This window comes from Auritidibacter sp. NML120636 (genome assembly GCF_003185945.1).
GTDB classification, from domain to species: Bacteria; Actinomycetota; Actinomycetes; order Actinomycetales; family Micrococcaceae; genus Auritidibacter; species Auritidibacter ignavus.
The window spans coordinates 115343-230685 of record NZ_QHLO01000004.1 but is presented as its reverse complement, the minus strand read 5'-3'; the positions used below and the strand labels follow the sequence as shown (position 1 = coordinate 230685).

General features: G+C 59.6%; 107 protein-coding genes, 2 tRNA genes and 4 pseudogenes (2 of these 113 running past the window's edge). 61 read left to right on the top strand and 52 right to left on the bottom strand.

The window, feature by feature from the left end:
- The 6 genes and pseudogenes from DCC25_RS11550 to DCC25_RS11530 all read left to right on the top strand — a co-directional run.
- Positions 1 to 200 carry the end of a relaxase domain-containing protein gene (locus DCC25_RS11550; protein WP_233487919.1) on the top strand. It extends 220 nt beyond the left edge of the window, so the window shows 200 of its 420 coding nt (coding positions 221-420); its start codon lies beyond the left edge, outside the window; the stop codon is at positions 198 to 200.
- 102 nt (positions 201 to 302) lie between these two features.
- Positions 303 to 739, top strand: a pseudogene (locus DCC25_RS11545) (relaxase domain-containing protein); the annotation flags it as partial.
- 186 nt (positions 740 to 925) lie between these two features.
- On the top strand, positions 926 to 1420 hold the full coding sequence (locus DCC25_RS11870) for an AAA family ATPase (protein WP_370443908.1): 495 nt from the start codon (positions 926 to 928) through the stop codon (positions 1418 to 1420).
- A gap of 483 nt (positions 1421 to 1903) precedes the next feature.
- Positions 1904 to 2119, top strand: a complete 216-nt coding sequence (locus tag DCC25_RS05655; protein ID WP_146206416.1) for a hypothetical protein — start codon at positions 1904 to 1906, stop codon at positions 2117 to 2119.
- 54 nt (positions 2120 to 2173) lie between these two features.
- A complete protein-coding gene (locus DCC25_RS11865) occupies positions 2174 to 2317 on the top strand; it encodes a BBE domain-containing protein (protein ID WP_158278444.1) in 144 nt (47 codons plus the stop codon).
- Between the two features lie 849 nt (positions 2318 to 3166).
- The gene (locus DCC25_RS11530; RefSeq protein WP_233487922.1) at positions 3167 to 3679 is read left to right on the top strand and encodes a hypothetical protein; all 513 of its coding nucleotides are present in this window, start codon (positions 3167 to 3169) and stop codon (positions 3677 to 3679) included.
- A 1486-nt stretch (positions 3680 to 5165) separates the two neighbouring features.
- On the opposite strand, the gene DCC25_RS05640 is transcribed toward DCC25_RS11530, so the two are convergent.
- The 5 genes from DCC25_RS05640 to DCC25_RS05615 form a co-directional block, all read right to left on the bottom strand.
- Positions 5166 to 5774, bottom strand: coding sequence for a hypothetical protein (locus DCC25_RS05640; RefSeq protein ID WP_199445877.1), 609 nt, complete (start codon positions 5772 to 5774; stop codon positions 5166 to 5168).
- Positions 5710 to 5988 carry a hypothetical protein gene (locus DCC25_RS11420; RefSeq protein WP_199445876.1) on the bottom strand — a complete coding sequence of 93 codons (279 nt, stop codon included), beginning with the start codon at positions 5986 to 5988 and terminating at the stop codon, positions 5710 to 5712. Before DCC25_RS11420 ends, DCC25_RS05640 begins: the two co-directional genes overlap by 65 nt.
- Before the next feature lie 461 nt (positions 5989 to 6449).
- Complete coding sequence (locus tag DCC25_RS05630) at positions 6450 to 6731, bottom strand: hypothetical protein (protein WP_110100935.1); 282 nt, start codon at positions 6729 to 6731, stop codon at positions 6450 to 6452.
- An 882-nt stretch (positions 6732 to 7613) separates the two neighbouring features.
- Positions 7614 to 7916 (bottom strand): DUF4282 domain-containing protein, encoded by a 303-nt coding sequence (locus tag DCC25_RS05620; protein ID WP_255410760.1) that lies wholly within the window; start codon positions 7914 to 7916, stop codon positions 7614 to 7616.
- Positions 7917 to 8023: 107 nt separating this feature from the next.
- On the bottom strand, positions 8024 to 8695 hold the full coding sequence (locus DCC25_RS05615; protein WP_110100932.1) for a pyridoxamine 5'-phosphate oxidase family protein: 672 nt from the start codon (positions 8693 to 8695) through the stop codon (positions 8024 to 8026).
- 260 nt (positions 8696 to 8955) lie between these two features.
- On the opposite strand from DCC25_RS05615, the gene nrdI reads away from it, so the two are divergent.
- Genes nrdI through DCC25_RS05595 form a run of 4 tightly spaced genes read left to right on the top strand, consistent with a single transcriptional unit; the run spans position 8956 to position 13268 of the window.
- On the top strand, positions 8956 to 9405 hold the full coding sequence (nrdI, locus tag DCC25_RS05610; RefSeq protein ID WP_199445880.1) for a class Ib ribonucleoside-diphosphate reductase assembly flavoprotein NrdI: 450 nt from the start codon (positions 8956 to 8958) through the stop codon (positions 9403 to 9405).
- A 16-nt stretch (positions 9406 to 9421) separates the two neighbouring features.
- Positions 9422 to 11578, top strand: coding sequence for a class 1b ribonucleoside-diphosphate reductase subunit alpha (gene nrdE / locus DCC25_RS05605; protein WP_110100930.1), 2157 nt, complete (start codon positions 9422 to 9424; stop codon positions 11576 to 11578).
- 33 nt (positions 11579 to 11611) lie between these two features.
- Positions 11612 to 12637, top strand: a complete 1026-nt coding sequence (gene nrdF, locus DCC25_RS05600) for a class 1b ribonucleoside-diphosphate reductase subunit beta (protein WP_110100929.1) — start codon at positions 11612 to 11614, stop codon at positions 12635 to 12637.
- A gap of 55 nt (positions 12638 to 12692) precedes the next feature.
- Positions 12693 to 13268: an NADPH-dependent FMN reductase gene (locus DCC25_RS05595; protein WP_110100928.1), complete on the top strand. Its 576-nt coding sequence runs from the start codon at positions 12693 to 12695 to the stop codon at positions 13266 to 13268.
- Between the two features lie 476 nt (positions 13269 to 13744).
- On the opposite strand, the gene DCC25_RS05585 is transcribed toward DCC25_RS05595, so the two are convergent.
- From DCC25_RS05585 to dnaA, 10 genes are all read right to left on the bottom strand, one after another.
- Positions 13745 to 13820 (bottom strand) — tRNA-Ala (locus tag DCC25_RS05585).
- Between the two features lie 6 nt (positions 13821 to 13826).
- Complete coding sequence (locus tag DCC25_RS11760) at positions 13827 to 13952, bottom strand: hypothetical protein (protein ID WP_255410756.1); 126 nt, start codon at positions 13950 to 13952, stop codon at positions 13827 to 13829.
- A gap of 26 nt (positions 13953 to 13978) precedes the next feature.
- Positions 13979 to 14055, bottom strand: a tRNA-Ile gene (locus tag DCC25_RS05580).
- A 72-nt stretch (positions 14056 to 14127) separates the two neighbouring features.
- The gene (locus tag DCC25_RS05575) at positions 14128 to 14724 is read right to left on the bottom strand and encodes a DUF3566 domain-containing protein (protein WP_110100927.1); all 597 of its coding nucleotides are present in this window, start codon (positions 14722 to 14724) and stop codon (positions 14128 to 14130) included.
- Positions 14721 to 17237, bottom strand: coding sequence for a DNA gyrase subunit A (gene gyrA, locus DCC25_RS05570; RefSeq protein ID WP_233242759.1), 2517 nt, complete (start codon positions 17235 to 17237; stop codon positions 14721 to 14723). The genes DCC25_RS05575 and gyrA overlap by 4 nt, the downstream gene beginning before the upstream one ends.
- A 136-nt stretch (positions 17238 to 17373) precedes the next feature.
- The gene (gene gyrB, locus DCC25_RS05565) at positions 17374 to 19458 is read right to left on the bottom strand and encodes a DNA topoisomerase (ATP-hydrolyzing) subunit B (RefSeq protein WP_199223051.1); all 2085 of its coding nucleotides are present in this window, start codon (positions 19456 to 19458) and stop codon (positions 17374 to 17376) included.
- 268 nt (positions 19459 to 19726) lie between these two features.
- Complete coding sequence (locus DCC25_RS05560) at positions 19727 to 20323, bottom strand: DUF721 domain-containing protein (RefSeq protein WP_233487918.1); 597 nt, start codon at positions 20321 to 20323, stop codon at positions 19727 to 19729.
- Complete coding sequence (gene recF / locus DCC25_RS05555; protein WP_110100924.1) at positions 20324 to 21505, bottom strand: DNA replication/repair protein RecF; 1182 nt, start codon at positions 21503 to 21505, stop codon at positions 20324 to 20326.
- On the bottom strand, positions 21505 to 22635 hold the full coding sequence (dnaN, locus tag DCC25_RS05550; RefSeq protein WP_110100969.1) for a DNA polymerase III subunit beta: 1131 nt from the start codon (positions 22633 to 22635) through the stop codon (positions 21505 to 21507). The genes recF and dnaN overlap by 1 nt, the downstream gene beginning before the upstream one ends.
- A gap of 697 nt (positions 22636 to 23332) precedes the next feature.
- Positions 23333 to 24871 carry a chromosomal replication initiator protein DnaA gene (gene dnaA, locus DCC25_RS05545; RefSeq protein WP_110100923.1) on the bottom strand — a complete coding sequence of 513 codons (1539 nt, stop codon included), beginning with the start codon at positions 24869 to 24871 and terminating at the stop codon, positions 23333 to 23335.
- Between the two features lie 431 nt (positions 24872 to 25302).
- Here dnaA and rpmH point away from each other — a divergent pair, with 431 nt between their 5' ends.
- The 8 genes from rpmH to DCC25_RS05505 all read left to right on the top strand — a co-directional run bounded on the left by rpmH (position 25303) and on the right by DCC25_RS05505 (position 30776).
- Positions 25303 to 25440 carry a 50S ribosomal protein L34 gene (gene rpmH / locus DCC25_RS05540; RefSeq protein WP_110100922.1) on the top strand — a complete coding sequence of 46 codons (138 nt, stop codon included), beginning with the start codon at positions 25303 to 25305 and terminating at the stop codon, positions 25438 to 25440.
- A gap of 54 nt (positions 25441 to 25494) precedes the next feature.
- The gene (gene rnpA, locus DCC25_RS05535; RefSeq protein WP_208392264.1) at positions 25495 to 25908 is read left to right on the top strand and encodes a ribonuclease P protein component; all 414 of its coding nucleotides are present in this window, start codon (positions 25495 to 25497) and stop codon (positions 25906 to 25908) included.
- Positions 25909 to 25911: 3 nt separating this feature from the next.
- Positions 25912 to 26289, top strand: coding sequence for a membrane protein insertion efficiency factor YidD (yidD, locus tag DCC25_RS05530; RefSeq protein WP_110100920.1), 378 nt, complete (start codon positions 25912 to 25914; stop codon positions 26287 to 26289).
- Positions 26290 to 26294: 5 nt separating this feature from the next.
- Entirely contained in the window at positions 26295 to 27257 is a 963-nt protein-coding gene (yidC, locus tag DCC25_RS05525; RefSeq protein ID WP_110100919.1) for a membrane protein insertase YidC, read from the top strand.
- Positions 27254 to 27817, top strand: coding sequence for a R3H domain-containing nucleic acid-binding protein (locus DCC25_RS05520; RefSeq protein WP_110100918.1), 564 nt, complete (start codon positions 27254 to 27256; stop codon positions 27815 to 27817). Before yidC ends, DCC25_RS05520 begins: the two co-directional genes overlap by 4 nt.
- Positions 27818 to 27833: 16 nt before the next feature.
- Positions 27834 to 28538, top strand: coding sequence for a 16S rRNA (guanine(527)-N(7))-methyltransferase RsmG (gene rsmG / locus DCC25_RS05515; protein ID WP_110100917.1), 705 nt, complete (start codon positions 27834 to 27836; stop codon positions 28536 to 28538).
- Positions 28539 to 28581: 43 nt separating this feature from the next.
- Positions 28582 to 29511 carry a ParA family protein gene (locus DCC25_RS05510; RefSeq protein WP_110100916.1) on the top strand — a complete coding sequence of 310 codons (930 nt, stop codon included), beginning with the start codon at positions 28582 to 28584 and terminating at the stop codon, positions 29509 to 29511.
- A 98-nt stretch (positions 29512 to 29609) separates the two neighbouring features.
- The gene (locus DCC25_RS05505) at positions 29610 to 30776 is read left to right on the top strand and encodes a ParB/RepB/Spo0J family partition protein (protein ID WP_233487917.1); all 1167 of its coding nucleotides are present in this window, start codon (positions 29610 to 29612) and stop codon (positions 30774 to 30776) included.
- A gap of 605 nt (positions 30777 to 31381) precedes the next feature.
- Here the strand turns inward: DCC25_RS05505 and trxA are convergent.
- The 5 genes and pseudogenes from trxA to DCC25_RS11525 all read right to left on the bottom strand — a co-directional run.
- Entirely contained in the window at positions 31382 to 31705 is a 324-nt protein-coding gene (gene trxA / locus DCC25_RS05500; RefSeq protein ID WP_110100914.1) for a thioredoxin, read from the bottom strand.
- A gap of 29 nt (positions 31706 to 31734) precedes the next feature.
- Positions 31735 to 32688 (bottom strand): thioredoxin-disulfide reductase, encoded by a 954-nt coding sequence (trxB, locus tag DCC25_RS05495; RefSeq protein WP_110100913.1) that lies wholly within the window; start codon positions 32686 to 32688, stop codon positions 31735 to 31737.
- Positions 32689 to 32807: 119 nt separating this feature from the next.
- The gene (locus DCC25_RS05490) at positions 32808 to 34517 is read right to left on the bottom strand and encodes a hypothetical protein (protein WP_110100912.1); all 1710 of its coding nucleotides are present in this window, start codon (positions 34515 to 34517) and stop codon (positions 32808 to 32810) included.
- 128 nt (positions 34518 to 34645) lie between these two features.
- Positions 34646 to 36358: a murein biosynthesis integral membrane protein MurJ gene (murJ, locus tag DCC25_RS05485; RefSeq protein WP_233487916.1), complete on the bottom strand. Its 1713-nt coding sequence runs from the start codon at positions 36356 to 36358 to the stop codon at positions 34646 to 34648.
- Positions 36359 to 36732: 374 nt separating this feature from the next.
- Positions 36733 to 37311, bottom strand: a pseudogene (locus tag DCC25_RS11525) (NUDIX domain-containing protein); the annotation flags it as partial.
- A gap of 159 nt (positions 37312 to 37470) precedes the next feature.
- On the opposite strand from DCC25_RS11525, the gene DCC25_RS05475 reads away from it, so the two are divergent.
- The 3 genes from DCC25_RS05475 to DCC25_RS05465 are packed head-to-tail and all read left to right on the top strand — an operon-like array spanning position 37471 to position 41146.
- The gene (locus DCC25_RS05475) at positions 37471 to 38910 is read left to right on the top strand and encodes a CCA tRNA nucleotidyltransferase (protein WP_110100966.1); all 1440 of its coding nucleotides are present in this window, start codon (positions 37471 to 37473) and stop codon (positions 38908 to 38910) included.
- On the top strand, positions 38903 to 39403 hold the full coding sequence (locus DCC25_RS05470) for a DedA family protein (RefSeq protein WP_233487915.1): 501 nt from the start codon (positions 38903 to 38905) through the stop codon (positions 39401 to 39403). The genes DCC25_RS05475 and DCC25_RS05470 overlap by 8 nt, the downstream gene beginning before the upstream one ends.
- Before the next feature lie 9 nt (positions 39404 to 39412).
- Positions 39413 to 41146: a formate--tetrahydrofolate ligase gene (locus DCC25_RS05465; RefSeq protein WP_110100911.1), complete on the top strand. Its 1734-nt coding sequence runs from the start codon at positions 39413 to 39415 to the stop codon at positions 41144 to 41146.
- 33 nt (positions 41147 to 41179) lie between these two features.
- Here DCC25_RS05465 and DCC25_RS05460 read toward each other — a convergent pair whose 3' ends face one another.
- A complete protein-coding gene (locus tag DCC25_RS05460) occupies positions 41180 to 42289 on the bottom strand; it encodes an inositol-3-phosphate synthase (protein WP_208392265.1) in 1110 nt (369 codons plus the stop codon).
- Positions 42290 to 42374: 85 nt separating this feature from the next.
- On the opposite strand from DCC25_RS05460, the gene DCC25_RS05455 reads away from it, so the two are divergent.
- The 10 genes from DCC25_RS05455 (at position 42375) to DCC25_RS05410 (ending at position 52139) form a co-directional block, all read left to right on the top strand.
- A complete protein-coding gene (locus DCC25_RS05455; protein WP_183145597.1) occupies positions 42375 to 43937 on the top strand; it encodes a glycosyltransferase family 87 protein in 1563 nt (520 codons plus the stop codon).
- Between the two features lie 10 nt (positions 43938 to 43947).
- Positions 43948 to 45225, top strand: a complete 1278-nt coding sequence (locus DCC25_RS05450; protein ID WP_110100963.1) for a M18 family aminopeptidase — start codon at positions 43948 to 43950, stop codon at positions 45223 to 45225.
- 163 nt (positions 45226 to 45388) lie between these two features.
- Positions 45389 to 45694 (top strand): 30S ribosomal protein S6, encoded by a 306-nt coding sequence (gene rpsF / locus DCC25_RS05445; RefSeq protein WP_110100910.1) that lies wholly within the window; start codon positions 45389 to 45391, stop codon positions 45692 to 45694.
- A 62-nt stretch (positions 45695 to 45756) separates the two neighbouring features.
- Complete coding sequence (locus DCC25_RS05440) at positions 45757 to 46281, top strand: single-stranded DNA-binding protein (protein WP_110098898.1); 525 nt, start codon at positions 45757 to 45759, stop codon at positions 46279 to 46281.
- Positions 46282 to 46336: 55 nt separating this feature from the next.
- Entirely contained in the window at positions 46337 to 46573 is a 237-nt protein-coding gene (gene rpsR, locus DCC25_RS05435; RefSeq protein WP_110100909.1) for a 30S ribosomal protein S18, read from the top strand.
- A gap of 28 nt (positions 46574 to 46601) precedes the next feature.
- On the top strand, positions 46602 to 47072 hold the full coding sequence (gene rplI, locus DCC25_RS05430) for a 50S ribosomal protein L9 (protein WP_110100908.1): 471 nt from the start codon (positions 46602 to 46604) through the stop codon (positions 47070 to 47072).
- 133 nt (positions 47073 to 47205) lie between these two features.
- Positions 47206 to 47934 (top strand): YggS family pyridoxal phosphate-dependent enzyme, encoded by a 729-nt coding sequence (locus tag DCC25_RS05425; protein WP_110100907.1) that lies wholly within the window; start codon positions 47206 to 47208, stop codon positions 47932 to 47934.
- A gap of 168 nt (positions 47935 to 48102) precedes the next feature.
- Positions 48103 to 48537 carry a PaaI family thioesterase gene (locus tag DCC25_RS05420; protein WP_110100906.1) on the top strand — a complete coding sequence of 145 codons (435 nt, stop codon included), beginning with the start codon at positions 48103 to 48105 and terminating at the stop codon, positions 48535 to 48537.
- 486 nt (positions 48538 to 49023) lie between these two features.
- A complete protein-coding gene (gene dnaB / locus DCC25_RS05415; RefSeq protein WP_110100905.1) occupies positions 49024 to 50397 on the top strand; it encodes a replicative DNA helicase in 1374 nt (457 codons plus the stop codon).
- A gap of 188 nt (positions 50398 to 50585) precedes the next feature.
- On the top strand, positions 50586 to 52139 hold the full coding sequence (locus tag DCC25_RS05410; RefSeq protein ID WP_110100904.1) for an AMP-binding protein: 1554 nt from the start codon (positions 50586 to 50588) through the stop codon (positions 52137 to 52139).
- A gap of 54 nt (positions 52140 to 52193) precedes the next feature.
- Here the strand turns inward: DCC25_RS05410 and DCC25_RS05405 are convergent, their stop codons facing one another.
- Together DCC25_RS05405 and DCC25_RS05400 are read right to left on the bottom strand one after the other, a co-directional pair.
- Positions 52194 to 52925, bottom strand: coding sequence for an NAD(P)-dependent oxidoreductase (locus DCC25_RS05405; RefSeq protein WP_110100903.1), 732 nt, complete (start codon positions 52923 to 52925; stop codon positions 52194 to 52196).
- A 96-nt stretch (positions 52926 to 53021) separates the two neighbouring features.
- Entirely contained in the window at positions 53022 to 53711 is a 690-nt protein-coding gene (locus DCC25_RS05400) for a GTP pyrophosphokinase family protein (RefSeq protein ID WP_110098957.1), read from the bottom strand.
- Between the two features lie 176 nt (positions 53712 to 53887).
- Between DCC25_RS05400 and DCC25_RS05395 the strand changes: the two genes are divergently transcribed.
- Entirely contained in the window at positions 53888 to 55096 is a 1209-nt protein-coding gene (locus DCC25_RS05395; protein WP_110100902.1) for an aminotransferase class I/II-fold pyridoxal phosphate-dependent enzyme, read from the top strand.
- Positions 55097 to 55111: 15 nt separating this feature from the next.
- Here DCC25_RS05395 and DCC25_RS05390 read toward each other — a convergent pair whose 3' ends face one another.
- Complete coding sequence (locus DCC25_RS05390) at positions 55112 to 55702, bottom strand: NADPH-dependent FMN reductase (protein ID WP_110100901.1); 591 nt, start codon at positions 55700 to 55702, stop codon at positions 55112 to 55114.
- A 155-nt stretch (positions 55703 to 55857) separates the two neighbouring features.
- Here DCC25_RS05390 and DCC25_RS05385 point away from each other — a divergent pair, with 155 nt between their 5' ends.
- Entirely contained in the window at positions 55858 to 56427 is a 570-nt protein-coding gene (locus DCC25_RS05385; protein WP_110098887.1) for a YbhB/YbcL family Raf kinase inhibitor-like protein, read from the top strand.
- Positions 56420 to 57148, top strand: coding sequence for a Pr6Pr family membrane protein (locus DCC25_RS05380; protein ID WP_110100900.1), 729 nt, complete (start codon positions 56420 to 56422; stop codon positions 57146 to 57148). Before DCC25_RS05385 ends, DCC25_RS05380 begins: the two co-directional genes overlap by 8 nt.
- On the opposite strand, the gene DCC25_RS05375 is transcribed toward DCC25_RS05380, so the two are convergent.
- A complete protein-coding gene (locus DCC25_RS05375; protein WP_110100899.1) occupies positions 57145 to 57819 on the bottom strand; it encodes an NAD(P)-binding oxidoreductase in 675 nt (224 codons plus the stop codon). The two genes, DCC25_RS05380 and DCC25_RS05375, sit on opposite strands and share 4 nt — an antisense overlap.
- 149 nt (positions 57820 to 57968) lie before the next feature.
- Here DCC25_RS05375 and DCC25_RS05370 point away from each other — a divergent pair, with 149 nt between their 5' ends.
- From DCC25_RS05370 to DCC25_RS05355, 4 genes and pseudogenes are all read left to right on the top strand, one after another.
- Positions 57969 to 58736, top strand: coding sequence for a ubiquinone/menaquinone biosynthesis methyltransferase (locus DCC25_RS05370; protein WP_110100898.1), 768 nt, complete (start codon positions 57969 to 57971; stop codon positions 58734 to 58736).
- A 63-nt stretch (positions 58737 to 58799) separates the two neighbouring features.
- Positions 58800 to 59198 (top strand): annotated as a pseudogene (locus tag DCC25_RS05365) (IS5 family transposase); the annotation flags it as partial.
- An 8-nt stretch (positions 59199 to 59206) separates the two neighbouring features.
- Positions 59207 to 59524 carry a hypothetical protein gene (locus tag DCC25_RS05360; RefSeq protein WP_110100896.1) on the top strand — a complete coding sequence of 106 codons (318 nt, stop codon included), beginning with the start codon at positions 59207 to 59209 and terminating at the stop codon, positions 59522 to 59524.
- 204 nt (positions 59525 to 59728) lie between these two features.
- Positions 59729 to 60163 carry a hypothetical protein gene (locus tag DCC25_RS05355; protein WP_199445875.1) on the top strand — a complete coding sequence of 145 codons (435 nt, stop codon included), beginning with the start codon at positions 59729 to 59731 and terminating at the stop codon, positions 60161 to 60163.
- Between the two features lie 42 nt (positions 60164 to 60205).
- Here the strand turns inward: DCC25_RS05355 and DCC25_RS05350 are convergent.
- Positions 60206 to 60793 (bottom strand): annotated as a pseudogene (locus DCC25_RS05350) (IS3 family transposase); the annotation flags it as partial.
- Positions 60794 to 60858: 65 nt separating this feature from the next.
- On the opposite strand from DCC25_RS05350, the gene DCC25_RS05345 reads away from it, so the two are divergent.
- Positions 60859 to 61738 (top strand): IS5 family transposase gene (locus DCC25_RS05345; RefSeq protein WP_110100894.1). Its coding sequence is split into 2 segments (ribosomal slippage): positions 60859 to 61215 and positions 61217 to 61738, totalling 879 coding nucleotides; the frame shifts between segments, so codons are not numbered across the junction.
- Here the strand turns inward: DCC25_RS05345 and DCC25_RS05340 are convergent.
- The gene (locus DCC25_RS05340) at positions 61735 to 62694 is read right to left on the bottom strand and encodes an alanine:cation symporter family protein (protein WP_233487914.1); all 960 of its coding nucleotides are present in this window, start codon (positions 62692 to 62694) and stop codon (positions 61735 to 61737) included. The two genes, DCC25_RS05345 and DCC25_RS05340, sit on opposite strands and share 4 nt — an antisense overlap.
- 89 nt (positions 62695 to 62783) lie before the next feature.
- Between DCC25_RS05340 and DCC25_RS11285 the strand changes: the two genes are divergently transcribed.
- Complete coding sequence (locus tag DCC25_RS11285; protein ID WP_158524731.1) at positions 62784 to 62924, top strand: hypothetical protein; 141 nt, start codon at positions 62784 to 62786, stop codon at positions 62922 to 62924.
- Between the two features lie 31 nt (positions 62925 to 62955).
- On the opposite strand, the gene DCC25_RS05335 is transcribed toward DCC25_RS11285, so the two are convergent.
- On the bottom strand, positions 62956 to 63561 hold the full coding sequence (locus DCC25_RS05335) for a TetR/AcrR family transcriptional regulator (RefSeq protein ID WP_110100892.1): 606 nt from the start codon (positions 63559 to 63561) through the stop codon (positions 62956 to 62958).
- A gap of 192 nt (positions 63562 to 63753) precedes the next feature.
- Between DCC25_RS05335 and DCC25_RS05330 the strand changes: the two genes are divergently transcribed.
- From DCC25_RS05330 to DCC25_RS05310, 5 genes are all read left to right on the top strand, one after another.
- Entirely contained in the window at positions 63754 to 64536 is a 783-nt protein-coding gene (locus DCC25_RS05330) for an electron transfer flavoprotein subunit beta/FixA family protein (protein ID WP_110100891.1), read from the top strand.
- Positions 64537 to 64549: 13 nt separating this feature from the next.
- Positions 64550 to 65533 (top strand): electron transfer flavoprotein subunit alpha/FixB family protein, encoded by a 984-nt coding sequence (locus DCC25_RS05325; RefSeq protein WP_110100890.1) that lies wholly within the window; start codon positions 64550 to 64552, stop codon positions 65531 to 65533.
- 32 nt (positions 65534 to 65565) lie between these two features.
- Positions 65566 to 67443, top strand: a complete 1878-nt coding sequence (locus DCC25_RS11520) for a cytochrome b/b6 domain-containing protein (RefSeq protein ID WP_233487913.1) — start codon at positions 65566 to 65568, stop codon at positions 67441 to 67443.
- Between the two features lie 84 nt (positions 67444 to 67527).
- The gene (locus tag DCC25_RS05315; RefSeq protein ID WP_110100889.1) at positions 67528 to 68265 is read left to right on the top strand and encodes a 3-hydroxyacyl-CoA dehydrogenase; all 738 of its coding nucleotides are present in this window, start codon (positions 67528 to 67530) and stop codon (positions 68263 to 68265) included.
- 62 nt (positions 68266 to 68327) lie between these two features.
- A complete protein-coding gene (locus DCC25_RS05310; RefSeq protein WP_110100888.1) occupies positions 68328 to 69488 on the top strand; it encodes an acyl-CoA dehydrogenase family protein in 1161 nt (386 codons plus the stop codon).
- A 15-nt stretch (positions 69489 to 69503) separates the two neighbouring features.
- On the opposite strand, the gene DCC25_RS05305 is transcribed toward DCC25_RS05310, so the two are convergent.
- A complete protein-coding gene (locus DCC25_RS05305) occupies positions 69504 to 70277 on the bottom strand; it encodes an enoyl-CoA hydratase/isomerase family protein (RefSeq protein WP_110100887.1) in 774 nt (257 codons plus the stop codon).
- Positions 70278 to 70437: 160 nt separating this feature from the next.
- Between DCC25_RS05305 and DCC25_RS05300 the strand changes: the two genes are divergently transcribed.
- Complete coding sequence (locus DCC25_RS05300; RefSeq protein WP_110100886.1) at positions 70438 to 72102, top strand: long-chain-fatty-acid--CoA ligase; 1665 nt, start codon at positions 70438 to 70440, stop codon at positions 72100 to 72102.
- A 31-nt stretch (positions 72103 to 72133) separates the two neighbouring features.
- On the opposite strand, the gene DCC25_RS05295 is transcribed toward DCC25_RS05300, so the two are convergent.
- Complete coding sequence (locus tag DCC25_RS05295) at positions 72134 to 73045, bottom strand: aspartate dehydrogenase domain-containing protein (RefSeq protein WP_110100885.1); 912 nt, start codon at positions 73043 to 73045, stop codon at positions 72134 to 72136.
- Between the two features lie 101 nt (positions 73046 to 73146).
- Between DCC25_RS05295 and DCC25_RS05290 the strand changes: the two genes are divergently transcribed.
- From DCC25_RS05290 to DCC25_RS05270, 5 genes are all read left to right on the top strand, one after another.
- A complete protein-coding gene (locus DCC25_RS05290; protein WP_110100884.1) occupies positions 73147 to 74154 on the top strand; it encodes a DUF368 domain-containing protein in 1008 nt (335 codons plus the stop codon).
- Between the two features lie 133 nt (positions 74155 to 74287).
- Positions 74288 to 75712 carry an HNH endonuclease gene (locus DCC25_RS05285; protein WP_110100883.1) on the top strand — a complete coding sequence of 475 codons (1425 nt, stop codon included), beginning with the start codon at positions 74288 to 74290 and terminating at the stop codon, positions 75710 to 75712.
- 108 nt (positions 75713 to 75820) lie between these two features.
- On the top strand, positions 75821 to 76543 hold the full coding sequence (locus DCC25_RS11215) for a DUF6318 family protein (RefSeq protein ID WP_146206414.1): 723 nt from the start codon (positions 75821 to 75823) through the stop codon (positions 76541 to 76543).
- A gap of 505 nt (positions 76544 to 77048) precedes the next feature.
- Positions 77049 to 77495, top strand: coding sequence for a hypothetical protein (locus DCC25_RS05275; protein WP_110100882.1), 447 nt, complete (start codon positions 77049 to 77051; stop codon positions 77493 to 77495).
- A 43-nt stretch (positions 77496 to 77538) separates the two neighbouring features.
- Positions 77539 to 78051, top strand: a complete 513-nt coding sequence (locus tag DCC25_RS05270) for an NUDIX domain-containing protein (RefSeq protein ID WP_233487912.1) — start codon at positions 77539 to 77541, stop codon at positions 78049 to 78051.
- On the opposite strand, the gene DCC25_RS05265 is transcribed toward DCC25_RS05270, so the two are convergent.
- The gene (locus DCC25_RS05265) at positions 78026 to 79249 is read right to left on the bottom strand and encodes an acyl-CoA dehydrogenase family protein (protein ID WP_110100880.1); all 1224 of its coding nucleotides are present in this window, start codon (positions 79247 to 79249) and stop codon (positions 78026 to 78028) included. The two genes, DCC25_RS05270 and DCC25_RS05265, sit on opposite strands and share 26 nt — an antisense overlap.
- A 374-nt stretch (positions 79250 to 79623) precedes the next feature.
- On the opposite strand from DCC25_RS05265, the gene DCC25_RS05260 reads away from it, so the two are divergent.
- A complete protein-coding gene (locus tag DCC25_RS05260) occupies positions 79624 to 80502 on the top strand; it encodes a 3-hydroxyacyl-CoA dehydrogenase family protein (RefSeq protein ID WP_110100879.1) in 879 nt (292 codons plus the stop codon).
- Positions 80503 to 80537: 35 nt separating this feature from the next.
- Positions 80538 to 81317 (top strand): crotonase/enoyl-CoA hydratase family protein, encoded by a 780-nt coding sequence (locus tag DCC25_RS05255; RefSeq protein ID WP_110100878.1) that lies wholly within the window; start codon positions 80538 to 80540, stop codon positions 81315 to 81317.
- A 117-nt stretch (positions 81318 to 81434) separates the two neighbouring features.
- Here DCC25_RS05255 and DCC25_RS05250 read toward each other — a convergent pair whose 3' ends face one another.
- The 8 genes from DCC25_RS05250 to DCC25_RS05215 all read right to left on the bottom strand — a co-directional run bounded on the left by DCC25_RS05250 (position 81435) and on the right by DCC25_RS05215 (position 90970).
- Positions 81435 to 82511, bottom strand: coding sequence for a phosphotransferase family protein (locus DCC25_RS05250; protein ID WP_110100877.1), 1077 nt, complete (start codon positions 82509 to 82511; stop codon positions 81435 to 81437).
- 61 nt (positions 82512 to 82572) lie between these two features.
- The gene (locus DCC25_RS05245; protein ID WP_110100876.1) at positions 82573 to 83403 is read right to left on the bottom strand and encodes an SDR family oxidoreductase; all 831 of its coding nucleotides are present in this window, start codon (positions 83401 to 83403) and stop codon (positions 82573 to 82575) included.
- A gap of 254 nt (positions 83404 to 83657) precedes the next feature.
- A complete protein-coding gene (locus DCC25_RS05240; RefSeq protein ID WP_110100875.1) occupies positions 83658 to 86348 on the bottom strand; it encodes an ABC transporter permease in 2691 nt (896 codons plus the stop codon).
- Positions 86349 to 86351: 3 nt separating this feature from the next.
- On the bottom strand, positions 86352 to 87107 hold the full coding sequence (locus tag DCC25_RS05235; RefSeq protein WP_110100874.1) for an ABC transporter ATP-binding protein: 756 nt from the start codon (positions 87105 to 87107) through the stop codon (positions 86352 to 86354).
- A gap of 124 nt (positions 87108 to 87231) precedes the next feature.
- Positions 87232 to 88272, bottom strand: coding sequence for an alcohol dehydrogenase AdhP (adhP, locus tag DCC25_RS05230; RefSeq protein ID WP_110100873.1), 1041 nt, complete (start codon positions 88270 to 88272; stop codon positions 87232 to 87234).
- A gap of 213 nt (positions 88273 to 88485) precedes the next feature.
- Positions 88486 to 88794: a hypothetical protein gene (locus DCC25_RS05225; protein WP_110100872.1), complete on the bottom strand. Its 309-nt coding sequence runs from the start codon at positions 88792 to 88794 to the stop codon at positions 88486 to 88488.
- 34 nt (positions 88795 to 88828) lie between these two features.
- Positions 88829 to 89524 (bottom strand): response regulator transcription factor, encoded by a 696-nt coding sequence (locus DCC25_RS05220; protein WP_199445874.1) that lies wholly within the window; start codon positions 89522 to 89524, stop codon positions 88829 to 88831.
- Positions 89525 to 89596: 72 nt separating this feature from the next.
- Positions 89597 to 90970, bottom strand: coding sequence for a sensor histidine kinase (locus DCC25_RS05215; RefSeq protein WP_110100871.1), 1374 nt, complete (start codon positions 90968 to 90970; stop codon positions 89597 to 89599).
- 92 nt (positions 90971 to 91062) lie between these two features.
- Between DCC25_RS05215 and DCC25_RS05210 the strand changes: the two genes are divergently transcribed.
- The 4 genes from DCC25_RS05210 (at position 91063) to DCC25_RS05195 (ending at position 94751) form a co-directional block, all read left to right on the top strand.
- Positions 91063 to 91932: an aldo/keto reductase gene (locus DCC25_RS05210; protein WP_110098849.1), complete on the top strand. Its 870-nt coding sequence runs from the start codon at positions 91063 to 91065 to the stop codon at positions 91930 to 91932.
- Between the two features lie 129 nt (positions 91933 to 92061).
- Complete coding sequence (locus DCC25_RS05205; protein ID WP_110100870.1) at positions 92062 to 92997, top strand: metal ABC transporter substrate-binding protein; 936 nt, start codon at positions 92062 to 92064, stop codon at positions 92995 to 92997.
- On the top strand, positions 92994 to 93824 hold the full coding sequence (locus DCC25_RS05200) for a metal ABC transporter ATP-binding protein (RefSeq protein ID WP_110100869.1): 831 nt from the start codon (positions 92994 to 92996) through the stop codon (positions 93822 to 93824). The genes DCC25_RS05205 and DCC25_RS05200 overlap by 4 nt, the downstream gene beginning before the upstream one ends.
- Before the next feature lie 69 nt (positions 93825 to 93893).
- Positions 93894 to 94751, top strand: coding sequence for a metal ABC transporter permease (locus DCC25_RS05195; protein ID WP_110100961.1), 858 nt, complete (start codon positions 93894 to 93896; stop codon positions 94749 to 94751).
- On the opposite strand, the gene DCC25_RS05190 is transcribed toward DCC25_RS05195, so the two are convergent.
- The 4 genes from DCC25_RS05190 to DCC25_RS05175 form a co-directional block, all read right to left on the bottom strand.
- Positions 94681 to 98052, bottom strand: coding sequence for a beta-phosphoglucomutase family hydrolase (locus DCC25_RS05190; protein WP_110100868.1), 3372 nt, complete (start codon positions 98050 to 98052; stop codon positions 94681 to 94683). The two genes, DCC25_RS05195 and DCC25_RS05190, sit on opposite strands and share 71 nt — an antisense overlap.
- A 105-nt stretch (positions 98053 to 98157) precedes the next feature.
- On the bottom strand, positions 98158 to 100230 hold the full coding sequence (locus DCC25_RS05185) for a TRAP transporter permease (RefSeq protein WP_233487911.1): 2073 nt from the start codon (positions 100228 to 100230) through the stop codon (positions 98158 to 98160).
- Positions 100231 to 100422: 192 nt separating this feature from the next.
- A complete protein-coding gene (locus tag DCC25_RS05180; RefSeq protein WP_110100867.1) occupies positions 100423 to 101466 on the bottom strand; it encodes a TAXI family TRAP transporter solute-binding subunit in 1044 nt (347 codons plus the stop codon).
- A gap of 63 nt (positions 101467 to 101529) precedes the next feature.
- Positions 101530 to 102879 (bottom strand): diaminopimelate decarboxylase, encoded by a 1350-nt coding sequence (locus DCC25_RS05175; protein WP_158524729.1) that lies wholly within the window; start codon positions 102877 to 102879, stop codon positions 101530 to 101532.
- Between the two features lie 131 nt (positions 102880 to 103010).
- On the opposite strand from DCC25_RS05175, the gene DCC25_RS05170 reads away from it, so the two are divergent.
- Complete coding sequence (locus DCC25_RS05170) at positions 103011 to 103679, top strand: response regulator transcription factor (protein ID WP_158524728.1); 669 nt, start codon at positions 103011 to 103013, stop codon at positions 103677 to 103679.
- Positions 103680 to 103750: 71 nt separating this feature from the next.
- On the top strand, positions 103751 to 104116 hold the full coding sequence (locus DCC25_RS05165) for a nuclear transport factor 2 family protein (protein ID WP_110100864.1): 366 nt from the start codon (positions 103751 to 103753) through the stop codon (positions 104114 to 104116).
- On the opposite strand, the gene DCC25_RS05160 is transcribed toward DCC25_RS05165, so the two are convergent.
- From DCC25_RS05160 to thpD, 8 genes are all read right to left on the bottom strand, one after another.
- Positions 104113 to 105030 (bottom strand): NADP-dependent oxidoreductase, encoded by a 918-nt coding sequence (locus DCC25_RS05160; protein ID WP_110100863.1) that lies wholly within the window; start codon positions 105028 to 105030, stop codon positions 104113 to 104115. The two genes, DCC25_RS05165 and DCC25_RS05160, sit on opposite strands and share 4 nt — an antisense overlap.
- A 103-nt stretch (positions 105031 to 105133) precedes the next feature.
- Positions 105134 to 105760, bottom strand: coding sequence for a pyroglutamyl-peptidase I (locus tag DCC25_RS05155; protein ID WP_110100862.1), 627 nt, complete (start codon positions 105758 to 105760; stop codon positions 105134 to 105136).
- Between the two features lie 4 nt (positions 105761 to 105764).
- Positions 105765 to 106361 carry a pyridoxal 5'-phosphate synthase gene (locus DCC25_RS05150; protein WP_110100861.1) on the bottom strand — a complete coding sequence of 199 codons (597 nt, stop codon included), beginning with the start codon at positions 106359 to 106361 and terminating at the stop codon, positions 105765 to 105767.
- Positions 106362 to 106607: 246 nt separating this feature from the next.
- A complete protein-coding gene (locus tag DCC25_RS05145) occupies positions 106608 to 107732 on the bottom strand; it encodes a cysteine desulfurase family protein (RefSeq protein ID WP_110100860.1) in 1125 nt (374 codons plus the stop codon).
- On the bottom strand, positions 107729 to 108571 hold the full coding sequence (gene nadC, locus DCC25_RS05140; protein WP_110100859.1) for a carboxylating nicotinate-nucleotide diphosphorylase: 843 nt from the start codon (positions 108569 to 108571) through the stop codon (positions 107729 to 107731). Before nadC ends, DCC25_RS05145 begins: the two co-directional genes overlap by 4 nt.
- 10 nt (positions 108572 to 108581) lie before the next feature.
- Entirely contained in the window at positions 108582 to 109874 is a 1293-nt protein-coding gene (nadA, locus tag DCC25_RS05135; RefSeq protein WP_110100858.1) for a quinolinate synthase NadA, read from the bottom strand.
- Positions 109871 to 110584, bottom strand: coding sequence for an NUDIX domain-containing protein (locus DCC25_RS05130; RefSeq protein WP_110100857.1), 714 nt, complete (start codon positions 110582 to 110584; stop codon positions 109871 to 109873). Before DCC25_RS05130 ends, nadA begins: the two co-directional genes overlap by 4 nt.
- 223 nt (positions 110585 to 110807) lie before the next feature.
- Positions 110808 to 111725 (bottom strand): ectoine hydroxylase, encoded by a 918-nt coding sequence (thpD, locus tag DCC25_RS05125; protein ID WP_110100856.1) that lies wholly within the window; start codon positions 111723 to 111725, stop codon positions 110808 to 110810.
- Between the two features lie 238 nt (positions 111726 to 111963).
- On the opposite strand from thpD, the gene DCC25_RS05120 reads away from it, so the two are divergent.
- Positions 111964 to 112263, top strand: coding sequence for an acylphosphatase (locus DCC25_RS05120; protein WP_110099067.1), 300 nt, complete (start codon positions 111964 to 111966; stop codon positions 112261 to 112263).
- Here the strand turns inward: DCC25_RS05120 and DCC25_RS05115 are convergent.
- Positions 112240 to 114342, bottom strand: a complete 2103-nt coding sequence (locus tag DCC25_RS05115) for an alpha/beta fold hydrolase (RefSeq protein ID WP_233487910.1) — start codon at positions 114340 to 114342, stop codon at positions 112240 to 112242. The genes DCC25_RS05120 and DCC25_RS05115 overlap by 24 nt on opposite strands.
- A 291-nt stretch (positions 114343 to 114633) precedes the next feature.
- On the opposite strand from DCC25_RS05115, the gene DCC25_RS05110 reads away from it, so the two are divergent.
- Positions 114634 to 115343, top strand: the 5' portion of a protein-coding gene (locus tag DCC25_RS05110; protein ID WP_110100854.1) for a cation diffusion facilitator family transporter. Its footprint extends 220 nt past the window's final position; the window shows 710 of its 930 coding nt (coding positions 1-710); its start codon is at positions 114634 to 114636; the stop codon falls past the right edge of the window.

The following is a 115343-nucleotide window of genomic DNA, read 5'->3' as shown; positions in this document are numbered from 1 at the left end:
CACGGCTTCTCGGTGACGGCCTGCATCGAATCACCGGCACACGGCTCGGCCACCCATTCCCGAAACTGCAACCCCGCGCGAGCCCATCGCCGTCCGCATTGCGCAGCTCGACCCGGACCGGTCGCCAGCGCAACGGGATGCAGCCATCGAGGAAAGCCGTAGCGAAGAGATTGCGAAGAAGCCGCGCAACGCCGTTGTAGGGTTCGACCTCACGTTCTCCCCCACCGAAGTCGCTGAGCGCTCTCTGAGGTGTCGCTGACGCGGGCACGCAAGCCCTCATCTCACAGGCGCATCACGCAGCCATGCGCGACACCATCGCGATGCTTGGAGAACGGGTCACCTCAACCCGCGTCGGCCGAGGCGAGATCGTGAGGATGCCGATCAGCGGAGTGATTGCCACTGCGTTCGATCATTACGACTCCCGCGCCGCCTGCACAAGGCCACCGTGTCGCTGTCGGCAAGCTACAACGCGTTCCTCACGGATCACACTGCCCGGCTGCTCGGTGTCTCCTGGTCCCCGGTCGACCGAGGCAAGGACCGCAACACGGGCTGGGAGATAGACGGTGTGCCCACTGAACTGATCGCTGGGTTCTCCCGACGCACGACTGGAACCGACGGGGTCGAGGGCATCGAAGCAACGAAAGATCGGCTCATTGCCGAGTACATCGTCACCTACGGACGCGAACCTAGCCCGGCGACGATCGCCCGATTGCGGCAGCAGGCAACGCTGGAGACGCGGCCGGTCAAGGAACTGCACTCTCTGGCCGAGCTCACTACTCAGTGGCGCTGGCGCGCGACCGGATTGCTGGGCGAGGACGCGACGACGTGGGCGCAACATCTCCTCGCACACACCCCGGCTGAGGCGAGGCTGCGTGCCGACGATGTGCCCCTGGAACAGGTGGCTGATATTGCGACGGTGGTGCTGATGGCGGTCGCCAACCGGCACCCGGTGTGGAACCGGTGGAACATCCACGCCGAGACGATACGGCAGCTCATGGGGGTGCGCTTCACCACGACCAACGACCGCATGGCCCTCCTTGATCAGATCATCGAACGGGCCGAAGCCGAATCACTCCGGCTGACCCTGGAGTTCGACCGTGCTCTCTCTGAGCATTTCATCGACGAGAACGGGCCCCGGTTCCAGTCCGTCGACCAGATCCCCACAGTCTCGAACCTTGCCCACTCAGATCGGGTACTCGATATGCTCGTGGGCCCAGCCGGGGCCGGCAAGACCACGGCGCTACCGGCACTGCACCGGGCCTGGACCGCCGGGCACGGACGCCACTCGGACATCGGCCTCGCCCCGTCAGCACCCGACGACTCCCGCTTGTGGATATCGACCCGGACGTACGGCTGGCTCGAGTCGGCGGTGGAACAACTTCGGAGGCGGTCGCGCGCGAGGCCACACGCCACGGCCTGACCCCACTCAACGGTAGCGCACCAACGGTGGATGTTGCCGGCTACAGCCTTGGAGGTGGCGTGGGACCACTCATCCGGCAGTATGAAATACGCAACCGACCGCGTCACCGGGTTCGGCATAGTCACCGCGTTGCAGCTCCAGCTCTTTCCCGTCGACCAAATACTTGCCGGCGCACTGAGCTTCGCCCCCTGAGCGATTCCCTGAGATCGTCAGCCGTAACCTGGAGTGGACCACCGGCGTGCCCAACCAACTCCCCTCCTCATTGTCGCTCAAGACCTTCCCCGACCTTCTGACTCTGCCGGAACGCGTCCGATGCAAGCGGACCCTGCGCCTCTTCGTCATCTGCACCGACCCCCCGGACATGTATCTCCGCGATTGACGCACTGCGGACCGGTCGAGGACAACATCTACCTGATATCCTACGCCGACTGCAGCAAGGTATTCGCCGAACCGGCAAACTCGCGCGGCTATGAAGGTGATGACGTGACTACCGTGGCACTGGACGCCACCGCGACCGTCATGGCACGCATCGATGCGGAGACCGAGAACTACATGCTCCTTCAGGTTCATTACCTCCGCTGTGTCGCCACGCGGAAGCCAGAGCGTGACAACGCGATCGGCCACCCTCATGCGACTTACGTCGTCCGGATAATCACGCCGATCGCCCGGCAGGTACGCTACGACCTCGCGAACGAATAGTCCGCCCTGGTCGAAGACCTCGCGCACGGGGCGACCAGTCGAGCACTGTATTTTTTGTTCGGAGACAATGCCACCGAGCTGAGCACAAGTGCCTGCTACGAACCCGAGACCTATCAGCGCCTTGTCGACATCAAGCACCACTACGACCCAGCTAACCTCATCCGACTCGGGCGCGCCATACCTGTCAATGCGCGCTGAAAGTACGCCCTTCTCTAAGATGCGTCGAATCGGAACGGGTGCCATATGAAACGGCATCGGTGGCGCCTGGTTGTCCATGGCGACGACTGGCAGTCGCCGTGTACAGGTCATGGAGTTATGTCTGACGCTCCGCGTTGCAGGAGCGAGGGCCAGAGCACGTGCCCCGACGAGAAGATGCCCCTCGTACAGACAACGCCAGTGCAACAGCCGGTAGGCGCCGTTATGACTGGGCGTATTTGGTCGTCGGCGTACTGCGCTAAGCCGGGCTGATCGCGCTGACCGCCCCGACCCTCAGAAGAGCTCGACACCGCCGTCGCCGCAGTGGAGCACGCCACGATCCAAACCTCCTACCAGACCCGCCTGCTGGTGGCTCTGAGGCGAGGCCGGAAAGAACGATGTAGCATGAGCCGGGCCGATTCAGGCGAAGTTGGAAGCAGGAGGCGATCCGAGCACCTGGCGGATGACCAGCCCGATCAAGGAGTCGCAGGATGACGCCCGGGGCCCACCGGTCTGCCGGAGTCCCCATGCGCGAGCCGAACGACGAGAACGTCAACCGTCCTTTGCGGGTCGGGTCGCTGTTCTCCGGCTACAGGGGTCTCGACCTCGCCGTCGAGCACGCCACCGGCGGGGAGACGATCTGGTTCTCCGAGATCGATGCCCCACCCATCCGCGTCTTCACGCGTCACTGGGCGGGCACCCCGCACCTCGGAGACATCTCCGTCATCGACTTGGGCGACGACGGTGCCGACGATCGATGTGCTGATCAGCGGGCTCCTGGGTCAGGAGGTCTAGGCCGTCGGCACCGGCGCCGGCCTCTCACCCGGCACCCGCTCCGGGCTCTGGTCGAACATGGCAGCCGCGATCGACGCGTTGCAACCCGTGCTCGCCATCATGGAGAACGTCCGCGACTTGCTCTCCGCACCCCTAATCCGCCCTACCCCGGCAGGAACAACCCCCGACGCACGCAACCAAACGATGCAACCGACGAGCCTGCACCCGCCGTTCCCAACCTGGAACCCGACCCGTGGCCGCTGGGAGACGAGCCAACACGACCTCCTCGCGCGCACGGAGCCACACTCGGGGATCTGGCCGACCTCCGGCGAAGTGCGCGTTGAGTCGGCCTACCGGCGTCACTGGCCGGCACACCCCACCAACGGTTCCATTTCTTCCTCACCACCCATCGACAAGACGCTGTTACGGACACTTTTGGCCTCGGACTTTTCGCCCAAAGGCGCAACCCCGGACCAGGTACGGACACGACGGGGTATCATTGCCCTGAGCCACCAGGTCATCAACCTCGCCGTGCACGGACCGGCAGGCTCACCGACCAGCTGGAACGATCGGAGACCCTGTTCGCTCTGATGGAGGACATCTTCACCGCTGGGGGCGATACGCCCAGGCCATCGCCCGATGGGAACACGTCACCGGACCAGCAACTCCTGCCCCTGCGATCCTGAAAGAGGAGAAGGGCCCGCGACCTGCGCCGGAGTTCGACGAATCGCTCATGCGCCTCCCCACCGGATGGGCCACCAGCCCCGACCACGGCCTGACTGACAACCCGAGAAACACGGCGCTCGGCAACTGGGTTCTACCAATCCAATCCGTTGCTGGGGTCGCACGGATGTTGTGACCTCGACGCAGCATTCTTCTCTCCCCGGATCTGGCACTCGGCCGCCGTGATCTGTGGCTGATGCTCGTCACGCCCTCGTTCAGGAGTCGTCCAGGAATCGTCCGGGCAATGACGGTTGTATAGATTTCCTAGCCCGCACACCTTGTGCGAGCGAATAGAGGGGAAGCAACATGAGTGCCCAAATGAGATCGCGGAGCAGGTCGTGGAGCATCTGGAGTGGCTACAGCAGCCTTGTCCACACTGGTGCCATTGCGACCACAGCGGCCAGGAACATCCGACAGACCGCAAGCGTCTGGCCGATCAGCCGTTCGCGACCCTCATCACCCAGCAGCCCGAGCACCGGTAGCAACGCGAATTCAAGGACTCGATTAAGGCTGAAGATATGGCGATTGCCGTGTATCGAAAGAGAGGAGAGACTACGAGGTCTGGTTACGCATCGTGAACGACAGAGAGCACGTCGAGATCAATCTGGAGAGCTCAGCCCGACTGAACGCTTCGCTCATCGCGTTCATCGTCGAGGTCATCGTGTCGTCGGGCTAGATTCGATCTCGTTTCCCTTGCGAGTGGCGTGCCCTAATAATCCCCAATGGGGCAGGATGCGCGCATACTCTAAAGCCGACACAACTAAGCGGGTGCGAGGTGAGGGTCTGCAACAGGAAACACCGACATAAAACAATGCAACGGCATATAGTTAGGCAACCAGAACCCCCGAAGATCGAGTGATCCATGTCAAAATCAGCATTCGTTACAGCCACTCAGCCACGCAATCACTAATCATCATTTGGGGAACCGGGTTCGGATACCACCTCACCGAAATCAATCAAAAGGCGCCTAAGCAGGGAGGCAAACTGCTCCGTACCAGGCGGGAAATCTGGCCACCTCTCCTTCAGATCATTCACAGACGCGAACGGTTTCGAAACATCGCCCTGTCTCCCCGTCATAACCACCCCTGCGACTCATCTACTCCCTGTACTACCTGACAGGATCATGATTTGTTTCCACGCTTAGCCCGTGACCATTATCCCTGTTTGCGCCCGGGGCTCTTGCTCTGATCAGGCAGGGACTCGACGTCACCGGTCTGAGCTCCCCTCGATCCTGCAGCTGGCTCGGACCGTTTAGTAGGCGTCTTCGCGATTTGGTCTTGTTTGCTCCGGTGGGTGGCCGCCGTCTCCGGCACAGTGACCATCACACCACTAGCAAGAGTTACACGCACTGCCATTAACCCTCACTACCAGCAGTTTCAACAGTCTTAACCAGAGCGAACCTGTCCGCGAAGACGTACCAGCCGTAGACGATTTCCAACCGTAGTGCGATCTGGTTGTGGCGGGACAAGGCACCCTGACCGTCCGGGTCGCCGTACATGATCTTCTCGACCGGGAACTCGCGTTGGACACCCCAGCGGATACCATTCGTGAAGTCACCGAGGATCCCTCGCACACCAGTATCAGTGGTCGCCTCTGGGCGCTCAGAAACGGTGTCTCCTTTGGCGGTGTTAAGTCCCAGGAAGGAGCTGATGCCTGCGCCCAGTCCCAGATTCGGGTACCGTTGAGTCCCCGAAGGGGAACCATCAGCATTCTTGGTCTGCAAGTTCGATAATTCCCAGGTCAGTCGCGGGACAATCGCAAACCCATGGACCGACACCGGCCGGTCTCGATTGATCAACAGCCCGGCGGTAGCGCGCACCCCCTGGTCTGGTTCAACAGATGCAGACAGCTCCGCGGAGTACTCGGTAGCACCCACGTAGTGATCCCAGGCCGTGATTTCAGTACCAGTCAACGGATTGATCCGGTGATACAGGCCCAGATCTAGGGCACGAGACAGTGCCACGGAGCCTGCTCAGCTGGTGGTCCTCATCGGCCCACTGGACTTCCTCATTGTCCTCATTGAACCGCATCGTGACCTGAGCTTTCTTCGGAGTCGCGGTCAGAGAGGTGAACCCACCAGTGGTAGCAGACTTCTCCGCACCCTCCGTCACAAACTCAGCCACCGTCGAGGTGTTGATGGTGTCCTTGATCAGCCCATCCGCCACCGTGCGAGGCATCAGCATCTTCGCTGTCTCAGTAGTAAAAAAAATAGCGATCACAAACACACGCTTTCAAAGCGTCAAAAACAAAGAGTATTACCCCCGAAGGACACTCACCGTCCCTGGTCATCACCGCCAGCACGCACACACCAGCGTCTAGCGTCATCATCATTCGTGTTAGTTAAGCCGAGACCACCCATTTAGCCGCCTCGTAGAAGATCCTGAGCAAACTTCTGTTGCTCAGAAATCCGCGCTTTACCAGCAGATCCACTGGTGGAGCCCCACGCGCCCCCACACCGGCATAACCACCAGCCTTGACCCCAGCATTTTGAGAGAACGCTTCGAGCAACGCCTTAGCATGCTCGGTGATCTCGCCCTCGCGATGACCGCGTACCACTAAAAACCCCGGAAACCACGCCAGCAACCGGGTACAACAAAACCCCGCACCACCAACAGGTACGGGGCTGTGAAAAGTAGATCTATGCCACTCGCTGATTCAACTCACGAAGACGCACGATATACTCGATGGCATCCTCATCGTCCGGGTCTTCCTCGTCAAACATCAGACTAGCTTGTTCTAGCAACTCCTCTGGTATTTTTAGTGACTCTTCTACGGCCAGGCCAAGACAATACAACACGGCGATACCGAGCTCTCGATGCAGAGAGAACCCCCTCGCTTCTTCTAGTGTTGGATTCGGCTCTCCAGCAACCTCGGCAACCAGGCTGTACAAAGACTTAAAAACTTCGTAGGAGCTCCACATGATCTTATTCTACTTCCTGGGGGTCAAGATCCGGGTAAGCACTGCGAATGTAGCGTAGCCGCCGCGTTTTCTCCGACCAGTCGCCACCTTGAACGGCACCCCATCCACCGTGTGCTCATAGGTAAGGCCATGCCTAGACGGTACTGGCTTACCCCGGGCGATCGTTTCATCAATCGCATGCACAATATCCTTGTGAGACCAATCGCGGGGGAACTCGGTCCTAGGAACACCTTCAGCTAACTCAAAAATCCACCCGTACCCGGCCCCATGGCCTCCACGACCTTTAGGTGCTTCTGGCGTCGAACTGAGACGCCGTTCTCCGTAGAGGATGTGGTTCCACTGCTTCGAATTGAGAGGCTCAAATCCTTCAGGCCTTAGTTCCGGCGGATTTTCCGGATTCCTAGGTGGGATCTTCTTACCATAAGTGAACCCGTCAGGATACTGTTCACGAAGTCTCTCTATCGCCTCGCCCCGGTGCTTATCCCATTTCGCATACGGTACTCTACCGTCATCTGTAGTTTTCTGATTATCCGCACATCTTTTTTTCAAGCTGTTTCGCAACATATTTATAATCGATGATACTTCAATTTCACTCAGTATCTATTGGGTCATTATTAATCAATAGATCGTGCTCAGCGGACCGGATTGTTTCAGCCGATGAAGGATTGTCATAGAAGATCCCCCAGAAAGCCATCGCCACCGTGCGGATCATGTCGTTATGCAGGGCCATCGCCAGCCGGAATCTCGCCTGGGTGGACGCATTCCCCCGCAACCAGTTGATCGGGATGAATGTTCTCAATCGCGATCTGCGGAGAGGAATAGCACACCGCATCCCCCACACGGGTGATCGTCGCTTTGAAACAGCCGGACCAGCTGTACAAATTAGCCTCGCTGCCCCACTTCGTCACGCAATTTCTGAATTTCTTGACGTGTACCAGCAGTATTCTGCGCGGTGCGAATCGTCGCGATGAATAGCTCCAGCACCACACGGAACAACACGAGCTGAATGACGGGAATGATCCATCCAATCAGCAACCACAGTACGCCAATCAGCGCGACACCTGTCGCCATGATGGTAAATGCCGGCACTAGCCAACCAATGATCAGGGAGATGCCGACCAGAACGAGGATCAAAATATAGATGATCTTCGTGAACTTGACCGTCACGAAACTATCGAACGACAGATCAAACAGGCAGGCGACGAAGCCTTTGTTTTCTTCTGCTGATCGTCATGCAAAGTCCAATAGCAGTTTTTCAGGTTATTGTCAGGAACGCTAGAGTTCATCGTTGCCTACGCGCTGACGTCCAACATCTCCACCTCGTGCAGGTGGATCAAGACCGCTGCAGCGGGTGGGCTTACGTCCTGCGCACGAGCGAAAGTCACGGCCGCCTCGAACACGTCTCCGTTGTGATGAACCTCGGGTAGTCCCACAAACCGATAACCCGTAAAGTTGTCCTGATCAATTACGGCAACCGTGGCGACCGATCCAGCGCGGAAATTTGCTAGGTGCCGACCGGTTGGCGGTTCGTAATAAAAGAGTGTGCGTTCATCCCAAATACGAAGCGAACTCGTTGGTCCAACCGCAGGAGCCCCTTCCGGTGTAGCCGTAGCCAGCACCGGAATGTCCGTCTCAAGCAGAGCTCGCATGTGCCCCGTCAAGCGAAAACCACCACGCAGTCGCCCCGCGAATCCTTCGGCAAATGCCGCGCTATCACGAACACATGGTGAACCCAACGGTGGCGCACCGGCGCGGAGGGACGCGTCAAGGAATCGCTCCATCTTGTCAGGATCCTCGTCTCGCAGAAACACCACCAACATACGCAACAGTCCATGCACCGTGGTGGCTGGGTCTGCTGAAGTCTCCAAAAGTCGCATCGCAGCCTGGTGATTGCCCGCCCGCGCTTGCTGAAACAAGCCAATTGATTCCAACCAAATGCCATCGCGCCACGTCTCTACTGTCACGTTTACTCCGATCTGGCTACTGACTGTTTGGTGTGAGTACCTCGCTACGCTCCATCATATGTTCGCCATGCCGTAGTTACAAACACAGCTAGCACGTAGACACGGAACCTATCGTGTGATACTACTAGATATGCGCCTAATTAGTTCATCAACACACAAGATATTGTGTTTTTATGATGTCCGCTTCAGTCAATGAGTGAGGAGAGATCGCTGTGCATACTCCAGCGAAGAAACCCCCGGATGCACTCCCGGTTCGAGAAATACCAGTCAAAGAGTCCCCGGATCTGGTGTATTTTTCCAGCGTTTCGGAGAACACCCATCGCTTCGTGGAGCAGCTGAACCGACCGGCCATACGAATTCCGCTGCGCCCGAGAAGTGAAGGGTATATCCGTGTCTCACGCCCTTTCGTGCTCGTTGTCCCCACCTACGGGGGTGGGGAGCGCTCTGGTGCGGTACCCAAGCAGGTGATCAAATTCCTCAACGACCCGATCAATCGGTCTTTGATCCGCGGTGTGATCACGGCGGGAAACACCAATTTCGGTCAGCACTACTGTCTGGCCGGACCGATCATCTCCGCCAAATGCAAGGTACCGGAGCTGTATCGCTTTGAACTCTTAGGAACGCAGCGCGACATCGAGCTGGTGGACACCGGACTGACTCGCTTCTGGGACCAAGCCGACTCCCAAACCTTTACCTCCACTCCAAGCTAAGTCGAAAGGAAACGGTATGACGATACCCACCACGGATGCTCCTGAGGTCACCGGAATCGGTGAGCGCAGGGACTACCACGCACTCAACGCCGAGCTGAACCTGTTTGCTGCTGACGGCTCGATCCAGTTTGATAAGGATCGCCAAGCAACCCAGGCGTACCTGGATCAGCACGTGGCCCCCAACACCAAACGCTTTGATTCAGTGTGGGAAAGACTGCACTGGTTGGTGGACAACGACTACTACGAGAAAGATTTCCTCGCCGCGTACTCAGAAGAGTTCGTCACCGCTGTATACGAGCGTGCCGAGAACGCCGGTCACCGTTTCCAGACCTTCTTGGGCGCCTTCAAGTTCTTTACAGCGTACGCTCTGAAAACCTTTGACGGATCCCAGTATTTGGAGGGGTACCCCCAGCGAGTCGCTACCACGGCTCTATACCTGGGTCACGGGGACGAAGTATTGGCTACCCAGCTGGTTGATGAGATGATGTCTGGCCGTTTTCAACCGGCTACGCCCACCTTCCTCAACGCCGGAAAAGCCCAACGCGGTGAACTAGTTTCGTGCTTTTTGCTGAGGATGGAAGACAATCTGGAATCCATTGGTCGTAGTGTCAACTCTGCGCTACAACTGTCCAAACGGGGTGGCGGAGTAGCGCTACTGCTGTCAAACCTTCGTGAGGCGGGGGCGCCGATCAAGAAGATCGAAAACCAGGCTTCCGGAGTTGTTCCCGTGATGAAGATCCTGGAAGACTCATTTTCCTACGCCAACCAGCTAGGGGCACGCCAAGGCGCAGGTGCGGTGTATCTACACGCCCACCATCCCGATATTCTGCGGTTTCTCGACACCAAGCGTGAGAACGCCGACGAGAAAATCCGTATCAAGACGCTTTCTCTTGGTGTCGTCATCCCGGATGTGACGTTCCATCTTGCCAAGGCTAATAAGGACATGAACTTGTTCAGTCCCTACGACGTTGAGCGTGAATACGGAACCCCACTATCAGACCTGTCAGTCAACGATCACTATGACGAGCTGGTCACCAATCCACGGATCCGCAAGTCCACCATCAAGGCCCGTGAGTTCTTCAAAACCCTGGCTGAGCTACAGTTCGAGTCCGGTTACCCCTACGTACTGTTTGAAGACACGGTCAACCGCGCTAATCCACTACAGGGCCGGATTAACATGTCCAACCTGTGCAGCGAAATTCTGCAGGTAAATACACCATCTCGCTACGATGGCGCCATCGGCTACCAGGAAGTCGGTCGTGATATTTCGTGCAATCTGGGTTCACTAAATATCGTCGCGGCGATGGCCTCTCCGGATTTCAGTGCCACGGTGGAGACGGCCGTTCGGGCACTCACCAGTGTCTCAGATCAAACCAACGTGGATGCTGTTCCGTCAGTAGCTGCCGGTAACGAAGCCTCACACGCCATCGGGCTAGGCCAGATGAACCTGCACGGCTACCTGGCCTCTCAACGCATCCATTATGGTTCCGAGGAGGGCATTGATTTCACCAACATCTACTTCCTGACTGTCACCTATCATGCCTTGCGTGCCTCCAATCGGCTGGCGATTGAACGTGGAAAGGCTTTCGAGGGTTTTGAAACCTCGTCCTATGCCGACGGTAGCTATTTCGACAAGTACACCGAGAAAGAGTGGCAACCAGCCACCCAACGAGTCCGGGATCTGTTCGCGAACGCTGGGGTCGCCATCCCGTCGCGCGACGACTGGGAGAAGCTGCGTGACTCGGTGACAGAACACGGGATCTATAACGCCTATCTGCAGGCCATCCCGCCCACGGGTTCCATCTCGTATGTCAACAACTCCACCGCCTCGATCCATCCGGTGGCGGCCAAGATCGAGATCCGTAAGGAGGGAAAGCTCGGCCGAGTCTATTACCCGGCACCGCATATGACCCACGACAATCTGGAGTTCTACCAAGATGCCTACGAGATTGGATACGAAAAGATCATCGACACCTACGCCGCCGCGACACAGCACGTGGATCAGGGGCTGTCGTTGACGCTGTTCTTCCGAGATACCGCCACTACCCGCGACATTAATAAGGCTCAGATTTATGCCTGGCGTTCCGGTATCAAGACTCTCTACTACATCCGATTGCGCCAGCCAGCCCTGGGAGGCACAGAAATCGAGAACTGTGTCTCCTGCGCCCTGTAACCACTGACCACCCTATCTGTCGAAAGAAGAACGATGACTGCGACCCATTCCAACCGTCCACTCACCGAAATCTCCGTGACCCCACCGTCCTACCGCCACGACCCCACTGCCCGGTTGCGCCCTATCAACTGGAACCGCGTCGACGATGAGAAAGATCTCGAGGTCTGGAATCGACTCACGGCAAATTTCTGGCTACCAGAAAAAGTGCCCCTCTCCCATGACATTCCCGCCTGGCAGAAGCTCACCGAAGAAGAACGCACCTTGACCATGCGCGTCTTCACGGGGCTCACGATGCTCGATACCGTCCAGGCCACCGTCGGGGAGATTTGTCAGATTCAGGATGCACGCACCGAGCATGAAGAGGCGATCTATACCAATATCGCGTTCATGCAGTCCGTACACGCGCGCTCCTATTCATCGGTATTCTCGACTCTGACCTCAACACCGGAGATCGACAATGCCTATCGGTGGGCGGTCAACAATGACCTGCTGCAACAACGGTGCAAGAAGGTGTTGGCTCACTATTATGGCGACGACCCGCTGAAACGCAAGGTGTCCTCGACCCTGTTGTCGTCACTGTTGCTTTATGCGGGTTTCTATCTGCCGTTGCATTTCTCGGTCCACGCCACGCTGACCAATACTGCCGATATGATTCGGCTGATCCTGCGTGATAAGGCAGTCCATGGGTACTACTCCGGCTATAAGTACCAACGGGGTTTGGAAGCCCGCACGGCTAGTCAACAGAAGGAAATGCGAGAGTTCACCCTCAACCTGCTGGACGATCTCTACGAGCTAGAGCTGCAATATTCCGGTGAACTCTATGAGCCTCTGGGACTGATGGATGACGTTGCCGTCTTCGTGCGGTATAACGCCAATAAAGCACTGATGAACCTGGGGTATCCGCCGCGCTTCTCGTCAGAAGAAACCGAGGTCAATCCCGAAATCCTCGCCGCTTTGGCTCCCGGGGCGGACGAAAACCACGATTTCTTCTCCGGGTCTGGTTCCTCCTACGTGATCGGCACAGCCGAGGATACCAGCGATGACGACTGGGACTTCTAAACTCGACCCCATACCTCTTCACCTCTTCGAGGATGAGCACAAGAAAGGAATTTCGATGACCAAGAACATCTCCGTGCTTGTCGGTAGTCTGCGTCGTGGCTCTTATGCCCGCAAGATCGCCCGCAATGTGCTTGACTACTTCCCCGGCGGCTATACCGCTCAAATCGTGGAGATCCGGGATCTGCCCCTCTACGATTTCGACTACGATGACCCAGAGGTCACCGATAAACCGACCCCTGAGCAGTACACGAACTTCCGAAACACCATTAAGAATTCCGACGGTGTCATGTTCGTCACCGCAGAAAATAACCGCACCATTCCGGCCTGCTTGAAGAATGCTGTTGATATCGGTTCCAAACCGAATAGTGATGTCGCGTGGAAGGGTCTGCCCGCCGGAATCATCAGCCACTCGGTGGGACGTATGGGTGGCTATAGCTCACAGAAGAATCTGCGGTTGGCCCTGTCCTACTTTGACATGCCCACCCCCGGCCAGCCGGAGGTCTTCTTGGGGCAGTCTCCGGCTCTGCTTGATGACAACGACCAATTTGTCCAAGACTCCACTGTTGAGTTTCTTCAGGACTACGTGAAGCGTTTTGTCGAAATCGTCGAAGAGGTGGCACATAAGAAATAAGCCACAGAGCAAACTCCTACGACGGCGGCAGTTCCAGGATCGGTGTGTTCGTCATATCGCCATGACGAGCGTGAGAACTGCACCAATGATGATACAGCATCTAGATCACGGGTGCGAATAAACGCTTGATTCAATCATCTCGTCATCATCAGAATGCTTTCGATCAGGATGCCGTTCGGAAGAGCTGGTCAATGCTCAATCCGTGCTCGTCGTGCAGGACATCAGCATTGCCGGTGACAGAGACGAGAGCTGAAGATTTGTTCGGGAGTCGACCTGGCACGGAGTCGGAGAGGGCTCCCGAGAGGGCCGCTTCTTGCGACTGGAGCTCAGCGACCGGATCCTGTGCGAGGTCGTTTCGGACTTGAGGCAAGGCTCGTGGGTTTTTGATGACCTCAGTGATCATAACGAGGTTCGCACGCCTGAAAACCTAGTCATGTCACCCACATAAAAAAGAACCGCACCATCGTGCGGTTCTTTGGTGGAGGTAAGGGGACTCGAACCCCTAACCCTCTGCTTGCAAAGCAGATGCGCTACCAGTTGCGCCATACCCCCAAGTGTTTAGTTGGGTGGGACCTCATCAGTCGCCTCTTCCCAGATAGTCCGGGTTTTCACGTCTCGGGCGATGACAAATCCTAACGCACCAGCTCCAAGCGCCACTGCGAGGGTCACGATGAGTTTCTTCATGTGATCTCCTGTGGTCTTGGTGTCGGTGGTGGGCGTACCAGGACTTGAACCTGGGACCTCTTCGTTATCAGCGAAGCGCTCTAACCGCCTGAGCTATACGCCCGAACCTATCTCGAGGTCGCCCTCAAGACGAGAACCTACCTTACCCGGAATTTAACAGAACTCCAAATCCGGTTCAGTCATCGGTGAGCGTGACGCCCACACCTCCAACGAGGGAGGCTGAAATGTTGTAGATCAAGGCTGCCAGGATGGACAGCAACGTAATTAAGACCACGTTCACCACGGCAATAATGGTCGACACGGAGGCCACCTGGCTGAGTGAAACGAGCTCTTGGATAGTCTGTCCACCGCCCTCAGTGCCCAGGATGGTTCCGATCAGGGCGTTGACCTCGTCGAAGATGCCGGTCAAATCCATCACGGTCCATAACACCACGCCGGCCACCACGGTAACCACACCGAAGGCAACGGAGAGCAGGAAGGAGATCTTCAACACCGACCATAAGTCAATCTTGGCGAGTACCAGCTTGGCTCGACGCACCTTGGCTTTCGGTGCAGGACGCACCAAACCTTTGGTGTTCTTCTTGCCTTTAGGCGCGTTCGACCCCGCAGTGGGCTTTGTGCCAGCTGGGGCAGCCGGTGCTACTTTCTTCGGACCTTGAGTCTGACCGGCAGGTTTTTTGCCCTGCGGGGCTGTTCTGACCTGCTGTTGAGGGACTTGAGGTGGCTGTCCAGAGGGCTTTTTCTGTGGCCCTGGAGTGCTCGATTGACTCACGACTGTCCTTCCTCCGTACGGTGATCAGTTTCCAAGGCTACTTCAGAATTCTGATCAGTGGGCTCAAGACCGACAGTGTCCGGCGTCTTGTCAACATTGTCCACATCGGGTTCTTGATCAATCGGGTGGTTTAGCGCCACGGCAACAATGGAATCCTTGGGACCTGGCTTGGCAAAGATGACGCCCATGGTGTTGCGACCTCGGATCGGCACCTGCGATACCGCTGAGCGGACCACGTTACCGGACTTCATGACCACCAGCACCTGCTGGTCTTCGGTGACCACGAGTCCACCGACCAGCCCACCACGGGCTTCTTGCAGGTTGGCGACCTTAATGCCGTACCCGCCGCGGTTCTGCAACCGATACTCATCAGCTGAGGTGCGCTTGGCGTATCCGCCATCGGTGACTGTGAAGATATAGGAGTCATCACAGATCACGCCCATGCTCAACAACTCGTCATCGTCCTTGAATTTCATGCCGGTGACACCCGAGGTGGCCCGGCCCATGGGACGCAACGCCTCATCGGTTGCGGTGAACCGCAGGGACTGACCGTTACGAGAGATCAACACCAGATCATCGTCGGCGCTGACCAGTTGGGCTGCGACCACTTCATCGTCTTCGCGCAATTTGATCGCGATGACACCGGCAGTGCGTGGCGAGTCGTAATCTTCCAAGCGGGTCTTTTTCACCAGTCCCTGCTTGGTGGCCAGCGCCAAGTAGGGCTGATCCTGGTAGGTCTTCAACGTCAGGACCTGGGCAATGTATTCATCGGGCTGGAAGGCCATCACATTAGCCACGTGCTGACCCTTGGCATCGCGACCGGCCTCTTGCAACTCGTAGGCCTTGACTCGGTAGACGCGACCAAAGTTGGTAAAGAATAAGATCCAGTGGTGGGTGGAGGTGGTGAAGAAATGCTCCACCACGTCTTCACCCTTTAGCTGTGCACCGCGGACACCCTTACCGCCACGGTTCTGAGCGCGGTAGTGGTCGATCCGGGTGCGTTTGACGTAACCGCCACGGGTAATGGTGATGACCATTTCCTCTTCGGGGATAAGGTCCTCCATCGACACGTCACCGTCATAACCATAGAGGATTTCGGTGCGACGCTCGTCGCCGTGGCGCTCGATGATCTCGCTCATTTCTTCGGAGATGACCTCGCGCTGACGGATCGGGGAGCCCAGGATCTCGTTGTACTCGGCGATCTTGGCCTGAAGCTCGTCGTATTCATCCTGAATATTCTGCGCTTCTAGCGCAGCCAGTTGTCGCAACTGCATCAGCAGGATCGCACGGGCCTGATCATCATCGATGTCCAGTAGCGTCTTGAGTTCTTCACGGGCGACATCGGCCGAGGCTGAGGCGCGAATGGTCGCAATAACCTCATCGAGCATGTCCAGAGCTTTAAGCAGACCACGCAGAATGTGGGCGCGTTCTTCGGCCTTGCGTTTACGGTAGGCGGTACGACGCACGATGACATCGACCTGGTGTTTCACCCAATAGTGGATGAACCCATCCAGCGACAGGGTCCGCGGGACTCCATCAACCAGTGCCAACATATTGGCCGAGAAGTTTTCCTGTAGAGCGGTGTGCTTATACAGGTTATTCAACACGACCTTGGGCACCGCATCGCGCTTGAGCACAATGACCAGCCGTTGTCCGGTGCGACCCGAGGTCTCATCGCGCAGATCTGCAATGCCGGACAGCTTGCCGTCCCGGACCATTTCGGCGATCCTGGAGGCCAGATTATCTGGGTTGGTCAGATACGGTAGCTCGGTGACCACCAGGCAGGTTCGGCCCTGGATCTCCTCGACGTTAACCACTGCGCGCATGGTGATCGAACCACGCCCGGTCCGGTAGGCCTGCTCAATACCCTGGTGGCCCAAGATCTGTGCCCCGGTCGGGAAGTCAGGACCTTTGATGCGTTTCAGCAGTTCTTCTAAGAGTTCTTCCCGACTGGCTTCGGGGTGGTCCAGATACCACTGGACACCATCGGCCAGTTCCCGCAGGTTATGTGGCGGGATATTGGTGGCCATTCCGACCGCAATACCCGAAGAGCCATTGGCCAACAGGTTCGGGAACCGGGCAGGTAGCACCGTGGGTTCTTGTTGCCGACCGTCGTAGTTGTCCTGGAAGTCCACGGTATCTTCGTCAATATCGCGGACCATCTCCATCGCCAGGGGGGCCATTTTGGTCTCGGTATACCGTTGGGCGGCGGCCCCGTCGTTGCCGGCTGAACCAAAGTTGCCCTGGCCCTGGGCCAGTGGGTAGCGCATCACCCAGTCTTGGATCAGACGCACCAGCGCATCGTAGATGGCCAAGTCACCGTGGGGGTGGTAATTACCCATCACGTCACCGACCACACGGGCCGACTTAGAAAAGGAGCGGTCCGGACGGTAACCGCCATCGTACATGCCGTAGAGCACACGGCGGTGGACCGGCTTGAGACCATCACGCACATCCGGCAGAGCACGTCCGACGATCACGGCCATGGCGTAATCGAGGTAGGAGCGTTTCATCTCCGACTCGAGATCGATGTGTTCGACCTTGTCTTGATTGATGATCTCTGGAGGTAGTTCGTCACTCACGCTGTTTTAATCCTTGGGTTTTCCAACACGGGCTTCTTCGGACTCGCAGGCACCACGCGATCTCTGATTAGATATCGAGGAACCGGACATCCTTGGCGTTTTGTTGAATGAAGTTTCTGCGAGATTCCACATCCTCGCCCATCAGCATCGAGAAGACCTGATCGGCTGCGGCAGCGTCATCCATGGTGACCTGTAGCAACGTGCGGTTCTGCGGATCCATAGTGGTTTCCCACAGTTCCTGGTAGTCCATCTCTCCCAGTCCCTTATACCGCTGGATGCCGTTCTCCTTAGGCAGCCGCCAGTTCTTCGCCAAACCGGCTTCCAACCGGTCATCACGTTCTGCATCGGAGAACACGTAGTCGTGGGGCTGATTCGACCACTTAATCCGGTACAGCGGGGGTTGGGCCAAGAACACATGACCGCGTTCGATCAGCGGGCGCATGTAACGGAAGAGCAGGGTCAACAGCAAGGTGGTGATGTGCTGACCGTCCACATCCGCATCCGCCATCAACACAATCTTGTGATAGCGCAACTTCTCGATATCGAATTCTTCACCGATACCGGTACCGAACGCGGTAATCATGGCCTGAACTTCCGCGTTCGATAATGCTCGATCTAGCCGGGCCCGTTCTACGTTCAGGATCTTGCCACGCAGAGGCAGAATGGCCTGGGTAATCGGATTGCGACCCTGCTTGGCCGAACCACCCGCAGAGTCACCCTCGACAATGTAAATCTCGCACTCTTCGGGACTCTTTGAGGAGCAGTCCGAGAGCTTACCGGGCATGCCGAAGGATTCCAGCGGAGACTTCCGCCGGGCTTGATCCCGAGCTTTGCGGGCTGCCAACCGGGCCTGGGAGGCCAGGATGGCTTTGCGAATAATCTCTTTAGCCGGCGCGGGGTTGCGGTCTAACCAGTCGGTCAGTTCGGAGGTGATCACACCCTGGACGAAACCGCGGGCCTCGGAGTTGCCGAGCTTGGTCTTGGTCTGGCCTTCAAACTGTGGCTCGGAAAGTTTCACTGAAATAACTGCGGTGAGTCCCTCACGGATATCGTCACCGGTGAGGTTATCGTCTTTATCCCGCAACAATCCGTTGTCTCGAGCGTAACGGTTGATCAAACCGGTCAAGGCCGCGCGGAAGCCTTCTTCGTGGGTACCACCCTCGTGGGTGTTAATGGTGTTGGCGTAGGTGTAGACCGATTCAGAAAAAGCAGTGGTCCACTGCATGGCCACTTCCACAGCCATCTGGCGATTTTCGTCCTCGGATTCGAAGGCGATAATGTCCTCGTGCACCGTTTCGGTGCGCTTGAGTGAGTTGAGGTGCTGCACATAGTCGAGCAGGCCATCTTCGTAGTAGTAGCTCACCGAACGCTGTGAGGGGGTGTCTTCGGTTTGACCTTGCTCGGCCAATCCGGCTTCATCGGGCTGATCTTGCGCAGCACTGGCGCCGACGATCTCATCAGACTGGACCTCATTGGAATCCAGATTGCGCTCATCGGTCAGGGTAATCCGTAGGCCCTTATTCAAAAACGCCATCTGCTGGAAGCGGGCGCGCAACGTCTCAAAATCGAACTCGACGGTTTCGAAGATCTCCGGGTCCGGATAAAAGGTCTGGGTGGTACCGGTCTGCTCCGTTTCTTCCCCGCGTTCCAGTTGCTGATCGGTGTGACCGCCGTTGTGGAAACTAATTCGCCACACATAACCCTGGCGACAGATCTCGGTATAGACCCTGGTGGACAACGCATTCACCACGGAGACACCCACACCATGCAGACCACCAGAGACCGCATATCCGCCGCCACCAAACTTGCCACCGGCGTGCAGGATGGTCATGACCACTTCAACCGTCGGCTTGCCCTCAGTGGGATGCAGATCGACCGGAATACCGCGGCCATTATCAGAGACCCGCAGGCCACCATCGGCCTGAATGGCCACGTCGATGGTGTCGCAGTATCCTGCCAGGGCTTCATCGACCGCATTGTCGACGACCTCGTAGACCAAATGATGCAGACCCCGGGAAGTGGTGGATCCGATATACATACCGGGCCGTTTACGAACGGCTTCCAAACCTTCCAGGACGGTAATGTCTCCGGCGTCATAACTGTGATCCACTTTGGATAGTCCAGCTGAGTCCGGTTGGTCTGGTTGAGACAGGGTCTCTGGCTGTTCATCGGCCACGGTCGACAGGGGCTCCTCGATCGGAAAAATAGGACTTTTGGCAACGATAACTCGCCGCGCACATCCCGTTATTCTACGCCATCAAGTCCGATCCACGGAAAAAATCGGGCCCTCAGTGGAGAAAACATGCCCAAATCGTGACATAACGGCCGCTTCGGCGTGATGGTAGAGCTTCTTCTGAACAGCATCTCGACCTCGCTGGTGCTAGCCCGGCAAATCCGCGTTGAGCGAGATCGTGGGTGGGTTATCCGTAGGTGTCGCGCGGACCTCGACCGCGCACCACCCGCGGGCCTTTACGCCAGCTGGGGGCAGCGGGTCCGTTAATGGTGATCTCTCGTACCACCTCACGACCCAGAGCCGTATTGATCCGTTGCAGGATCTGGGCAGACATCAATCGCAATTGAGTGGCCCAGCTGGTGGTCGAACACCGTACCACCAGCACCGCGTGCTCGAAACTTTCAATCTGACAGTGTTCAGCGACCTGTGGTCCGACCAGGTCCTCCCACCGTCCCAAGACCGATCCGACGGCGACCGGTTCTTTCCAACCCCGGTCAGCGACTAGACCCCCGAAAAGCTCATCAAGGGATTTCACTTTCGGTAAGGGTGAGGTGAATTGATTATCAACGTCAGCGGCAGCTCGCCGGCGCACCGATGGGGCCCGTCGTGTTCCCCGGCGCGAAGAACCTCGCCGCGACCGGTGCACGCTCGGGTCGGGGTCGCCGGGGGTATATCCGGCTTGGGAGACGGTGCGACGTACTCGTTGTAGGGCGGCAAATGCCGCGTCAATTCTGTCGTGGTCCACCCCGCAGATCGCATCGAGTTCATCTGCTGCCATCATCATCTAGTCCTCTGGCCCGTTGGTCTCAGTAGTGGGCACCTGGGAGATCCCGTGATCGCAGCGCACCGGGAACCGCGGACCGTGAAGTGTGTGCGGCACATCCTCGGCCACCGCAGCGGTGACGATCACTTGATCAGCCTTGGTGGCGATCTGGGCTAATTTGTCACGCCGTTGGGCATCGAGTTCGGCGAACACATCGTCGAGAATCAAGATGGGTCGGTCCTGGTCACCGGGCCGATCCTCGGCGAGCACCTGATAGCTGGCCAGTCGCAAACCAAGCGCAAAAGACCATGTTTCCCCGTGGGACGCATAGCCTTTGGCCGGGGCAGGTCCCAGCGTGAACTGCACGTCATCACGGTGAGGCCCCACCAAGGTCAGTCCGCGATCTTGTTCCTGATCATGAACGGCCTGCAACTCCTGAAGCATCGCTTCAGCCAGAGCAGTTTCGTCCGGGACCACCGGGTGTTGCCCGGTAGCTAATCCCACGGTGGATTCGTAACTGAAACCGGCATCTTTCATACCCGGTGCTAGGGCTTGATAGGCGGTCTGCAGAGGCTGAGCCAAGAGCTTCAAGACGTGTAACCGTCCCCAGAGAATTCTGGCGCCGGCCTGGGCAAGATATTCGTCAAAAACGTGACGGGTGCTTTCTTCATCGGCACCCCATCGGCGGGATTTTTTTGCGGACTTATACAGGGCATTGCGCTGTTTTAACACACGCTCGTAGTCCCGCCGGGCATCGGCCATGACTGGTCGAAGCTGCACCGTGAGGTCGTCAAGAAAATTCCGACGCACCGAAGGATCTCCGTTAATAAGGTGCAAATCTTCCGGAGCAAATAAGACGCACCGCACTAAACCCAAACCCTGCTTGGCCGGTTGCGGTGCTCCACGGTTGATGGACACCCGATTGGATTTGCCAGGATTGATCTCCAGGTCGATACCGACAGCACGTTGATCGTGGTGAATGCGGCCTCGGATATGGGCTTGGTCTGCGCCAAAGCGAATCAGCGGTCCATCGTGTGACACCCGATGCGAATGATGGGTAGCTAAATAATTTATCGCCTCGGCGATGTTGGTCTTGCCGACCCCGTTGTATCCCACCAGGACATTGGTACCTGGTTCGAAAGTCAGGTCCAGTTGCTGATAGGACCGAAAGTTTGTCAGTGAGAAAGCCGAAATGTAGACCATCAGTCAGCGATGCGAATCGGCATGACCAGATAGCGGAAGTCCTGGAGTTCCGCTCCTTCGGGTTCACTCTGACCGGTCAGCAATGCAGGTTTAGGAGCGGTGGTGAAGGCAAAGTGGGAGTAATCGGCATTGACGACGTTGAGTCCCTCAAGCAAGTAGGTGGGGTTGAAGGCCACCGTGATGTCGTCTCCCAACAGTCGGCACGGCACCGATTCATTCGCCGAGGCATCATCTCCTGCCCCGGCGTCAAGGTAAACCTCGTTACCGGTGAACGCCAAACGCAACGGAGTATTGCGTTCCGCGACCAAGGCCACGCGCTTGACCGCATCAATTAAGGGCGTTGATTCCACCACTGCGTGGATCGGACTGGACTCGGGAAACAGGGCCCGAATCTTCGGGTAATCACCATCAACCAACAGGCTGGTGGCACGACGGCCACCGGACGAGAACCCGAGGATCTCGGTTCCTGAGTCGCTCTGATTGAGTCGCAACGACAGTTCGCCACCACCACCCAAGGACTTGGCAACCTCGGACAGTGTGCGAGCTTTAACCAACACGGAGGTCGACATCGCCGGATCGGTTGGTGTCCAGGTGATTTCTTTCATGGCCAATCGGTACCGGTCGGTGGCCAGAAACGTCATCTGATCCCCGTCGATCTCAATCTTCACCGCAGCCAGGACCGGCAGAGTGTCATCTTTAGAGGCTGCCGCGGTGACCTGGTGAACTGCTTGAGCGAACGTGTCACCGTCGACCGTTCCCGAAATGTCAGGTAGCTCAGGCAAAGTCGGGTACTCACTGACCGGCATCGTCGCCAGGGCAAATCGCGAATTCCGACACGTCAGAACAACTTTGGAGCCATCGAGCTCGACGGTGACGGGTGCATGAGGAAGAGATTTGACGATGTCATTGAGCAATTTGCCGGAAACCAGAATTTGTCCCGGCTCTTCGATATCGGCTTCGACTTCCAGTTGTGCGGAGGTTTCATAATCGAAGCTCGCGATGGACACGAGTTGATCTTCGGCTGTGATCAACAATCCCGACAGTACAGGTACTGGTGGGCGAGGGGACAAAGAACGGGCAGCCCACGATACAGCGTCGGTGAGGACGTCACGCTCGATAGTGAACTTCAGGCTCGGGCTGCCACTACTGGCCGAGTCTGTAGAGAACTTCTCTAGACTGAACGTCACGCTGCTCTGCCTCTCATGATCGGGTCTATCGCACGCCTAAATGGCGTGACTACGAGCTCAATAATGACAGAAATGAGCTCATGAGTCATTGCAAGCTTAGCGGATTGTGAGTTTTCATGTGATCCGCTGTGAACAGCTTCTCGGTTCCTCTTCTGTCGTCGAAGCAAACGCGAAGTGTCTGGAAGGTTGTTGTTCTGTAGATGGGGATTTTTAAGGGTAAGTGGTGTTAATAAGTCCTGTGGATAATGTGGATAAGCGGTTGCTCAGCGCTCATTTTGCGGTTGAATTTGTGGATGGTCGCGTGGAATGTGCTCGTGTGGGCTGGGGATTGTCGTGGAGTTTCGCGACTTGGCTGTTCAGCAGATTCACAGGGAAGAGGGGGAGTATCCAAAGGGTTTTGGTATTTCTCCCCGTTCTATCCCCAGAGTTATCCACACCTGTTTATGGGGGTTGAATGTTGTGTGTGGATAATTTGTGGATATACCTGGACGATTGTGGATATATGGTCTCCAGCTTTGGACAAATCTCCTTATTTGGCGGGTTTAACGGTGTGGACCAACATTCAAGTTGAACTTGAGGTGAATAAAAGAAAATCTTCAAGCTGAGAGTGACTTGAATATCACAGGGGTATCTCTAGCGATTAGTTGTGCTTATTACGTGCTGCCTGTTTGATGAGGTTGGTTAGCTCCATGACTTGGTTATAGATCGTGCGACGTTCACCCATCAGGTCACGAATCTTTCGGTACGCGTGCATCACGGTGGTGTGGTCTCGTCCGCCAAGCTCTGCACCGATGCGTGGTAGGGACATCTCCGTTAGCTCACGGAGTAGGTACATCGAGATCTGCCGGGCATTGACCAATTTTTTGGTTCGAGATTTCGATTGCAACTCTTCGAGTGTGAAACCGAAGTACTTCATGGTCTCGTCAAGGATCAATCCAGACGTAATCTCCTGGGAATCGGCATCAGGGATCAAGTCCTTGAGAACATGCTCAGCCAGAGAATAGTCAATCGGCTGACGATTCAACGAAGCGTAGGCAGCAACGCGAATAAGTGCGCCTTCCAGCTCGCGAATATTCGTCGAGATCCGTGAAGCGATGTACTCCAGGGCATCTGTGGGGACATAGAGACCGTCAGATTCCGCCTTCTTATTCAGAATCGCGATACGAGTTTCTAGATCTGGCGGTTGAATATCTGTGGTGAGACCCCATTCGAAGCGGGACCGTAGTCGTTCTTCGAAACCCGAAAGTTGCTTCGGTGGTAGATCAGAGGTAATTACCACTTGCTTATTGTTGTTATACAGAGCATTGAAGGTGTGAAAGAACTCTTCAACCGTAGCTTCTTTATTGGCCATGAACTGAATGTCATCGATCAGCAAGATGTCGACGTTTCGATAGATCTGCTTAAAGCTGGCACCCTCATCATGACGAATGGAGTTAATAAAGTCGTTCGTAAATTCTTCGGAATTTACGTACCGGACTCGCAGACCGCGATAAAGCTCCTGGGCGTAGTGACCGATGGCGTGTAGCAGGTGAGTTTTACCCAGCCCAGACTCTCCGTAAACGAACAGCGGGTTATAGGCCTTCGCCGGGGCTTCAGCCACCGCATTGGCTGCCGCGTGCGCAAATCGATTGGACGAACCTGTGACAAATGACTCGAAGTGGTATCGAGGATTCAACCGGGTACGTTCTTCTGAGTCTGCCGGGGTTGCATCAATTGTTTCAGGTTCGGGACTAGGAGCCGGGTTCGTTCTGGCGCTCAGTACCGTGGTGGGGTTCGAGTAATCCTGGTCATGACGTGGTCGAATCGAGTCCTCTGTCGCAAACCGTCGCGCAGAGTTATCAACGTAGTTATCCACAGCGTGAGGCCGGTCATAGGAAGGTTCGGAGGAGCGAACTGGTTCCGCGGTGACAGGTTGCAGACTTGCATCAATCGAGAAGGCGCAACGGAGATCAGTTTGAAAGACCTTGTGCAGGGCCTGGCTCAGAGTAGCCTGTAATTGGCCCTCAAGAACTTGTCGAGTGAGTTCATTTGGCACGGTGAGAAGAAGTGTGTTCCCAATCAGCCCTTGAGGCACTGCCAGATCCAAAAACCCCATTTGACGTGCACTGACTTGTCCTGTGTCTTTGATCTCTTGGACAACGTGACGCCACGAACTTGTGATTGAGTCATCTGGAACCACGAGACTCTCCTCTTCACAACCGCTGTGGTCGTGATGTTAGTGACCTATCGTAACTGGTGTTGTGGACTGTCCAGTTCAGGCCGTGAGACCGCCCTGGTCCTATGACCACGAGGGGGTCTGAACATGAACAGGACAACTGGTCGTGCCAACGACCAGTGGTAATAGCCTAGCGTGATCACGCGGGAAATGAGAGTTATGCACAGTGTTATTCACAGCATGTGCGAAGGTTGTTGAGAAAGTGTATCCTCGTGGATTTGACGCATCGATCGGAAAGTAACTATTCTTGACAGGTCTGTGTTCGTGCTACCGCGTAGCGTAGTGCGCTATTCAAAGACCAATGACCTTGAACTGACACCGAGTTCATTAACGCCTGGTGGATGACTGACGTCCTGGGTGTACGGTGCAAGACCATATAGCTTGGAGAATTAACCATGAGTAAGCGGACTTTTCAGCCGAATAACCGCCGTCGCGCTCGCAAGCACGGTTTCCGTGCTCGGATGCGGACCCGGGCCGGTCGTGCAGTGCTTTCAGCACGTCGGGCCAAGGGCCGGGCGCGCGTTTCTGCCTAACTATTTTGATCCTTTAGCGCAGTACCTGCCGGTCGTGATCGCGTGTTGCCACGAATGAACCGGATCAGAAAGGGCAAGGACTTTTCACGGACAATTCGTTCCGGCACCCGCGCTGGGGGCCGGAACATTGTCGTATCTGTGGCTTTTCAGCAACAGAGTGAGAATCCTGAAGGTCTTAGCCCAACGCGGGTGGGATTCATCACCTCAAAGGCAGTGGGCAATGCGGTTACGCGCAAAACCGTACAACGACGCTTGCGTGCTGCTGTAGCCAGTCTTTTCCAAGAGGACCACTTCCCCGTGGGAGATCATTCTTCACCTGCGCAAGATGTTGTGATTCGTGCTCTGCCTCGGTCAGCTCAGGTTGACTATCATGAGTTAAGGTCCGATGTGGCTGGCCAATGGCTACACGCGATGAAGAAAATGGCCCAGCGTGACAGAACAAGCATGACAGAAATGGCAGAAGACTAAGGTATGCCCGTTGAATCGCCCTACATCACGTTAAGCCCGAGAAAGCAGTGGGGTCGGTTTCGTGCCCTGCCTTCTGATGCTGTTGCCTCGGTGCTTATAGCGTACCGGGCTGTGATCTCGCCACTGTATGGTCAAGTGTGCCGATTTTTTCCGAGTTGTTCGGCCTATACACTCGAAGCTGTCTATCGACACGGTGCCATTAAAGGAATGGGCTTAGGCATGTGGCGAATTCTTCGTTGCCACCCGTGGCAGTCTGGTGGAGTTGATCCGGTTCCGCCAAGTCATAGAGTTTGGCCAGAGGGTAAATTGCCCAAGATCATTAGACTGAATCACCCGCAAGTACCGGAAGAACCCGGCTCACACACAGCAGAGGAAAACTGAACGCCATGGGCTTTTTCGATGTCATACTGTTTCCCTTCAAATGGGTTGTCTCCTGGATTCTGAGTATTTTTCACAGTTTCTTGAGCTTTTTGGGCTTGGGCTATGATTCCGGTTGGACCTGGACGCTAGCGATTGTGCTCTTGGTGATCACCATCCGCACCTTGCTCTTGCCCCTTTTCGTGCGCCAGATCAAATCCCAGCGTGCCATGCAGGCGATGCAGCCTGAAATTAAGAAACTCCAGCAGAAGTACAAAGGGAAGAAAGACCAGCTGTCGCGTCAGGCGATGGCTATGGAGCAGCAGGCGCTGTTCAAGGAACATGGGACCAGTCCATTCTCAGCCTGTCTGCCCATGCTTGTTCAGATGCCATTCTTCTTCGCGCTATATCAGGTACTTAACGGGGCATCTCATGCAGCGGCAAACGGCGAGAACATCGCGGCCTTGAGCCATGAGGAAATCTCCTCATTTGCCAGATCGAGCATCTTCGGCGCACAAATGCAGGACACCTTCCTGGGATCGACCGGTGAGAACCTCGACTGGTCGGTCATCATCGTGGCTGCGGTGATGATTGTCTTGATGTCTTCGTCGATGTTCTATATGCAACGGATGCTGATGAGCAAGAACATGACTGAGGCAGCGATGACCGGCCCCTTTGCGCAGTCGCAGAAGCTGATGCTGTACGTTTTGCCTTTGGTGTTCGCCATCGGTGGCATCAACTTTCCTATTGGCGTTTTGGTCTACTGGACCGCAACAAACTTCTGGGCGGTTGGCCAGCAGTTCTACATTATTCGTCGGAACCCGGCCCCTGGCTCGCAGGCGGAACGGGAGCTAAATGAACGCCGTGTGGCAAAGGGTCTTGAACCCATTGGTAAAGCAGCTGAGGAAGCGCGGGCTAAGGCCGAAGCGAAAGCAAATAAGCCGAAAGGCCAGCGCCAGCAACCTGTGAGAAAGAGTAGAAAGAAACGATGACTACTACTGAAGAACTCAATAACGCCGTCGATCCTGACGATACTCTTGATGAGCAGAGGGTCGAAGCCCAACAGACTGAAGAATCGGTCTCGACGATCGAAGAAGAGGGCGATCGCGCTGCCGATTATATTGAAGAGCTTCTTGACATTGCCGATCTTGACGGAGACATCGATATTGAGGTGCGAAATGGTCGCACCTACGTTTCTGTTGTCACCGACGGTGAAGATGACGGGTTGCGGGGCTTGATTGGTTCCAAAGGCAAAGTCCTTGAAGCACTCCAGGAACTGACAAGACTGTCGGTCTTGTCGTCGACCGGCCAACGATCTCGACTCGTGTTGGATATTGCCGGGCATCGACAGCAACGCGAGGTTGAGCTTCGCTCACTGGCTGAAGACGCGATTGCTGAGATTAAGGACGGCGAAAAGGACGAAGTACACCTGAAGTCGATGTCGCCCTATGAGCGCAAGATCATTCACGACGTCGTGGCTGAAGCGGGCCTAGTCAGCGAATCCCAGGGGCAAGGCTCACGCCGCCACGTGGTCATTTCCGCCGACAACTGATGAAGGATGGATCCCTATGGCCGAGGATCAGCATCATGGGCAGGTCGGTTACGACACCGCCTTAGCCATCAGCCGATTGAGTGAACAATCGCAATGGATTCAAGGTGCTGTGCGGGAGATTTATGGCCAGGCGGGCGAGGTTGCCCAGCGTTATGTGAATCATCTGGTGACGACGGGTGTTGAACGGGGCCTTTTGGGCCCACGCGAAATCCCGATTATGTGGGAACGTCACGTGTTAAATTGCGCCGTTGCGCAGACATTGTTTCCTTCGGGCGCACTGGTGGCCGATGTTGGATCAGGAGCCGGTTTACCCGGTATTGCCTTAGCCATAGCCCGACCCGACGTTCAGTTTGTGCTTGTTGAACCATTAGAGCGACGGGTGCTGTGGTTAGAGGACGTGATCGGGGACCTAAGTTTGCATAATGTAGATGTGGTGCGTGCCCGGGCTGAACAGGTGGTAGATACCCTCGACGTTGATGTCGTGACTGCACGAGCCGTGTCTGCCTTGAAATCACTCATCCCATTAACTGCGCCGCTTTTGCACGGAGACGGTGAACTTCTAGCGCTCAAGGGACGTAGTGCTGCGGAGGAAATTTCGAAGGCACAGAAAGTACTTCGCACGCATCGGGCCAAGGACGTCACAGTCCTGACCTGCGGGGATGACCTGCTTGAGATTCCCACGACCGTTGTCAGGGTAACGTTTGGGGATAGACTGGGGTAGTCAATAGTGTCGCCGTCATGGCATCGGAGTGTGAAAAGCGCGTATGAGCAATAACGATTCCTCAACGGCTGCCGAGTCGCAATCCTCGGCTACGCCGCTGGCTGCTGAGATCGCATTCGAGGCGAAACGACGGCAACGTTTGGACTCCAAGAAGATTCCGAAGCCCGGGCGCACACGTATTCTGACTGTGTCCAATCAAAAGGGCGGCGTTGGAAAGACGACCACCACGGTGAATCTTGCCTCCGCATTGGCACGTGGCGGTATGAACGTCATGGTGATTGATGTGGACCCCCAGGGCAACGCGTCAACTGCTCTGAACGTGGAGCATTCACAGGGTACCGACTCCATCTACGATGTTCTTATTAATGACTTTGAGCTGCACGAAGTGGTTCAACAAAACCCAGAAACGGATTCCTTGATCGTAGCCCCGGCCAGCATCGATCTGGCTGGTGCGGAGATCGAACTAGTGTCATTGGTCGCCCGAGAGCATCGGCTGGCTAGAGCGCTAGCGCGGTATCTCGAATACCGGAAGAAAAAAGACCTGCCACGGCTTGACTACATCTTCATCGATTGTCCTCCTAGTTTGGGATTGTTGACTGTCAACGCTTTGGTGGCAGCGAAGGAAGTTTTGATCCCTATCCAAAGCGAGTATTACGCCCTTGAGGGTCTATCCCAACTGACCAAGAACATTCAAATGATTCAAAAGCATTTGAACGAAGAACTCGAAGTATCAACTATTATGTTGACTATGTACGATGGTCGCACCAATTTGGCGATTCAGGTCGCGGAAGAGGTTCGCGAGTTTTTCCCGGATCAGGTGCTTGATGCTGTGATTCCGCGTAATGTTCGGATATCCGAGGCACCCAGTTTTCAGCAGTCTGTGATGACTTATGATCCTGCTTCGTCAGGTGCTTTGAGTTATCGAGAAGCTGCTCTCGAGATTGCTGAACGTGGGCGTAAACAAGGTCGTTAGTATCGCGTTATCTTGTTGTTTGCCTCGTGCCGAGACTCCTTCTCTGTGGCGTGTGCGCCGTTTCACGTGGAACGGGTACCATATAAGGGGAGGTTATCGTGAGTGCAAAGAAGAATAAACGCGGTCTTGGTCGGGGTCTGGGCGCTCTTATCCAACCCGAGGTGGGGCCAGTTAATGCTGAAGACAGCACGGAGAATGTGTCTCAACCGGCAGAGAAACTGTCCGAGGAGGCTAGCCAAGGCGCTCCTGCTGGTGGTACCAATGCTCAAGCGGGGAACTCTGGTGTAGCAGCCGGTACCCGGTCTCGTCCCTCAGACCTCTTCTTCGAAATATCACCAGAGCAGGGACAGGATCAACGCAGAGATCGATATCGTCGTCCATCGATGCCAAATCCTCTCGCGGCACACCGGGAGACTTCAGGGAGTCAGAGAACGGGTTCGCTGGACGGCGAACAGAGCGTTCCTGTATCAGATAGTCGTCTAGTTTTGCTTGATCTAGAGCAAATCACACCGAATAGACAGCAGCCACGCCAGGAGTTTGACGAAGATGAGCTTCAAGAGCTGGTCGCATCGATTCGTGAAGTGGGCGTGCTACAACCAATTGTTGTGCGTGAAATTGGTGAGAGCACGTATGAGTTAATCATGGGCGAACGTCGCTTACGTGCTTCCCGCTTTGCGGGATTGTCGTCTATTCCTGCGGTTATCAGGGATGCAAGTGATGACCGTATGCTCGTGGAAGCGCTCGTAGAGAACATTCATCGTAGCGACCTGAATCCACTGGAAGAGGCTGCAGCCTATGAGCAACTGTTGAAAGACTTTGGTTGGTCTCAAGAGCAACTGTCGAAGAATATCGGAAAGTCGCGTCCAGCAATTTCCAACAGTCTGAGGCTGATGCAGTTACCGGCGTCAGTACAGTCTAAGGTGGCGGCCCGGGTGCTGTCGTCGGGTCATGCGCGCGCTCTATTGGGTGCTGAAGATCCAGCTGTGATGGAAACAATTGCTGACCGCGTGGTTTCTGAGGGGTTGTCTGTTCGGGCCACCGAGGAGCTCGTGAGTCTCTATCGTTCTCGTAAGCCTCATGCTCGTCGAAGCGTTTCACGTGGAACACAGACATTCGATGATCTCGCTGCTATGTTCTCTGACGAACTGGATACGACAGTAGACATTCGGTTAGGTGCTAAGAAGGGCCGGATCTCCATCGATTTCGCCTCGGTAGAAGACCTGAACAGGATCATGGCGCTGATCCAGCCTTCACAACGTCAATAGCCGAAGAGTTTTTGCGAGGCCTGACCCGTACGGTCGGGCCTCGTTTTGTTTCACGTGAAACACGGCTCCCCATGTGGTACATGACTTCTGAATGCGAACCCTCTCTTCGAGATCACAGGTGCATAGACGCCACGGTGCTGTCGCAGTTGATACCATCGGCGATGGCTGAGAGCGTGATACCGACTGGTCCGGATACATAAGTTCCACGTGAAACATTGCCTCCCGAGTAGACAGTCATGCTCGTGGGTACTCCTGGTTTGACAACAAATTTCACATTCAGCAAAAACCCGGCTAAGGGTAAAGCGAGCCGTGCGAAATCAATGAGCTACAGCGTAAGAGCATGCAGTAAGAAAGGTGGCATTTGCGAGGGGACAGTTGCGGGTATGCGGACATGCGACCTCGTGGTCAATGATTGTGTCTCCAATCCTACGAAAAGAGGATGATTTGGCATCGGACTAGGCGTATGAGTTAGTTCGTACTCCAGGTGATTTAGCAAGCATGGTTGGACTTCCACAGCTACGAACCGATAGGTGAGCACAGATCGTAAAAAAAGAGGACGGTGGTTTCACGTGAAACCACCGTCCCGGGTAGAGCGCTGTATATTCTTATTTCAGAAGGTCCGCAAATTCAGACTCGAGTGCAGGCTGTGGCTTCGCACCGATCGAGGTGGCGACCTTCTCCCCATTCTTAAAAGCCATCACCGCAGGGATGCTGGTAATGCCGTACTGCGAGGCAACCTGGGGATTGTCGTCAACATTGAGCTTTGCCACGGTAATTTTATCCGCGTGCTCTTCTGCCATCTTCTCCAGAACGGGAGTCAACATCCGGCACGGACCACACCATTCTGCCCAGAAGTCGACGAGTACAGGTTTATCGTTCTCGAGGACTTTCTCCTGAAAGTCTGCATCGGTAACATCGAAAGTTGCCATTTCAACTCCTAAAGGTTGATAACTACGTATTAGCCTAGATTTATAAGGTAGTGTTCTACATCTTGTGCTGCTACACAGCCGGTACCGGCGGCCGTGACGGCTTGGCGATAGGTAGGGTCGATGACGTCTCCGGCGGCAAACACGCCGTCAATGTTGGTCTGGGAAGACGGATGCGCAACCTTGATCGTGCCATCATCGTTGAGGTCCAAAACATCTTTGACGAGTTCGGTGCGAGGGTCCTGACCGATAGCGACAAAGAGGCCGGAGATATCCAGGGTTGAGCGCTGGCCAGTCTTCAGGTTTTCAATGCCGGCAGTGTGAAGTTTATCTTCTCCGGAGAGATGTGTGACCACGGAGTCCCAAATGAACTCGATCTTGTCATTTTCAAGAGCGCGCTGTGCCATGATGTGGGATGCTCGGAGTTCATCACGACGATGAATCACGTAGACCTTTGAGGCAAATTTAGTGAGGAAGAGTGCTTCCTCCATGGCGGAGTCACCGCCGCCGACCACAGCGACTTCTTGATTGCGGAAGAAGAAACCGTCGCAGGTCGCACACCAGGAGACACCAAAACCGCTCAGGCGTTGTTCGCCGTCAATCCCAAGGTGACGATAAGCGGATCCCGTGGCAATAATCACGGTACGCCCACGGTAGCTGTCCCCATTACCGAGTGTCACGACCTTAGGATGGGATGCCAGATCGACATCTACCACATCCTCATACTGAATATCAGCGCCGAAGCGGCGGGCCTGGGCCTCAAAATTGGCCATCAGTTCTGGGCCCAAAATCCCATCGGGGAAACCAGGGTAGTTTTCAACATCGGTGGTGTTCATCAGCTCGCCACCGGCGGTGACTGCTCCAGTGAAAACCACAGGGTTAAGATTGGCCCTGGCAGTATATATTGCTGCGGTGTACCCAGCGGGACCCGAACCGACGATGATCACATTGCGGACATCGTTGGCATCAACTTCCGTCACGGTGATGACCTCTACTTTCCGACATCAGCTACCGGGTTTGGTGGAAACCAACGGAGTGATGTGCGTGCACAGTCTGTTTACTCATCCAGCCTTAACGGTAAGGCAGTGACGGATATTCCATCACCTTAATCCACGGTAATTTCAGCGATATTCAGCCCATAGGGCAGATCGGCGGACGCATCGGCAGCCTGTGGCAAATCAGTGAAGTTAATAATGACATACTGCCCGGTAACCGGCTCACCATCCTCGCTCGACACCGAGGCGGTGTAGCTCGGCCCGGTAAAGGAGCCTTCTGCTACGGCAGTTCCATCAGCCGGGTTCTCAGTATCTGAGACGAGTACCTGGAAGCTTCCGCCGGATCCGCCGTTCTGGTCGATGTTGACCTCGGTGATCTCCGAGTCTTCCTCCAGTTCAACGACGAGAGCAAGATTTCGGGCGAAACCACCAAACTGCGATTGAGCAAAAGACAATGAACGCCACGAGGTCGCCGCATCACCATCGACTGCTAACGGAAGCTGGTCGTCGGTTTGGGAGCTAAGATTCGGTGAATCGGGGACCACGCGGGAGATGCCGGCAATAGACGGCGCTGGGGCCACCGGTGAGGCGTCGTCATCCGCGGACTCGCCATCTTGTGGCTCTTGCTCGCCCTGCTCGTTGGGCTGGGCCGAAGACGTCGGCTCGGCCACGGGTTCCGAACCGCCACGTCCCAGGAAGGTAAACATCAGCACGACGGCGACGACGAGGACCAAGAGCAACAGGACAGCGCCAATCCATCGACCGGTCCCGCCGCCCTGGCGTTCTTCGGCGTATTCCATCGGATAGCTGTCGCCGTATCCGCCACCGGATGTGGCCGGTTGGGGTGCGGAGGCGGAACCACCGACTGTGGCGGAATTGCCCATAGCTTGGGCGACGCGTTGTTGAACATTCTGCGGTGCTGGGTCCTTAGCTGTGGGAACCTCTGATGCCTCGACACTGGCAGCAGCTGCTTCAGCAGCCGGAGCCTGACCGGCCGGTTCCTGACCTGTCTTCTCCGGGGTGTCGTCAGAGTCGTCGATCACCGGAATTGGACCGGTTTGTACCGACTCGGAGTCCGAATGGCTCACGGGTTCGGTCGGTACGGTCGATTCATCGTCTGCGTGACGCGGGCCGTGGTCAGTGTCCTGATCCCCTTGGCCCGAGTGGTCATTGTGGCCATCGTGACGTGTCGGGCCGGCACCCACGCCGGCAGCAGCGGCACCCGCACCGGCATCGTGGGCTGGGCGGGACGTCGTGTTGGGGTGGGGAGTGTCTCCAGGACGGACGAGCTTGGAGGGATCGTCGGTGCGGTTCAGCGAGTCGTTGAGGCGATCGGAGATCCGGTTGAGGAATTTCGACCGATGTGGCTGTTGCTCCCGGCTGGCGGCCACATCGGAATCTAGGCTGGAGTAGTACTCGTCATCGTCGTCGTAGGTCTGTGGCTCGTAGGACCGAGATTCACCGAAGATTTCGGATCCCAGGTTCTCGGTGTAAAAGGGCTCGACGTAGACCTCGTGGCCGGTTACCAGGGAGAGTAAGGACTGTGGGTCAGTCTCCCCGGCGGAAATCAGGTAGGTGCGGTCGTCCGACAAGCCCAGGTCCAGGACCTGAACGTCGGAGGAACGTTCTCCGGTAGCCAGTTGCCGGGCTGAGGTTGCGACCTGGGAGGCGTGATCGGGGGAGGCCACCAGAATCATTACTTCACGATTGAGTACTTGATCGAGTCCGGTAAGGATCACATCTTGCTCAGCGGTGGCCAAGACCTGTCCGGTAATCAGGTACCGTCCGCCCAGCACGTTACCTTCGTCGAGTTGTGCCACGATCTTTCCTCCAGGGTCGGGTTAAGAGTTGGTCGTGGTCGGCAGAGACCATTTATTCGACCTAATCTTCTATGCTAGTCGCACCCTGGCGACGCTGTGCGTCAATCACACGGGATTATCCCAGAGTTTTACTCGGTCGAGCGTGTGAAACGTTTGATCAAGGGGCCGAGATAGTCGTCGAGTTCTTTGACGTTCAAAGCCCGACAAGCCAGCAGATACACCGCGAGCATCACGATTCCGACCACCGCGCAGGTGATCAGTGCGGTGAGAATCGAGGCGTAGGGAAACCCATTGTGATAGCCACCCAAGAGCAACAGCACCAACGCGCCAACCAGCCCGGAGGCCACGGCCGCATACCCGGTGCGCAGGTAGGCGGTGAAGACCTTGCTCGTGTGGTAGTTCCCGAACCGCTTCAGAGTCAAAAAGTGCACCATGAGGAACTGAACGATGTGCACCACCGTGAACAGTAGCGCAATCAGGTGTGCCAGGGAGGCGTTCGGGATGATCGGGGCAAGCAGATAGGCCGAGATCAGCGTGATCACCGAAGCGGTGCACTGCACGATCATGGGCACCGTGGCGTTCTCGGAGGCGTAGAACACGCGCAACAGATAGAAGTGTGCCGAGCGGAAGGGCATGCCAATGGCCAGTAGCACCAGGATTTGGCCGATTGCTGCCGCGGAGATGGGAGCGGTGTCAGAAGATCCGGAGAACAGTCGCCCGATCGGGGCAGCCAAGACGAGCACTACCATCATGGCAAACATCATCGGTACCGCGAAGCTACTCAGCCCGGCGCCGGTGGTCCACCGGGCTGCGACGGTATCGCGGTCCTGCAGGGAGCGGGTCAACCGGTTGAACAGCACCGTGGCGATCGACAGCACGAACACCGAGTGTGGGAGCACGGTAATCAGTTGCGAGACGTTCAGGGCGTAGAGGCCGGGGACCGCGGCAGCGGCTTCGGGGGTTTCGGCGACAGTGGACCGCGCCTCAGTGGCTCCGGTGACCAGGCGGTTGATGAGTAGGTTGGTGACGTTGCCGACCAGCATGGTGATGATGGTGAATCCGGCCAGCCGACCGGTGGTGCGCAATCCCATCCCGCGCCAGCCAAACTTCAGTTTCAGCCCCAGTCCCAAACGTTTCAGCGGCCACAACAGCACGAGTGCCTGGATAGCAATGCCGAGGGTGTGGCCTCCAGCTAAGACTGCCGTGTGGGTAGGGGACCAAGCGAGTAATTGGTCCTCATCCGACATCCCGGTGTAATGGCCGAAGGTGACGATGTAGGCCACAATCACCAGGATGGCCACCGCGTTATTGGCCACCGGCGCCCACATATAGGCGCCGAAGCGTCCGTGAGCGTTAAGGATCTGCCCGATGATGGCATACATCCCGTAGAAGAAGATCTGGGGCAACGTCCAGAACGCGAAAGCGGTGGCTAAGGCGAGCTTGGGTTCCGACCAGCCCAGGGTGAGCGCATTCATGATCGGATAGGCACACAGCGTGATCGCGATCGTAAAGGCCCCGATGATCAACAAGGCGAGGGTCAGGATGCGGGAGGTGTAGTCGGCGCCCCGGTCGGGTGCTTTGGCAGCCTTAATCAGCTGAGGTACCAGCACCACGTTAAAGACACCACCGGCCAGCAACATGTAGATCACGTTGGGGATGGTGTTGGCGGATTCGAAGACGTCAGCGACTAAGGCGGTGGACCCAATGGCCACGGCGAGCAATGACGTACGAACGAAGCCTAAAATTCGAGACACTAAAGTGCCGGAGGCCATGAGCGCTGAGGCTTTGGTAGCTCCGGCAGAGGATTTCGATTGGTCTTCAGGGACAGGACGCTCGCTCACCGCTGATCTTCCTGGGGTGGGTGCTGGGATGATTTCGATGGCCCAGACGGATGGCGGAAGCGTTGTACCCGCAACATCAACTCGAACGGGGTTGGTGGTGTGGTGGGTTGAGTCGCGGCATCCTGACCGGGCTGACCTGGGTGATCGGCAGGGGTCCGCTCCTCGGTCTGCTGGCAGGAGCCTACCGTTTCGGGCCCGGCGGAGTGGTGCTGCTGTCCGGGGGTGCCGACATTCTGTGACGTGTCGGTAGACTCGTTGTTCCGGTCCCGAGTCGCTGGTGTGGGGCGCAGATTCTCCGGAATGAGCCCGGATGGTAGTCGGCGGCGAAGCGGGATGACGCGTCGGGACCGGAATGTCACCGGTACGTGGGCAAAGTACTCGGGTAGCGCCTCGTGGGCGACTTCGACAATTCGGCGTTCATTGACGAAGCTGAGGCGAGCAGAGAGCCGTTCCAGGTCGACCCAGGCAACGTCGATGGCTTCGTGGTCGGGATCGTTCTCAATGGTCAAATTCCCGCCGGTGGCACGCAATAAGAAATGGTGCACGGTTTTGTGCACGCGGTGTCCGGGTACGGTAAACCAGTAGTCAATGGAGCCCAGCGCAGTCAGCACTGTTCCCGAGATCCCGGTTTCTTCGGCGACTTCTCGTTCGGCGGCGGCGTGGTGATCTTCTTCACCCTCCGGATGGCCCTTGGGCAGGACCCATTCCAGCCGGCCTCCGCGGTTATAGCGGGCAATGATGGCTACCTGGAGCCGGCCGAGACGTTCCCGCACGACCATGCCACCGGCCGAAATTTCTTCCACTGTGGGCAATTGGGCATCCTCGCGCGGACGGGGGGTACGCCGTGTAGGATCGAAACGATCGATTCGTGCCGGGCGTGTGGGTTCAGCGTTTTCGGGCGTACCGGAGCCCCAGCTATTCCAGGGGCGTCGTGGTGACCGAAAACGAGACATGTTGTCCACTCTATCCCGATTACCTCATCACAGAACTGAAGCTACGACTGCATGCCCACGATTCGTCAGTGACACCAACCAACCACCCAGAGACCACGCCGAGACGATACTGTGATTCAACACCCCGACGACACCCACGCACTCAACGCTGCACGACCGTTGCCCGCTGGTTTTCCTCACGGAGCCACGGTGCCGGGGCTCGTGGTAGAACTGGGTAACATATTTCAGCAGGCCGGTTTCGAGCTGGCTCTGGTCGGCGGACCGGTGCGCGATATCTTCCTCGGGGTGGCGGCTGTGGACCTGGATTTCACCACCGACGCCACTCCGGAGCAGATTACTGAGGTGTTGGGCACCTGGCCGGATGCGATCTGGGATATTGGGGCCGCGTTCGGAACCATTGGGGCCCGTAAGGCCGGCTGGCAGGTGGAGATCACCACCTACCGGGCCGAAAAATACGACCCCGAATCGCGCAAACCGCAGGTGGTCTTCGGCCACGACCTCACTGACGACTTGTTGCGTCGGGATTTCACCGTTAACGCGATGGCCCTGAAACTCCCCGACCTCGAGCTGGTTGATCCCTTCGGTGGCATTCGGGATCTGTTCGCCGGGAGGCTACGAACTCCGGGCCGAGCCGAAGCTTCGTTCTCCGATGACCCGTTGCGGATGATGCGGGCCGCCCGGTTCGTGTCGCAATTGCGCTTGTCGGTAGCCGATGACGTACGCACCGCGATGATCGAGATGGCCGAACGCATTAACATCATCTCTGCCGAACGGGTCCGTGATGAGCTGGTCAAGCTGATGATCGGGGCCGATCCGCGGGCCGGTTTGGAACTGTTGGTCCAGACCGGACTGGCTGAGCACGTGCTCCCCGAACTGCCGGCCCTGCGACTGACCATGGATGCCGCCCACCATCATAAGGACGTCTACCAGCACTCGCTGAAGGTGCTGGAGCAAGCCATGGAGTGGGAACCGGAGTATGTGTCGGCACCGAATTTCGTGCTCCGTTTCGCAGCGGTGATGCACGATATCGGCAAACCCGCCACCCGTCGGTTTGAGAAAAACGGGGCGGTGACCTTCCGCCACCACGATGTGGTCGGAGCAAAGATGGTCAGGTCCCGGATGAAGGCTTTGCGCTTTGATAAAGAAACCATCCGGGCGGTGGCCACTTTGGTCGAGTTGCACATGCGTTTTTACGGGTACGGAGATGCTGGCTGGGGTGATTCGGCGGTGCGCCGCTACGTGACCGATGCCGGGGACATGTTGCAGCATTTGCACGCGCTGACCCGCTCGGATGTCACCACCCAGAATAAACGTAAGGCCAACCGGTTAGCTCACGCCTATGATGACCTCGAACAACGCATTGAGCAGTTGGCGGCCGAAGAAGAATTGGCGAAGATCCGCCCCGATCTCAACGGCCAACAGATCATGCAGATCGTGGGGATTTCCCCGGGACCGTTGGTCGGACGTGCCTACCAGCATCTGCTGGACTGGCGGTTGGACCAGGGCCCGCACACCGCCGAGGAAGCCGAAGCCGAGTTATTGCGCTGGTGGGAGCAACAACCCGAATCCCACACGAAAGCGGAGCCGAGGGATGAGTGATGGAGTCTGGTACAACCCGATGTCATGGACCGCACCGTGGTTCGTGATTTGGTTGGGGCTCTATGTGGTGATCTGGGCCCGCGCCGGCGGCACCTATCTACTAGGTCGTGGCATTCGCACCGGGGTGGGTCGGACGCACACTCGGCTGGCGCGGGTATTACAGACCGACGGGTATCAGCGCGCCGAGCGAGCGATTGACCGGTGGGGCGCCCCAGTGGTGGCGCTGAGCTTTCTAACCATCGGATTCCAAACGTTGGTAAATTTCGCCGCCGGGGTGACCCGGATGCGGTGGTTCCGTTACGTCCCCGCGCTCGCAGCGGGCGGGGCAGCCTGGGCGGCAATTTACGCCACGGTCGGGGTGGTCTCCTTCCGGGCGCTGAGCTACTTCTTCACCCGGTGGCCGGTGGCCACCGGCGTGGTGGTGGCCTTGATCGTGATCGCGCTAGTCATCTGGTTCGTCGCGAAACTCCGAGGTCGGCACAACAACGTTTAGGCTGGAGGTATGAACGACGCTGAGATCTCTGCCACAGCCACTCTGCAACCGATTCACGCGATCGCCGAGCGGCTGGGAGTCTCAGCCGAACATCTCATCCCCTACGGCCACACCATGGCCAAAATTGATCTCACCGGTCTCGGGCTCACCGACAACGCGAATGCTCAGCGCAGTCCGGGCAAAGTGGTATTGGTCACCGCCTGCTCCCCGACCCCGGCTGGAGAAGGGAAGACCACCGTCGCGATCGGGCTGGCTGACGGGTTGAACCGCATCGGGGTCAACACGGCCCTAGCCTTGCGTGAGCCGTCCTTGGGTCCGGTTTTTGGACTCAAGGGTGGTGGCACCGGCGGCGGGTACGCCCAGGTGGTGCCGATGGATAAGATCAATTTGCACTTCACCGGTGACCTACACGCCATCTCGGCAGCGCACAACTTGTTGTGTGCCCTGGTGGATAACCACATCCACCAGGGCAATCAGCTAGGCATTGACCCGCGCACCATCACCATTAAACGGTGCGTGGATCTCAACGACCGGGCACTACGTCACACCGTGATTGGACTGGGGGGACGCACCCAAGGGGTGCCCCGAGAAGATGGTTTCGAGATTACGGTGGCGACCGAAACCATGGCGATCTTCTGTTTGGCCACCGACCGGAAGGATTTGAAGCAACGACTGTCGCAGATGATCATCGGCTACACCTATGACCAGAAGCCGGTAACCGTCGGTGAGTTGGGGCCCGAGGGTGCCCAAGGGGCAATGGCAGTATTGCTCAACGATGCACTGGACCCTAATTTGGTCCAAACGTTGTCCGGCACCCCCGCGTTGGTGCACGGCGGACCGTTCGCTAATATTGCCCACGGCGCCAATTCGGTGATTGCCACCAATACCGCCCGGGCGCTAGCCGATGTGGTGATTACCGAGGCCGGCTTCGGGGCCGATCTCGGCGCCGAAAAATTCATGCATATCACCGGCCCGGCAGGAGGGTTCAGCCCCGATGCCATTGTGGTGGTCGCCACGCTCCGGGCGCTGAAATATAACGGCGGGGTCAGCGTGGATGAAGCCAACCAGATCAATCCGGAGGCACTGCGGGACGGGGTGGTGAACCTTGACCGGCACCTGGACCACCTAGCGCACTATGACCGTCCCGTGGTGGTGGCGATCAACACCTTCCCGGACGACACCCAGGAGGAGATAACCTGGCTGATCGACCACTGCCAGGCCCGAGGGGTAACCGCCGAGATCTGTGCAGCGTGGGGACAGGGTGCCGACGGGGCCGAGGCCTTGGCTCGGATGATCCGAGACCAGCTGCAACAGACTCCCCACCAACAACACCGGCGCGAGCAGGCCGAGCAGCACGCCCCGGATCCCCTCAGTCCGCAGGCGTTGGCGGGCTTGCCCCTCCAGGAGAAGATCTCGGTGATTGCCCGCACGATCTACGGGGCTGACGGGGTGAAATATTCCCCGGCAGCACTGAAACAGTTGAACGAGCTGGCCGGTACCCCGGCGGAGTATCTGCCCGTGTGCGTGGCCAAAACCCCGTTCTCCTTCTCTGATGACCGGACAAAACTCGGGGCACCGACCGGGTTTCAGCTCACCATCCAGCGCGTGCGGCTACGAGCCGGTGCGGGATTCGTGGTGGTCTACACCGGACGGATTATGACCATGCCCGGGCTACCGAAACATCCCGCTGCCGAGGCGATGGACGTTGCAGACTCCACCGGTGAGATTCTGAATATCTTCTAGGACTCGAGACTGCTAGAACCCGAAAACAGACACCTAGCGCTCAATCTCGCCACGAATAAAGGCCTCCACCAGTTCGCGGGCGTGCTCATCGCGGTGCTGGACCGGTGGGGACTTCATGAAATAGGAGGAGGCCGACAGGATCGGTCCACCGATGCCACGATCCAAAGCGATCTTGGCAGCCCGGACCGCATCAATGATCACACCGGCGGAGTTTGGGGAGTCCCAGACTTCGAGTTTGTACTCTAACGACACCGGAGCATCACCGAAGTTGCGCCCCTCCAGCCGGACGAAGGCCCACTTGCGGTCATCGAGCCACTGCACGTAGTCAGACGGGCCAATATGGACGTTGCGGTCCTCCAGTTCGGTGTCCAGATTAGAGGTCACCGCCTGGGTCTTGGAAATCTTCTTGGACTCCAACCGCTCGCGTTCCAACATGTTTTTGAAGTCCATATTGCCACCGACATTCAGCTGGTAGGTCCGATCCACGGTTACCCCGCGGGCTTCGAACAGTGCTGCCATGGTGCGGTGGGTGATGGTGGCCCCGATCTGGGATTTAATATCGTCGCCGACAATCGGCACCCCGGCCTCGGTGAACTTCTGCGACCACTCTTCGGTCCCGGCAATGAAGACCGGTAGTGCATTCACAAAGGCCACCTTGGCGTCCACGGCAGCTTGCGCGTAGAACTTATCGGCCTCTTCAGAGCCCACCGGAAGATAGGAGACCAGCACGTCGACCTCACGATCGCGCAAGACCTGGGCCACATCGACTGGATCAGCGACAGATTCGGTGATGGTTTCGCGGTAGTACCTCCCGAGACCATCCAGGGTCGGGCCACGCTGGACCTGTACACCGGTAACAGGGACTTCGGCCAGGGTAATGGTGTTATTCTCCGAGGCGGTGATGGCCTCAGCAATGTCCAGCCCCACCTTGGCCTGATCGACATCAAAGGCCGCCACGAACTCCAGGTCGCTGACATGATAATCGCCGAAACGTACGTGCATCAATCCGGGTACCACATCAGAATCAGCGGCATCCCGGTAATAGTGCACACCCTGAATCAGGGAGGAAGCACAGTTCCCCAACCCTGCGATCGCAACTCGAATTGCAGACAACGAGATACTCCTTTTGTTTTTAAACCTCATCTACTCTACGTCAGCCCGGAGGTGACCGAAGAGAAACCGGCAGGTTTTTACACCCTGATCGCTCACACCACGTAAACTGTGCCTCATGGCCACCCGCGCACAACAGCAACAGCCACGCACGCCTGTTGCTCCTTCTCGAACTGACCCGCTTCTCGCCCGGCTGACCTCCGAGAAAATTGGCCCGATCGGACGACGTAGCGCACCTGGTCGGACCGGTGGCGGGTTTTTCACCCCCATGCGGGTGCTGATCCTGATGACCACCCTGGCGGCGTTGGTGGCGGTGCTACAAAAATCACCGTGCCGTCTTGAAGGCTGGTCCCAACCCTTCGTGAACTTCGCCGGATGCTACTCCGACTGGACCGCGTTATACGGTGGTCGCGGTTTCGACGAGAACCCCTTCGCACCCTTCATGGAGGCCTCCACGTTCGAATACCCGGTGCTGATCTCGGTTGTGGCCTCCCTGACGGCAGCACTGACCCACTTCTTTAACCCCGACCGGCCCTCGTTACTGTACTTCGACATCAACTTCGTGTTGGTCTTCGCCCTGTGGGTCATCACCGTGGTGGTCGTCGCCAAGTCCTCGGTGCGGCGCTTCTGGGATGCCGCGATGGTGGCCATCGCCCCGGGCATGATTCTGGCGTCCTCTATTAACTGGGACATGTGGGCGGTGGTCCCCCTGATCCTGGGTCTGTGGCTGTTTGGTGGCAAGAAGTACTTTTGGGCCGGCGTCCTGTTCGGCATCGGCATCTCGGCGAAAATCTTCCCGTTACTCGTCTTCGGGGCCATCCTCGTGCTGGCGGTCCGTACTCTGGTCTTCCGCCCATTGGTGCTCAGCGCGGCCGGAGCGGCCACCTCCTGGCTAGTCCTCAACGTGCCACTGATGCTGACCAACTATGAGGCGTGGTCGTTGTTCTACACCTTCTCCGCCGACCGTGGGCCCGGCTGGTCCTCGGTCTGGAGTATGTGGAACGTATTCAACGACAGCCACCCGGTCACCGCCGAATCCCTGTCCTATTTGTCCGTGGGTGCTGTGGCGATCTGCTGTGCTTTCATTTTCGTCATCGGAACCACCGCACCGGTTCGTCCCCGCATGGCGCAATTGGTGTTTCTCATCGTGGCCAGCTTCGTGCTGTTCAATAAGGTCTACTCACCACAGTTCGTGGTGTGGCTGATCCCGCTGGTGGCCCTGGCCTTGCCCAATTGGCGTGACTTTTTGATCTGGCAATTCGTGGAAGTGTTGCACTTTTGGGCGGTCTGGGCCCATCTGTCGCATTTTACCTCCGAACACAACACCCAGCACCTCTTCGATGAACGGCTCTACGGTCTGGCCGTGGCCGCACACATGTTGGCCACCTTCTATCTGATGGCCCGGGTGGTCTATCAGATCTACCGGCCTGAAACCGACCCGGTGCGCACCAGCCTGCCCGTCTTCGACTCCAGCCTGCGCGGTGAGGCTTCGAAGAATCTGGCCTGGGATGACCCGCTGGGTGGAGACTATGACGGCGCACGCGACCGTCTGCCATTCCTCATCCCTGTAGCCCAACCCGTCGGCAAACATGCCGATCACACCGAGCCCGAACCCGTTGAAGTCGGCGCGGCCGAGCACCAGGGGATCTGGACACCCATCACCCTTGAGCACAAACAGTAGGGTGGAGTTCATGAGTCACCTCGATGAACTGGTCCGTCTGATATCTGATGCCCCGACCTCATGGCACGCTGCCGACTATGTAGCCCGGGAAGCTATCGCCGCTGGCTTCACCCGGCTGGAGGAAACCGAGCCTTACCCGCTAGCCCCGGGTGGTTACGTGGTCGTCCGTGATGGTGCGGTGATCGCCTGGATCCAGCCGGAGGCCACCGGCGAGGACTCAGCGACGCTACCGGGCTTTCGCATTCTGGGCGCTCACACCGATTCCCCGGGGTTCAAGGTCAAGCCCAGCCCGGATACCACCACCGCCGGCTGGGCCCAGGTCGGTGTTGAGGTGTACGGGGGACCGCTGGTCAACTCCTGGTTAGACCGCGACCTGGCCTTCGCCGGACGCCTGGTATTACGCGATGGCAGCACCAAACTGGTCACCACCTCCGCGATGGCGCGCATCCCGCAGCTGGCTATCCACCTCGATCGCGAGACCGATCGGGGACTGACTCTGAATCGACAACAGCACCTGATGCCGATTGTGGCCACCGCCTCCGGCGACTCCGCAACCACCATTGTGCACGCCATCGCCGAAGAAGCCGGTCTCTCGGCAGACCACGTGGTTGCCGCCGATCTGATGCTGGCCGATACTCAACCCCCGGCCATACTGGGCTCGGCCCAAGAATTCTTAGCCGCCCCGCGGATGGACAATCTGGTCTCCGTCTCGGCTGGACTTTCCGCTCTGCTAGAGGTTGCCCACCAGCCAGCGCCCGACCTGATTCCGGTGCTGGCGGCCTTCGACCACGAAGAAGTCGGTTCCCAGACGCGTTCGGGGGCCGCCGGGCCATTCTTGGACGAAACTCTGGTGCGTATCCAACACAGCCTGGGCATTAGTCCCGAAGAGAGTCCCCGGGTGCGCGCCCAGTCCTGGCTGCTGTCGGCCGACTGTGGCCATGTGGTCCACCCCAATTACGTTACCAAACACGACCCGGACCACCACCCGTTGCCCAACCAAGGCCCGTTGGTGAAGATCAACGCCAATCAGCGCTACACCACCGATGCGATGGGACATGCGGCCATGGCCGGGTGGGCCGAGGACGCCGGGGTACCGATCCAAGAATTTGTCTCCCGCAATGATGTGCCCTGTGGCTCCACCATCGGTCCGATCGCCTCGACCCGGTTAGGGATTCCCACGGTGGACTGCGGGGTGGGGTTGCTGTCGATGCACTCGGTCCGTGAATTGGTCGGTGTCAAAGACCCAGGCTACTTGACCCGCCTCACCGCCGCCTTCTTTCGCCAGTAGTCAGCACCAGGAAAGCTGGATCTGTAGCACACTTCTCACGGTTCGCGTGGTAATTTCGGCGCAATCACGCTAAACTATTCGAGTTGTTCTTTGACAACAGCACTAAGGAGAACCTCCTGTTACGGAAAGACCGTGACCATAAGCCCGAAGGAGGTGGGTTCGCATGCGTGCATATGAATTGATGGCGCTGATTGACCCGGAGGTCGATGAGCGTACAGTTGAACCGACACTGCGTAAGTACTTTGACAACACCGTTGTCAAAGACGGTGGCTCCGTGGAAGAAATCGATGTGTGGGGTCGTCGCAAGCTGGCCTACGAGATCAAGAAGAACTCGGAAGCTGTTTACGCGGTCGTGAATTTCACCGCTGAGCCGGCCTCGGCTCAGGAATTGGAACGCCAGCTGGGTCTGAACGAGACCGTGTTGCGCACCAAGATCATTCGTCCGGAAGAGCAGAAGGTCACCCTCTAGGGTCACCTCGTCACTGCACAAACACTCAAGCATCGGTTTAACGAGACCACCAGGAGTACCTCATGGCTGGAGAGCCGGTAGTCACGATTATTGGAAACCTGACCGCCGATCCCGAACTGCGTTTCACCGCATCGGGACAGGCCGTCGCGAACTTCACCATTGCCCAAACTCCTCGGATCTACGACCGTCAAACCAATGAATGGTCCGATGCTGAGACCTTGTTTGTGCGTGCTTCCATATGGCGTGAAGCAGCAGAAAACGTGGCCGAATCCTTGACCAAAGGAATGCGCGTGGTGGCCCAAGGTCGCCTGAAAGCCCGTTCCTTCCAGACCCGTGAGGGTGAGAACCGCACCAACTGGGAACTGGACGTCGACGAGATCGGCCCGTCGTTGCGCTACGCCACCGCCCAGGTGACGCGTACCCCGCGTCACGGGGGCGGATCCGGTGGTGGTTTCAACCAGAACCCGCCGGCCCAGAACCAGGGCGGTTGGGGTCAAGCTGGCGGTGCCCCACAGCAGGATCCCTGGGGCGGAGCTCCCTCCGCTGGATCCTGGGACACCCCGGATCATCAGGAACCACCGTTCTAAACACCAACCATCCCGCTGACTGCGGGCTCCAGTTATTACTCGAAGGAGCACCACGATGGCTAAGGCTGAAGTACGTAAGCCCAAACCAAAGCCCAATCCCCTCAAGACAGCAGGCATCGACTACATCGACTACAAAGATGTGCCTCTGCTTCGCAAATTCATCTCCGATCGCGGCAAGATCCGTGCCCGCCGTGTGACCGGTGTGACCGTCCAGCAGCAGCGCAAGATCGCTTTGGCGATCAAGAACGCACGTGAAATGGCTCTGTTGCCCTACTCCGGTTCCGGCCGCTGATCTTGAAGTAGAGAAGGAGAGAGTAGACATGGCACAGCAGAAACTCATTTTGACCCAGGAGATCCCCGGCCTCGGTATTGCCGGCGATGTCGTCGAGGTCAAGAACGGTTACGCTCGCAACTACCTGATCCCGCGCGGTTTCGCTACTCGTTGGACCCGCGGCGCAGAAAACCAGGTCGAAGAGATCCGCAAGACCCGGGCAGCTCGGGCCATGGCGAACCTGGAAGAAGCTCAGGCGCTGGCCGAGAAGCTCCAGCAGCAACCGGTGCAGATTCAGGTGGCCTCCGGTGAGACCGGTCGTTTGTTCGGCTCGGTGACCTCCTCGGACATCGTCGAGGCCCTGGAAGCAGCCGGCCACGAGTCGATCGACCGTCGCAACGTCGTCTTGACCGACAGCATCCGTTCGCTGGGTAACTACTCGGTGCAGATCCGTCTGCACGACGACGTGATTGCTCAGGTGGAACTGGCTGTTGTTCCGGCTCAAAAGAAGAAGAAATAAGCTTCTTCGCTCTGGCTAGACCCGGATTACGTTGAGAGAACCCCGGGGCAGGTGTTGACCATCATCTGGTCACCCGCCCCGGGGTTTCGTTGTCTCCCCCAGTGGGCTGGCAGGGCTGTGTTAGCTTTGAGCTATGTCTGAATCTGCTGTGGCCACCACCCTGGAAGAGATCCAAGAGAACCTCTACGCGGTTCAAGGACGGATTAACGCCGCTGCCAACCGTGTCGGGCGTGATCCCCGGGATGTGCGTCTGATCCCGGTGACCAAAACCGTGGCGGAACAGCGCCTGCGCACCGCCTATCAGGCAGGCATTCACACCTTCGGTGAGAATAAAGTTCAAGAGGCCCACCAAAAATACCAGGCCATGAACGACTTGGAGATCACCTGGTGCATCATCGGGCCATTACAGTCCAATAAGACCCGAGACGTGGCCGAATTTGCCGATGAGTTCCACGCCCTAGACCGGGTCAAGATCGCTCGCAGGCTCCACGACCAGCTCACCGAAGCCGGACGGGACCTGTCGGTGTTGATCCAGGTCAATACCTCTGGGGAAACCACCAAATCCGGTCTCGACCCGGCAGAACTCGGCCCGTTTGTTGACCAGATTCAGGATTTCACGGCACTTCGGGTCAGCGGATTGATGACCATCGCCGAGAACTCCGATGACGAGGATGCGATCCGGAATAATTTCCGGCAACTGCGCGCGTTGCGCGATGAACACCGCGATCAACTCGGGGCCGGAGATCTGTCCATGGGCATGTCAGCCGACTTTGAGATCGCCATCGAAGAAGGAGCCACCATGGTCCGAATCGGTTCTGCGATCTTCGGCGCGAGACCTCCCCACGGCTCGGCACAGGACTAACGTGCACAGCACCTCTGCCGGGTAGTGTTGCTGGGGCTGTGGGGTACTTCTGGGCCACTGATGAAACTCAATCAGGCGCGCCACGGGCCATGCTGGGCCGTGACCGCTGGGTAAGGTGCTAGATTCTCTGCCAAGTAGCCCCTATGCGGAGAGTGAGTACAGCGCGCCATGGTCGATCGACTTCACGATATCTGGGACCACATCAACGAAGCCCAGGGAACATTCGGGTCCACCACCAACTTCGTCTTTGACGACATCACCGCCACACACGTGGCAGGGCACGCTGAACTGGGCCCAGACCACCACCAGCCCTGGGGAATCGTCCACGGAGGCGTCTACGCCACCATTGTGGAGTCAGTGGCCTCGGTAGGTGCCAGCTACGCCGTGAAGGACCAGAACATGTTCGCGGTGGGCTTGCACAACGGCACTGACTTCTTGCGTCAATTTAGTTCCGGCACCGTCCTGGTTGAAGCCAATGCCCTCTACCAGGGACGCACCCAGCAACTCTGGGATGTCGTCATTACCGCCGAAGCTACCGGCAAAGTCTTGGCCCGCGGACAACTTCGACTCCAGAACCTTCCGGCTCCGGAAAACCACGGCTGATCTGGCCCTTTAATGTGAAGCAATGCACGTAGCGTGGGAGAATCACACTGGTGTAATTTATCCACGGCTGTGGGTAACCCTGTGGATAACTGCGTGTGGTGTGGAAAACACTCCTTGTACTCGCCCGTCATGGTGCTGTCAAGTCAGCCAAATTGGGTGCAAATTGTTTTTTAAATCACAGGCTGTGATTCATAAAAGCCCTAGTCAGAGCCGAATCGGCGGATGATCACCTGGCTGAATCAACAGGTTCTTGAGAATTTTTACACAGGCTAATCCACTCTTTCCACAGGTTATCCACAGGAAAAGAATTTTGGGGGTTTGCTGAGGCTGTTTTCCCCGAGTAGTGTCGCTATATCGCCTCTCGGCCGGTGGGTATTGGCAGGTTATGCACAGGGTGCACATACTGCGCGCATCCACTGCGACCGGGGGGTCTTCGTGAGGCAGTCCGGGGTCCGGTAAAGGGGAAGGGAATCAAGAGACGATCTAATGAATACGCCTTATGATTCCACCGGTTCCCCGGAGCTGTCTCGCGACACGCTCGTCCCACCCCAGGATCTCAGCGCCGAACGATCTGTCCTCGGAGCGATGTTGCTCTCGCATGATGCGGTGGCCACCGTGGTGGAGGTTTTGCGTGGGCCAGATTTTTACTCACCAGCTCACGAGCTGATCTACGACTCCATCATTACACTCTACGGTCGTGGCGAACCCGCAGATGCGGTCACCGTCTCCGACATGCTTAACAAGCGTAAGGAGCTACCTCGTGTCGGGGGAGCCTCGTACATACACGAATTGGTCCAGTCCGTTCCGGCTGTCACCAGCGCCGAGTTCTACGCCGACATCGTCCAGGAGAAAGCGATTCTGCGTCGACTCGTGGACGTGGGCAACAGGATTAGCCGGATGGGCTACGCCCAAGACGGCGACGTGGACGACATTGTCAACGCTGCCCAGGGTGAGATGTACCGGGTGGCAGAGAACCAGCAATCCGAGGACTACGTCCGTCTTTCGGGCATCCTGGAGAACACCGTCGACGAGATCGAAGCCGCCGGTGATCACGCCGGTGGACTCTCGGGTGTTCCCACCGGTTTCTACGAGCTTGATGAGCTGACCCAGGGACTGCACCCCGGACAAATGATCGTGGTGGCGGCCCGTCCTGCGGTGGGTAAATCGACGTTGGCTCTCGACCTGGCTCGTGCGGCGGCGATCGGCAACAACATGCCCACGGTGTTCTTCTCGCTAGAAATGGGCCGCAATGAGATTGCGATGCGTCTGCTGTCGGCCGAAGCAACCATCGCGCTGTCTGATCTGCGTAAAGGTGCACTGGAATCCGAACACTGGACGAAAATCGCCGCCACCGTGGGACGGTTGAACGAAGCACCGTTCTTCATTGACGACTCACCCAATATGACGATGATGGAGATCCGGGCCAAATGCCGGCGCCTGAAGCAAAAGCACGACCTGAAACTAGTTGTGTTGGACTACTTGCAACTGATGAGCTCCGGCAAGCGGGTGGAATCACGTCAGCAAGAAGTCGCCGAGTTCTCTCGTGCCCTGAAGCTCTTAGCCAAGGAACTCGAGGTCCCGGTCATCGCGCTCTCGCAGCTCAATCGTGGCTCAGAACAGCGCACCGATAAGCGTCCGCAGATTTCTGATCTGCGTGAATCCGGTTCAATTGAACAGGATGCCGACATGGTCATTCTGCTGCACCGTGAAGACGTCTATGACAAGGAATCACCACGTGCTGGTGAGGCTGACCTGATCGTTGCCAAGCACCGTAATGGGCCGACCCGAACTATCGTCGTCGGCTTTCAGGGCCACTACTCCCGGTTCAACAACATGACCCCTGAGGACGGCGGATTCTAGAGCCACTGATCTGCGCCTCAGCGCGGTGTCGGGCAGCACTTGCTGGAGACACGCAAAAAGACGTGTCCGGTCGAGGTTTCTAATGACTCTGATGCGGCGAAGGAAATTTGCTCGTCATCTCGCTTTTCCGTTCACACCTCCACTATTGTAGTAGTGATATAGATCACACTCCTCTGGAAGGTCTGAACATGCTGATCCCCTCCCTTCCCGACCGTCAGCCGTTCTTCTCACGTCGCATGCACTGGATGAATATGCTCGATCTCCACGCCACTGATAGACCAGACGAGATTGGGTTGACCACCAAGACTGAGAACATTTCCTGGTGGGAGCTACAGCAGCGCGTGCAAGCCTTGGCCGCAGACCTTCAGCAACATCGGGGTGTACAACCCGGCGACCGTGTGCTGATCCTGTCGCTAAACAGCGCAGAATATATCATCGCCATGCTTGCCATTAATACCGTTGGTGCGATCAGCGTTCCGATCAATATTCGATCTGTGCCGCGCGAGCTCGACTATTTTGTGTCAGATTCTGGTGCGAAAGTGATCTACGTCGACGCCATGGGCGCTCAGGCACTGGCTGGGTCCCAGAGCAAAGACCATATCCAGACCATTTCTCTGGTGGAGGATGTGCCCGAGATTGTGGCAGCCGGGGGAACCGCCGAGCCTTTGGACATCGATGAGAACTCGATTGCCATGATTGTCTATACCTCGGGGACCACCTCGGATCCGAAAGGGGTCATGCTCAGCTATTTGAATCTTTTGAGTCAGACCATTCCGGTGTATCGCAACGCGCCGGCCCCGGGAGATCTTCCTGAAACCAACCTCGTTGTGGTTCCGTTGTTCCATATCGCCGGCATCGGTGTCCTGACTCCGGCATTTTTTGCCGGTACTCGTTTGGTGGTCGCTCCACCCCAGGTACTCACAGATCTCGCAGCGCTGGTTGATCTCATCGAGAAATTGCAGATCACCAATATGTTCTTGGTGCCGACCATCTGGCAAGCACTGTGTTCTCTACCCGGCATCACCGAGCGAGACCTCCCGTTACAGTCAATCTCGTGGGGAGGATCACCAGCCTCGAAGGAAACCCTGCAACTGATTGTGGACACTTTTCCAAAGGCAACGCTTTCCACGGCGTTCGGTCAGACCGAAATGTCACCCATTACCGCGCTGTTACAAGGCCCCGCATCACTGCGCAAGATGGGCTCCATCGGTGAACCAATCGGGCCGATCGCAGCTCGTATTGTCGACGCGGAAGGAAACGATGTCGCCCCCGGAGAAATGGGAGAAATTGTCTATCGTGGCCCGGGACTGATGGCCGGCTATTGGAATAAGCCCGAGGCGACCCAACAGGCTACCCGGGACGGCTGGTTTCACTCCGGGGATATGGTCCGACAAGATGAGGAAGGATTTATGTATGTCGTCGATCGGTCCAAGGACCTGATCATCTCCGGTGGTGAGAACATCTCCTCAATCGAAGTTGAGCATGCCGTCAGTACCCACCCGAAGGTGGCTGATGCTTCCGTGATTGGTGTCCCCGACGAGAAATGGGTGGAGACGCCGCTGGCGATTGTGGTCCCCGATGATCCCGCGGATCCACCCACCTTAGCGGAGATTCACGATTTCCTCTCTGACAAGCTTGCCTCCTTCAAGAAGCCCACGCGCCTTGAGATCGTCGAGGAGTTACCCCGTAATGCTTCGGGCAAACTGCTCAAACACAAACTCCGAGGACAATACGCCCTGTAAAAACCAGACCCGTGCATCATCAGACAGCCGGCCACTTTGGCTCGTGGCATCTGTTCAACGGCCACGATTCCAGGTATAGATCTCACCGGTCCATGGCTGGTCGGCCTGATGTTGCGGTGCATAAAAGAGGCGGAACTGATCGGTGGCTGCTAGCTCCCGGGTAATGGTGGCTTTCCACTCCTGGTGGGTCAGCCAGACCCGCTCCATGCGTTGGCGATATTCCTTGTTGGTTTGGCGGGCAAATCGCGGTCCATCGGTCACCGCATGGGGATCGTCCCGGTAGCGCATCGCGCCGATACGGATGATTGACACCGGCAGGCCGTGAATTTCGCTTGTGGAACGCAATAACGCTTCGGCGAAGGCCTTCGCTGCCCCGTAAAGACCATCCGGTCGTGGCAAGCTCGTCGGATGCGGCGTGTCGAGAACTCCTGTTTCGTAGAAGTCAACTTCGTTCATCCCCGTCACATGGTTGCTGGACGCATAGATGAGACGCTTCACCCCCTTTTCGACGCAGACTTCGGCCACATTCTTTACGCCGTGGATCTCGGCCTCGAGGAGTCCGTGCCACCCCATCTTGGCGCCCGTGGGGAGGTACAAAACATAATCAGCATCGCCTAGCCCGTGACGTACCACTGCTTTATCGGCCACCGTACCCGTGGACCAGGCGTGGTATCCCACGATGTTGTGATGATCCAACACATCGAGGCCTATCAGAACCAGATCCTCGTCTGTGAAACACTGACCGGTGACCCGCCCGATCTCACCGGCAGCACCAACCACGGCCATGCGTGGTCTGCTGTGCGCAGCAGAAGTCGGGCACCAAGCGTTCAGTGTGGCCGTGGTGCTGTGCGGTAGTTCCACTTCCGGCACGAATGATTCTCCCTAAACCCAGTGGCCACCGTGGTTCGTCGCTGAGGGGGAATCAGCGCCTGCGGAACGTATCGGCTTGCTGTGCAGAATATGACGCAGATTCAGCATCCGCTGTTCCAAAGTCGAGGAGATCTCGGCGACTTCCTTCAGCTCGTCGATAGCCCACTGTGGCACATCGCCGTCGTATTTATAGTGCAACTTGTGCTCCAGCGAGGCCCAAAAGTCCATCGCCGACGTACGGAACTGGATCTCGACGGTGACATCCTGACGGCCTGAGGACAGGAACACGGGCACCCGGATAATGGCGTGCAACGACTTATACCCGTTGGGCTTGGGGTTTTTGATGTAGTCCTTGACTTTCAGCACCGTGACATCATCTTGAGCTACCAGCATGTCAAAGATTTCATAGACGTCAGTGACGAAGCCACAGGTCACCCGCGCCCCGGCAATATCGGTGATGGTGCGTCGAATCTCGTCGGGGTCGAAAGCAATACCCTTACGTGAAGCCTTCGCCAACAGGGAGTCCATCGATTTCACGCGGGTGGAGATGTGCTCGATGGGGCTGTAGTCGTGGAGCTGGGTGAACTCATCGCGTAACACCGACAGCTTGGTTTCGACCTCCCGGAGCACGAAGGTGTATTCGGCCATCATCGAGTCCAAGTCTCTCCGCAACCGCTGAAGTTGTGCGGCCGAGAAAGACATGGTGCCCTCAGCGGTGTGGATATACACCTCATCGTGGGGTGTGACGCGTCGCAAGCTAGGAACCTGTCCCGCATAGCGCGTCACGGACCGCTGATCGGGAACAGACGGGGAAGTACTCATGAGACTCAGTCTAGAAATACAGCCTGCACGGAGTCTGAAAGGACCATACTAGAACCATGACTGACAAGGTGACACCGAGCCGATCTCAACAGCCCCATTTCACGCCTTCGCGTCGTTCTCAGGTGCCCCCGTTTCGGGTGATGACCATCTTGCAACGCGTCGCGGAGCTAACTGCCACCGGACAACCGGTGATTAGTCTGTGCGCCGGGGAGCCCTCTGGCGGAGCACCCACGGCGGTTACCGAAGCCGCCCGGAATATCCATGATGCGGCCGTGCCGCTGAACTACACTCCGTCGCTGGGTATCCAACCGCTGCGGGAAGCGATCGCAGAGCACTACCGTCGCTGGTACGACCTTGAGGTTCCCGTGTCACAGGTTGCTGTCACCACCGGGTCATCGGGTGGCTTCATGGTCGGTTTCTTGGCCGCCTTTGACGTGGGAGATCGCGTGGCCTTGGCCCGTCCCGGCTACGCCGCTTACCGCAATGTGCTCCAAGCCTTAGGTTGTGAGGTCGTTGAAATCCCGGCCGGTGCGGAACAAGGGTTTCTGCCCAGCATTCGGGACCTGGAGCAGGCCAATGTTACCGGACTGGTCTTGGCCTCACCCAACAACCCCACTGGCACCATGGTTGAACCCGCCAGCATGCAGCAACTGACCAGCTGGTGCGACGCCCACGGGGTGCGACTGTTCTCCGATGAGATCTACCACGGCATTACCTACTCCACCCGCGGGGTGAGTAGCTGGGAGTACTCCCGCACCGGCGTGGTGGTCAGCTCCTTCTCTAAATACTGGGGAATGCCCGGCTGGCGACTGGGCTGGTTACTGCTGCCCGAAGATCTGGTAGCACCGGTGTCGGCACTGTCGGGCTCGGTCTCTCTGTGCCCACCGGCCGCCGGACAGTACGCCGCGGTAGAAGCGTTCAGCGACACCGCCTACGCCGAATGCGATGCCCGTGTCAGCCAATTTGCGGCCACGCGCTCGCTGATTCTCTCTCGGACTTCCGAACTGGGCTTTGATGACGCCGCGCCGGCCGATGGGGCGTTTTATTACTATGCCCGGCCCCCGAAGGCGGTGATGCAACGCTTCGGAACGGCCACCGCGTACGCCCAAGCACTGCTGGAATCCCACTACGTGGCCCTGACGCCGGGACTGGACTTTGATCCGGTGGACGGCGATGAGTTTATCCGCATCTCGTTTGCCGCCGGCACGGCCGCGGTGAGTGAAGCCCTAGAACGGATCCAGCACTTCCACGCGCAGAACAGCTAGTCGGGCGCGTCCGATCTAGTTCTGCCGCAACGGCCGGGTCGCGACGGTCAACCGGTGTAGTTCCTCGAGCAGCTTGCCCAGCGACTTCTCATGGCGGTCGTTGACCTGCAGCGTATCGGAGTCAAAGTCGTAGCGGTTATATAGCAGGATCTGTTGCCCGATGGTGTACATCCCGTAGGGGGCCATGCTGACCCGCCATTGATCCACCGCACGGGCGCCACCCACGCCCCCGTAGGAGATGAAGCCGACCGGTTTGTGCTTCCACTGCACATCCAGCAGATCGTAGGCGTTTTTGAAATATCCCGGCGCCGCTCGGTTGTATTCCGGGGTGATGAACAAAAACCCCTCGCAGCCATCGACCGCATCGCGCCAGCGCACCAGATCGGCTGGTGCGTGCTGATCGGAGTGCTGATTGAAGTGTTCCAGCGGGGGTAGCTCGAAGTCCTTGAGGTCCAGCACCGTAAACTCGGCCGGATAGTCGTGGGCCTCGAGATGGTTCCGTACCCAGTCGGCGACAGAATCGGCCTTGCGTGGGGTGCGGATCGAGCCGATGACCACTCCCAGCCGAGGGAGCTGATCTGCTGTGGTGTCGTTGTGCTCAGTCATATATCGAGCCTAGGGTCCTTGCCGTATTCAGCCCAGTCACCGGCCGAACACGTGACGTTTTGTGTCACACGACATAGGCTGGAGCACAACAGCACGGGTACTGGTCACACCGACCGGGCCCGAGACCGTATCAGCGATTGGACGAAAGGACTCTGATGAGCTCCGAGACGATTAACGCATTGAACGAGACCGGTAATGATCCCTTCGCCCGCCTAGACGATGCCGTGGAATTCACCGTGACCTCCACCAGCGTCACCGACGGTGAGCAATTCCCGCTCAAGCACTACTCGGGTGCCATGGGAGTTGACGGGGGAGAAGACATCTCCCCCCAGTTGTCCTGGTCAAACGCACCCGAGGGCACCAAATCATACGCCGTAACCGTCTATGATCCGGACGCTCCCACCGGCTCCGGATTCTGGCATTGGTCGGTCGGCAACATCCCCGCCTCGGTCACCGAGTTGCCCGAAGGTGCCGGCGCCGGTGATGGTTCCGGACTGCCCGAGGGCGCCTTCCAGCTCAACCACGACGGCGGTGGCCCCGGCTTCATCGGTGCCGCCCCACCGGCAGGCCACGGCCCACACCGCTACTTCATCACCGTCCACGCCCTGGATGTGGAATCCCTGGACATTCCCGCGGATTCATCCAACGCCTTCTTCGGCTTCAACCGCTTCGGCCACGTGCTGGGTCGTGCCACGATCGTGGTCACTGCCGAAGTCGATGGCTAACCACACTGGCTCACCAGCGGGCCACGGTGCGGTAGCTCGTTGGGCATTGTGGCGTCGCATAGGGTACGGGGCCACCGGTCTGATCGGACTGGTGGCCCTGACCACGTCCATTGCCCTGGGCTTTCGTCGCGACGGCGACCCGCCCGCCGGCAGTACCCTGACCGGACGCCTGACAGCCGGCTGGGAGCATGCGCTCAACCAACCCGCCTATTTCACCTTCATCTCGGTGGTGATGACCACACTGGTTTCCTGGTGGCTGGTGATCCGACCCCACTCCCGCTCGCCTGTGCTACACGTGGTGCGCATTGCCGCGGTATGTTGCCTGAGCATCACCGGACTGGTCTTCAATATCCTGCTCCGCGACGACTCAGTGCTGAGCCCACTGCAACAGGTCAACGACTTCACCTCACACGTGGTGCTACCCATCCTGCTGGCCGTGGTCACCCTCCTGGTGGGCCCCTTCGGACAGGTGCGCTGGAGGAGAATTGCTATCTCGCTACTGATCCCCGCACTGTGGCTGGTGTTCACGCTGGTGCGTGGCCCGATCCTGGACTGGGTGCCCTATGACTTTTTGGACCACACCGCCCCCGGCGGATACACCACGGTGGCGACCTATTGTGCCGTGATTCTCACCGGCTACCTGGTGGTCGCCACCGTGTTATGGGGTTATGACCGACTCAGGTCCCGTCGGGACCCGGAGGCACTCACCGCGGTGCCTTAGTCGCGCTGAGCGGAGAACACCTCGTCGATCGGGGTATCGCCATCAAAGAAGTCGATCTTGTGTCCGATCGATTCGGGGTGGTCCAGTGCGGCCACAATGGCTGAAGCCACATGAGCCCGCGAGGTTTCTCGACGCTCGTTCTCATCACGGGGATGGTCTTCTGGAACCTCCATGATCTTGCCGGTGGGCTCCTCGAGGGTCAGCAGCCCCGGTCCCAGGATGGTGTAGTCCAGTCCAGAGTTGCGCAGGTACTCATCGGCCTGCGACTTGGCTTCAGCGTAGGGGTAGAAGGAGTCGGTTTCCGCCACGCCGTGATCCCGACGGCACCCGGCATAGGAGATCAAAATGAACCGGGAGACTCGAGCCTGCTTGGCGGCATCAATCGAGCGTTTGGCTGCTTGCAGATCTACTGCGTAGGTGCGATCCGGATTGCCCCCGCCGGCACCGGCGGCGAAGATCACCGCATCCTGATCCGAAAAGGCCTCGGCCAAGTCATCCTGGCTGGCCTGCTCGAGATCCAGCACCTGGGCTGTGGCGCCGGTGGCCTGAACATCGGGTATTTGCTCTTCCTGACGAATGACGGAGGTGACGGTGTTGGTCTTTTCGGTGAGCAACTGGGCCGCGCGTAGCGCAACCTTGCCGTGTCCACCCAAAATAATGTAATGCGCCATGATCCCACCTTTCCGCTGTGTGCTACACCGGACGAGTCAGGCCCGGTGTCGCGTTCTCATTCTGTGTCGTGTTCTTGTGGTGCTTTCACTACGCGTAACAGGTGCCCCGGTGATCTTATTCCGACCGATCCCAGGTAGCGTGTGAAGATATGAGCACCACCTCCGCAACGACCTCCTCACCCAACCGGTCAACCACGCCCACGGGCGTTGACTCCGTGGCCGTGGACGAACACGGCCACACCGTGGCCGGGATGTTTGACGCCATCGCCGACCGCTACGACTTGATGAACCTGGTGATGACCTGGGGCCAAGAACCACGACTGATCCGCCGCACCGTCGCCGCAGCCCGGCTCCCACAGGCCCCGGCGGTGCTCGATCTGGCCGCCGGCACCGGTGATCTGGCCTTCGCGGTGCTGTCTCGGTACTACGGCGCTGAGATCACCGCCTGCGATATTGCTCCGGAGATGATGGCCGTCGGTGCCGCCCGCCCCGGCGGAGACCAGATCAGGTGGGTGCAGGCCGATGCGATGGACCTGCCCTTTGCGGACCACAGTTTCGATGCGGTCACCCACGGCTATCTGTTGCGCAACGTGACCGATATTTCGGCCACCCTGGCCGAACAATTCCGCGTGCTCAAACCCGGGGGGTGGATGGCAGCTCTGGAGATGTCACCGGCACCACGGAACGTGATCAAACCGTTCTCCACCGCCTACATCACCTGGGCGGTCCCGCGGATTGCCTCCTGGATCACCGACAACCCCGAGGCCTATGAATACTTGTCCCGAACCTCCCGAGGCTTCCATCCGCCTCAGGTGATCCAGCGTATGGCGCACGAGGCCGGTTTCCGATCCACCGGCTACGAGCTACACATGTTCGGCACGATGGCGATCCACTGGGGGCAAAAACCCCTGGACTAACACTGCCTCAGGACTAGGGCGTGTCTGACAAAGTTTACGGTTGGTTTCTGAAACTCTTGAGTCATGTCTCGATTCCAGCTGCTCACTGATGACCAATGGGCTCTCATCGCTGACTACTTGCCAGCACCAACAGGCAAGCGCGGACGCCGCTTTTCCGATTCCAGGCAGATGATCGAAGGCATCATCTACCGCTACCGTACCGGCATCGCCTGGCGCGGCCTGCCCGAGACCTTCGGCAAATGGCAGACCGTGTGGACCTGGCACCGTCGCTTAGCTTCTGACGGCACCTGGGATGCCATTCACCAGGCGCTGACAGACTTTGCGGTGAAGAATGACAAGGTCGACTTCACCGTCTCAGTCGACTCCATGATCGCTCGTGCTCACCAGCACGCAACGAACATCAGCCGCGTAAAAAAGGGACTCGTCGATGGCCACGGACTGCCGTTAGTCAGGATCTGCACGAGCCGACGATGACGATCGTGCAGCGGATTCGTCCGGGGTCTACCGATCCGATGGATGTGATCAGGCTGTTGGAGGCGGCCGAGGCGGCGCTCCAGCGCGATCGGGCCGCCGCGATGTGCGTGATCTGGGAGGTGAACGCCTGGTTCGCGTTGGCTCTCGAGCTTGAGACGCCCCGATTCGTGCAGCAGTTCGATCAGGTTGCGCCGGTGTGGGACCGGGTGCTGCAGAGCGCGGCCGAGGTCTGCGACCGCAGTCGCGACTGGGAATACGCCGACGACATGCGCGCTTGGCGGGATCCGGCCGCGCGGGCTGCGGAGGCAGCCTGAGTGCTGCCCGCAGCAAGACCTGATCGAGCCGAGGTTGAGGATGCTGCTTCTCTGTGAGGCCTGCAGTTCCGTCCGGGCGTCAGGCCGAACTCAACCATGGCCTCAGTAGATTCTTGTGATAGGTTCATTGGTGTGGAGTAGCCGCATTCCGGCCAAAGCTGCCGGCCTATACCAAAGCCCAGGAGTCACGAACCGGGGAGAAGCATGGAACGATACCGCAAGGTAGTCAGGGCGCTCTTCGCCGTGATCTTCATCGCAGGGGGTATCGCCCACCTTGTTCTGGGTCGGGTGAATCCCGAGGGGTATGTCGTGTTCGCCGATACCGCCATGCTTCCAATAATGAGCGATCTGTGGATGGCGTTTGTCATGCCGAATATCGGCTGGCTCACGATCGTGCTCGGATTCTACGAGTTTGCCTGCGGCATCGGCATGGTGCGACGGCGCACTGTCGCAATCGCGGCGTGGGGCATGGCTTGCCTTTCTTATCTTCATTACGGCATTGGGATACGGGCTACCAGCGGAGTCCATCGGCGAAGATCTCCTGAAGAACCGCCTGATCACTACCGTGATGGCGGTCATGCTTATACCGCTTCTGACAGCGCCGAACTCGACGAGTTCCGGCCACGCCGAAAAGCGTAGTGTCAAGCCCCGGGTTTGGTAGAGGGTTCTTTTCTTGGTTTTCTAGGCTGCGGCCGGTTTGGTGCTGGCCTGGTTGGTCCATTCTGAATGGACCTCGTTCGGTGTCCGGTAGTCAAGTGCTGAGTGCAGTCGCTGCTGGTTGTACCAGGCCACCCATTTCGAGGTCTCTGCCATCACTTCGATCAGTCCGGACCACTTCTTGCGGTCGATGAGTTCTGCCTTGTAGACCGAGTTCAGCGCTTCGGCCATGGCATTGTCGTAGGAGTCTCCACGTGATCCGACTGAGGCGATGACGTCTGACTCCGCCAGAGTCTGGCCGTAGCGGACCGACCGGAACTGCACTCCTCGATCTGAGTGGTGCACCAGCCCAGAGATGTCCTCACCGGCTCTGTGCTTCGCTGCCAGAGCCATTGTGAGCGCATCCCTGGCCAGGGACTCTCGCATATGGTTCGTCACCTGCCAGCCGACGATCTCACGGCCGAACACATCAAGGATGAACGTCGTGTACACCCACCCAGCAGACGTCGGAACATAGGTGATGTCCGCGACCCATAAACAATTGGGTGCCGGTGCCGCGAACTCACGCTCGACAAGATCATCCGGACACTCCTCAGCCCTAGCCGAAGCCGTCTTCGGGCGCTTCCTCTAGGGCGTGTCTGACAAAGTTTACGGTTGGTTTCTGAAACTCTTGAGTCATGTCTCGATTCCAGCTGCTCACTGATGACCAATGGGCTCTCATCGCTGACTACTTGCCAGCACCAACAGGCAAGCGCGGACGCCGCTTTTCCGATTCCAGGCAGATGATCGAAGGCATCATCTACCGCTACCGTACCGGCATCGCCTGGCGCGGCCTGCCCGAGACCTTCGGCAAATGGCAGACCGTGTGGACCTGGCACCGTCGCTTAGCTTCTGACGGCACCTGGGATGCCATTCACCAGGCGCTGACAGACTTTGCGGTGAAGAATGACAAGGTCGACTTCACCGTCTCAGTCGACTCCACGATCGCTCGTGCTCACCAGCACGCAACGAACATCAGCCGCGTAAAAAAGGGACTCGTCGAATTACAAGGATCTGCTGACCGAGTCGCCTGACCACGCCTTCGGCCGCTCTCGTGGTGGCTTGTCGACAAAGACTCATCAGCTCGTCGATGGCCACGGACTGCCGTTGGTCACGATCTGCACTGCCGGCCAGGACGGCGACAGCCCTATGCTTGCTCCGCTACTGGAGAACCTGAAAGTCGGTCGACGCACCCGCCCAGATGCGCTCCTGGGTGACAAAGCCTACTTATCGAAAGCGAATCGCTCATTGCTGCGCTCACGAAAGATCGAGGCAGTCATCTCCGAGCCGACCGATCAGCAAGGCCATCGTCTCCGGCGAGGATCAAAGGGCGGCGGTCCACCGAAGTTCAACGCAATCAAGTACAAGCGCCGCAATGTCATCGAGCGTGGTTACGCCCGTATGAAACAGTGGCGAGGACTGGCCACACGATATGACAAACTCGCCATCATCTACCGGGCCGCTATCGTGCTCAACGGTGTCATCGCCTGGTTACAACATTTGTCAGACACGCCCTAGGCCTGTGCCTGCTGTTTCTGGCGGCGGTTGCGGATCGGCTGAACCACCGGGGTTTGGGCCACCAGGATGAGCATAAAGACCAGCCCGACCCAGCCACCAATGGTGTAAATGGAATTGACCAAGGTCCGGAAATCGAAGAACAATGCAAACGTCATCGCCAGGGCCGCAAACACCAGCGTGAGCACGACCGCCCGCGGGGTGCGGTCCTCGGCGAACTGGTTCACGGTGGACCACAACAGTGGCACCGCGGTGGTGTAAACACCGAAAATAATCAGGATCGCGACAATAATCTGCGCCCAGGGGGCAATCAGCCCGGCAATCTCGAGCATGGGAATATCTTTATCCCACACCTGCGGCAGATTCGCCAGCAGGCCGGCACCGGCCACAGCTGCCCCCAGGGCGAAGAGCACCCCGCCACTGGCTCCCGAGGCCACCGCGACCTTGCGTTGGGGTGACTCCGTTCCCACCGCGGTAACAAAGTTGACCAACACCAGCATGTTGTACGAGGCAAACAGCAACCCGGCAACCAGCCAATTACTCCCGGCGCGCACGGCCCCAGACTCATTGGCCTCGAAATCGACGTCGGCTAGAAAGCGGGCGCTATCGGCAATACCTGAGGGGTTATGGGCGATCCCATAAATCCCCAACAGGATCGCGATGACCGCAATCACCGGGCCAATATTGCCGACAATATCGACGGTGCGTCGCAACCCCATCAGCACCGTGGCCACCAGCAACACGGTCATGATCACACCCATCACGTGCGGAGGCCAGCCGAAGGATTCGACGAACAGCGAGTCGGCGCCGGCGATCATAATGATCGTCACCGCGAACATGAACAACAACGCAAACCATTCAAAGGCCAAACCTAACCAGCGACCGGCAAAGAATTCGTAGGCCTGTCCCGGGCGCGCAAAACGCTGGTGATAGCCGGCCCGGGCCAGCTGAGCGGCCACAAACCCCAAGATGACACACACCACGATGCCGGTGCCAATAATGCCCCATAACCCATGGGAAAGCGAAGAACTGCAGAATCTCCTGGCCGGTGGCGAACCCGGAACCGATGACCACCGCGGTGATCGCCCCGGTATTGCGAATCCACGCGCCCCAGGCGAAACCGCCACCAAAATCGGCGGAAGGTCCCGAGGTTGTCGCGGTGCCAGGGGTGCTGGTCTGGGGGGTCTGAGAGGATCGGCGCTGGGTCATGCCAGGCCAGTCTAGTACGTCGGGTCGGCGACCACGCGCATATGCAACCCCATCTCATCGGCGTTGACATTGAGTTTTTCGGCCACCCGATCGATAAAGGGTTGCATGAACACCTGGCCGAGTTGCCCGTAGAGGACACGCATGACCTGTTCACTGGTGTCACGAGTGGTGGAGGCGAACCCGCGCTCGCGTAACTCTTGGATCTGGGCGGTGGCAAGATCGGTGATGCGCTGGTACAGGTCTTCGGAGACCTCCCGATCGCCCAGCAACATCACGTGCCGGAGGTAATTCACCCCGTACGGGTTCTCCTGGCACCAATCGCGGAGCCGCTGATCCAAAGTGGGGGCCACCGCTTGCGGATCGTCCGGTTTGCGGTCTTCGGGAAGGTGCTCGTAGGCGATCGCATCCCGAATACCGAACACGATCTCATCTTCCACCGCTTCCTTCAGGAGCGCTTTGGTGCCGTAATGATGAGTAATCAACCCGACGGTCACCCCGGCCTGCGTCGAGATCGCGCGCATCGAGGTGGCAGCCGGGCCGTGTTGTGAAAACAATTCCAGAGCGGCCTGCAGGATGCGTTCTTTCGCCGTGGTTTCCGCTGAGTCGGTGAGATGCATCCGGGTGTCGCCTCTTTCGGTAACGATAGAAATAATGCGTGCTAGATCACAGTAGAGTACTATGTGTGTGGCTAAATCCTAACGTGCCATGACGCGCGCCGTGAGGGCACGACGGGACTTTGTGTCCCGGTCAGCGCCAGGATGACACCCACCCGAAACTACAACGTACAAAAGTGCAGACGGAGTGCAGCGATGAAGCTAATGATCTTCGCCAAGTTCGTGCCCGACACCTATGGCAAGCGCGGGCTCGATCTCGAGACCGGCATGGTTGATCGTGTCTCAGAAGCCGTGATCGATGAGATCGATGAACGTGTCGCCGAGGCAGCCACCCAATTTAAGGACGACATTGGTGCCGATGACACCGAAATCATCGCCGTGACCATGGGCCCCGACGATGCCTCGCAGGCTTTGCGGAAGGTGCTGGCCATCGGTGCGGACCGAGCGGTGCACATCGTCGATGATGGACTGGCCGGATCCGATTTGATCCAAACCGCCCGCGTTTTGGCCGCCGTGGTGGAGCGTGAAGGAGCAGACCTGGTGCTCACCGGGGCTGAGTCCACCGACGGGCAGGGCGGTATGCTCGCAGCCGCGATCGCCCAGCTGACCGGCCGGCCCGTGGCGCCTAGTTTGGATGAAGCCACCGCGACCGCCACCGGGATTTCCGGTGTCCAACGCGATGGCACCACCGAAACCACGTTGAGCGTTCAGTACCCCGCTGTGGTCTCGCTGACCGAAAAGATTGCTGAGCCACGGTTGCCGAACTTCAAGGCCATCCGTGCAGCGAAAAAGAAGCCACAGGAGCAACTGTCGCTGGCTGACCTGGACCTGCAGGCCGGTCCCGAGGCCGCCTATGTGCGCTCGACGATGGTTAGCGCCGCCCAGCGTCCTGCGCGCACCGCCGGACCGAAGGTCCCCGCTGAGGATAATGCCGTCAAGCAACTTGTTGACTTCCTGGCCGAACGCCACGTGATCTAATCGGAGGCACCCCATGACGAACCCCAACAACCCCGTTGTCCTGGCCCTGATTGAGCTCACTGAGCAGGGCCAACCCGCTGAATCTGCCGCCGAGGTGCTCGGCGCAGCTGCTGCAGTCGGCGCTCCCGTGGCTGTGGTAGCCACTGATAGCGAGCCTGCCGCCGAGGTGGTCTCGAGTCTTGGCGAGCTGGGTGCCACCCAAGTGCTGGCCTCCACCGGTGCCGGTTCCGGCTATGGTGAAGCCGAACTGACCGCCCTGGAGCGGGCCATCGACCAGTCGGGTGCCACCACCGTGGTGCTGTCTCACACCATCACGGGTCGCAACACTGCCGGGCGGCTGGCGATCTCGCGTCACGGTGCCCTGGCCTACGGCACGACCGGTCTGTACTGGGATGCCGAGGGTGAAGAAAACGTGGCAACCCACGCGGTGTTCGGCGGTGACTACAACGCCGAATCCACCGTGGAAGGTGGATTGATGATCGTGACGATTCGCCCTGGGTCGGTTTCCCACCGTGCTGACTCGGTGTCGAGTCCCGAACTGCTCACCCTATCTTCCGGTGAGACCACCTCGAAGTTCGCCAGCGTTGATGCCGTCCAGGTCGCCGAGCAGACCTCGACCCGCCCGGCGTTGACCAGTGCCGACATTGTGGTCTCCGGTGGTCGCGGCGTGGGATCGGCGGAAAACTTTGACCTGGTTAACCAGCTGGCGGATGCTCTCGGGGCTGGCGTGGGTGCCTCGCGTGCCGCGGTGGACTCTGGCTACGTGCCACACTCCTACCAGGTGGGTCAGACCGGTGTCTCGGTCTCGCCGACACTCTATGTGGCTCTGGGTATTTCCGGTGCGATCCAGCACCTGGCCGGTATGCAGACCGCCAAGACCATCGTGGCCATTAATAAGGATGAAGAGGCTCCCATTTTTGAAGTCGCCGATTTCGGCGTTGTGGGAGATCTCTTTGACGTGGTTCCCCAGCTGATCGAAGAACTGGGCAAACGCTAACCACTCATGCACCACCAGGAGGGGCACCAACGATGACGGAGCAGGACAACCTGCGTGGCGAGCCTTCGCGGCGTCGCATGGCCGGATGGACACCACTAACCGTGGAAAACCCCCACGCCGTGCCGGCCACACGTGCACCGATAAACGCACCGGCTGACCAGCAGACCCCACCGCAGCCTGCTACAGCACAACCGACGGCTGCACAGCCTGCACCCCAGCCACCAGCCGATACCCCCGCGCCGGCCGGCGGGACCGGAACGGTCGAAGAAGTGACCGAGCCGGCCCCCCTGCCAGCGGGGCGACGTCGCATGACGGGCTGGACCCCGTTGAACTACCGGTTCGTTCCGGAGCACACGGGCCAGGCGGTTACCGGTGCGGCACCCTCCACATCCACAGCACCCTCCGATTCCGTGGCCACTTCGGCATCCCCTGCGTCTGCACCCGAGGCCGACGCAACCACGGCAGGTGGTACCGCCACTGGGGTTACCACCACCGCCCAGGTAGTCGAGGTCGCTGCCGAAGAGCAGTCGATCCCTGCCGGTCGTCGTCGGATGGCTGGCTGGTCACCGCTGAAGTATCAGCGCGTGGCCAGTACCCCGCAGCCGGGTGAGACCACTGAGGGATCCGGTGCACCACAGCAACCTGCGGTAGCTCCTGCCACCGTAGCAACACACGACACCGCGACCGCGACCACCGCGGGCCCGACGACCAGCGCAACAGCAGGTCAGGGGCATGTGGAAGAAGTCTCTACCCCCGAAACCGCTCCGGAGGGTCGTCGCCGGATGGCCGGTTGGACCCCGCTGAAATACCGCTACGTTCCGGCGCAGCCGGCCGAAGCGACCGCTGCGGAACCCGAGCAGACCGAGCAGTCACCGGCCTCCTCGCCGACGGCGACGACCACACCCTCGGATACTCACCTCGCGGCCAATCAGGCGGCAGCCCAGCCCACCGCCGCTGCCGCCCAGCAACCGTCTGTCTCGCCGAGGCCGAAAGAGAAGAAACCGCTCTCGCCGTGGACCAAGCGCCTGCTCGGATTGGCCGGTGTCCTGGTTCTGGCCGTTGTGGTGGTCCTTTTCGCCCGCTGGCTTCGCAGCCTGGACCCGGTGGCCGAGTTCATCGCCACCTACGACGGACACTCCACTCAACCGGCGGATACCCCCGAAGGGTTCCCGTGGTGGATGAACTGGGCACACTTCTTCAACTTCTTCCTGATGGTGCTGATCGTGCGCACCGGTCTGTTGATCCGCACCGAACAGCGTCCCGAAGCCTACTGGCGAGCCAAGAAGAAGAGCCTGTTCTCACCGTTCAAGGACGAAGGACCCAAGGTCACCATCCACCAGTTCACTCACCAAGCCCTGGACCTGCTCTGGGTGCTCAACGGCGTGATTTTTGTGATCCTGCTCTTCGCCACCGGCCACTGGGCCCGCATTGTGCCCACCGACTGGGACATCTTCCCGAATATGGTCTCCGCCGGGATCCAATACGCCTCCCTGGACTGGCCGGCAGAAGATGCGTGGGCGCACTACAACGCACTGCAGGTCGTGGCCTACTTCATTGTGGTCTTCATTGCCTCCCCGATCGCGATCATCACCGGCCTGCGGATGTCGACCTGGTGGCCGAAGAATAACGCCACTCTGAACAAGATCTATCCCGCTCCCCTGGCCCGCAAGCTGCACTTCCCGACCATGATCTTCTTCGTGGCATTTGTGATCGTCCACGTCTTCTTGGTATTTATGACCGGGGCGCTGACCAACCTGAACTATATGTTCACCGGTCGCGACACCAACGACGTCTGGGGCCTGCTGGTCTTCCTCCTCGCCCTGGCGGTCACGGTCGGTGCCACCTGGCTGATCAAGCCGATGATCATCTCCCCGGTGGCCCAAACCACCGGTACCGTTTCGTCGCGCTAAGAAAACCCCACACGGTGCCTGTGACACGTCTCTCATTTGGTACTGTATGACTGTATAGTCACACCACAAGTTAAGGAGAAGACTATGGAGTTTTCACAGCGTAGTTTTATCGTCACCGGCGGTGGTTCTGGGCTCGGTGCTGCCACCGCAGAGGCCCTCGCCTCCCGGGGCGCCCAGGTCATCCTGGCCGATTTGAAGGGTGAAGATGCTGAAAACCGCACCTTCGTGAAAACCGATGTCACCGACGAAGATCAGGTTCGCAGAGCCATCGAGGTCGCCCAGTCCACAGCACGGCTCTCCGGCCTGGTCAACTGCGCCGGGATCGCCATTGCCCAAAAAGCGGTGTCCAAAGGTCAAGCCACCCCGCTGGCCGACTTCGCCAAAGTCGTCAACATCAACCTGATCGGTACCTACAACACCACCCGGCTGTTCGCCGAGGCCATCCACACCCAGGAACCGGATGAGCGCGGTGAGCGCGGGTTGGTTGTCAACACTGCCTCCGTGGCAGCCTTCGACGGCCAGATCGGACAGCCGGCCTACTCGGCCTCCAAGGGTGGTGTCGCCTCCATGACGCTGCCACTGGCCCGCGAACTCGCCCGCCACGCCATCCGCGTGGTGACCATCGCTCCCGGGATCTTCAAGACCCCGATGATGGCCTCGCTACCCCAGGAAGCCCAGGACTCCTTGGCCAAAGCGATCCCGTTCCCGCAGCGTCTCGGTGAGCCCTCCGAGTACGCCCAATTGGTGCTGCACCTCTGGGAGAACCAGATCCTCAATGGTGAGGTCATCCGGCTGGATGGCGCCATTCGGATGCAGCCCTAACGACCCCACTTTGTCAGATCACCAGATAGCCACCCGGCATCGACCAAGCTGAGGAGAAAAGCATGTTATTAGATGACTACCGCCCCCGCTGGGCCACTGAAGAACACGACGATCTGCGCGATATGGCCCGCGAATTCTGCGAAAAAGAACTCGCCCCCAACGCGGAACGTTTCGCCGAACAGCACGAAGTCGACCGCGACCTGTGGAATAAAGCCGGCGACGCCGGCCTGCTGTGCCTGTCCATCCCCGAAGAGTATGGTGGCGGTGGCGGAGACTTCTCCCACGAAGCCGTGCTGATCGAAGAACAGGCCCGCGTGGCCGATAATGCCTGGGGTAACGTGATCCATTCGGTGATCTGCGCCCACTACATTCTGGAATACGGCACCGAGGACCAGAAGCAGCGCTGGTTGCCGAAACTGGCCACCGGTGAATTGGTCGCCGCGATCGGCATGACCGAGCCCACCACCGGATCCGATCTGCAGGCCATCCGCACCAAGGGTGTTCGCGACGGTGACGACTACGTGATCGATGGCTCCAAGACCTTCATCACCAACGGTTCCCAGGCCAACCTGATTATCATCGTCACCCGCACCAACGACCAACCCGGTCACAAGGGTATCTCGCTGGTCGTGGCTGAAACTGACGGACTCGAAGGCTTCTCGCGCGGTCGCGTACTGCAGAAGATCGGGACCCACGGACAGGACACCCGTGAATTGTTCTTCTCCCAGATGCGGGTTCCCGCCGCCAACATCCTCGGCGGTGAAGCCGGCGAAGGTAAGGGTTTCTACCAGCTGATGCAGCAGCTACCCCAGGAGCGTCTGGCCGTGGCCGTCACCGGCGCTGCTGCGTGTGAGGCCGCCGTGCGCACCACCATCGACTACACCAAAAACCGCCAGGTCTTCGGCAAGACCGTGATGGACATGCAGAACACCAAATTCGTCCTGGCCGAATGCGCCGGCGACACGCTGGCCGCCAAGTCCATGGTCGACTGGGCCATTGAAGAACACGTCGCCGGAAAACTCACCACCGAAGGGGCATCTGCGGCCAAGTTCTGGGCCACCGACATGCAGTGCAAGGTGGTTGACCGGTGCTTGCAACTGCACGGCGGTTACGGCTTCATGATGGAATACCCCATCGCCCGCATGTACGTTGATGCCCGGGTGCAGCCGATCTACGCCGGCACCAACGAGATCATGAAGGATCTGATCTCTCGCGGCTTCTAGCCCACCCCAGCTGGATTAGCCGAAGTTCGGCTCCCGCTTTTCCATCATGGCCTGCGCTCCCTCGATGAAGTCGGGGGAGCGCATGGCTGTTGCCTGCACGGCAATTTCATCGTCCAGGTGGGCGTCCAACCCCACCCCGGTATCTACCGATGCCACCAACAACCGCTTGGTCTGCTCCAAGGAATACCGCGATTTCTTCACCAGGATTTGAGCCAGCTGTTGTGCCCGGAACTGGGGGTCATCCACCAGTTCGGTGACCAGACCCCATTGGGCAGCATCGGCACCGGTAAACCACTCGCCACTCAATAAGATCTGTGCTGCCCGGGTGGGTCCCACCAGTCGTGGCAAGAACCACGAGAGCCCCAGATCTCCCCCGGAGAGACCCAGGTCCCCAAATGGTGCCCGGAACCTGGTCTGTGCGGTGGTGATTCGGAAATCACAGGCTCCAATCAGCGAAATTGCCCCACCGATCACCAGTCCGTTCACCGCAGCAATCACCGGCTGACGGGCGGCCCGGATCTCCACCGGAGTTTGATAAATCGCCCGCACCTGATCATCGTTGATCTGTGGTTCACCGTCATCAGAAAACGGCAGGGCCTTCAGGTTCAACCCGGAAGAAAAGGCATCGCCGGCTCCCTGAATGATGATCACCCGTACCTGTTCGTTGGTGCGTAGCTCGCGCACCGCCGCGGCGAAATCTGCAAAATCCTGCGGGCTAAGTGCATTCAACCGTTCCGGAGCATTCAGCGTAACGGTGCCGATGTTGCTGTCAATACTGGTCTCAATCATGTGCTTTATCCTAGTGATCCTTCGAACAACCGACCATGGTGGTCATAGATACCTGACGTCATGAATGAGCGTCATCTGTAATTCGGCTCACATGACATACTAAGCTGAGTGAGTCAGATCACCCTTTAATATGAGACTTAACACAACATAAGGAGTATCAATGACTGAACCAGTGGTCACCGGTTACCCCGCCACCATGATGAACGACTACCAGCTCAGCCTCACCACACTGCTGCGCCACGCTTGTCGCAGCTATGGTGATACCCCGGTGGTCTACCGCACGGCCGATGGCGGCTGGGATCGCACCACCTACGCGGCGGAATACACCCGCATCGTGAAGATTTCCTACGCTCTGCGCAAGCTAGGTGTCCGCGTGGGAGACCGGGTCGGCGTGATCGACTGGAACAACCTGCGACACTTCGAAATGTACTGGGCCCTACCGGCCCTGGGTGCCGTCCACGTTCAGATCAACCTGCGTCTTCCCGCCGAAGACATGCTCTACGTGCTGGACAACGCCGGGATGAAAGTTGTGTGTGTCGACGAAACCCTACTCCCGGTCGCCGAGGCGATTGCCCCGCAGGCCACCGGTGTGCAGACCTGGGTGATCATGACCGACAAACCCGCCGACCAGGTCCAGACCAGCCTGGAGAACGCTGTGTTCTACGAGGATATTCTGGCTGAAGCCCCGGTGGAAGAACACTGGCCGAATATGGACGAGAACTCGGCCTGTACCGCCTGCTACACCACCGGTACCACCGGTCGCCCCAAAGGCATCTTCTACTCCCACCGTTCCCAGGTGTTGCACACCTACGGTGTGGCCCAGGTGCTAGGAATCACCTCCGATGACTGCGTGATGCCCATTACCCCGATGTTCCACGTCTCCAGCTGGGGCTTTGTCTATATGGCGGTGCTGTCTGGAGCGAAACTCGTACTCCCGGGCCGGTATGCCATGGAAGAAACCCCGGAACTGGTGCGGGTGATCGTCGAGGAAAACGTCTCGGTCACCAACGGCGCCCCGGCTATCTTCTCCCCGATGCTGGAGGAGATCAAGAAAATGGATCCCGCCCCGGATTTGTCCCGGTTGCGCATGATTTCTGGCTCTTCCGAGCCGCCGCTGTCCATGATGCACGGATTTATCGAGCTGACCGGTGCCGAAGTCATCCACGGCTACGGTGCCTCCGAAACCTCCCCGGTGGTCGCCGTCAACCGTCTGAAAGGTACCCTGAAGGAAAAGCTGAGCGACGACGACAAGTTGCAACTGATGCGCAAACAAGGCCTGTTGCTTTCCGGCATCGACTTTGCCCTCTTTGACGGGGTCGGCTTCGAGGTCCCCTGGGACGGTACCTCGGCCGGCGAGATCTGCATGAAGGGCCCCTGGATCACCGGGACCTACCACAAGATGGCCGAAGAAGATTTGGCCGCCCGTTTCGTCAACGGCTACTGGCGCTCCGGCGACGTGGGCACCATCGACGAGAACGGCTACCTGAAAATCACCGACCGCATTAAAGACGTGATCAAATCCGGTGGCGAGTGGATCTCCTCGATCGATATGGAAAATGCGCTCACCGCTCACCCGAAGATCGCCCAAGCTGCCGTGGTCGGGTTGGAACACCCCAAATGGGAAGAGCGCCCCTTCGTGCTGGTGGTGGCTCGCGACGGTGAAGAGATCACCTTGGACGAAATTCACGAGCACCTGCTCCAGGACTTCGCCAAGTGGCAGTTGCCGGACTCCTTCCAGGTTGTTGATCACATCCCCGCCACCTCGGTCGGCAAGATCGACAAGAAGAAGATCCGCGCCGAGTACTCCGATACCTACCTGGCGTGACCTGGTCTCACCAGGGTTGATCTGCGCAAACCTAACCTCGCGGCTTGCCCGCTGTCGGTGGTGTGTGATCCCCCAGCTGCTGAAGCACCTGCCGGAGCGTATGCGCTACCGACAGCGCGGTCGTGATGGAGGTCTGCGGATTTTCCGGGCTCGGAGCCGACTCGAACGTGAACTGAAACCGCCCGGCGGCACCGGTGGCGATGATTTCATGCCGGGCATCGGTCAAACGTGGATCGGCCACCAGATTCAGCTCCACCCGATCCAGCGATTGTTGCATCAACCGCACGTTATCCTCCGGCGACGTGCCCAACCCGCGGGTGGCCCATGCCAACGCCACGCCCACATTCGTATTCCCCGGAAACGACTCTATTGCGCCTCGGGGGGAACCCGAAAACACCGTCAACGGTTCGTCATCGTCCCCCAAATGTGCCAGCCGATCCTGTTGCTGGTCATCCATCCAGGGCTGAATCAAGCTTGCCGGCGGTTTCGATGTGGTAATTCCCACCCGGTCCAGCCCATCGGCCTCGGCCAGTGACGACAACATATCCAGCCCGCCGATCGCACCGTGGGTCACCCACAACCGTCCCGGACCCGATAACAGCTGGGTGGCAATCTCTTCATCGACCAACGCACCCACACTGGTCAGCACCGCATCTTTACCGGCCGCAATCACCCCCGGTCCGTAGGTAGTGGCCGGTTCAACTCCGGCGGCCTCCACAATGATCTCGGCACTGTCCACCGCTGTTTCTAGACCCGGAGTATCAATCTGGACCAATTGCACGCCATCGGGTGCCGGACTGTCTTCATAGCGCGACAGATCCCGCACCGCCGCGGTGAGTCGGATTCGGTCCTTATCCAGTTCCGGGCGCAACAACCGTGCTAAATGGCGACCCACCGCACCAAAACCCAGAAAGACCACGTGGGTTGACGTTTCTGCAGGCATTTTTTCAGTCTAATCTCGTAGACTGACTCAGGCCATGCCCGGCTGGCAGACAACTCCCGCAGAAACAGTCCAGCGACCGTAGAGAACAGGACACCGTCCCGATGTCATCAGCCCCCGATGAGGCCACCGACCAGCAGACCGCGCCCTCCGGGCCCAGTTACCGCAAGACCTCCGTGCTCGGTAACGCCGTGCGCGGTGCGATGATGGGCACCGTCGAAACTGTCCCCGGCGTCTCCGCCGGTACCGTGGCCCTGGTGGTCGGCATCTACGACCAGATCATCGATTCCGCCTCGCATCTGATCACCGCCGTCCGCAAACTCATCACCGGCCCCGACCGAGCTGCTGCCTTCCGCTCCGAGATGGCAGCCGTGCATTGGAAAGTCGTCATTCCCGCCGTCATCGGCATGCTCGTGGCGGTATTGTTGATCGCCGGCCCCATGGTGAATCTGCTGGAAAACTACCCCGAACAAATGCGCGGACTGTTCTTCGGCATGGTGCTGGCCTCGATCGCCGTGCCCTTCCTGATGTTGCTCGATGGCTTCCGCTACCGTCGCCAACTGCTACGCTGGGCTGGCAAAGACCCCTCCCGCCAGCGCCTGCGCTACTACCACATCCTCGCCGCGATCCTCGGCCTGATCGCCGCCTTCTGGCTGGTGTCCCTGCCCCAAGCCGACCTGGAGCCCACCCCCTGGATCATCATTCTCGCCGCCGCCGTCGCGATTTCGGCCCTCGTCTTACCCGGACTGTCGGGCTCATTCATCCTGCTGACCTTCGGACTCTACGAGCCCACCCTGCGCGCCGTCGACGAACGCGACCTGGGCTATCTGGGAATCTTCCTGACCGGCCTGATCCTCGGCGGTATCGTGATCGTCAAAGCCCTGAAATGGTTGCTCGACCACTACCACGCACTCACCCTGGCGGTGTTGACCGGCGTGATGGCTGGCGCCCTGCGGAGCCTGTGGCCCTGGCAAGACGAAGCCGGATCACTACTCGGCCCCGATCCCAACACGCTGATGCCCGTCATCCTCTTGATGCTGGCCGGTGTTGCCATCGTGGTGATCTTGATCATCGTCGACCGCCGAATGGCTCGTCGCGCCCAAGACAGCTAACGTCCGACCCATGCGCTCCGACCCCTGAGCTGACGATCGCTGCCTCCACAGCACGCCCCCACAGCCCTCTGGTTGTCCACAGTTGGATCGGGCCGACTGCCCCCGAATTCAGTGGCCCACTACGTTGGAGGGCATGACCATCCTGACTGATGCCGCCACCACCGCCACCCAACTGGCTCAGGCCCGCGAGCAATTCATGGCCGAATTCGTCGCGATGTGCGCCGATACCCCACTCGCTGCACAACCCGCCCCCGTGGCTACAGAAGCTGGCATGGTCGAGCTGCTCACCGAACTCGAACGTACCAAAAATGCGCTTACCGCTGCTGAAGTCCGGCTTACCTCCCGGCTTCATGACCAACGCCTCGCCCGCGAGAAAGCTGAAGGCGTCCCCGCCGACCGCCGTGGCGCCGGCCTCGCGGCCGAAATCGGCCTGGCCCGCCACCAGTCACCGACTCGAGGTCACCGTTTCCTGGATCTGGCGCGCACCCTGACGACCACCATGCCCCGGGCATTGGACACCCTGACCGAGGGCCACCTATCCGAACACTCCTTGCAACTGATCAGTCGCGAACTCTCCGGCCTCACCCCCGAGCACCAGCGGACCATCGATGCCGAACTGGCCGAGCACTACCCAACTCTCTCGGCGCAACGCCTGGCCCGCCAAGCTCGCGGCCACGCGCAACGACTCGATACTGATCGACAGGCTACTCAAGCCCGCGACGCCCGGCCGAAACGCTCCGTCACTCTCAAAGATGCCGGGCCCGGCATGTCCTATGTGCTCGGTTACCTCCCCACCGAAGAAGCCACTGCGATCAAGGCTAGTCTCACCAAGGCCGCCCGTCGGATGATCGCCGACGCCGACAACCCCGATCCGCGCACGTTGAAACAGCTCGAAGCCGACTTGCTCGTCGAATACGCCACCGGCCAACGCACTGCGCCGGCAGTCTCAGCCCACGTCGGCGTGTTAATCACCGCCGATGCACTGTTTGGTCACGGTGATTCCCCGGCCTGGATCTCCGGACAAGGCCCCCTGCCGGCCGACACCGCGCGAAAGTGGCTGAAAAACCCCGAGGCGAAGGCCTTCATCCGTCGTTTCTTTATCGACCCCGGCCACGGCGGCCTGATCGGCATGGAATCTTCCGGCCGATCCTTCACACCCGGGCTCAAAACCCTGATCTCCTCGCGCGATGATGTTTGCCGCACCCCGTTCTGCGACAACCCGATCCAAGAATTTGATCACGCCACCCGGTATGCGGACGGCGGAGCGACCTCCTGGGAGAACGGGCAGGGGCTCTGTGCCAGCTGCAACCAGAACAAAGAAAAAATCGGCTGGAACTACACCGCCGACGCCGACGGGGTACAGGTTGAAACCCCCACTGGCCAGAGATACCACACTCCCACCACTCCCGTGATCCCTGGACTGGTGGTCGGCAACGGTCCTCCGGCACCCAATGCCCCGAATCTCAACGCGTCGGATCCCGACGAGGACACGCTGCCCTGGGACGCCGATGATGACCCACCGGGTTTCTCCGACTTCGAAGGCCCACCCCCGTTCTAGGGGTCTGCACGTTTTCATGTGTGCGTGTGCAAATTAATTGTGGATAGCTCTAGTAGCGATTTCTCATGACCAGTACCGTGGAGTGATGTAGCTTACACAATCGTTTCGATGAAACTGGAGATGCGAACCGTGCCTAAATCATCACTTACACCGTCCACTGAACGTCGGCGACACCGTTTTGCCTCCGTGTTTTCGTGCAGTGGCTTGGTTTTGTTGGGGCTCGTCCTAGCTGGCTGTTCTTCCGACGATACTAACCACAATGCCTCAGCTCTGGATGCCACCGTACCGGACGAGGAGCATCAGACTGCAACTAGTCAAGATCCCTCTCCTACGGAATATATTCCCGCATCCGAGGACGGGCCGGCCCAAAATGTTCCGGTCCCGGAAAAACCGGAGGGTCTCAGTGACCCGACTGAGGAGGGTATGAAGGCCGCCGCCCTGTATTGGTGGGACGCCTACAACTACATGTCGGAGTCGGGTGACACTGCACTCCTGGAGGAAATCTCCACTGAGTCTTGTGAGTACTGTCAAGGTCAGATGGATTCGTTGATACGCCATTATGAGGAAGGAGCTTGGTCGGACAACTCTGGTACGGAACCAGAGATCTACAACGTTCTGCATTTTGATCCGGATTCTGGTCAAGGCGAAGTTGACGTTTCTGTTACTCAGCAGGAGAACCATACTTACGATTCAAACGGCGAAATTATTCCAGGCCGTGGCGTTGAGGATTATCAACGAACTGGTCACAAAATGGATCTGGCTTTTGATGAGTCCGAGGAGATATGGCAGATAGTCCAGATTTGGTACTACTCAGGTGGTGTAGCGGAATAATCTCATGAAGCGTTGTTTTCTTATAGTCCCGATTGTGACGTGTGCGGTCCTTTTGTTCACGAAGACCATGGCGTTCGCAGATGAGTCCTCGAGCATCGAATGGGGGACGAGTGCTTTGGCCGGAGAAGGAACTATTGAGGTGTCCGCCGAGCTGAACCAGCAGGGCAGCTCTTCTTCGACGCGTGCTCTCCCCTTAACAACAGCTCCGTCACACGACGCACCCTCGAGAGAAGTCTCTTCCGGTTCTAGCGCTGGTGGGGGCTCGAGCAGTGGGCCGTCTTCGAACAGTGGGGGATCTTCTGCGCATTCGTCTGAATACGCCCTTCGCCTTATCTGTTTCACGCACAAGCGGCTCGAGATACGGATTCCAGAATTTACTACGCCGAAGTGGTGTGACTCGTTGCTAAATCCCAGTACGCCTGTCTCGCAGCCTGCTCCAGTTGGTGGAGCGGGAGGAAATCAGCAGGTGGTCGTTCCTGACGTGACGATGTCAGAGGTAGCAACGATGGAGGTCGAACCGGGTCAGATTTCTACTGATCGTGGTGGGTTCGGGTTGATCCGGGCGCATACCAATTTCTTTGTCGATTCCACCGAGACTCAAGTGTTTGAGGAACAGATGTTTGGTCGTTCGGTTCGCGTTGAAATGGAACCGTTCCGGTATGAATGGGATTACGGTGACGGGACCAGCCGGACAACTTCTGTGGGTGGTTACGCCACGGAGGTGTTTAATGACGAAACCCCGACCTCTCACGTTTACGATGACACCGGCCAGTTCCAGGTCAATCTCACGACTCACTATCGGGGAACCTACCAGGTGGAGGGGATGGCCAGTCGCCCTATCCCCGGGACTTTGGCCCTGGACGCTGATCCGGTCACTGCCGACATCTGGCGTGCCGAGACCCGCAACGTGTCCGGCCCGTGCGATGAAGCTCGAACGAACTGGGGTTGTTGAGTCTGCTCAAGAAGCCTCATGGGCGCGGTTCTATACTGGGCGGGTGGACACGACTCAAGAACAACCCGTCATCACTGTCAGTGCTGTGGTCTTGCGCGATGATCAGGATCGCGTTTGCCATGTGCGCAAAGTGGGGACTCAGGCATTTATGTACCCGGGCGGTAAGCCCGAACACGGAGAAAGCGCTACCGAGACCGCCGTGCGGGAAGCCCGCGAAGAGTTGGGTCTTCAATTACGGGTCGAGGACCTGCACGATTGGGGTACATTCACCAGTGTTGCAGCCAACGAACCGAATACGGTGTTACGTTCGCGAGTCTTTACCGTCGACTACCAGATCTGGCAGGACCAGGACCTGCAACCCCACGCGGAAATCGAAGAGCTACGCTGGATCCCTATCGACGGTGACGATCCAGGGCTTCCTCAAGGAACCTTTCTCGCGGACCTCGCCACAGAGATTCGAACCCGAATGCAACAGTCCGCTATCGGCTACCTCACTGAGACTTCTCGAGCCCAGTTGGGGAGGGCCGAGCCTATTTATAGGCCGGAATCCCGGTGAGCTGGTGGCCAATAATCAGCGTGTGTACTTCGTCGGTTCCCTCGTAGGTGCGAACCGATTCGAGATTATTGGCATGACGAAGCGGTGAGTAGTCGCCGGTAATGCCGTTGCCACCCAGAATGGTGCGACACTCACGGGCGATGTTGATCGCGCTACGGCAATTATCCATCTTCGCCACCGAGATCTGATGGTTCTCTAGGGTGCCGGCGTCTTTGGCTCGACCCAGTTGCAGGGCCAGCAACTGCCCTTTGACCAGATCGACGGTGAGATCGGCCAGTTTCTTCTGGGTGAGCTGGAACGAGGTCAGCGGGCGGCCAAACTGCAATCGTTCGGAGGCATAGTTTAATGCCACCTCCAGGCAGTCGCGCGCGGCCCCCATCGCGCCCCATGCAATGCCGTAGCGGGCTTCATTCAGGCAACTAAAGGGACCGCGCAAGCCGGGATTCTTGGGCAATATCGCATCGGCGGGCAGGGTGGCATTGTTCAGGTGGATCTCGCACTGCAACGAGGCGCGCATCGACAACTTTTGCTCGATCGGGATGGCCGTGAAGCCTTCGGTATCGGTGGGTACGATAAACCCGCGCACGACCTGGGCATCATCGGGCTTGTCGTAGTCCTCAGGAACCGCGCCGACCGTGCGTGCATCGGCCACCGAGGTTTTAGCCCAGACGATGCCCACCTGGGCGATGGAGGCCAAACCGATCCAGCGCTTGGCGCCGTTAAGCACCCACTGTCCGTCAACGAGTGTGGCCTGGGTGGTCATACTGGCTGGATCGGATCCGGCAGTGGGTTCGGTGAGACCGAAGAAACCCAGCGCTGCACCGCTTGCCATCTTGGGCAACCAATATTCTTTTTGTTGTTCGGAACCATTCTTAGAGATCGCCGACATCGCCAGGGATCCCTGAACCGAGACCACGGTGCGCAACCCCGAGTCGCCAGCTTCCATTTCCTGCATCGCCAGACCGTACTCCACCGCGGAACGCCCCGCGCAACCGTAGCCCTTCAAATGCATGCCGAATAGGCCCAGCTCCGCCATTTCGGGGATCAGTTCGATCGGCAAATGGGCTTGATCAAACCACATGGCGATCTGCGGACGCACCCGGCGATCCACAAACTCCGCGACTCGGTCACGGACCTCGAGTTCTTCAGTGCTCAGTAACAACTCGATGTTCATCAGGTCAGTGGGATGCTTGGGCATGAGCGCTCTTCCTCTTTTCACGACGGCCTCAGCTGGCAAGACAATGTATTCCACATCATAGTGACCCACACCCCACGGTGGGGGTTATAGCGAGGGGTTAATGCTTCTATACGCAGATGCGGGCCGATTATTGCGTGCCGGGAATTGCTCAACTGAGACTATGGGATGGCGCTGTTGGACAGCCGGGGTGATCAGTAGCGTAAGAGCCCAACGCATCTTCCACTGTGATCGTCGCCACCGGTAGGCTAAGCGGGAGATGTATCATCACCCATCGGCTCTTGCCGGCCAGCACCAGTTGGCACTGGTCAGCACCGATCAGAACTGATCAGAGTCGAGGAGAAACGACCGAAGCAGAACGAGGAGATAGTGCTCTGATGGTTGACGACCTGCTACAAAACATCCGTCGCATTGCCGTGATCGGGTCCGGGACCATGGGGTCGCAGATCTCGATGGCGTGCGCCCTGGCCGGATTCGAGACCACTGTGGTGGATATTGTGGATGAGGCCCTGGAGAAAGCTGAAGCGTCTTTGCGCTCGCGGATGGAACGCGACGTGTCCAAGGGCCGTCGCCAGCAGGCTGATGTTGATGCGGCGTTTGACCGGTTGAGCTTCTCGACGGATTCCGATCAGGTGGTCTCGGGCGCCGATGTGGTAATTGAAGCAGCCACCGAGAACCTGGAGATCAAGCGCAAACTGTTCGCCGGTTTTGATCAAGCGGCGCCGGAGCACACGATTCTGGCGACCAACTCCTCCACGATCGTCTCGTCTCAGGTTGCTGATGCCACCAACCGGGCCGATAAGGTGTGCAATTTCCACTTCTTCAACCCGGCGCTGGTGATGAAGGCCGTGGAAATTGTGCCCAACGACCAGACCTCCACCTACACCATCGACGTGATGTGCGCTGTGGCGCAGCGACTGGGCAAGCACGTGGTGCAACTGCACCGTGAGATCCCCGGGTTCGTGGCCAACCGGCTCATGAATGCCCTGCGCGATGAGGCGCTGAATCTTTACCAGGCCGGTATTGCCAGCTATGAAGACATCGATGTGGCCGCCCGGGATGCTCTGGGCCACCCGATGGGGCCATTCGAGCTGATGGATCTGGTGGGGATCGATGTTTCCTACTTCATCGATATGGCCGAATACGACCAAACCGGGCAGGACGCAGCGCTACCGCACCCGGTGCTGAAAGAAAAATACGAAACCGGTGACTACGGCCGGAAAACCGGTCGTGGTTGGTACAACTACGAGAACTAACAGCCCCGGCACGGGCATCCAGAAGGAGTTTAGCCATGATGGAATCACCGACCGATCAGCTGATCACTGAGCGCCGCGATCAGGTGCTGATCATTACCCTGAACCGGCCCAAGGCGAAAAATGCCGCGACCAATGAAATGTCGGAAGCCATGGTGGCGATCCTGGACGATTTTGATCGGGACGACTCTTTGGCGGTAGCGATCCTGACTGGCGCCGAACAGACCTTTTGTGCCGGAATGGATCTGAAGGCCTTCGCGGAAAAGGGCGAGCGCCCGTTTGTGGAAGGTAAAGGGTTTTTGGGGATCGCCGAGAACTTCGTGTCCAAACCGGTGATTGCCGCGGTGGAAGGATACGCGCTGGCTGGTGGCTTTGAGACCATGCTGGCCTGTGACCTGGTGGTGGCCTCCGAAACCGCGACGTTCGGACTCCCCGAGGTCAAGCGCGGGTTAATCGCTGCCGGGGGTGGTGTGGTGCGACTGCCGCGGCGCACACACCGGGCCGTGGCGTTGCACATGGTGCTGACCGGTGATCTTTTCCCCGCTGAGTTTGTGTACCGGCACGGACTAGTCAACGAGCTGGTGCCGGAAGGCACGGCGTTGGACGCCGCCCTAGAGATGGCCCAGAAGATCGCGGCCAATGGCCCGCTGGCAGTGCGGGTGTCCAAACAGGTGGTGGTGGAATCTGCCTCCTGGACGGAGGATGAGATGATGCAGCGTCAGCGGGTGCTCACTGAACCGGTCGGGGAGTCCGAGGACGCACTGGAGGGATCCCGTGCTTTTGCGGAGAAACGTGCTCCGCAGTGGAAAGGACGGTAACGCCCAAAACGAGCCGGTACACCTGGCAGCAGGTGCACCGGCTCGCTGGTTTTGATCAGTGGTGGCTGTTGTGGCTGACTGAGCTGTGGTCTGATTTGATCTGAGCGAGTGCGGGGATTAGAGGTGCTCCAGACCGTAGGCCAGCACGGCAGGGCCGAGCTCACCGACCTTGTCGAATCCTTCACCCACGGTCTTGCCCTGCAGGTAGCGGTAGTGGATGCCCTCCATGATCACCGCTAACTTGAAGGCACCCAGGCCCAGGTAGAAATCAATCTGGTCCAGGTCCCGCTGGGAGCGCTCCGCGTAGCGTTGCAGAAGCTCGTCCTGGCTGATGAAGCCCGGGGCCAGGGCAACATCGGACACCGATTCGGCGGCGTGGCCACCCCGGGTGGCCAAGGCGTTGTACACCACGGTCAGAGCCAGATCTGCTAGCGGGTCGCCCAGGGTCGCCATCTCCCAGTCGAGCACCGCCAGGACTTCGTCCTGCTGGTCGGTGCCGGTGGCGCCAATTAGCGTGTTGTCGAGCCGGAAGTCGCCGTGGACAATGCTGACCTCGGAGTGCTCCGGGATCTGGGACTCTAGCCGGCGGTGTAGCTGCTCAAACTCGGGGATATCCCGCGACAGGGAGGCATCCAGCTGTTTCTTCCACCGGGACACCTGGCGCTGCAGGTAGTTGGCAGGTTTACCGAAGTCCTGTAGCCCCACCTCGGCCGGATCGATGGCATGCAGATCGACCAGCGTGTCCAGGATCCGCTCCGAAATTTTGCGGGTCCGCTCTGCTCCGATCGGTTCCAGCTGGCGGGCATACCGGTAGGTGGTGCCCTCGATGAAATCCATCAGGTAGAACGGGGCGCCCAGCACCTCGGTGTCCTCACACAGCGTGACCGCATTGGGGACCGGGAAACTGGTCGGGGTCAGTGCGGAGATCACCCGATACTCACGCGACATATCGTGAGCGGTGGCCAGCACGTGACCAATGGGAGGTCGGCGTAGCGCCCAGGTGCTGCGCCCATCAGTGACCCGGTAGGTGATATTGGACTTACCACCGGTAATCAGATCGGCAGACAGTTGCCCTTCGGGGTCAACGAGTCCCGGGTGGTGATCATCCAGGTAGGTACGAACCGCGGCTAAGCTCAGCCCGGGCAGGTCCTCACCCGGCGCCGCGTGGCCTGTGGAGTTGTCAGGCTCGCTCATGATCTATCGTCTCCTCTTGCTGTTCTTCCCTGTTCCGCACCGTGCGCTGTGGCAGGCTTGCTTAGGCAGAACCGCCGGCCACGGTGATGCCACCATCGACCACCAAGATTTCACCGGTGATCCACGAGGCGGCATCGGAGGCCAGGAAGGCCACCGCAGTGGCAATGTCTTCGGGAGTGCCCAGCCGCTTGGCCGGGTACTCAGCTGCCACGGTCTCTTCCCGGCCCTCGTACAGGGCCTTGGCGAAATTGGTCTTGACCACCGCGGGTGCGACGGCGTTGACCCGGATGTTCGGGCCGAGCTCGACAGCTAAGGTGCGGGTCAGGTGGGAAACGGCTGATTTGGACACGCCGTACAGGCCAATACCGGCCGAGGGGATAATCGAGGAGACAGAGGTCAGGTTCACGATCGAACCGTGGTCTTTGAAGCCCAGCTCGTCATCGGCGACGACTTCCTGAACCCAGGCCAAGGTGGAGATCACGTTGACCTCCAAAATCTTCTGGACGGCTTCCAGCTCGATCTCGGCCAGCGGGCCGTAGACCGGGTTGATCCCGGCGTTGTTGACCAGCACATCCAGGCGACCGAAATTGTCCTTGACCTGAGCGAGAACCTCGGGACGGTGCTCGGGATCGTGCGACTTCCCGGCGATCCCGATCGCGCGACCGGAGGAACCGGCCTTGCCGGCCAGTTCGTTGAGGTGCTCGGCGGCTTCCTGCAGGGGGCCTTCCTTCCGGGCGGTAATCACAACATTCGCCCCGCGAGCGATCAGCTCTTCAGCAATGCCCAGGCCGATCCCGCGAGAAGCGCCGGTGACCACGGCGGTCTTGCCGGCGAAGTCTTGTGGTTTGGCCTCAGCGTGCTGTTGCGATGATGCGGTGGTTTCGGTAGTCACGGTCCGGGACCCTCCAGTCGATAGTGGTATGCAGTGGGCGGTGGGAGAATGCTTCTCCCCTTATCACCCCTTTAGAGTAACCCGGGTCACAGAGGATTGGAAAGTAGCTCACCTAAAACGACACTGTTGGCCGATAAGTTACATGCGCCGGTTAAACCGGTGGCTGGGCCCGGGCAGGTGGTGCCATCTCGTCACCCGATGTGGCGATGAGAGCTGGACACCACCGGCCACGGACCCAGTGCTAGCGCTTGCGGTTACTCCATGGCCAGCCCCTGGACCGGCGGGGTCTTCACCGCCCGGCGGGCCGGGGCGATGGAGGCCAGCAGGCCGGCCAGGGCCGCTACTGCCAGGATGATCAGCATCTCCACCCACGGGACGGTGAGTCCCACCACCTCGGAAGAGGACTGGCTCAGCGTGTCATCGGCTAGTAGCGGCTGGAAGAGCGCTTGGGCCCCGGCCCAGCCGTAGAACACTCCGAGCACACAGCCGAGCACGGTGCCTACCGCTGCGATCAACATCGCCTCCCAGGCCAGCATCGAGCGGAGCCCCCCACGGGTCAGCCCCAACGCGCGCATCAGCGAGTTCTCTCGGGTGCGTTCCATGGTGGACAGCGAGAGCGTATTGGCGACGCCGACCAGCGCGATGATCACCGAGATGGCCAGCAAGGCGACCACGATCAGCAAGAGCATGTCGATCACCATCTGGTAGAGGGCCTTCTCGGCCGCGGGCGCAGTGACGTTGGCGGTCTCGTCCAGCTGGGTATTGATCGAGGTGAACAGTTCGGTGAGTTCGTTCATGCTCAGACCGTCGTCGACACTGAACCAGACCTGACCGCCAGGCGAGACCGGGGCGGCAGAGTCCGGGGAGTCTGGCAGGCTCTCGGCCGGCATGGGGCCACCCAACGCCTCGGCGGTGGCGGGCGAGACCAGCGGGTTCTGCAATGACGTCTCGGTTCGCTGCACCGTCAGCGTCAGCGTGGTGCCGTCGGCGCCGGTGACCTCCAGGGTCTGCGGGGTCGGATCGTGCCCCATGTCTTGCCCCTGTTGCTCGATCCATGACGGCAACAACACCGTGTGCTTTTCCTCGAGCATCTCGACGTCTTGATCCGGAATGCCGACCGCGGTCAGCGCGTCGGGCTGGGCGGACTGGACCTGTTGTAGCGTTCCACTGGAGTCCTCGTAGGTGCCGACAGTCTCGATCACGGCAGTGTTCTGCACGTGCTCGAATTGCTCGATATCTTCGGCGGTGGTGGCGGGATCGGCCAGCTCCGTGATGACGGCATCGACCGGGAAATTCGAGGTCAGTAGCTTGTCGGCTTGCGCCTGAGCGATGCGTCCACCGGTGAGCATCAGCGTGACCAGCGTGGTGCCCACCAGCAGTGCGGTGGCGGTCGAGGCGGTGCGGGACCGGTTGCGCACCGCATTCAGCTGGGCCATTCGGCCCGGGACCCCGCCCAGACCACGCAGGAGCGCGCCCACACCGTAGACCGCGCCCGGAACGAACAGCACCGCCAGCAACAATATGCCGATGAAGGAGATGACCCCACCCAGGATCGCCAGCAGTAACTGGCCGACCAGGGCGGTGCCGACCATCAGCGCCGAGCCGCCCACGAACAGTACCGCACCAATGATCAACCGGATGATGCCGGTCTTCTGCTGCACCCCGGTCGGCTCCATCGGACGCAGCGCGGCCAGCGGGGAGACCCGGGTGGCGCGCAGGGCCGGGGAGAAGGCGGCGACCACAGTGATCACCACACCGGCCACCAGCACCCAGAGCAGGTTCAGCTCTGCTCCGAAGGTCAGTTGCGGCATGTTGAGTAGCTGAGATCCCAACAAGACCAGCAAGGCCATCAAGCCTACCGCGAGCCCGAGGCCGATCACCGAGCCGATCAGGCCGATCGCGAAGGATTCCAGCAATACCGAGGAGCGGACTTGGCCGCGGGTGGCGCCCAAGACCCGTTGCAGGGCCAGTTGTTGGGAGCGCTGGGCGACCAGCACCTGGAAGGTATTGGCGATCACCAGCATCGTGACAAACAGGGCGACCACCGCAAAGGCCAAGAGCACGCCGACTAATTCGGCGGCCACGGGGGTTTCCTCGAGTTCAGCAGCGATGGTGTGCTCTGGGGTGTCGACCTGGATCGTGGTGGTGATGCGGTCGTCAGCGGTTTGACGCTCGGCCCACGACGTCAGCTCGGCCAGGGCCTGGTCCGTGGAGGCACCGTCGGCGAGCCGGATCAGCGTGTAGTCGGTGAAGACGGTGTCGGCCTGCTCGGCGGATTCGTCAGTAGCTGGTTGACCGGATCCGTCGCCGGTCTCGGGGTCCTGGCTGGGTACGGCGTTGAAGGCTTCGACCAGGTCCGTGGAGCCGATCGCCTGGTAGCCGTAGACCATCATCGGGTTGGTGGTGCTCGGCAAGGTACCGGTCAGGGTGGCGGTGACCGGGCCGTTGGGGCCCTCGAGCTCGAAGGTGTCGCCAATATCGAGACCGAGCTTTTCGGCCGCCTCAGCGTTCAGGGCAATCTCGCCGCTGCCGTCGTGGGCCGGCAGCTCGCCCCGAGTCGGTTCGGTAGCCACTAACGAGTGATCCCGCGGGGCCGGTTGTAACAGCAAGGGCGCCGCGTTGGGCTCAGTGTCGGTTCCGAGGGGAACATAGGTGGTGCTCGGCGAGTAGGCCTCGGCGACGGTATCGAGCTCTTCCAGCTCTCGCTGGGTGTCTGGATCGGCCAGCAATAAGGCCGCATCGGAATACGGGTCCGGGGACAACACCACATCGGAGGTCGAATAGGTCTCTCCGAGGGTGGCTTTCAGGGTCGCGGTTGAGGTGGATCCGACCAGGAGCGCTCCGGCGAGAAACATGGTGCCGATCACGATCGCGATCAGCACCGATACGTACCGGCGAGGGCTGTGGCGGATCTGGGAGAGGGCAATTTTCAGGGTCGGTGCCATCGTTTAGACCTCCCCCATCTCGGACATGGCCTGCAGCACTGATTCGGTGGTGGGCCGGTGGATCTCACCGGTGACCTCCCCGTCGGTGAGCAGAATAACCCGGTCGGCGTAGCTGGCCGCGGTGGGGTCGTGGGTGACCATGATGATGGTCTGGCCTAACTGTCGGGCCGAGTTCTGCAGGAAGGTCAACACCTCGGTTCCGGTGGCGGTATCCAATGCGCCGGTGGGCTCATCGGCGAAGACCACATCCGGGCGGGTCAGTAGCGCGCGGGCGACAGCGACGCGTTGTTGCTGGCCACCGGAGAGCTGGTGGGGTTTATGATTCAGCCGCTCGGTCAGGCCCAGTACCTCGACGATCTGGCGGAACCAGGCGCGATCTGGTGTGGTGCCGGCCAGATCGAGCGGGAGCAGAATATTTTGTTCGGCGCTCAGGGTCGGGACCAGGTTGAAGGCCTGGAAAATGAACCCGACCTTGGACCGGCGCAGGATAGTGAGTTGTTTATCGTTCAGACCGGTGATGATTTCGCCGCCTAAGGCAATTTGGCCGGAGTCGACGGTATCAAGTCCGGCCAGAGCGTGCATCAGGGTCGATTTTCCCGATCCGGAAGGCCCCATGATCGCGGTGAACTCTCCGGGGGCGAAGGAGACGGAAACGTTGTGGAGAGCGGTGACCTGCGTGTTCTCGGAGCCATAGACCTTGGAGAGGTTCTTGGCCGCCACGGCAGGATATTGATGAGTGGGTGCATGATGTTGTGTCATGCTTCTATCCTGCTCGGCCGGGCGGGCAGGCACATCGGCGCCTAGAACGATTCTGCCGACCCCGATCGCACCGGGCCTCCTCCTGCAGGAGGAGGCCACCACGAGCCGGGGTGGGGTGGTGGGGTTAGTACTCGATCACCACGCGACCGTCGATCTTACCGTGGCGCATCTCGTCAAAGATCTCATTGATCTCAGCTAACGGCCGGCGGTGGAAGGTGGGATGGATCTTGCCGGCGGCATAGAACTCCAGGGCCTCCACCATGTCCTGACGGGTGCCGACCACCGAGCCACGGATGGTCAACCCTTTCAGGACAATATCGAAGATCGGGGCCGGGAACTCACCCGGGGGAAGCCCGTGGAAGACGATCGTGCCCCCGCGACGGGCCATATTGATCGCTTGGCCGAACGCGTCGGGGTGAACCGCGGTGACCAGCACGCCGTGAGCGCCACCGATGGTCTGCTGAATCTCGATCGATGGGTCGGCCACGTTGGCGTTGACGGTCAATTCGGCGCCGTGTTGACGAGCCAGGGCGAGTTTGTCATCGGCAATATCCACCGCGGCCACGCGCATGCCCATGGCCACCGCGTACTGCACGGCAATATGGCCCAGCCCGCCGATCCCGGAGATCACGACCCATTGACCGGGTTGGACCTCGCTCCGTTTCAGCCCCTTATACACGGTGACTCCGGCACACAGCACCGGGGCGACTTCATAGGGGTCAGCACCGGCGGGGATCATCGCCGCATAGCGCGTATCGACCAGCATGTATTCGCCAAACGAGCCATCGACGGTGTAGCCACCGTTGTCTTGCTCTTCACACAGGGTCTCCCAGCCGGTGCGGCAGTGCTCGCAGTGCCCGCACGCGCTGAACAGCCAGGCGTTGCCGACCAGATCGCCGATCGAGACATTGGTGACCTGGTCTCCGAGAGCTTCGACCACGCCCACCCCTTCGTGACCGGGGATAAACGGTGGGGAGGGTTTGACCGGCCAGTCGCCTTCGGCGGCGTGTAAGTCGGTGTGGCAGACCCCGGAGGAGATCAGCTTGACCAGTGCTTGGTGGCCGGTGGGGGTGGGTACGCCGGCGTCTTTGACCGTCAGGTCATCGCCGAACTGCGTGACGACGGCGGCCTTCATGGTGGATGCAAGAGGTGTTGGGGGTGTCATGATTTCTCACAGCTCCTGTTCTGATTCGCGGTGACGTCGAACGAGCGACGTCTCGTGGCTGTGATTCTAATCACACGAGAATGCTGAAACGTTGCCCCCAGGTTGCACGGCTAGATAGGCGCTGCAGCACGGCACTGCAACACACGGTAGCAGGGCGCGTGCGGACGGTGCCGTCTGGGCCGGATCCTGTCGGACCAGCCGGATCGTGTCGCGTTAGCGGGAGTTTTGGCGTGTGGCGATTGCTCGCCAGAGGCCATACCCGGCCGGAACAACGATCAGTAGCACCCCCAGAGTGAGGATCAACGGAGAGAGGTGACCGCTGACCAGCCATAACACGCCGGTGGTGATAAGCATGATGACCCCGATCAGAGCCATCAGCACTAAGCCCAGGGTTTTGGGAGAAATTCGGTGGGTTCTCGGGAGCTCTTCGGTGGCCACGTCCTCGGCGCGGGAGGGGTAAGACGGCGGGCTGGGGTGCTCAGCCGGTTGTTGAGCACGGCGAGCAGAACGGCGTGAGGACATACCATTATTCTGCCACGGCTATCTGGTGGCTGTCTTAGTGCTGTGGCACGATACCGGCCCGATAGGCCGCGACCACGGCCTGCACGCGGTCGCGGGCGTGCAGTTTTTGCAAGATCTTGGACACATGGGTTTTCACGGTGGTTTCAGACACGAACAGCACCTCGGCGATCTCCTGATTGGACAGCCCTTCGGCCATTTGGATCAGCACGTCGCGCTCGCGGTTGGTCAAAGTCGCCATCGCCTGATCGAGTTCCTCGTGACAGTGCGGGGTGGCCGGGGAGGGCGTGCGCAGTTCGGTGGCCAGATGGTCGAGCAACCGGCGGGTGGTGGAGGGTGCGATTACCGCGTCGCCGTGGTGCACCGAGCGGATGCCGGACAGGAGTTGGTCGGGTGGGGCATCTTTGAGTAGGAATCCAGAGGCCCCGGCGTCGATGGCCTCCAGCGCGTATTCATCCAGGTCGAAGGTGGTCAGCACCACCACGCGGATCGTCGGGTGTTCGGCTAACAGCCGGCGGGTGGCTTCGATCCCGTTGAGTCCGGGCATGCGGATGTCCATCAACAGCACATCGCAGCCGGCGATGGCCTCGGAGGTCAGGGCCTCAGCGCCGGTGGCGGCTTCGGCGGTGACGGTCAGATCGGGTTGGGAGTTGATCAGCATGCTCAGCCCGGAGCGGATCAGGTGTTGGTCGTCGATAACGCCGATGCTGATGGGTGCTGGGGGAGTGGTCATGCGGTGGCTTTCTGGCGTGGTGGGTGTGTGCGGTGGCGGTGAGGTTGGCGGGTTGCTCTCCCGAGGGCGAGGCTAGTTTTGCTCATAGGGTATCTCTGCGTGCACGCGGAACCCACTACCGTCGTGGCGAGGCCCGGCAGAGAGGATCCCCGAGTACAAATTGAGCCGTTCGCGCATCCCGATCAGCCCGTGGCCGGTGGTGGGGGTCTGGCAGGTCTCGCCCGTTCCGCCGGTGTCATCGATGGTGACCGCGACCCCGGTCGGCCGCCAGCGCACCACGACCGAAGCGCGAGCATCCTCGCCGGCGTGTTTGCCGGTATTGGTCAGCGCCTCTTGCACGGTGCGGTAGATGACTAGTTCGGCACCGGCCGGCAGCGAGCGGGCCGGGGTGCCAGAACTGGTCAGCGTGACGTGTAGCCCGTTCAGCTGCACCGTGGCGATCAGATCGTCAAGGTCGGCCAGGCCGGGCTGGGGAGCGTAGTCGGTGGTCTCGGTATCGCGCAGGACTCCCAGTAGCCCGCGCATCTGATGCAGTGCATCTCGACCAGTATCGGCCACGGTGTCGAGCGTGTCGAGGGCCAGTTGGGGATTGGTGGTGCCGACATACCGGCCGCCATTGGCTTGGGAGATGATCACCTGCAGGGAGTGGGCGATAATGTCGTGCATCTCGCGGGCGATCCGGTTGCGTTCATCGGCGGCAGCCAGCGCACGTTCCTGGGTGGCTTCGACCTCCAGCTGTCGAGCACGATCCTGTAGGCGAGAAACAGCAAGTTTGCGGGTGCGGGCCAGGTCACCGAAAGCCCAGGCAGCCAGGACCAGCAAGGCACAGATCACGGTCAGCATGATCCCGGCGACCACTCGGCTCTCGAAGGTCTCGGTCCCGGCGGCCGGGTAGAGGTAGTAGTCGCCAGTGGTGGAGGTAAAGTCGAGCTGGATGGCTCGTTCCTCCGCGGTCAGCGGGGTCTGTAGTGCGGGATGATCGGCGGTGAGCACGTAGTGTTCGGGGGAGTAGATCACCCGCAACCCGTAGGCGATCGCGGCGAGCACGCCGGTGATCAGGCCGGCCAACGAGGCCCAGCGTGGGGCGTTTTTGGCCAGATTATAGACCATCATTGGGATGATCACCATCGAGGGGATCAGCATCGGGCCCAGAGCCAGTTGAATCAGTCCCAGCACGACCACGACCCCGGCGGCGAAGACCGGAGCGCGTCGACGGATCACCCAGGTGGCCATGTGCAGGGTGGCCAAAATCAACGTGTAGACCCCGATGCCCTCCAGCGGGAGGGCGGGCGGCCAGTACCACAGCTGCCAGAAGGACGGGTCCGAAACCGGCCGGACGTTGCTGGGAAACACCAGCACCAGCCAGATGAGGCCGGCTTGGATGGCATCGTAGGCCATCGGGTGGTTCGTGGAGAACCGATCGAGGATGCGCAACGGGTTCATCATCTCTACCCTAAGGCGTTCCGGCGGGGTGGGGGTACTGTGGTGAGAACGTCGGGACACCGCGTGGCGGTTGACCGCCCCGGTAGGCTCAAGACATGGTTGACAATGATCCCACACCACCCGATCACGCACCACAGCACACGACCATTCCCTGGCACCGACTCAGCGATGGCGGATCGATCCCCGGGATCGGATTTGGCACGCTGGTGCAGTCTCGGCAGTATCAGGCTGCCACCGAACAGGCGATTGCACACGGCTATCGGCTGATCGATACCGCGCTACGCTACGACAATGAGCGCGATGTTGGAGCCGCTGTGCGCGCCAGCGGGGTGGCCCGGCAGAATCTGGTGATCACCACCAAAATCCCGGGGCGATGTCACGGTTATGACACCGCCCGGCAGTCGATCGAAACGTCCCTGGAACGGCTCGGGCTCGACCATATCGATATTGCCTTGATCCATTGGCCACTACCGCGACTGGACCGGTATGTGGAGACCTGGCACTCGATGATCGAAATGCGCTCCCAAGGGCTGATCACCACGATTGGTGTGTCGAATTTTCTGCCCGAGCACCTATTGCGGCTGCATGCCGAGTCGGGGGTGATGCCAGAGATCAACCAGATCGAGATGCACCCGTACTTTCCGCAGGCCGACCAGCGGGCCTTCCACGCTGAGCATCATATCGTCACTGAGTCCTGGTCGCCGTTGGGGCGGGGGACCGCGATCATGCAGGAACCGGTGATCGCCCAGATCGCCGGGGCACACGAGGTTAAGCCGGCCCAGGTGATTTTGCGCTGGCATATCCAACACGATGCGATTCCGTTGCCGGCTTCGTCCTCACCGGAGCATCAGCGGGACAATCTGGCCCTGGACTTCACGCTGACCCCGGAAGAGATGGACCAGATCGATGGCCTGGCCCGGGGCCGGATATCGGGACAGGACCCACGCACCCACGAGGAGTTCTAGACGTTTCACGAGGTGGCGTTGTTGCAACTACGGCATACCGAACTATATGATGGGGTGCGCCGCAACAACAGAGTGTGGTGTTGTGTTGAGATGACAGCACGACAGATCCCCACAGGTTAAGGGAGAAGCATGCAGAAATCACGGGTGGTCACCGCGCTGGCTGCGGGAGTCGTAGCGAGTACCGCGTTGACCGGCTGCAATCTGGACGCGCCGGGAGGCCAAGCTGAGGGAGACCAGCCGGTGGTCCTGACCACGTTCACGGTGCTGGCCGATATGGCCGACAATGTGGCCGGCGACCACCTACAGGTCGAATCGATCACTAAGCCTGGTGCCGAGATTCATGGTTATGAGCCGACTCCCGGCGACATCACGAAAGCCAGTGAGGCAGATCTGATTCTGCACAATGGACTGAATCTCGAGGTGTGGTTCGAGCAGTTCGTCGCCGATGCTGATGCCGACCACGTGGTGGTCACCGAGGGGATCGAGCCGTTGAATATTACCGAAGACGCCGGGGAAGGACTGCCGAATCCGCACGCCTGGATGAGCCCGGAGCTGGCTCAGGTGTACGTGGACAATATGGCCGAGGCGTTTGGAGAACTGGATCCCGATCACGCCGAGGACTATCAGGCCAATGCGGAAGCGTATAAGGAAGAGTTACAGGATATTCAAGACGAGCTGATCGCCGAACTAGACCAGGTGCCCGAACAGCAGCGGGCTCTGGTGACCTGTGAGGGCGCGTTCTCCTATTTGGCCGCCGATGCCGGATTGACCGAGGACTACATTTGGCCGGTGAACGCCGAAGAAGAGGCGACCCCGCAGCAGATTGCTGACACCATCGAGTTTGTCTCCGACAACGATGTGCCGGCGGTGTTCTGCGAGTCCACGGTCAACGATCAGGCAATGCAACAAGTGGTGTCGGCCACCGACGCCGAGTTCGGCGGTACGCTGTATGTTGACTCACTGTCGGAACAGGACGGCCCAGTGCCGACCTACCTGGATCTGCTCCGCCATGATGCGCAGACCATCACTGCCGCGCTGACTGAGGAAGGCGAAGACGCTGCATGACCCCACCCGATGCCACACCGGAGACCTCCTCTGGTTCAGGTAACTCGCCCGGCTGGACAGCACAGCCTGCATTCGAGGTGCACAACGTGAGCGTGCACTATGGGGAGGTGACCGCGTTGAGCGGGGTGAACCTGGTCTTGGGGGCCCGGGGGGTGACCGGTCTGGTGGGTATGAATGGCTCGGGTAAGTCCACGCTGTTCAAAACGATCATGGGGCTGATCCGGCCGACCACGGGGCGGGTGCTGATCGGCGGCGATTCCCCGCAGGTTGCGCGTAAACACGGCACGGTGGCCTATGTCCCCCAGAGCGAAGCGGTGGATTGGGCGTTTCCGATCAGCGTGCGCGAGGTGGTGATGATGGGCCGATACGGGCACATGGGTTTGACCCGACGCCCCGGACCCGATGATCACGCCGCGGTGGATGCGGCCCTGGAACAGGTGCACCTGAGTGATCTGGCTGACCGGCAAATTGGGCAACTCTCCGGCGGGCAGAAGAAGCGCGCTTTCGTGGCCCGTGGCATCGCCCAGGGAGCCGAGATCATGTTGTTGGATGAACCCTTCGCCGGAGTGGATCAGCGCAGCGAAGCCACCATGGTGGCCCTGTTGCGACAGGTAGCAGCCGAAGGGCGCACCGTGCTGGTCTCCAGCCACGATCTGCACGCGCTACCGGAGTTGGCCGATGACGCGGTGCTGTTAATGCGTCGGGTGTTATTCCACGGCCCGGTGGCTGAAGCACTCACGCCCGAAAAACTAGCCCTAGCCTTTGGGCTCCAGGATTCGGGTTCCAGGACAGCAACTCACGGGGATGAACGCGAGGGGATCAACTAGAGGGATGGATCGGTGAACCTTTTCGAATACCTCTCGGAGCTGTTGCTCGGACCACTGCAGTACGAGTTCATGGTCAGGGCACTGATCACCACGGTGACCGCCGCGGTGGTGTGTGCGTTGTTGTCCTGCTGGCTGGTACTGATCGGCTGGTCGCTGATGGGGGACGCAGTCTCCCACGCGGTGCTACCGGGTGTGGTGATCGCCTACATTCTGGGCGCACCTTTCGCCGTAGGGGCCCTGGTCTTCGGGGTGCTGGCGGTGGTACTGATCGGGGTGGTCAACGGCACCTCGCGAGTCAAGGAAGACGCCGCGATCGGGATCGTGTTCACCACACTGTTTGCCCTGGGACTCGTGCTCATCTCGGTGACCCCGTCCCACACGGACCTGGGCCACATCATTTTCGGCAATATTCTCGGGGTCTCCCCGGCTGATCTGACGCAGATCATCATTCTGGCTGCGATCGCGCTGGCGGTGCTGTTGCTCAAACGGCGGGATCTGACGCTATACGCCTTCGATGCGGTACACGCGCATGCCATCGGACTCAACCCGCGGTTGTTGGGCGCCATCTTGCTGGGGCTATTAGCTCTGACCGCGGTGGTCGCCCTGCAGGTGGTCGGGGTGATCCTGGTGGTGGCGATGTTGATCATCCCCGGGGCGACGGCCTATCTGCTCACCAACCGGTTTTCCCGGATGCTGATCATCGCCCCGACGATATCAGCGCTCGCCTCGGTGGCGGGACTGTATGCCAGCTACTGGATCGATGTCTCCCCAGGTGGGCTGGTGGTGCTGTTACAGGGGCTGGTGTTTGCGGTGGTGTACTTCTTCGCCCCGCGCCAGGGGTTAATCACCCGCTGGGTCAGGCATCGACGAGTTCAACGCTCCACGTCTGACCCGGCGCAAGTTGCTGCTGCTGGTCCTGAACGATGACATCCAGCGGGTGCGAGGCCGCATCGAGGAGTGTCAGCTCGGCGCGTTCGTGGGTGAGCTCGACGACCAGCGGCTGGCGCTGGACCAGGAGCGAGAATTTCACACCGGGTAGCTCCTCGGGCAGCTGCGGATTCAGCCGGAGCATGTTGCCACGGGTCTCGACCCCGGCGTAGCCACGGATCACCATATCCACACTGCCGGCCATCAGGCCCAGGTGCACGCCCTCACGGGTGGTGCCGCCCTGCGTGTCGGAGAGATCAACTTCCATCCCCTCGGTGAACAGCTTCCAGGAGTTCGACCGATCGATCCGGGCCGCCACCCAGCCGTGCACCAGCCGGGAGAGTGAGGAGCCGTGGGAGGTGCGGTGCAGATAGTAGTCCACGGTGGCCTCGTGGTCCTCGACGGTGTACTCGTAGCCCAGGCGGGAGAGCATGTCGTAGAGCTCTTCGGCCGAGAACAGGTAGGTCAGCATCAGTGTATCGGCCTGTTTGGAGAGCTTATACCGGTTGGTGGTATCACCTTCGGCCTGCAAAATCAGATCCAGCCGTCCGATATTGCCGTACTTGGCCCGGTAGCCCTCCCAATCGAATTCCAAGAGGTCCTGGTAACCCTCAAACTGGGCGATAATGTGTCGGCCGGAGACCTCCATGAAGGGCACGGTGAGTTTCGAGGCGACATCTTCCCAGGAGGCAACTTCTTCCACAAACAGGTCGAGCCAGTTGCCGACCGGGTCGTTGCGCTTTTCCAGATAGCGCAACCACTCGATGGTGGATTGCAACACCCACGCCAGCAACATATTGGTGTAGGCGTTATTGCTCAGTCCGGATCCGGGGGTATCGGGGTAGCCGTCGTGGTACTCATCCGGTCCCATCACCCCGTGGATCGAGTACCGGTCGGTGGCGGGATCATAGCTGGTTAGCGAGACGAAGAACCGGCAGATCTCGACCAGCATTTCGGCCCCGTAGTCGGAGAGGAAGGACTCATCGTGGGTGGCCTCCAGGTAGCGCAATACCGAGTAGGCGATCGCTAGTGAGACGTGGCGTTGCCGGTGGGAATTATCCGGCATCCACATCTGCGAACGGGGGTTCCACAATTCGGTGGGGGTCTCTTCTCGGCCGTCGGAGCCGGATTGCCAGGGGTACATCGCCCCGTCGTAGCCTTCGGCGGCGGCCATGGCGCGGGCTTCACCCAGCCGGCGGTAGCGGTAGAGCAACAGCCCACGGGTGTATTCCGGCCGGCGCAGGATCAGCATCGGGTGGATGTAGAGCTCATCCCAGAACAGGTGCCCACGATAGCCCTCACCGTGTAGCCCACGGGCCGGCACCGAGGCATCGAGTTCTTCACGGTTACCGAACACGGTCTGCAGCACATGGAAGGTGTGGACGTTCAACGCCAGCTGGTGGCGCAACAGCGGCCGGTCGGAGGCCATGGTGTCCACCGGGGCGGTGCGGGTAATGTCGATGGGCCGACCGAAGTCGATCTCGACGGCAAATTTCGACCACAGCACGCCCCACATCTTCTCGTGGTAGCTGAGCAGATCGCGGAAACTCTTCACCCGGTTGATCCGTTTGCTGGAGTTGATCGCCGGGGTGGAGATCGCGTGATCACGCGAGGTGGTCATCGCTGCGATCTTTTCTAGGGAGAGTTTTTCGCCCGCGGTGACCTGCAGGTCGATCTCGTGGCCGATGGTCAGCTCATCGGCGCCGGTGATCAGATTGCGGGAGAGCTCCGGGGAGTACTCGGCGTTGTGCGCGCTGGATCCCGGTGAGCCCGGGGTGAGCCGGGTGCGGGTGGCGATGGCAACATGCACCTGAGATTGGGAGGTGACGGTTTCCAGTAGTACCGTCTCGGGGTCCAGGGTCTCGGCGGTGACCGGTTCCCAGTGACGGTTGGCCAGCTGTAGATCGTCGGTGACGTTCTGATTGGCCACCCGGCCGTTGATCCCGGAGCGGACCTGGACCCGACCGGACCAGTTCTCGGCGGTGATCTTGATCTGCATAGCGGCCAGGTTCTCCCCGGCCATGGACTGGAACTGGCGGGTGGTGACCTCGGTGATCCGGCCCGAGGCGGTGCGGTAACGGATGGTGCGACTCAGCAGCCCGCGACGCAGATCCAGATGTTGGTGGTAGTCTTCCAGGCTCAGCGACGGGTTCGTCGGGGAGAGCAGAGTGCCCTGGTCGTCGGTAATGGTCACATAGGTCCAGTCGGGCAGGTTGACCATGTGCTCGGTTTCGACCACGTGACCCTGCAGGTCGGTGGTGAGCCGGTTGAACACTCCGGCGGCGTAGGAGCCGGGGTAGTGTACCTCGGAGGCCAGGGTGCCCGGCACCGAGCCACGAGTGCCCCAATACCCATTCGCCAGGGTGCACAGGGCCTCACGGGTGCCCTCATTCTCGGGTTCGTAGCCGGTGAAGTTCAGCACCCAGCGGGAGTCCATATCGTGGGTGACGCGACGGTCGAGTTTCAGCGAGGTCAGATCGTCGGTGACGATGTGGGCGCCAGCTTCAGCCAGTCGGCCGGGATCCTGTAGCCGATCGACCCCGATCACCAGGCCGAATTCTCCGGCCGTAGCAGCGGTGACCCCGGAAACGGCGTCTTCGAGCACCACCATATCTTCGGGTTCCAGCCCCATCTCATCAGCGGCGCGCAAGAACATCGCCGGGGCGGGTTTGCCCTCGAGATCTTCAGCTAAGGCGGTGTTGCCGTCAACGATGACATCGAAGTAGTCGATCACGCCACCGGCGGTGAGCACATTGGGCGCGTTGCGCGAAGAGGAGACGATCGCGGTGGGAATGCGCTCGTGGCGAAGTTTGTCGAGCACCTCGGTGGCGTCGGCGAAGACCTCCACACCGTCTAAGGCCAGCACCTTGTCGAAAAAGGACTGCTTGAGCTCGGCCAGTCCTTGCACGGTGAGCTCGCCTTCGAAATCGGCAGCGGCTTCGGGCGTGATAGTTTCGGCGTCCTCACCGATGTGGGCGCGTTCGGGCACGGACAGATCGCGGGAGGCAAAAAAGTTACGCACGCCATCCTCGCGGGGCATGCCGTCGACGAACTGCAGGTAGTCGGAGTCAACATCGAATTCTCGCAACCGGTTGGGGTCGGCGATGACGACCTCGCGGTTCATCTCCAGCTGGCCGACCGCCGGCAGGGCCTGGTCAAACAGTTTCTTCCACGCTTCGGCATGAACCTGGACAGTTTTGGTAACCACCCCATCCATATCGAAGATCACGCCACGATAGTGACGCAGTCCGTGACGTCCAACAGAGGAGGTGACCTGATTCGAGGTGCTCAGTGGATGCATGATTCCATCGTAGGGTCAATCAACCCACCTGGCGGAAGAACTGCCGTGCGCCAGGTGGGTTGTGGTACGCCGTGATGATGTTCACAGCCGGATCAGCCGGTGCGCTTAGGCGGTGAGGGCGTTTTTGGTGTTCTTCCGGCGCCAGATCTGTAGCCCAGCCACGATCGCGATCACGGCGAGCCCACCCAGCGAGCTGAGGATCTCGGGGAAGATCAGCAGAATACCGCCGGCGATCAGGGTGACCGATTCCCACCAGTGAGACCGGTCGAGGAAGTAGCCGGCCGTGGCTGCTGCCAGGGCGGTCATCCCGATGATCACGAACACCAGCGTGCGTAGGAAGGTCAGGATCCCGTCGTCGCCCTGGAAGAGCAGGGCGGGTTCGAAGGCGAAGACGAACGGCACCATAAATCCAGCGATGGCCACGCGCAGGGCGGTAACGCCCGAGACCAGCGGGTTGGAGCCGGCAATCCCCGAGGCCGCGTAGGCGGCCAAACACACCGGTGGAGTGATATCGGCCAGCAAGCCGAAGTAGAACACGAACAGGTGGGCGGCCAGTACGGGCACATCGAAGGTTTCGATCAGGATCGGGGCGGCCACCGAGGCGGTGACCACGTAGTTGGCGGTGGTAGGCAACCCCATGCCCAGCACTAGGCAGGCGATGGCGGTATAGACCAACACCAACAGGAAGCTCCCGCCGGCCAGGGTGAGGATCCCATTGGAGATCTGACCCCCTAGCCCGGTGGCGTTAACGGTGCCGGCAACCATTCCTGCCGAAGCGCAGGCGGCGATCACCGGCAGGGCTGCCTTCGCACCGTCTTCCAAACACAGCACGAGTTCTTTCAGGTTCATCCGGGTCGAGGCGCGCAACAGCGAAATGATCAAGGTGGCTGCCAGGCCCCACAGGGCCGCATTGGCCGGGGTGCGACCGGCCAGCATCAGCCCGATGATTACCGCCAGCGGTAGCAACATGTCGACCTTGCGGGCCAGCAGTTTCCATGCCGGGAGATAATCGGAGTCCAGACCGCGGATTTTGTACCGCTTGGCTTCGTAGTGCACCGAGAGCATTGCGCCCAAGAAATACAGTACCGCCGGGACAATGGCGATCACGATGATGGTCTGATACGGGATCCCGGTGTATTCGGCCATGATGAACACCGCGGCACCCATGATCGGGGGCATGATCTGACCACCGGTGGAGGCGGTGGCCTCGGTCGCGGCAGCGAAGGTGGGTTTGAAGCCAATGCGTTTCATCAGCGGGATCGTGAAGGAACCGGAGGCCACGGTGTTGGCCACCGAGGAACCGGTGACAGTACCCTGCATGGCCGAGGCCACCACCGCGGCCTTGGCCGGACCGCCGGTAAACCGGCCGGTGAGTTTGGTGGCTAGCGAGTTGAAATAGGCTCCGATATCGGTCTTCAGCAGTAGCACACCAAAGAGCAGGAACAGGAACACGAAGGTCGAAGACACCTGGATCGGGGTGCCAAAGATCGACCGGGTGGTGAAGAAGGTCTGTTCGACCACATTGTCCAGCGAGGAGCCGGCGTGGTCGAACACTGGAACGAGATCGCCGCGCCAGAAGTACAGCAGGGCACAGATCGCGATGATGACAATCGGTAGACCCACGCAACGACGGGTGGCTTCCAGGATCAGGATGATACCGGCTGCGGCGACGAAGGTATCGAGGTTGGAGTAACCGAATAGTTGCACGTCGACGCTGGTGATGTAGTCGTAGCGGTAGACCAGGTACCCGAAGACGGCCAGACAGCCCAGAGCCAGGACCGTATCCACCCCCAGGGAGGTGAAGTACGCCCAGGACCGGGTGTTGGCCTTGATGCCAAGCTTTTTGTGGATCGGATACAGCAGGTAAATCATCGCCATGGCCGATCCGACGTGGATGGCACCTTGGATCAGGATGGGGCGGGAGCCAGCGAGTGCGGTATAGAGCTGGAAGATGGTCAGACAAGCGCCGACGATAAAGACCAGAATGCGCCACAGGCCCATCTCGCTGTTGAGTCGGTAGCGGGCGGCGACGTCGTGTTCGCGCAGGACCTGTTCGGCGGCCTCGGCGTTGGCCGCGGAGTCGCTCTGGCCTTGTTGCAGAGCTTCGACTTCTGCGGCGGTGAGAACAGCGGAGGGTTGCTGCTCCTGGGTGGAGGAGGGGTCAGGTTGTTGCGCCACGGCGTATCCCTTCAGACTGAAACCTGATCGTCAGTGGTGTCGACGATGTACCAAGTGCTCGAGAGCACTGCATGAGCATGAGTGATGAGGTGGGGACCGGTATCGGCCACGCCGGACCATCAACGCCAATCGCCCGGTTGCGAGAAACACGCTGGTCGTTGATGGCCCGGTGGTGAATGGTCGATGGGTGGTTTACTCTTCGTCTGCTCCGTCCTCGTCAGCGTCATCGCCACCGTCGCCGCCGTTAGCGGAGGCGCCGACCTCGTCGAAGTACTTCTGAGCACCGGGGTGAACCGGAATATCCCCCACGCCCAGCAGTCCGTCTTCAGCGTTGATCAGATCAGCCTGGGGTAAGGAAATATCATCGGCGTTTTCGTAGACAGTCTTGGTGAGCTCGTAGGCATCGTCCTCGCTGATCTGGCTGGTGGAGCCCAGCAACGCAGCGTAGACGGTCACGGTGAGCACATCGTCTTCGACGAAGTCGTAGGTGCCGGCTTCGATGGTGTAGGTCTCGAACAGTGTGTCGCCGGCGATGGCGTCAGCTTCTTCTTGATCCAGGGAGACCAGCTTCACATCATTGGTGGAAGCCAGTTCTTGCAGACTGGCCGCCGGAACACCCAGAATTTCGATGGAGGCGTCAATGTGGCCATCCTGTAGCAGGGAACGACCCTCGGTGAAACCTTCTTCATAGGCCTCATAGTCGCCCTCTTCCAGGCCGTAGGCTTCCAGGATCTCTAGGGCCACAGCGCGGGTACCGGAGCCGGGGGCACCGATGCCGACTCGCTTACCCTCCAGGTCCGAGATGGTGTCGATGCCGTTGCCTTCCAGGGTGATCACCTGAGCGGCTTCGGGGTAGAGCTGACCGATCCAGGCCACGTTCTCGATCCCGCCTTCAGCGCCCTCGAACTGGCCGGTGCCGGAAATGGCTTCCTGGGCGGTGTTGTTCTGGGAGAAGCCCAGCTGAGCAGAACCGTTGTTAATACGACCAATGTTGTCGGCGGACCCATCGGTTTCGATGGCGTCCAAGCTCAGATCGGTGTTCTGACCGATGACGTTGGCGTACTCGTTGCCCAGCGGGAAATACACGCCAGACGACGAGCCGGTGGCGAAGGTGATGTCCTGGGTATATTCGGCGTCGCCGCCACCACCGTTACCGCCTTCGTCGCCACAGGCAGTCAGCGCCAAGGCGGCCACTGCCGTGGCTGCCACCACTTTCAGCGAGGTGAATGCTTTCATGAGTTCTCTCCTATGGTGTGAGGTGAGTGGACAATTCGGAATAGTGTGAGGGGTCTTCAGTTCTCAGAGCAGTGCCGCCGGCCAGCTGTGGGCCATCGGTTGGTTCGTCCCGCCCTGATCCAAACGCAAGGGCCAGTCTGGGGAAAACAGGCTGGGGTCTTCGCGCGGTGCCCGCAGGACCGTGAACGTCTCGTGGCCGGTGACTCCGTAGACGCCGGGTTGGGCCAGGGAGTTATAGCTGAACGGGTTGGAGGGGTAGTAGGCTCCCGTATCGGGAAAGACCAGGATGTCGCCCTGTTCGACGCGGGGGAGTTGGATGCGGTGGGCAACCACATCGCCGGAGAAACAGCAGGGGCCGGCTACATCGTGTTGCTGGGTGCGCTCTGGATCACGCGGTGCCGCGGTGGGGTCGAGGACTTCGACGCGTAAGGGCCAGGCGGCGGGCATGAAAATGGTGCGGGTAGCGACCTGAGCTCCGGCGTGGGAAATCGCGATCCGGCGATCGCCGGCGTCCTTGGTGTACTCCACGAAGGAGGCGATGAAGCCGTGCTTGGCCAGAATCGAGCGACCAAATTCCGTCTTGACGGTGAACTCACCGCTGAACAGCAACGGTGCGTGTTCGGCCAGAAGATGTGCGTAATCGGTGAAGGTGGGGGTGCGCTCATCGGAACCGAAGTTCACCGGGAGCCCACCGCCAATATCGAGGGTGTGAACTTGGGTGCGACCGACCCGTTCATTGATCTCGGTGGCCAGTTCGCTCAGCAACTTGGCGCCGGTAACCATCGAGTCCAAAGACATGCCCTGAGATCCCACGTGGCAGTGCAACTGGTTCAGCCACGGGTGATCGAGATAGGCCTGGATGAGCTCCTGCCGGTTGGTGCCGGTCTTCAGCGCGACACCGAACTTGGAGTAATCAGAGGCAGTGCTCATCTCTTTGATACTGCCGGCCCCGATTTGCGGATTAACGCGGAAGCCCAGCTGGGAGGTGGACTCGATCTGGTCTTTCAGCTCGCGGATGCGGTCGAACTCCTGGAAGTTGTCGATATTGATCGACACGCCCAGCTGGAGGGCGGAAGCTAGTTCGCGACGAGTTTTGGCCGGGGAATCAAACACGATCCGGCCGGGATCGATGCCGGTGGACAGTGCCACGGCCAGTTCACCGTCGGAGGCAACTTCGGTGGCCAGCCCCATCTGTACCAGGCCGGAGACCACGGTGGGAATCGAGTTGGCTTTGACCGCGAAGCAGTGAGAAACCGGCACATGGGTGGGGAAAGCGTGTAAGAGCTCATCGACGCCGGTGCGCACCGAGTCCCAGTCGATAAACGCTGCGATCGGTGCCGTATCCGGATCCAGTAGGCCCTGGTCGCGGGCCTCGGAAATGATCCGGTGGCGATCACGAGCGAGTAATGACATGGTGGTGTTTTCCTTCCCCGCGGGGTGAGTGATCAAGACATCAGTTGTTGGCAGGATATGATACAAATTACAGATCATACATCATCCTTAAAGGATGATTTATCTCTGCGTGAAGGTGGTATGAACCCGAGGTGACGGAGGATCGTATGGATTCGGCATCGAGACAGGCTCGGCTGATGGTGGTGGAAGACCACCCTGTGGTCGCACTCGGGCTGATCCATATTTTCTCCGATGAGCCAGATCTGCAGGTGGTCGCTCAAGCCAGCTCGAGCCGGGAAGCGCTGAAGATGATCGGCCAGGAAAACCCAGATTTGGTGATTGTACCCATGCGTTTAGACGGGGAGCTGGCCGGGTTGGGGCTGTCGCAGCGGATCAAGGAACGTCGCCCGGGCACGAAGGTGCTGATTTTTAGTAGTTATTTTTCGGCCGAGGAGATCGGGCTGGCCTATCTTAGTGGGGCCGATAGTTATTTGGTGAAGTATCAGTCGCCGCAGGCGCTCGTGGATACCGTGCGGGCGACATTGGCCGGCCAGCGGGTGTGGACTGAGCCACTGGCGGGGGCACAGTTCACGGAGATCATCACCGATGTGTGTGAGTCGGCCGCACTGACTCGACGAGAAACCGAAGTGCTCGGGTTGATGGTCAGACGGCTGGGCAATGAGGAGATCGCCCGGAAGTTGGTGATCTCGTTATCGACAGTGAAATCGCATGTCTCCCGGGTGCTACACAAGCTGGGTTACCGGGATCGGAAAGAGCTGATGGCTGATGTGGTGGTGCAAAGCAACCGAGTCAGCCGGTGAGAGGCTTGAGGACGAGCTGAAAAGAGTCGTACGACAAGAAATACAGCGAACGGGAAAGGACAACCACAGGCATGGCTACCACACCACGGAACACCGAAGATCTGGTGAGAAGCTACTACAGCACCGTGGATGCCGGGGACCCGGAGGCCACCGCGGCCCTGTTTGCCACGGATGCGACCTATCACCGGCCCGGCTATGATCCGTTGGTGGGCCCGGCTATCGCCGAGTTTTACCGCACCGAACGGGTCATTGAGTCTGGGGAGCACACCGTCACCGAGGTGCTGGTGGACGGACTCCGCGCCAGTTCTCGCGGGGTGTTCAACGGTGTGCTCAAAGACGGTCGTGCCGCTGAAGAAGGCTTCGCTGATTTCTGGGAGTTCAACGAGGACGGCACCATCGCCAACCGCACGTCATATTTTTACCGGGCTGCGGTTTAGCTGACGTGAAGCAGGACCTTCCCGCGGGAACCGCGCTGGTTGTGTTCCATCGCCTCGGCGGCTTGTTCCAGCGGGTAGGTGGTGTCGATGTCGACGGTGAGGCGCTGCTGGTCGACCTTCTCCAACAGCTCACGGAGGCGAGCACCGTCGGGACGGACCCATACCCAGTGGCCTCCCGCTTCTTCCACGGATGGGTCGGCGGTGGAAGCGTGCCGGCCACCCTCGGTCAGGACCGCGAGCGTTTCGTCGCGCACGCCACCGACGAAGTCCAGCACGGCAGTGACTCCCTCGGGGGCGAGTTCTTTGACGCGGTCCTCGAGACCGTCACCGTAAGCGACCGGTTGTACGCCGAGCTCGCGGAGACGTTCATGGTTGGCCGCCGAGGCAGTGCCGATCACCGAGGCGCCACGCTCCACGGCCAGCTGAGCGGCCAGGTGGCCCGCGCCACCAGAGGCAGCGTGGATCAGCACGGTATCGTCGCCGGAGACCGCAATGGTGTCGAGGCTACGCAGGGCGGTCAGTCCGGCTAGAGGAAGGCCGGCGGCAGTGTCGAGATCCACCCCGTCGGGGATGGGCGCCACAGAGGTTGCCGGCAGGGCCACATAGTCGGCGTAGGTGCCACCCTGGATAAAGTCTTTGCGACCGTAGGCAGCCACGCGATCGCCCGGTTTGAATTCGGGGGTATCGGGGCCGACTGTTTCGACCACACCGGCGACGTCCCAGCCTGGGGTCACCGGGAAGAAGGTGTCTATCATGGCATCCAGACCGCCACTCATCACCTTCCAGTCCACCGGGTTGACCGCTGCGCGCTGAACCCGAATTAGCACGGCACCGGGCGCGACTTTGGGGGTCGGTACATCGTGAAGTTCAAGGGTATGAGGTTCGCCGTATTTGAAGTAAGTCATTGCACGCATACTTCGCGTAACAGCCGACCTCGTTGGCATATTCCTGCCTGTCGGATGGTGGCGCGCCACACGTCGGGAAACGCCCCTGGTGCGAAGCGTTTCTCGTGCGTTCCTAGTACAGGGCACCGCCGATCAGGGGTTCATCGGGTTCCGGGCGTAAGGATTCGTCGATCAGGATCTGTAGTGCTACCACGGCTTGGTCGATGGTGGCGGGAACGGTTGGGTCAGGAAGATAGGGCACGTGGACGAATCCGGCTGGAACCGGGGCGGGCCACTGCGTGACGGCTGAGAGTAAGGAGTAGAGCACCTCATTGCACACGAAGCTGCCAGCGCTCAGAGACAATTGGACCGGCAGATCGATGGCACGCATGCGAGAATGAGCGGCTTTCAACCGCAATGTGGAGAACACGGCGGCGGGCCCGTGGGGATCGATGGGCTGATCCACCGGTTGGAAGCCGGCGTTATCCGGGATGCGGGCATCGCGCAGGTTGAGTCCCACCCGCTCCAGGCGGATCGTTTCGGTGCCGGCTGCTAGGCCGACGGCGATGATCAGATCTGGTCGGATCGAGTCGACCTGGTCGAGCAACTGGCGGGCGGCAGTGCCGAACTCTACCGGAAGGCAAACGGCGTGGACCTCCGGGCTGATGTCGGCCTGTGACACTTTGTGGGCTACCTCCCACGACGGGTTATCGGTCATGGTGTCAAAGGGCTCGAATCCGGAAACTAACACTCGGGTCATGGTGTTAGCTCACCTCGGTGCGGTGGGCGTGCCGGGTCCAGGCTGACTGGCTCTGCTGGCCGTGCTCAGTCTGTTGGTCCCGGGTGTAGATGATGCGGTGGTGGTGCCGATCCGGGGAGCCCTGCCAAAACTCGACCCGGTCTGGTTGCAACCACCACAGCGTCCAATCGGCGGAATCCACACTGGCCTGGGCCTGTGGTGCGCGGGAGCTGAGGTCCTGCAGACTTTCGGCCCGGGCGGCCTCGACCACCTCGCCACGGATCCGGACGGCCCTGACCTGGGCGGGCCACCAAAACGTCATCGCCGCCGCGCTACGGTCAGTCAGCTGGGAACCCTTGCGACTACTTTTCGTGCTAGAGAAGGCCCATCCGCGCTCGTCGACGTCTTTGACCACCAACGGGCGGGCGTCGGGGACACCGTCGACGTCGACGGTGGATAAATTCACCACGTGCGGTTCGGGGACCTCGGCGTCGACAGCTGCGCGAAGCCACTGCAAAAATGCGGTGACTGGGTCATCGGGAAAGGCCTCCGGGTCAATGTCGGGGGCAACGCCGGTCATGGCCGGGATGGATTTGAGGAAACCACGGACAGCATCGGTCATAGCGTCCAGCCTAGTGTGTCGGTGCAATGTCGGTGCTGGCGCCCCAGGTCCTTGGCCATTCTGCTGTGGCCTCGAGGAGACCACGGAGTACGGTAGCTTGCACCAAGGCATTGACGGCCCACGGGTCAACTGACCGAGGAGGAGATCTCGTGCCACGGCCCGGAAGATACGTCAGTCGGCATGGATGGTGATGATCGTGGCCACTGTCCAGACCGCTGAGAAACCGATATTGCCTGGGCGAAGGTGCTACTGATGTGGTGCAGGTATGACAAGTCTGGCCAGCTGGTCGACAGTATGGTCTAGTTGCGCAGCGGTGGTCTGCGCGCCGAACGTGAAACGCACCGCGGTCTGAGCAAGATCAGCTCCATACCCCATGGCGATCAGTGCGGGGCTGGGTTCCGGGCTACCTGCAGCGCAGGCTGATCCCGCGGAACACATGATGCCGTAGCGTTGCAGGTCCAGTAACACCGACTCCCCGCTCCGGCCGGCAAATACGAAGGAGGCATGCCCGGGTAACCTGCAGTGCCGATGGCCAGTGAGTTGGGCCCCCGGAATTTCGGCCTCGACCCGGTGGATGAAGGCATCACGGAGGTCGGTCAGGTCCGCAGACTCGTTCTGGGCCAATTCCAGGCCGGTGACCATTCCCACGGCTGCAGCGAGGTTCTCGGTCCCCGAGCGCAGACCGCGTTGCTGACCGCCACCGTGGATCAGCGGATCGCAGGGGGTCCGGCGACGCAGATACAGTGCCCCGATCCCCTTCGGGGTGCCGAGTTTATGACCTGCCAAGCTCATCGCCTGAACCCCGAGATCATCCACCTGCAGTGGAAGATCTCCGGCGGCTTGAACGGCGTCGGTGTGGAAGGGAACCCCGTATTTTTCAGCCACGGCTGCCAGGGCGGGAATGTCTTGGACGGTGCCGACTTCATGATTGGCGTATTGGATGCTGACCAGCGTGGTGTTTTCCCGCAGGGCATCCTCCAGGGCCGCGGGGGGCACCTGACCGGTGGCATCTACCGGGAGTAGCTCGAGCTGATAACCGAACCGTTGCAACCAGATAGCGGATTCCAGCACGGCGGGGTGTTCGATGGCCGAGACCAGCAGGTGGCGGCCCCGAGGCGCAGCCAGGGAGATTCCTTTAACCGCGGTGTTATCGGATTCGGTCCCCCCGGAGGTGAAGATGATCTCGGAGGGTCGGGCACCTAGGTGGTTGGCGAGGCGCTGTCGGGCCGCTTCCAGCACACCCCGGGCCTCTTCGGCGGGTTCGTGTTGGGCCGCGGGATTAGCAAAGGCGCCGGTCAGATAAGGCCACATCGACCGCAAGACCTCTGGTCGGGGTGGGGCGCTAGCTGCGTAGTCCAGGTAAATACTCACGAAAAGTCCAGTCCGAGGTCCAGGGCACGAATGTGGTGGGTCAAGGCTCCGACGCTGATCAGGTCCACCCCGGTGGCGGCAATGTCTCCCACCGTTTCGAGTCGTACCCCGCCGGATGCTTCCACCAGGGCCTGTCCAGCGATGAGTTCCACACCGCGACGCAGATCCTGTAGCGAGAAATTATCCAGCATGATGGTATCCGCCCCGCCGTGCAGGGCGGAGGGGATCTGGTCGAGGCGGTCGACTTCCACTTCCAGGTGCACGGTGTGTGGCACTTGGGCTTTGGCGTCTCGGATCGCGCTGGCCAGATCCCGGCCCCCTGTGGCAACCACAGCCAGGTGGTTATCCTTGGCAAGTACCGCATCGGAGAGGCTGAAGCGGTGATTATGGCCTCCTCCGCACCGCACCGCATGGCGTTCCAAGGCGCGCAAGCCGGGAGTGGTTTTACGGGTGTCGACAATGCGGGCTCGGGTTCCGGCCACAGCAGCGACGTAGGCGGCGGTGGTGGTCGCAATGCCACACATCCGTTGCACCAGGTTCAGTCCGATGCGCTCGCAGGTCAGAATGGGCCGGGCCGGCCCTGAGATCCCGGCCAGCACCTGGCCCTGGTCAAATTCGGCGCCCTCGTCGATCGTGAGATCCACGGTCACCTCGGAGTTCAGCGCGGTCAGAGCCCGGACGAAGACCTCCCCGCCACTGAAGACCCCGGGCTCACGGGCGACCAGCTCGGCGGTGATCTGTGCTGTGGCAGGGACGAAGGCCTGGGTGGTGAGGTCTCCGAAGGGTACATCCTCCTCCAGCGCGATATGGATCACCCGGTCAATCTGTGAGGGGTTCATGTCTGTCACCTCACCTCGGCTTAGCGGCTAGCATCCGGTCCAAGGCGACCTTGGCCGGGGCGGCGATCTGTTCGGGCACGCTGATCTGATTGCTGACCCTGCCGGCCACCAGGTCGTCGAGCACCCAGGCCAGATAGCCAGGATGGATGCGGTACATCGTCGAGCAGGGGCAGATCACTGGGTCGAGGCAAAAAATGGTGCGGTCGGGGTATTGAGCGGCCAGTCGGTTGACCATATTGATCTCAGTGCCCACTGCGATGACGTCGCCGGGCTGGCTGGCGGCAACGAATTTCTGGATGGCATCGGTGGAGCCGGACGCGTCGGCGGCATCAACCACCGGCATGGGGCATTCAGGGTGAACAATGACCTTCACCCCGGGGTATTCCTCGCGTGCTTGGTCGATCTGGTCGACGGTGAAACGCCGATGGACCGAGCAGAAGCCATGCCAGAGCAACACGGTGGCGTGTGCGAGGTCTTCTGCCGTGTTGCCACCCAGCGGTTGGCGGGGATTCCACATCGGCATCTGCTCCAGCGGAATGCCCATCGCTTTGGCAGTATTGCGACCCAGGTGTTGATCGGGGAAGAACAATACCCGGTGGGCGCGTTCGAAGGCCCACTCCAACACGGTGGCGGCGTTGGAAGAAGTGCACACGATGCCTCCGTGCCGGCCACAGAAGGCTTTCAGGGCCGCTGAGGAGTTCATGTAGGTCACCGGGATGACCGGCAGTTTTCCGTTGGCATCGGGTTTGGGGTTCTCCGGGTCGAAACCATAGACCGCGGCGATGTCCTCCCAGGCGGTTTCTACCGAGTCCTCATCGGCCATATCGGCCATGGAACACCCGGCAGCGAGATTGGGCAGGATCACTTTCTGTTCGGCGGTGGAGAGAATGTCTGCGGTTTCGGCCATAAAGTGAACTCCGCAGAAGACGATGGCTTCGGCCTGTGGGCGAGTGAGGGCGGCGTTGGCCAGTTGGAAGGAGTCTCCGACAAAGTCGGCGTGCTGGACGACCTCATCGCGTTGATAAAAGTGGCCGAGGATGACCAGCTTGTCTCCCAGGGTGGCCTTGGCCTGTCGAATCCGGCGGTGGAGTTCCTCGTCGTTCATTGACCGGTACGCCTCGGGGAGCTGGCCGGGCCGGGCGATGGCATTCGTCGGGGCGAAACCCGGCACGCTGTCGTCTTGGGAGGAACCGGGCCCATAGCCGGGGATGGCGTCGAAGGCCCAGGGGTCATCTGCCAGGGAATCGTGACAGGTTTGGGCCGGTGCTAGGTTGATTCGCTGATGAATGGACAGTGTGGTCATTGATCGGTCTCCTGAATGGTGAGTATGTAGCGGGAACGTTCCGGCGCGGAACGATAAAGTTTGGGGGGCCGGTGGGCGGTTCCGGTTTGGCGGCGTCCGGTGTCTTCCACGGTGCCCTGGGCCAGAATCTGGCGTCGAAAATTAGAGGGGTCCAGTGCCCGGTCGAGGATGGCCTCGTACACCCGACGCAAGTGGGCCAGTGGGAATTCCTCGGGGAGAAACGCGTGAGCGATCGGCGAGTAGGTGACCTTAGCGCGCAACCGATGTAAGGCATAGTCGAGAATGACGCCGTGGTCGAAGGCCAGGTGCTCGGCGTTGTCGGCAACCTCGTCGACGGGGAACCACTCCACATTGTCACCATCAATAGAGGCGGCGTCCTCATCCTGGCCGACCAAGGCCCAGTAGACAATGGAGACGACGCGGGCGTGGCTGAGAGCATCAGCGCTGTGGGAGCGGTCCACATCACCGAACGCGTAGAGCTGTTCGAGGTGGCGCGGGCTCAGTCCGGTGGTGCGTTGCAGGGTCATCTGGGCCGATTCCACGAGGCTCTTCTCGGGGGCTAGGGGCCCGCCAGGGAGCGCCCAGCGACCCTGATAGGGTTCGCGGATGCGCCGGACCAGAGGCAGCCAGAGGGTCAGTTCCCCGGTGTCAGGATGCGGACGCAACGTGAAGACCACGGTAGAGACAGCCAATTCAAGACGGTCCGACATGGTGACTTACCCCCTCTGGTTAGGTGAGTGACACCATACACGCGCCCATAAGGTCAGTTCAACCTGAAGTCGATGTGGGTTAAGAAATGGGTTAAACCACGACGGCGACCCGTCCTGTCATCTCAGGACGAGCCGCCGTCGTGGTTCGTTTTTCGTCAGTTCCCTCAGCGGGCAACTTCAGCGTGCACTGTCAGCGCAAGGAGGCGTAAGGAGCCTGCGCGGATCAAGCCTGACTACCGGCCGGGGTGAAGTCCCGGGAGCCCAGGAAGTCCGGGCGCAGGTGCGGTGCCGCATAGGGCGGGTCCACCGGGGTGTTCTCCACAGAGTTGTAGACGATGAACACGTTGGACCGGGAGTAGGGAGTGACGTTGCCGTTGGAGGCGTGCATGCAGTTGGAGTCGAACATAATCGCTCCACCAGCGGGGCCTTCCAGCACGTCAATGCCGAATCGATCGGCGAAATCGGTCAGAATCTGTGGGTCGGGAACGCCGGCACCCTGCATCACCAGGGACTGCTTGTAGTTATCGTCCGGGGTCTGGCCCTGGCAGACGATGTAGTGCTGGTGGGAGCCCGGCATGATCATTAGCGGACCGTTGAAGGAATAGTTATCGGTCAGCGAGATCGAGATCGACACAGCCCGGGGTCCGGGCATGCCGTCCTCGGCGTGCCAGGTTTCGAAATCCGAGTGCCAGGTGAAGTCCTTACCCACAAACCCGGGCTTGTAATTGATCCGGGATTGGTGGATGTAGACATCGGATCCGAGAATTTGCCGGGCGCGGTCGACCAGGCGGGGATCATTGGCGATCTTCTTGAAGACCTCGTTGCTACGGTGAATATCGAAAATGGAACGGACCTCATTGGACTTAGCTTCCACCACAGTCCGTTCGTCCTGCTTCACCTCGGGGTCCTCGGCGAGTCGCTTCAACTCATCCTTGAACTGCTGGAGTTCTTCGGGGGTGATGAGCTGATCGATGGTGAGGTAGCCCTTCTCGTCGAAGCTCTGCAGGGTCTGCTCGTCGAGCGGGCCTTGTTCTGCGGTGCCCTGGACAACGCGGTCTGGGCGAGGAATGACCCGGGGTTCTTCGCCGGTGCGGGTCGGATAGAAATCAGTAGTGGTGTCAGCCTTGTCAATGGTGGTCATGTACTCTCCTTCCTACATGTTGATCCATGGTCGTCCGGAGTTCAGTTATGTTGCCATGATGGCCACAGTGTGGCAGGCGCCTGATAGTGCCACTACTCGTGGACCCTAGCAGGGATAGCCAGAACTGCAACCGTTGGGGCGCGGCTGAAGCTCCCGGTGAGTCTGCGCGGTGAGCCGGGAAAGGGCAGTGGCCCCTGGGGTCTTCACAGGTTCCGGCTTCTCTGGTTGACTCGGCGCTATGGCAGATTCATTCAGCACCGGACACTTTGTTCGGATCACCGGTACAGTCCAGGGCGTCAACTTTCGCAACTCCGCCAAACAACAGGCCGATCAACTGGGCTTGGTGGGCTGGGTGGCCAATACCGAGGACGGTGCGGTGGAACTTGTCGTCGGTGGCTCGGGTCCGGAGGTGGATTCTTTGCTGGCCTGGTGCCACACCGGGCCCGAGCGGGCCGAGGTCACCGAGGTGCAGGATCGAGAAGCCAGCAACCGGGAGCTGGCTGAGCTACCGGAGTCAGGATTCCACGTGCGGCGTTAGTCCCAGCTCTTTCGGGAGCGAGGTGCCCTCACCGAGAAGGTGCTTGGCCAGGAAGTTGAAAACCACTTCGTACCAGATCTTGGCGTGCTGGGGTTGGAGAATCCAGTGATTCTCATCCGGGAAGTAGAGGAATCGGTGGGCGGTGGTGCCATCGGCATCCATCGGCAGGCCCGATTTCTCCAGCAACTCGTACCAGAGGCGTAGTCCTTCGCCGATGGGGACTCGGTAATCCCGATCGCCGTGGATGACCAGCATCGGGGTGACAATGTTCTCCACATAGGCGTGCGGGGAGTGTGTGGCCTCCATTTCCGCATTGAGTTGCCGGCGCCAGAACGGGGACATATCCGTGGTGGGGCCGAACTGGTCCAGCGCCCAGAGGCTGGCGTGGGTGACGATGGCGTTGAACCGATCGGTGTGGCCGGCCACCCAGTTGGCCATATATCCCCCGAAAGAACCGCCCATGGCCGCGGTGCGGGACTCGTTGATATCGTCGCGCTCTACGGTGGCATCGGTGATGCTCATCAGGTCGGTGTAGGGCTTATCTCCCCAGGAGTTCCAGCCCCGCTGGATGAACTCCTGCCCGTAGCCGGTCGACAGGGCCGGATCCGGCAACAGCACCGCGTAACCTCGTGCCACAGCCAACCAGGGGTTCCACCGCCAGGTCCAGGCGTTCCAGGAGCTCAACGGGCCACCGTGAATCCACAGCAGTAACGGAGCAGGCGCATCCGGGTTGGCCTCCTGTGGCAGGGCCAGCCACCCGCGGATCCGTACACCGTCTTCGGCAGTCGTCTCGACCTCCTCGAGTCGCCCGGGTAGTTCGGGACGTGGAGTGGGGTTGAGCAGTCTGGTGGTTTCTCCGGTACTCACATCGATCCGCACCACCTCGGGCGGGAAAGCGTAGCTGGAGCGAACGCCGTAGGCGAGGTTGCCCTCAGGGGCGGCCAGGGCTTCGCTGTAGGTGGCATCATCGTGGGTGATCTGTACGGTCTGGGCCTGTACGGTGTCTCCGGCATGGTCGAGATCCACACGGAAGACGGGGCCACGGCCGTTGTGGTCGGCTAGGGCGAGGAAACCGCTGCCGTCGGGAAGCCAGCTGGTCGCCGTCAGCCAGAGATCGGTGTCGTCGGTCAGGGCAGTTAATTCACCGGTGCTGATCTCCAAGAGATGCAAGACCGGGCGCATGGCACGCTCGGGAGTAGGACGATTGGCCACACTGACCACGGCGTGGCGTCCGTCAGGGCTGATGACGCCGGGAGTGTAGTTGTGATCGGGGTCGTCAAGAAGAATCTGCCATTCACCGGTGGCGAGATCGACATAACCGATGGTGACACGGGTGTCGGCGCGAGCCTCCAAGATGCGCAGACCGAAGAGAGCGAAAGAACCGTCGGGACTGAGGTGGATATCCTCGGCCACCAATCGGGCATCGAGCCCCTCCAGGAGGTTGGTCAGCTTCTTCCGGGCCGGTTCAGCTTGGCTCGTATCAGCATCAGAATCAGCTTCAGCACCGTCGTCGGCGTCGAGGCGAAAGAGACTCGGTGCGGCGGGACCGAGATCGTGGTCCCAGTAACGGACCGGATAGGAGTCGTGCAGAATGGCTTGCACGGAGCCGTCCTTGCGGGCCTGGTGTAGCTTGCGGTGGGTGGTTTCATCGGTGGCTCCTGACAGAAGGGGAGCGGTGACGGCAATGACATCGGCCTGATCTGCCGCAAGTATGGTACTAACGCCACCCGGGCGACGGTTGACCACGTGGGCTTCGCCACCGGTTGCCGGCAGGCGCCACAGCGCGGTGGTCTCGTCTGGATCCGTATCGTGGGCGTCGGGGCGGGCGGAGGTGAAGTACAGATCCCCCGAGGCCGCGAATACAGGGTTGGTTTCACCCTGAGGGCTGTGGGTTATCCGCCGTGCCGGCTGTTCACCACGTGGATCGACCTCCCAGAGGGACTCCACATAACCATTCTTCTTATGGTTGAGTGTTTGAACAGTGGTCACCAGCCGGGTGCCCGCGGGATTCAGGCTCAGCCCGGCTATCCGCGGTTGAGCGACGTAATGGTCGAGGTCGGAGAACGTGGAATCAGTCATGCTGGGCTCGTTTCTCATCTTATGGTGTGCTGAGGCATCTGAGGTAGTCGGAGTTTCGACCCCGATCTGTGACTCACGTTACAGGATAGTGACGGATGATGCCGAGTCGGATGAACGTTCATGCAACCTCTGCTCAAAATCTCTGCTCACATTTGCGAACGGACGGAGCGCTTTCTCGGATGGCGACAGGACAGCTCGGGGTGTGAGGCGTCGGAGGCCTGCGGTTGCGAATGAATCTGAGTAGGGTTCGCACCTTTTGTCTTCTGGCGGGTCCAGGCTTAGTCTGGGGCTATGGGATTCGGGCACGCGCACGGACATGCTGGCGAAGATGTCGCCAGAGCTTCCTATCGAGGCAGGCTCGTGCTGGCCTGTGTCATTACCCTGAGCATTGTCGCAGCCCAAGCCCTCGGGGCGTGGGTCACCGGCTCACTAGCGCTACTAACCGATGCGCTGCATTCGTTGATTGATAGTATTGGTCTGCTGGTGGCCGTGATCGCCGCTGGGCTGATGTTCAAAGCCGCGACCACACAACGGACCTGGGGATACCGTCGGGTCGAGATCCTGGCCGGCCTCGTGCAAGCCGCGTTACTGCTGGCTATCGGGATTTATGCCGTCATCGAGGGCATTCAGCGCCTCAGCACTCCGCACCAGGTGCTTCACGTGGAGTTGCTCGTCTTCGGCGCCATTGGGCTGATCGGTAACCTGCTCTCGCTGTGGGTGCTGTCCTCGGGTCGACGGGCAAATTTCAACCTCCGGGCAGCATTCCTGGAAGTCCTGGCAGATGCTTTGGGGTCCATCGGTGTCATGGTGGCAGCTGCAGTGATCTGGGTGACCGGGTGGCAACAGGCTGATGCCGTGGCGGCCCTGGTCATTGCAGCGGTGATCATCCCGCGCGCACTTCTGCTTCTTCGGGAAACTGGCCGGATCCTTCTGGAATTTGCTCCGCGCGGATTAGACCTCGAAGAAGTCCGGGCTCACCTGTTAAACGTTGAACACGTCAA

Coding starts and splice junctions, on each gene's coding strand:
- nrdF (WP_110100929.1), top strand. CDS start 11,612: ATGACTGCGACCCATTCCAACCGTCCACTCACCGAAATCTCCGTGACC.
- dnaB (WP_110100905.1), top strand. CDS start 49,024: ATGAATACGCCTTATGATTCCACCGGTTCCCCGGAGCTGTCTCGCGAC.
- DCC25_RS05180 (WP_110100867.1), bottom strand. CDS start 101,466: ATGAAAGCATTCACCTCGCTGAAAGTGGTGGCAGCCACGGCAGTGGCC.
- DCC25_RS05390 (WP_110100901.1), bottom strand. CDS start 55,702: ATGACTGAGCACAACGACACCACAGCAGATCAGCTCCCTCGGCTGGGA.
- DCC25_RS05225 (WP_110100872.1), bottom strand. CDS start 88,794: ATGTCCTCACGCCGTTCTGCTCGCCGTGCTCAACAACCGGCTGAGCAC.
- rplI (WP_110100908.1), top strand. CDS start 46,602: ATGGCACAGCAGAAACTCATTTTGACCCAGGAGATCCCCGGCCTCGGT.
- DCC25_RS05155 (WP_110100862.1), bottom strand. CDS start 105,760: ATGACCCGAGTGTTAGTTTCCGGATTCGAGCCCTTTGACACCATGACC.
- yidC (WP_110100919.1), top strand. CDS start 26,295: ATGGGCTTTTTCGATGTCATACTGTTTCCCTTCAAATGGGTTGTCTCC.
- DCC25_RS05195 (WP_110100961.1), top strand. CDS start 93,894: ATGGTCAGGGCACTGATCACCACGGTGACCGCCGCGGTGGTGTGTGCG.
- rpsF (WP_110100910.1), top strand. CDS start 45,389: ATGCGTGCATATGAATTGATGGCGCTGATTGACCCGGAGGTCGATGAG.
- DCC25_RS05265 (WP_110100880.1), bottom strand. CDS start 79,249: ATGCCCAAGCATCCCACTGACCTGATGAACATCGAGTTGTTACTGAGC.
- rnpA (WP_208392264.1), top strand. CDS start 25,495: ATGAACCGGATCAGAAAGGGCAAGGACTTTTCACGGACAATTCGTTCC.
- rsmG (WP_110100917.1), top strand. CDS start 27,834: ATGGCCGAGGATCAGCATCATGGGCAGGTCGGTTACGACACCGCCTTA.
- DCC25_RS05150 (WP_110100861.1), bottom strand. CDS start 106,361: ATGACCGATGCTGTCCGTGGTTTCCTCAAATCCATCCCGGCCATGACC.
- DCC25_RS05420 (WP_110100906.1), top strand. CDS start 48,103: ATGGTCGATCGACTTCACGATATCTGGGACCACATCAACGAAGCCCAG.
- nadA (WP_110100858.1), bottom strand. CDS start 109,874: ATGACCACACTGTCCATTCATCAGCGAATCAACCTAGCACCGGCCCAA.
- DCC25_RS05355 (WP_199445875.1), top strand. CDS start 59,729: ATGGAACGATACCGCAAGGTAGTCAGGGCGCTCTTCGCCGTGATCTTC.
- DCC25_RS05330 (WP_110100891.1), top strand. CDS start 63,754: ATGAAGCTAATGATCTTCGCCAAGTTCGTGCCCGACACCTATGGCAAG.
- nrdE (WP_110100930.1), top strand. CDS start 9,422: ATGACGATACCCACCACGGATGCTCCTGAGGTCACCGGAATCGGTGAG.
- DCC25_RS11520 (WP_233487913.1), top strand. CDS start 65,566: ATGACGGAGCAGGACAACCTGCGTGGCGAGCCTTCGCGGCGTCGCATG.
- DCC25_RS05360 (WP_110100896.1), top strand. CDS start 59,207: ATGACGATCGTGCAGCGGATTCGTCCGGGGTCTACCGATCCGATGGAT.
- DCC25_RS05215 (WP_110100871.1), bottom strand. CDS start 90,970: ATGATGAACCCGTTGCGCATCCTCGATCGGTTCTCCACGAACCACCCG.
- DCC25_RS05115 (WP_233487910.1), bottom strand. CDS start 114,342: ATGACTGATTCCACGTTCTCCGACCTCGACCATTACGTCGCTCAACCG.
- DCC25_RS05220 (WP_199445874.1), bottom strand. CDS start 89,524: ATGACCACTCCCCCAGCACCCATCAGCATCGGCGTTATCGACGACCAA.
- DCC25_RS05410 (WP_110100904.1), top strand. CDS start 50,586: ATGCTGATCCCCTCCCTTCCCGACCGTCAGCCGTTCTTCTCACGTCGC.
- DCC25_RS05465 (WP_110100911.1), top strand. CDS start 39,413: ATGAACGACGCTGAGATCTCTGCCACAGCCACTCTGCAACCGATTCAC.
- DCC25_RS05250 (WP_110100877.1), bottom strand. CDS start 82,511: ATGAGCGAGCCTGACAACTCCACAGGCCACGCGGCGCCGGGTGAGGAC.
- DCC25_RS05160 (WP_110100863.1), bottom strand. CDS start 105,030: ATGCGTGCAATGACTTACTTCAAATACGGCGAACCTCATACCCTTGAA.
- DCC25_RS05440 (WP_110098898.1), top strand. CDS start 45,757: ATGGCTGGAGAGCCGGTAGTCACGATTATTGGAAACCTGACCGCCGAT.
- DCC25_RS05285 (WP_110100883.1), top strand. CDS start 74,288: ATGACCATCCTGACTGATGCCGCCACCACCGCCACCCAACTGGCTCAG.
- DCC25_RS05310 (WP_110100888.1), top strand. CDS start 68,328: ATGTTATTAGATGACTACCGCCCCCGCTGGGCCACTGAAGAACACGAC.
- DCC25_RS05175 (WP_158524729.1), bottom strand. CDS start 102,879: ATGTCATTACTCGCTCGTGATCGCCACCGGATCATTTCCGAGGCCCGC.
- DCC25_RS05235 (WP_110100874.1), bottom strand. CDS start 87,107: ATGACACAACATCATGCACCCACTCATCAATATCCTGCCGTGGCGGCC.
- DCC25_RS05400 (WP_110098957.1), bottom strand. CDS start 53,711: ATGTCTTTCTCGGCCGCACAACTTCAGCGGTTGCGGAGAGACTTGGAC.
- DCC25_RS05255 (WP_110100878.1), top strand. CDS start 80,538: ATGATGGAATCACCGACCGATCAGCTGATCACTGAGCGCCGCGATCAG.
- DCC25_RS11530 (WP_233487922.1), top strand. CDS start 3,167: ATGGCAGCCGCGATCGACGCGTTGCAACCCGTGCTCGCCATCATGGAG.
- DCC25_RS05295 (WP_110100885.1), bottom strand. CDS start 73,045: ATGCCTGCAGAAACGTCAACCCACGTGGTCTTTCTGGGTTTTGGTGCG.
- trxA (WP_110100914.1), bottom strand. CDS start 31,705: ATGGCAACTTTCGATGTTACCGATGCAGACTTTCAGGAGAAAGTCCTC.
- yidD (WP_110100920.1), top strand. CDS start 25,912: ATGCCCGTTGAATCGCCCTACATCACGTTAAGCCCGAGAAAGCAGTGG.
- DCC25_RS05460 (WP_208392265.1), bottom strand. CDS start 42,289: ATGAGGTTTAAAAACAAAAGGAGTATCTCGTTGTCTGCAATTCGAGTT.
- DCC25_RS11760 (WP_255410756.1), bottom strand. CDS start 13,952: ATGAAGAAACTCATCGTGACCCTCGCAGTGGCGCTTGGAGCTGGTGCG.
- DCC25_RS05425 (WP_110100907.1), top strand. CDS start 47,206: ATGTCTGAATCTGCTGTGGCCACCACCCTGGAAGAGATCCAAGAGAAC.
- gyrA (WP_233242759.1), bottom strand. CDS start 17,237: ATGAAACGCTCCTACCTCGATTACGCCATGGCCGTGATCGTCGGACGT.
- DCC25_RS05130 (WP_110100857.1), bottom strand. CDS start 110,584: ATGTCGGACCGTCTTGAATTGGCTGTCTCTACCGTGGTCTTCACGTTG.
- DCC25_RS05395 (WP_110100902.1), top strand. CDS start 53,888: ATGACTGACAAGGTGACACCGAGCCGATCTCAACAGCCCCATTTCACG.
- DCC25_RS05275 (WP_110100882.1), top strand. CDS start 77,049: ATGGAGGTCGAACCGGGTCAGATTTCTACTGATCGTGGTGGGTTCGGG.
- DCC25_RS11870 (WP_370443908.1), top strand. CDS start 926: ATGGCGGTCGCCAACCGGCACCCGGTGTGGAACCGGTGGAACATCCAC.
- rpmH (WP_110100922.1), top strand. CDS start 25,303: ATGAGTAAGCGGACTTTTCAGCCGAATAACCGCCGTCGCGCTCGCAAG.
- DCC25_RS05120 (WP_110099067.1), top strand. CDS start 111,964: ATGGCAGATTCATTCAGCACCGGACACTTTGTTCGGATCACCGGTACA.
- DCC25_RS05300 (WP_110100886.1), top strand. CDS start 70,438: ATGACTGAACCAGTGGTCACCGGTTACCCCGCCACCATGATGAACGAC.
- DCC25_RS05325 (WP_110100890.1), top strand. CDS start 64,550: ATGACGAACCCCAACAACCCCGTTGTCCTGGCCCTGATTGAGCTCACT.
- DCC25_RS05200 (WP_110100869.1), top strand. CDS start 92,994: ATGACCCCACCCGATGCCACACCGGAGACCTCCTCTGGTTCAGGTAAC.
- DCC25_RS05190 (WP_110100868.1), bottom strand. CDS start 98,052: ATGCATCCACTGAGCACCTCGAATCAGGTCACCTCCTCTGTTGGACGT.
- DCC25_RS05405 (WP_110100903.1), bottom strand. CDS start 52,925: ATGGCCGTGGTTGGTGCTGCCGGTGAGATCGGGCGGGTCACCGGTCAG.
- DCC25_RS05595 (WP_110100928.1), top strand. CDS start 12,693: ATGACCAAGAACATCTCCGTGCTTGTCGGTAGTCTGCGTCGTGGCTCT.
- DCC25_RS05630 (WP_110100935.1), bottom strand. CDS start 6,731: ATGTGGAGCTCCTACGAAGTTTTTAAGTCTTTGTACAGCCTGGTTGCC.
- DCC25_RS05455 (WP_183145597.1), top strand. CDS start 42,375: ATGGCCACCCGCGCACAACAGCAACAGCCACGCACGCCTGTTGCTCCT.
- DCC25_RS05290 (WP_110100884.1), top strand. CDS start 73,147: ATGTCATCAGCCCCCGATGAGGCCACCGACCAGCAGACCGCGCCCTCC.
- DCC25_RS05205 (WP_110100870.1), top strand. CDS start 92,062: ATGCAGAAATCACGGGTGGTCACCGCGCTGGCTGCGGGAGTCGTAGCG.
- DCC25_RS05385 (WP_110098887.1), top strand. CDS start 55,858: ATGAGCTCCGAGACGATTAACGCATTGAACGAGACCGGTAATGATCCC.
- recF (WP_110100924.1), bottom strand. CDS start 21,505: ATGGTCTACATTTCGGCTTTCTCACTGACAAACTTTCGGTCCTATCAG.
- DCC25_RS11215 (WP_146206414.1), top strand. CDS start 75,821: ATGAAACTGGAGATGCGAACCGTGCCTAAATCATCACTTACACCGTCC.
- DCC25_RS05510 (WP_110100916.1), top strand. CDS start 28,582: ATGAGCAATAACGATTCCTCAACGGCTGCCGAGTCGCAATCCTCGGCT.
- thpD (WP_110100856.1), bottom strand. CDS start 111,725: ATGACCACCATTGACAAGGCTGACACCACTACTGATTTCTATCCGACC.
- DCC25_RS05450 (WP_110100963.1), top strand. CDS start 43,948: ATGAGTCACCTCGATGAACTGGTCCGTCTGATATCTGATGCCCCGACC.
- DCC25_RS05375 (WP_110100899.1), bottom strand. CDS start 57,819: ATGGCGCATTACATTATTTTGGGTGGACACGGCAAGGTTGCGCTACGC.
- DCC25_RS11420 (WP_199445876.1), bottom strand. CDS start 5,988: ATGCCTCGCACGGTGGCGGATGGGCTGATCAAGGACACCATCAACACC.
- DCC25_RS05520 (WP_110100918.1), top strand. CDS start 27,254: ATGACTACTACTGAAGAACTCAATAACGCCGTCGATCCTGACGATACT.
- DCC25_RS05560 (WP_233487918.1), bottom strand. CDS start 20,323: ATGATGATGGCAGCAGATGAACTCGATGCGATCTGCGGGGTGGACCAC.
- nadC (WP_110100859.1), bottom strand. CDS start 108,571: ATGAACCCCTCACAGATTGACCGGGTGATCCATATCGCGCTGGAGGAG.
- DCC25_RS05210 (WP_110098849.1), top strand. CDS start 91,063: ATGGTTGACAATGATCCCACACCACCCGATCACGCACCACAGCACACG.
- DCC25_RS05335 (WP_110100892.1), bottom strand. CDS start 63,561: ATGCATCTCACCGACTCAGCGGAAACCACGGCGAAAGAACGCATCCTG.
- DCC25_RS05470 (WP_233487915.1), top strand. CDS start 38,903: ATGAGTGATGGAGTCTGGTACAACCCGATGTCATGGACCGCACCGTGG.
- DCC25_RS05240 (WP_110100875.1), bottom strand. CDS start 86,348: ATGGCACCGACCCTGAAAATTGCCCTCTCCCAGATCCGCCACAGCCCT.
- DCC25_RS05315 (WP_110100889.1), top strand. CDS start 67,528: ATGGAGTTTTCACAGCGTAGTTTTATCGTCACCGGCGGTGGTTCTGGG.
- adhP (WP_110100873.1), bottom strand. CDS start 88,272: ATGACACCCCCAACACCTCTTGCATCCACCATGAAGGCCGCCGTCGTC.
- DCC25_RS05380 (WP_110100900.1), top strand. CDS start 56,420: ATGGCTAACCACACTGGCTCACCAGCGGGCCACGGTGCGGTAGCTCGT.
- DCC25_RS05305 (WP_110100887.1), bottom strand. CDS start 70,277: ATGATTGAGACCAGTATTGACAGCAACATCGGCACCGTTACGCTGAAT.
- DCC25_RS05260 (WP_110100879.1), top strand. CDS start 79,624: ATGGTTGACGACCTGCTACAAAACATCCGTCGCATTGCCGTGATCGGG.
- DCC25_RS05165 (WP_110100864.1), top strand. CDS start 103,751: ATGGCTACCACACCACGGAACACCGAAGATCTGGTGAGAAGCTACTAC.
- rpsR (WP_110100909.1), top strand. CDS start 46,337: ATGGCTAAGGCTGAAGTACGTAAGCCCAAACCAAAGCCCAATCCCCTC.
- DCC25_RS05370 (WP_110100898.1), top strand. CDS start 57,969: ATGAGCACCACCTCCGCAACGACCTCCTCACCCAACCGGTCAACCACG.